This window comes from Bradyrhizobium campsiandrae (assembly GCF_014529705.1).
Classification (GTDB): Bacteria; Pseudomonadota; Alphaproteobacteria; order Rhizobiales; family Xanthobacteraceae; genus Bradyrhizobium; species Bradyrhizobium campsiandrae.
The window spans coordinates 1-106835 of sequence record NZ_JAANIH010000029.1 but is presented as its reverse complement, the minus strand read 5'-3'; the positions used below and the strand labels follow the sequence as shown (position 1 = coordinate 106835).

Sequence of the window (106835 nt, the reverse complement as noted above, 5' to 3'; positions counted from 1 at the left end):
GGATTGCTTCGCTGCGCTCGCAATGACGCGTCGAGAGCGTTTCATCAAGGGCAGACGACTCGCGGAGAGTCCCCCTCACCCGGAATTCAAACTGCGTTTGAATTCCGACCTCTCCCCGCAAGCGGGGAGAGGTGAAAGAGGCAGCGTCGGCACATGGCTGCATTCCGCTACGCGGGACATCGCGCGATTGCGTTCGTGCCATTCGGCACGTAGCCTTGCACCTTCAACAAACAGAAAATTCAGCCGGAGAGAACACCATGGCGCGCCTGAAGTTCGGAGCCTTTCTTGCCCCGCATCACCCGATCGGAGAGCATCCCATGCTCCAGTTCCGGCGCGATCTCGACCTGGTCGAGCAGCTCGATGCGCTCGGCTATGACGAGTTCTGGTGCGGCGAGCATCACTCCTCCGGCTGGGAGATGATCGCCTCGCCCGAAATGTTTCTGGCCGCGGCCGGCGAGCGCACCAAGCGGATCCGGCTCGGCACCGGCGTGGTGTCGCTGCCCTATCATCATCCCTTCAACGTCGCCCAGCGCATGGTGCAGCTCGATCACATGACCGGTGGCCGCGCCATCTTCGGCTCCGGTCCGGGCGCGCTCGCCTCCGATGCGCATACGCTCGGCATCGATCCGATGACGCAGCGCGACCGCCAGGACGAAGCCATCGGCGTGATCCGCCGCCTGTTCAACGGCGAGCGCGTCACGGCGAAGAGCGACTGGTTCACCATGAACGACGCCGCGCTGCAGATCCTGCCCCTGCAGGAGGAGATGCCGTTCGTGGTGGCCTCGCAGATCTCGCCCTCGGGCATGACGCTTGCCGGCAAATACGGCATCGGCATCATCTCGCTGGGGTCGATGACGACGCAGGGCCTGATGTCGCTGCAGCAGCAATGGCAGTTCGCCGAAGACGCCGCGAAGAAGCACGGCACCAAGGTCAATCGCGCCGACTGGCGCGTGCTCCTGACCTTCCACATCGCCGAGACCCGCGAGCAGGCGCGGCGCGAAGCCGGCGCCGGACTGATGCGCTGGCACAACGAATATACTGTCGGCACGCTGCAGCGGCCGGGCCTCACCGCATTCTCCTCGCCGGATGAAGCCGTGGACAAGACCGCCTTCGTCGAGGGCGCCGCCTCCACCATCGGCACGCCCGACGATCTCGTCAAGACCATCAAGAACGTGATGCAGGTCTCCGGCGGCGTCGGCGCCATCATCGGCTTCGTGCACGACTGGGCCAATCCGGAAGCCACCCGCCGAAGCTGGGACATGGTCGCGCGCTACGTCGTGCCTGAAATCAACGGCTATATCGACGGGCTGCGCAGGTCGCAAAAGTTCGTGATCGAGAACCGCGCGATCTTCGAACGTGCAGGTCAGGCCGTGATGGCCAAGATCATGGAGAACGAGAAGGCCGCCGAGGCGCTGAAGGTGACCGGCCCGGGCCGCGTCGCCATTCCCGCGGTCAATGCGCCCGATCTGCAGAAGGAAGCGGCGAAACGGTAGGCGGCCTGTGTCGTAGCCACAGGGAGGAGTTTAGCGGAGACTGGGAGTGGGAGCTTCGCTCACAACTCCTCTCTGTGGTTATGGATCCCCGCCTCCGCGGGGATGACGATCTGCCCCATGATAGTCTGCCCGCCAAACGACCGTCGCGTCATCCTGCCAGTACTGTGCTATATCGTCATCGGGGTCAGCCATCCGGAGCGATCGTCATGTCGATGCAGAATGTGGCCACGCCTGAGCTCGAATATACCGCGCCGAAGCGCAACGAGCTGACGCACATTCCGGGCGACGAAGGCTGGCCGATCATCGGCATGACCTTCAAGGTGCTCGCCGATCCGAAGGGACATATCGAGCGCAACGGCGCCCGGTATGGGCTTGTCTATCGTACCCATATCTTTGGCGAGACTAATGTCGTGCTGCTCGGTCCCGAAGCCAACGAGCTGGTGCTGTTCGACCAGCAGAAGCTGTTCTCCTCGACCCATGGCTGGAACAAGGTGCTCGGCCTGCTGTTCCCGCGTGGCCTGATGCTGCTCGATTTCGACGAGCACCGGCTGCACCGCAAGGCGCTGTCGGTCGCGTTCAAGTCCGGGCCGATGAAATCCTATCTCAGCGATCTCGACCGCGGCATTTCGGCGCGGGTGGCGGAGTGGAAGACCAGTGCCGGCGAAATGCAGCTCTATCCCGCGATGAAGCAGCTCACGCTCGATCTTGCCGCGACCTCCTTTCTCGGCGCGCAGATCGGGCCGGAGGTCGACGAAATCAACCGCGCCTTCGTCGACATGGTCGCGGCCGCCGTCGCCCCGATCCGCCGCCCCCTGCCGGGCACGCAGATGGCGCGAGGGGTGAAGGGGCGCAAACGCATCATCGCCTATTTCCGCGAGCAGATCCCGCTCCGCCGCGGCAATCACGGCGGTGACGATCTGTTTTCGCACCTCTGCCGCGCCACCCACGAGGATGGCGCGCTGTTGTCCGACCAGGACATCATCGACCATATGAGCTTTCTGATGATGGCCGCGCACGACACGCTGACCTCGTCGCTGACGTCCTTCATCGGCGAGCTCGCGGCCAATCCCGAGTGGCAGACCCGGCTGCGCGACGAGGTGCTCGCACTCGGACTTGCGCGCGGCGCGCCGAGCAGCTTCGACGACCTCGAAAAGATGCCAATGACGGAGATGGCGTTCAAGGAAGCACTGCGGATCAGGCCGCCGGTGCCCTCGATGCCGCGCCGCGCGATGCGCGACTTCTCCTTCAAGGGCTATACGATTCCCGCCGGCACCGCGGTCGGGGTCAATCCGCTCTTCACGCATCACATGAAGGACATCTGGCCGGAGCCTGATCGCTTCGATCCCCTCCGCTTCACCGAAGAAGCCCAGCGCGGCCGCCACCGCTTCGCCTTCGTGCCGTTCGGCGGCGGCGCGCATATGTGCCTCGGCCTGCACTTCGCCTACATGCAGGCGAAGTGCTTTGCGCGGCACTTCCTGCAGAACATCGAGGTGTCGCTGGAGCCCGGCTACAAGCCGGACTGGCAGATGTGGCCGATCCCGAAGCCGCGGGATGGGTTGAGGGTGCGAATGAGGGCGGTGTAGTACCGTAGGGTGGGCAAAGCGAAGCGTGCCCACGCATTCTTCGCGATGGAGAGAGTTGGTGGGCACGGCGCGCGAAGAGCGCGCCTTTGCCCACCCTACGGCATCGTTGCTCGTCGCTATATCACGCCTTCCAGTTGTCGCCGGCCAGCGAACACAATTTTGGCATCTTCGGCAAAGAAGACTTCTGCATGGGGAAGCTGATCGAGGAATTCCGCAAGGGCTGGCAGGGCGTGGCGCCGCCATCGCTCGGCCTGAGCATCGCGTTCGCGGTAGCCTGCCTGCTGGTCGCGACCTTGGCGCGCTGGGGTCTCGCGCATGTCCGCCCCGACGTCTACTTCACGCCGTACTTTCCAGCCGTATTCTTTGCAGCCGCCTTCGGCGGCCTTCGGCTCGGGGTCGTGACGGCGCTGGTCGGCGGCGTCCTCGGTGTCGTCGTGAACTTTGGCGACGCCTATGCCGATCGTGCGCGCTTCGCGCTGCTGACGCTCTATTGGGGCGTCTCGGCGCTGACGATCTGGGGCGTCGAGCACTACCGCACGATGCTGGCGGAGCAGCGCCGGATCTCCAGACGCCTGATCGAGGAGGAGGACTATCGCAAGGTTCTGGTCGACGAGTTGCAGCACCGGCTGAAGAACAAGCTGTCGACCGTCCACGCCGTGCTGCATCAGGTGCTGCACGATCAGCCGCAGGTCTGGGCTCGGATCGACCCACGGCTGCGGTCGCTGGCCGCGACCGACGACCTGATCTCGCGGATCGACAAGGCCGGCTGCGACATCCGCGACCTCCTGATCTCGGAGCTCGGCCCCTACGGCCATGTCCGTTTCACCCTCAACGGCGACCGCCTGTTCCTGCCGCCGAAGCTCGCGGTGACGCTGTCGCTGATGTTTCACGAGCTCGCCACCAATGCCGGCAAATACGGCGCGTTCTCCTCCCCGCGCGGCTTGCTGCAGGTGTCATGGACCGTCAGCGACGATCGGCTGACCGTGACGTGGGACGAAACCGAGGGACCGACCGTCGGAGACATCTCGGCGCCCGGTTTCGGCACCAAGCTGTTGAAATCGGCGCTGTCCGCCTTCGACGGCAAGACCGAGATTTCGTATTTGAAGACCGGGCTGCATTGCATCATGCAATGTCGCATTCCCAAGAGCGAATGACAGTGGTTCACCTCTCCCCAGCGGGGAGAGGTCGAATTGCGCAGCAATTCGGGTGAGGGGCCGCGGCACCCAGTGAGACCAGAGCCCCTCACCCGGATCGCATCTTACGATGCGATCCGACCTCTCCCTTCGGGAGGTGGACCACGCCCGGAGCTCACATTCGATCCTATCAATGCCGACGACGCCTCTCGTCGTGCCATAAACGAAAGCGAACCGCGCGCGATGCTCGCGCTTTCACTGGCGCCGTTGACCTTCCGTTAATGACGATGGGCGGCGCGCCTCATTTCGTCGCAAGTTTCTCACAAAACACCCCCGTATTTCTTCGGACCCCTTAACCAAACCTAAGAGGGAACCGAGCATGATCGCGCCCATTGCAAAGGCGCGCTGAAACAACAAGATTCATGAATTCTATGAACGACAATGCATCTCACGGCGCGAATGAAGCCGAACTCGGATTTCTCAAGGAAATCGTTAGAATGCTGCCTGCCGGCCTCACCGTGCAGGACGCGCAGGGCGAGCTTCTGCTGGTCAATGACGTCGCGGCGTCCCAGCTCGGCATCGACGGCAGCCGCCCCTCGCCCGATCTCGCACCGCGCCGCGAAGCCTGCCAGCAAGCATTGAAGTCCGGCCAGTCCGTCGTCTCCGAGGAGGCGTTCAACGACGGAGCCGCACGCCAGGTGCTGCTGACCACTCATCGACCGGTCCGCCTCGCCGGACGCGAGCTGCTGATCTCGGCGTCCTCCGACATCACCGAGCAGAAGAATTTCGAGGACCAGCTGTTCCGCTCGGCCTATTTCGACGAGCTGACCGGACTGCCCTCGCGCCGCGTGATCGAGCATCGCGCCAATGGCCTGCTCGCGCGCGACCGCGCGGGCGAACGATTTGCGCTTGCCTTTCTCGACGTCGACAATTTCAAGCACATCAACGACTATTACGGCCACGCCGTCGGCGACGCGCTGCTGGTCGAGCTGTCGAAGCGGCTCGGGCGGGACTTGCGCGATTCCGACATGCTGTCGCGCATCTCGGGCGACGAATTCCTGCTGCTGCTGTCGCCGATCCAGAGCCAGGAGGAAGTCGCCGAGTTCATGCAGTCGACGCTGGAGCGGCTGACCGCGCCGTTCTTCATCGACAATTCGGAAGTGTTCGCCTCCACCTCGGTCGGTATCAGTCTCTATCCCGATCATGGCCGCAATTTCGAGACGCTGCGCCAGAATGCCGATATCGCGATGTATCGCATCAAGAACAACGGCAAGGGATCGGTAGCCTTCTTTGATTCCGGCATGGAGCGCGAGGCCCTGGCGCGGATGAAGATCGAGCAGTCGCTGCGGCTCGCCATCCTCGAAAAGCGCTTCTGCTGCGCGTTCCAGTCCAAAGTCGACATCCGCACCCAGGCCGTGAAGGGCATCGAGGCCCTGGTGCGCCTGCGCGACGACGAGGGCGTGATCCAGGCGCCGGGCTCGTTCATCAATCTCGCCAGCGAGCTCGGCCTGATCGACGAGCTGACCCATCTCGTGCTGGCCGAGATCGTCAAGTCGATCGACCTGATCAACGACACATTCGGCGCGGAAGCGACCATCAGCATCAACGTCGCCGCCAAACAGGCCGACAACCCCGAATTCATGCGCAGCTTTGCGCAGGCGCTGGAGGACACCGGCTTTCCGCAACGCTTCATGATCGAGGTGACCGAAGACGCCTTCGTCGCCAAGAATCACTTCCAGAGCGAGATCCTGCCGATGTTCCGCAAGCTCGGCGTCGGCATCTCCATCGACGATTTCGGCACCGGCTATTCGTCGCTGTCGGCGCTCGCCGACATCACCGCCGACGAGATCAAGATCGACCGCTCCTTCATCACCGACATCCATAAGCGGCCGCGCAGCCAGGGTATTCTGCGCGCGATCGAATCCCTGAGCGAAGCGCTCGGCATGACTGTCATCGCCGAAGGCCTCGAATCCTACGAGGAACTCGCCTATCTCCAGGCCGCGACCAAGATCCGCTACGCGCAGGGCTATTACTTCGCCCGGCCCATTTTCCTCGAAGAGCTGAAGCTCGCCACCCCCGCCTCGAGCGAGTCCCGCGCCAGCGTGTCGGCGCGTCCGGCGCAGCAGAACCGCCAGGGCTATTCGCGGGCGAGCGGGTATCGAAGGTAGCGGCCCGCGACCACCGCTGTCATCCCGGGGCGCGCAAGGCGCGAGCCCGGGATCCATAACCACGGGCGGCAGTTGCTGTGCGAGATGCCCACTCCGAGTCTTCGCCAAACTCCTCCCTGGGGGTATGGGTCCCGGATCGGCGCGCGCTTGAGGCGCGCTTGTCCGGGACGACGACCGAGTGTGCGGCGCGGGCTTCTGCGTTGACCCCGCCATACCGATTCTCCTTTGAAATCACAGCCCTTTTGGTAAATACACAGGCTGACCTCCCCGAGGCGCGCCATGCCCCACATCTCCCCCGACGTCAGCGATCCCGCCTATGTCCGCGCGCGGGCGATGGTGACGCTGTTCGAGCGGCTGGAGCGTCTGTGCGAGGGCGCCATTGCGATCGACCGCGCCGGGCGGGTGATCTACGTCAACGAGAAATATCTCGCGTCGCTCGGCCTCAAGCACGTATCGGAGGCGATGGGACGTCCGATCGAGGAGGTCATCCCCAACAGCCTGATGCGCAAGGTGGTGGAGACCGGCGAGCCGATCCTGCTCGACATCATGGAGCTCGGCGGCGAGCAGCTGGTCGTGACGCGCATGCCGATCGAGGACGAGAGGCACAACGTGATCGGCGCGATCGGCTTCGTGCTCTACGATCATCTCGAAAGCCTCAAGCCGCTGCTGGCGCGCGTCGCGCAGCTCGAGAGCGACCTGCGGCTGGCGCGGCGGCAATTGTCGAATGCCCGCGCGGCGCGCTTCACGTTCGCCGATTTCGTCGGCACCACGCCTGGGATCGCCCAGGCCAAGGAGCTCGCCGGCCGCGCCGCCCGGCAGAATGTCACGGTCCTGCTCACCGGCGAGACCGGAACGGGCAAGGAGATGCTGGCGCAGGCCATTCACAACGCCTCCTCCCGCGCCGAGAAGCCGTTCGTCAGCGTCAACGTCGCCGCGATCCCCGACACGCTGATCGAATCGGAATTTTTCGGCACCGCGCCCGGTGCCTATACCGGCGCGGATCGCAAGGGACGCGAGGGAAAGTTCCGGATTGCCGACGGCGGCACGCTGTTTCTCGACGAGATCGGCGAGATGCCGCTGCAATTGCAGGCCAAACTGCTGCGCGTGTTGCAGGAGCGCGAGATCGAACCGCTCGGATCGGACAAGATCTCCAAGGTGGATGTGCGCGTCGTCGCCGCCACCAATGTCGATCTGCGCAAGCGCGTCAGCGACGGCGCGTTCCGGCCCGACCTCTACTACCGTCTCAACGTGCTCTCGATCGATTTGCCGCCGCTGCGCGACTGCCTCGACGATCTTCCCGAGATCAGCGCCCGGCTGCTTGAGGACATCAGCGCCTCCGGCGATTATATCAGCGCCAAGATCACGCCGAGCGCGCTGTCGGCGCTCGCGCGCTACGACTGGCCGGGCAATGTCCGCGAGCTTCGCAACGTGCTGGAGCGTGCGTTGATCCTGAGCGATTCCGGCCGGCTGACCGGCGACGATTTTGCCCGCATCCTCCCCGTCGGCACGGATTCGAGGCCGGCTGCGACGGCACGGGCCGCCGGCATCGTGGTGCCCTATGCCGAGGCCGAGGCGGAATTCGAGAAGCACACGCTCGAACAGGCGCTCGCCGCCAGCAATGGCCAGATCTCGGAAGCCGCCAAGATGCTGCGCATCTCACGCGCGACCTTCTACAAGAAACTCGCCAAATTCGGTCTCGCCTCGGGAGCGACGTCCGTCTGAGTTTCGAGACTGATCTTGTCTGGAGTCTCGGATTCCTGACACGGCTCGGAACGCTTCCTTTCCTGCGTTGAGTGGAAATTGCCGGCTTTTCAGCCAGTTTGCGCAATCGAAGCGCAACTGGCGCGGACCTTGCTCTTCGCTTTTGCACAATGACGCATGCTGCACATGCGCATTCGCAACCAGGGAGGACGCAAGATGAGTGAAGCGATCTCAGTCCATCGGCTTCCGACGAGACAGCCCTCGCACGTCACGGTCGCCACCGCGAGCCTGATCGGCACGGCCATCGAGTGGTACGATTTCTTCCTTTACGGCACGGCCGCCGCGCTGATCTTCAACAAGCTGTTCTTTCCGACCTTCGATCCGATGATGGGTACGCTGCTGGCGTTCGCGACCTACGCGCTCGGCTTCATCGCGCGCCCGCTCGGCGGGGTCGTGTTCGGCCATTACGGCGACAAGATCGGCCGCAAGACCATGCTGTATCTGACGCTGCTGATCATGGGGGCGGCGACCGCGGCGATCGGCTTCCTGCCGACCTACGAGACCGCCGGCATCGGCGCTGCGATCCTGCTCGTCACCTGCCGCCTGGTGCAGGGCTTTGGCTTGGGAGGCGAATGGGGCGGCGCCGTGCTGATGGCGGTCGAGCATGCGCCGGAGGACAGACGCGGCTTTTACGGCAGCTGGCCGCAGCTCGGGGCGCCGCTCGGCCTCGTGCTCGGCACGCTGGTGTTCTCGGTGGTCTCGGCGATGCTGACGGACGCGCAGCTCTATGCCTGGGGCTGGCGCATCCCGTTCCTGTTCTCGATCGCGCTGGTGCTGGTCGGCCTGTGGATCCGCTTCACCATCGCGGAATCGCCGGAGTTCCAGAAGGTCAAGGACGCCAAGCAGGACGTCAAGATGCCGATCCTCGAGGCGATCAGGATGTACCCGAAGAACATCCTGCTCGCGATGGGCGCGCGCTTTGCGGAGAACGGTTTTTTCTACATCTACGCCACCTTCGTGCTGGCTTATGCCACGCAATCGCTCGGCATGAACAAGCAGGACATGCTGAACGGCGTGCTGATCGCAGCCGCGATCGAGACCTTCACCATTCCGGCCTTCGGCGCGCTCTCCGACAAGGTCGGGCGACGGCCGATCTACATCTTCGGCGCGGTGTTCTCGGCGCTGATGTCGTTCCCGCTGTTCATGCTGCTGGCGACCAGGAACCCGCAACTCGCCTGGATCGCGATCGTGCTTGGCCTCGCGGTCGGGCATGCGGCGATGTACGGCCCGCAGGCGAGCTTCCTGTCGGAGCTGTTCGGCACCAAGGTGCGCTATAGCGGCGTCTCGCTCGGCTACAACCTCGCCTCGATCTTCGCCGGCGCGCTGTCGCCGCTGATCGCGACGGGCCTGATGACGGCCTATGCGCCCGCGACCTGGCCGATCTCGCTCTACATGATCGCCCTCGCGATCATCACCGTGGTCTCGGTCTATTTCGCCACCGAAACGCGCAAGGTCGGCTAGCGCCAAGCGCGCTGAATGACGGAGCGGCCATCGAACGGCCGCTCCTGACAAGCTCAACAGGGGAGAACACGCCGTGAGCCAGCATCCCGCCTTGGCTTACCTGCCCAATTCCGAGAAGGGCAAGATCGTCACCGCGACCGAAGCCGTGATGCTGATCCGCGACGGCGACACGGTCGCCACCGGCGGCTTCGTCGGCATCGGCTTTGCCGAGGAGATCGCGCTGGCGCTGGAAGAGCTCTATCTGGCGAGCGAGGGCGATGCGCCCTACACGCAAGGCAAGCCGCGCAATCTGACGCTGGTCTATGCCGCCGGCCAGGGCGACGGCAAGCATCGCGGCCTCAACCATTTCGCGCATGAGGGCCTGGTCCGCCGCGTGATCGGCGGGCACTGGGGGCTTGCGCCAAAGCTTCAGCAGCTCGCCATCGCAAACCAGATCGAGGCCTATAATCTGCCGCAGGGCGTGATCACGCATCTGTTCCGCGACATCGCCGCACGCCGGCCGGGCCACGTCAGCCGTGTCGGCATGGGCACCTTCGTCGACCCCCGGCACGGCGGCGGCAAGCTGAATGCACGCACCACCGAGGATTTGGTGGAGCTGATCACGCTGCGCGGCGAAGAATGCCTGCTCTATCGGACCTTCCCGATCAATGTCGGGATCATCCGCGCCACGACAGGCGATCCCGACGGCAATCTCACCATGGAGAAGGAGGCGCTGACGCTGGAAGCGCTGGCGATCGCCATGGCCGCGCATAATTCCGGCGGCATCGTCATCGCCCAGGTCGAGCGGGTCGCCGAGAGCGGCAGCCTCAATCCGCGCCAGGTCAAGATCCCCGGCGTGCTGGTCGATTGCGTCGTCGTCGCCAAACCCGAGCATCACTGGCAGACCTTCGGCACGCCGTATAATCCTGCCTATTCGAGCGAGATCAGGGTGCGCGCGACGTCGTTGCCGGTGATGCCCTTGAGCGAACGCAAGATCATCGCGCGCCGCGCCGCCTTCGAGCTGAAGGCCAACAGCGTCGTCAATCTCGGCATCGGCATGCCCGAAGGCATCGCCTCCGTCGCCAATGAGGAGCGCATCATCGACCTCATCACGCTCACGGCCGAGCCCGGCGTGATCGGCGGCATTCCCGCAAGCGGCATCGACTTTGGCGCCGCCATCAACACCCAGGCCGTGATCGATCAGCCCTATCAGTTCGACTTCTATGACGGCGGCGGCCTCGACGCCGCCTTCCTCGGGCTCGCCCAGGTCGATCGCATCGGCAATCTCAATGTCAGCAAGTTCGGGCCGAAGCTTGCCGGCGCCGGCGGCTTCATCAATATCAGCCAGAATGCCAAGGAGGTGGTGTTCGTCGGCACCTTTGCGGCCGGCAAGCAGCGGATCGCGGTCAATGACGGACAGCTCGCCATCGTCGAGGAGGCGAAGTCGCGGAAATTCGTCGAGAAGGTAGAGCATGTCACCTTCAGCGGCACCTTCGCCGCCGCGCGCGGACAGCGCGTGCTGTACGTGACCGAACGCTGCGTGTTCGCGTTACGGCCCGATGGACTCGAGCTCAACGAGGTCGCGCCCGGCATCGACATCGAGCGCGACATCCTGCGCCTGATGGATTTCAAGCCGCTGATCCCGCGCGATCCTGCCCCCATGGATGCGCGCATCTTCCGCGAAGGCCCCATGGATCTGCGCGAACGGCTGCTGACCATCCCGCTCGATCAGCGCTTCACCCTCGATGAGGAGCAGAACCTGTTCTTCGTCAATCTGGAGCGCTATCCGCTGCGCAGCAAAGCCGAGATCGACGCGATCGCGCGCATCGTCGAGGCCAGGCTCACCCCACGTGGCCGCAAGGTCTACGCCATCGTCAATTATGACAATTTCTCGATTCTGCCGGAGCTGCTGGACGACTATTCGGCCATGGTGCGCAGCCTGGTCGACCGCTTCTATGTCGGCGTGTCGCGCTACACCACATCGGGCTTCCTGCGGATCAAGCTCGGCGAGGCGCTGGAGCGCCGCGGCGTCGCCCCGCATATTTTCGAGAGCGCGGACGAGGCGCAGTCGGACTGGCGGCAGGTCGAGGGCGCGCCTCCCCGGTCCGGCCCCGCGCCCACTGCGCGGCAGGCTTAAAAATGATGCATGCTCATAGGCCGATCGAGTCAACCGGAAGGTTGGATTGCAATGTTCGCTTTGTTGTGCAAATCGCTGTTGCCGAGAAACGTTAATCAGGAGGGACCACCGTGCGCCGATCGCTCATCATAACAACAACCATGCTCGCGCTTGCCGCGGGCGCCGCCGCCCGGGCGGACGACCTCAAGGTCGCGCTGATCTACGGCAAGACCGGTCCGCTGGAAGCCTATGCCAAGCAGACCGAGACCGGCCTGCAGATGGGTTTTGAATATGCCACCAAGGGCACCATGACGCTCGATGGTCGCAAGATCGTCATCATCACCAAGGACGACCAGGGCAAGCCGGATCTTGCCAAGGCCGCGCTCGCGGAAGCCTATCAGGATGACAAGGCCGACATCGCCATCGGCACGACCTCGTCGGCCGCGGCGCTCGCCATTCTCCCCGTCGCGGAGGAGAACAAGAAGATCCTGATCGTCGAGCCCGCGGTCGCGGACCAGATTACCGGCGAGAAGTGGAATCGCTACATCTTCCGCACCGCGCGCAATTCGTCGCAGGACGCGATCTCGAACGCCGTCGCGATCGGCAAGCAGGGCGTCACGGTCGCGACGCTGGCGCAGGACTATGCCTTCGGCCGCGACGGCGTCGCCGCCTTCAAGGAAGCGCTGGCCAAGACCGGCGCGACGCTCGCCGCGGAAGAATACGCGCCGACCTCCACCACCGACTTCACCGCAGTCGGCCAGCGCCTGTTCGACGCGCTGAAGGACAAACCGGGCCGCAAGGTGATCTGGGTGATCTGGGCCGGCGCCGGCAATCCGCTGGCCAAGCTCCAGGACATGGACCCGAAGCGCTACGGCATCGAGCTCTCCACGGGCGGCAACATCCTGCCGGCGCTCGCCGCCTATAAGGGCCTGCCCGGCATGGAAGGCGCGACCTATTACTACTACGACATCCCGAAGAATCCGGTGAACGACTGGCTGGTCGCCGAGCACCAGAAGCGCTTCAACGCGCCGCCGGACTTCTTCACCGCGGGTGGCTTTGCCGCCGCGATGTCGGTCGTGACCGCCGTCACCAAGGCGGAGTCGACCGACACCGAGAAGCTGATCAATGCGATGGAAGGCATGGAGTTCGACACGCCGAAGGGCAAGATGGTCTTCCGCAAGGAGGATCATCAGGCGCTCCAGAGCATGTATCACTTCAAGGTCAAGGTCGATCCGAACGTCGCCTGGGCCGTGCTCGAGCCGGTGCGCGAGCTGAAGATCGAGGACATGGACGTTCCGATCCGCAACAAGCGGTGATCTTTCTTGCTTCACCTCTCCCGCTTGCGGGAGAGGCCGGGAGAGGGCTCCCACCTCTTGGGGGTCCTCGCCCAGAGGAGACACCCTCTCCCCAACCCTCCCCCGCAAGTAGGGGAGGGAGCGCAGCACGATCCGCGGTTAGATCCTCGTCTCTTATTCACCAGACTGTCCATGACGCTTTCCCTCGAGACCCGCGACCTCACCATCCGCTTCGGCGGCCATGTCGCGGTCAACAATGTCAGCTGTACGTTCCGCCCGGGCGAGCTCACCGCCATCGTCGGGCCGAATGGCGCCGGCAAGACTACTTATTTCAATCTGATCTCGGGCCAGCTACGCGCCTCCAGCGGCAGCATCCTGTTCGACGGCACCGACATCACCCAGCATTCCGCGCCGCTGCGGACCCGTGCGGGTCTCGGACGCGCGTTTCAGCTCACCAATCTCTTTCCAAACCTGACGGTGGAAGAGAACGTCCGCCTCGCCGTGCAGGCGGCCAACGGCACCCATTACGACATGCTGCGGCCCTGGATGGTCCGCCGCGACCTGATCGCGCGCGCCGACAGCATCCTCGACCAGGTCGCGCTCGGCAACCGCCGTGGCGTCGCCGCAACTGCGCTGTCGCACGGCGACCAGCGCAAGCTCGAGGTCGCGCTGATGATGGCGCTGGAGCCCAAGGTGTTCATGTTCGACGAGCCGACCGCCGGCATGAGCATCGACGAGGTGCCTGTGGTGCTGAACCTGATCGCACAGCTCAAGCAGGACAAGAGCAAGATCATTCTCCTCGTCGAGCACAAGATGGACGTGGTGCGATCGCTCGCCGACCGCATCATCGTGCTGCATAACGGCCAGCTCGTCGCCGACGGCGGACCTGCCGAAGTGATCGCCTCGCCGATCGTGCAGGAAGCCTATCTCGGCGTCGCGCCCAAGAACGCCGCACAGAACGCTGCAGGGAGCGCCGCATGACCGACCTGCTCAAACTCTCCGGCGTCCACACCCATATCGGGCGCTACCACATTCTCCAGGGCATCGATCTCGCCGTGCCGCAGGGGCAGGTCACCATGCTGCTCGGCCGCAACGGCGCCGGCAAGACCACGACGCTGCGCACCATCATGGGCCTGTGGCAGGCTTCCGCAGGCGAGATCACGCTCGGTGGGATGCGCATCGAGAGCCGCGCCACGCCCGACATCGCCCGGCTCGGCGTCGGCTATGTGCCCGAGAGCATGGCGGTGTTCTCCGACCTCACGGTGAAGGAAAATCTCGTCCTCGCCGCCCGCGACGCAGCCATGGACGACAAGCAGCTCGACTGGATCTTCGGCTTCTTTCCCGCGCTGCGCCGGTTCTGGCTGTCGCGCGCGGGAAGCCTCTCCGGCGGGCAGAAGCAGATGCTGTCGATCGCGCGCGCCATCATCGAGCCGCGCAAGCTGCTGCTGATCGACGAGCCGACCAAGGGGCTGGCGCCCGCGATCGTGATGGCGCTGATCGAGTGCCTGAAGGAGATCAAGCGCAAGGGCGCGACCATTCTCCTGGTCGAGCAGAATTTCTTTGCCGCCCGCGAGCTCGGTGACAGCGTGCTGGTGATGGACAACGGCACCATTGTCCATCGCGGCGAGATGGCGGCCCTGGCCGCCGACGTGCCGCTGCAGGAGCGGCTGCTGGGCCTGAGCCTGGAGGCACATCAGTGACTGAACTAGCCGCATCAGATCCGCTGCCGAAGCCGAAGCGCGACATCGCACCGATCCTGCTGCCGATCGCGCTCGCGCTTGTCATGATCCCGCTGGTCGGCTCGCCCTCGACCTGGCTGACGCTGACGGCCGCAAGCCTCGCCATGGGCATGATGATCTTCATCATGGCCTCCGGGCTCACGCTGGTCTTCGGCCTGATGGACGTGCTGAATTTCGGCCATGGCGCCTTCATCGCAGTCGGCGCCTATATCGCCACGCTGGTGTTCGCGCCGTTCGCAGCCTCGGTGCAGGCGGATTCGCTTCTGGTGAACCTTGCGGTGCTGGCGCCGGCGGCGCTGCTGTCGATGGCGGTCTCCGGCGCGCTTGGCCTCGTCGTCGAGCGCGTGCTGATCCTGCCCGTATACGGCCAGCATCTGAAGCAGATCCTGATGACGACGGGCGGCCTCATCGTTGCCGAACAGACGCTCTATGCGCTGTGGGGGCCGCAGATCATCCCGATGCCGCTGCCGGCCTCGCTGCGCGGCTCCTTCATCCTTGGCGACGTCGCGATCGCCAAATATCGCGTGCTGGCCATGCTGATCGGGCTTGCCGTCTTCATCGCGATCCAGCTCGTGCTCAACCGCACCAAGCTTGGCCTGTTGATCCGCGCCGGCGTCGAGAACCGCGAGATGGTCGAGGCGCTCGGCTATCGCATCCGCCGCCTGTTCCTCGGCGTGTTCATGACGGGATCGGCGCTTGCCGGCCTCGGCGGGGTGATGTGGGCGCTCTATCGCGAGCAGGTCCACGCGTCCATGAGCGACGAGCTCACGGTCCTGATTTTCGTCGTCGTCATCATCGGCGGCCTGGGATCGATCGGCGGCTGCTTCATCGGCGCAATCCTGGTGGCGATGGTCGCCAATTACGGCGGCTTCCTGGTGCCGAAACTCGCCCTCGTGTCCAACATCCTGCTGATGGTCGCCATTCTGATGTGGCGGCCGCGCGGCCTTTATGCGGTGACCAGCCGATGATGATCCTGTCGGGCGACCCGCCGCGGAGCCGCGTGCTCACGCTCATTCTCGTGGTCATCATTCTGGCGCTGGCGGCGACGCCGTTCCTGTTCCCCGGTGCCAAGGCGCTGAATGTCGCGGCCAAGATCTGCGTCTTTGCCGCGCTGGTCGCCTCCTACGATCTGCTGCTCGGCTATACCGGGTCGGTGTCGTTCGCGCACACCATGTTCTACGGCATCGGCAGCTACGCGATCGCGATCACCTTGTATGGCATGGGACCGAACTGGGCGGCGGTGGCCACCGGCATCGTCGTCGGCCTGCCGCTTGCCGCGCTGCTCGCACTCGCCATCGGCCTGTTCTCGCTGCGCGTCGCCGCGATCTTCTTCGCCATGATCACGCTCGCGGTCGCCTCCGCCTTCCAGGTGTTGGCCTCGCAGCTCTCCTGGCTGACCGGCGGCGAGGACGGACGCAGCTTCCAGCTGCCGGAGTTGCTGCGCCCCGGCACGGTGCTGATCTCCAAGAACCTGTTCGGCTTCGAGATCAACGGCCGCATCCTGACCTTCTATCTGGTGTTCGCCGTCTCGGCCCTGATGATCCTCGCGCTGCTGCGCGTGGTGAATTCGCCGTTCGGGCGCGTACTGCAGGCGATCCGCGAGAACCGCTTTCGCGCCGAAGCGCTCGGCTTCCGCACCGTCTTCCATTTGACCTACGCCAACTGCCTCGCCGCGCTGGTCGCCGCCGGCGCCGGCATCCTGAACGCGTTGTGGCTGCGCTATGCCGGCCCGGACACCTCGCTCAGCTTCTCGATCATGCTGGACATCCTGCTCATGGTCGTGATCGGCGGCATGGGCACGATCTACGGCGCGATCATCGGCGCCACGATCTTCATCCTGGCCCAGAACTATCTGCAGTCGCTGATGGGCGTCGCCTCCAAGGCGGCCAGCGAAGCCGGCCTGCCGCTGCTGCCGGGGCTGCTTCATCCCGACCGCTGGCTGCTCTGGCTCGGTCTGCTGTTCATTGCCAGCGTGTATTTCTTCCCGAGCGGCGTGGTCGGACGGCTGCGCCATGGCGGCGGCAAGAACGCTGCCTCCTCGCATTAAGCTTCGATTAACGATGCAGCGCAGCGCGTCGTTGAGACGACGCGCAACCGGGACGGGACGCTGGCTCGGCTCCCGCTTTGCTCGACATCCGTATAAGTGCGCAACCGGCTTAATCCATGAGTAACCGGCTTTCCTAAGCATTGCGCCATCTGTCCGTAGTATTTCTGCTCGTCCAGGGGAGTGGGATGCGCCAGATTTTTTCCGGGATGGCAGCTGCGATGGTCCTGGCCGCGAAAGGCGGCTGGGACGCTGCCATGCGGCGCGGCCCGGTGCTGTGGCTGACCCTCTCGGGCGCGTTGCTGGTCGCCGGCATCTTCGCCGTGACCGCCATGGCGGTCGGCGAGTTTCGCGAACGCACGCTGATCAATCGCGAGCGCGAGCTGGAAAACACCGTGCAGCTGATCGCGCGGCACTTCGATCAACAGTTCGAAGATTCCGACGTCGTCGCGGCCGACCTGATCGGGCAAATGCACCTGCCTGAGATCACCTCGCCGCAGATGTTCCGCGAGCGCATGTCGGGGCCGGAGGCCAACCGGATGCTGAGGGGCAAGACCAGCGCCGTGTCCTATCTCGGCGATATCGCGATTTATGACGTCGACGGCGACCTGATCAACTGGTCGCGAGCGCAGCCGCTACCCAAGATCAACATCGTCTCGCGCGCCTATTTCCAGACGTTCAAGACCAATCCGATGTCGGAGCCGGTCCTGTTGGAATCCGTGCGCAGCTTCCTGATCGGCAAGTGGACCACGATCGTCGCGCGCCGGCTGACCCTGCCCGACGGCACCTTCGTCGGCGCGATGGTCCGGCGGATCGATCCCGACAGCTACCAGCAGTATTTCGCGTCCGTGGCCCTTGCCGAGGGCACCGCGATCTCGCTGTTCGACCGCGAAGGCAAGATGCTCGCCCGCTATCCGAACAAAGAGGAGCTGATCGGCAAGAGCTTCAAGGATGCGCCGCTGATGCAGAAGGTGCTGACCAAGGGGGGCCAGCAGACGCTTCGCATCAAGAGTGTGATCGACGGCGATGAACGCCTCGGCTCGGCGGCGTCGCTGACGCATTTCCCTCTTATCATCATCGTCACGAATACGACGACGGCAGCGCTCGCAGACTGGCGCCAGCAGACCGGCTTCATGGTCACGACCGCGGCGCTTTCGGCGGTCGTCATCGCGCTGATGCTCTATCTGATCATTCGTCAGATCAACCGGCAGAACCGCGACGCTCAAGAGCGCCTGGAGGCGGAGCGGCTGCGGCTCGACACCGCGCTGAACAACATGTCGCAAGGTCTGATCCTGTACGACGCCGCGGGATATATCGTCACCTGCAACCGTCGCTATGCCGACATGTTCGGCCTCTCCCACGACGTCATCAAGCCCGGCTGCCACATCCGCGAAGCGATGTATCATCGCAAAGAGCGCAACGCGTTCAGCGGCGACGTTGAAGCATTTTGCGCCGAGGTCATGAGGATCGTCGCCGAAGGCACGGTTTCGACCAGAACTCACCAGCTGCCCAATGGCCGCGCGTTCCAGGTCATCAACACCCCTCTTGCCCAGGGCGGATGGGTCGCCACGATCGAGGAGATCACCGAGCGGCGCAATCTGGAGCAGGAGCGCGACCGCAATTACACGTTCCTGCGCGAGATCATCGACCACATCCCGTCGCAGATCACGGTGAAGGACGCCCGGACGCGGCAATATCTGCTGCTCAACGGAGTCGCGGAACAGCTGTTCGGCCAATCTCGACAAGACATCGTGGGCAAGACCGCTTTCGACATCTTCCCCGAGGCGTCCGCTGCCCGCATAACCGAAGATGACGACAACGCGCTGAAATCGACCACGGGCTTGTTCAAGGACGAGCATCCCTGGCATATGCCGGGCATGGGACTACGCTACATCACTTCGAATCGGATCAGCATCTACGACACCTCCGGCGAGCCGCGCTATCTCGTCCACGTCATCGACGACGTTACCGAGCGACGTCGGGCCGACGAGAAGATCGCGCATATGGCGCATTACGACGCGCTGACCGACCTGCCGAACCGCGTGCTGTTCCGCGAGCAGATCGAGCACGAGCTGGAGAAGGTCGCCGGCGGCGCCCAGTTCGCGCTGCTCTATATCGACGTCGACGAATTCAAGGGCATCAACGATTCGCTCGGCCACCATGTCGGCGACGAGTTGCTGAAGGCGATCGCGGGCCGCATTCGCGCCTGTCTCAGGCCCGGCGATCTGATCGCGCGGCTCGGCGGCGACGAGTTCGCCGTGATTCAGAGCGGGATCGAATCATCCACGGATGTGCTGGCCTTCGTGACGCAGATCCATGAAGCGATCCGCCGCCCCTATCACTGCCTCGGCCACCAGCTCTCCACCGACGCCAGCATCGGCATCGCGATGGCGCCGCAGGATGGCACCGATCTCGACCAGCTCGTCAAGAATGCCGACCTCGCCATGTATGGCGCCAAGTCACAGGGGCGCCGTACCTATCGCTTCTTCGTGCCGGAGATGGATGCGAGCGCCAAGGCCCGCCTCTCGCTGGAGCAGGATCTGCGCCAGGCGCTGGTCACCGGCGGCTTCGAGATCCACTACCAGCCGCTGGTCAATCTGCAGACCGGCGCGGTCTCCGGCTGCGAGGCGCTGCTGCGCTGGCGCCATCCCGAACGCGGCATGGTCTCGCCGGCCGAATTCATTCCGATCGCCGAGGACACCGGCCTGATCAACGAACTCGGCGAATGGGTGCTGCGCACGGCCTGCAACGAGGCCGCGACCTGGCCCGCCCACGTCCGCCTGGCGGTGAACGTCTCGCCGGTGCAGCTCAAATGCGACACGCTGGCGCTTCGGATCGCGGGGGCGCTGGCCGCGTCCGGGCTCGAGCCGCGACGGCTCGAGCTCGAGATCACCGAGGCGGTGCTGATCCGCGACGACGAGGCGGCGCTCTCGATCCTGCACCAGCTCCGGTCGATCGGGGTGCGCATCGCGCTCGACGATTTCGGCACAGGCTATTCCTCGCTGAGCTATCTGAAGCGCTTCCCGTTCGACAAGATCAAGATCGACCGCTGCTTCGTCGCCGACATCGCCGATGCCAGCGGCGCGCCCGTGATCGTGCAGGCGGTGGTGAACATTGCCGCCGCCAGCAACATGACGACGGTTGCCGAAGGCGTCGAGACCGAGGCGCAGCGCGAGATGCTGCGCGCCCTCGGCTGCACCGAGATGCAGGGCTACCTGTTCAGCAAGCCGAGACCGGCGGCCGAGGTGCACAGCATGTTCGGCCCGGGCGATGCTTTGCCCGTGGCGGCGGTGGCCTGAGATGGCAAAGCCCGTCAAGACTCCTTCCGGGAAGATGGCTGCCGCGAAGACGGCTGCCGGGAAGACGCCTGCCAAGACCGTCGACGTCGCCGATTCCTACGCGGTGCGGCTGATGCAGCATCTGGTGGTGCCGACCTTCGTCATCGATCCGAAGCGGCGCGTCGTGATCTGGAACAGGGCCTGCGAGCGGCTGACCGGCGTTGCCGCCACCGAGGTGATCGGCACCAACAGGCACTGGCAGGCCTTCTACCAGACCAAGCGGCCTTGCCTCGCCGATCTGGTCGCGCTCGACCGGCCCGAGCGGCTGCCGGAGTTCTATTCGGAATATGCCGCGCGCGGCCATAACGGGCTCGGGTTCAGCGCCGAGAATTGGTGCGTGATGCCGAAGCTTGGCAGCCAGCTCTATCTCGCGATCGACGCCGGTCCGATCCATGACGAGGCCGGCAATCTGATCGCGGTCGTCGAGACGCTGCGCGACCTCACCGACCAGAAGCGCGCCGAGATGGCGCTGAAGGAGCTCGCCACCAAGGACGGGCTGACCGGCCTGTCGAACCGCCGCTCGTTCGACCAGATGCTGATGAGCGAATGGTCGCGCGCCCAGCGGACGCGAAAGCCGCTGGCGTTGCTGTTCGTCGACGTCGATCATTTCAAGCTATTCAACGACCAGCACGGGCACCAGACCGGCGACGAGTGCCTGCGCGCGGTCGCCGGTGTGGTCAGCCGCCATGCGGTACGCCCGCTCGACCTTGCCAGCCGCTATGGCGGCGAGGAGTTCGCGCTGATCCTGCCCGAGATGGGCTGCGACGATGCCTGCGCCATTGCCGAGGCGATCCGCCGTGCCGTCATGGCCTTGGCGATCGCCCACGGCGCCGATGGCGCCGGCAGCCATGTCACCCTCAGCGTCGGCGTCGCCAGCCACGTCCCCGGCGAGGCCGACGGCGCCCCCGACCGGCTGTTGGGCGCGGCGGACCAGGCGCTCTATGCCGCCAAGCGGCTCGGCCGCAACCGTGTCGTCTGCTCCGAACGGGTGCTGGCCGAATTCGCCGGCCTCGGTTGGGATCGCGCACCGGCTCATGGGCTGGTTCCTGGCCTCGCCCCGCGCAAATCGGCCTGAAGCGCCGATATTGTCGCGGCAAGACCGGTTGCCCGCCCCTCGCCATTAGGCTAAATGAGGCCTCACTGCACCCGTAGCTCAGCTGGATAGAGCGTTGCCCTCCGAAGGCAAATGCAAGCTCTTTCTGATGGTCGAGGGTGTCGTAAAAAACGAGTGAAACCAAGCGATTGGCGAAACTCGAAGGAAGCACGAAAATCGCATTCGAGGTCGCGGAAGCACCACGGAAGCAAACCGAAAGGAGGTTGTGGAGTACGAATGGCGATGATCGGCGAGGCTTTAGCCCGCGTCGTTTGAGCCATGTCGATTCTAGAATTCGCGATTGACCGTGGTCGATCTCGGACACTATCTGAATATCGATGCGCCCGTAGCTCAGCTGGATAGAGCGCCACCCTCCGAAGGTGGAGGCCACACGTTCGAATCGTGTCGGGCGCGCCATTTGCGTACAAAACCACGAACATTTCCGTTCTCGGTCTGTTTGCCGGCGATGGCGGCTTGCAGGACGTCCTTGCTGCCGATGATCCGGATGGCACGGTCGTCAACCTCGACCGCATCGAGGATCGAACGGATGTAAGCCTTGCGCGTATTGGTATCGCCGGCGTCCAACTTGTCGGACATCAGTCGCGCAAATGCATCGATCTTCTGGGCGTCGACAGCTGCGGCCGTGCCGCAAAGGGCCCGGGCCTGGTCGAGGGCTGCCTTCGCGCGCTCGCGTTGGCCTTTCAGGGCGGCGGTACGCTCCCTCAGGATATCATCCAACTCAACGATGCCATCCTCAATAGACCGATAAAGGCGCTTCAGGCGATCTTCCGAGTCGCTCAGTTCTTTTTGCAAGGCAACCAGCCGCTGGCTCGCGGATTCAGTCTTCGCGGCCTGGCGTTCGATCAGCGACTTTAGGAGGTCGGCGAGCCGGTCAGGAGCCAGCACGCACGCCTTTAGGTTGGTCAAAACGATGTCATCCAAGGTCGCGGCCGGGATATGACGACCCTTGCAGACAGTTTTGCCCTTCTGCTGGCAACCCGCACAGGAATAATACGAATACGACCGGCCCTGCCGGTTAGTCGTTCCCGTACGGGTCATTCCCGCTCCGCAGGACGCGCAGACCGCGATGCCCGTGAGCAGCGAAGGGCCGTTGACTACACGGGGCGGCGTGGTCTTAGGATTGTTACGCGCCAGTTTTGCTTGCACGCGCTCGAAGTCGTTCTTCTCGATCAGAACCGGGATAGTGATGTGGACGACGCTGGACGGATCATGGTGGCGCCCATCACGCGAGCTGCGCACGCCGTAGGGCCACTGGCCAGTGGCATAGCAAGCGTTGGTCAGGATCTTGTGCACCGGCCCGACGCCGAAAGTGGCGCCCCGTCGCGTGCGGTAGCCGTGGCTGTTGAGCCACTTCGTCGCCTCCTTCACGCCGAGCGGGCCGGTTGTGCCGTCCCCGTCCAGATAGAGCTTGTAGAGCAACCGGACAGTCTCGGCTTCGACGGGATCGATATCGAGCTTCTTCTTGACCTTCTGTCCGCGTCGCTCCGCTTCAACGATCTTGTAGCCGAGTGGCGGCGTGGCACCATTCCAAAAGCCCTGCCGCGCCGACTCGCGCATCGCCCGCGTCGTGTTTTTGGAGATTTCACGGGAGGTGTGCTCGTCAAAGGCTCCGATGATTTGTCTTACAAGGATTTGGCTGGGATCATCGCCAGTCGGTTGGGTCACCGAGATGACCTCGACGCCATGCTTGCGCAACTTGCGGATGGTCAGCTCCATCTCGGCGACGTTGCGAAAGAAGCGATTGAATGCGTAGAACACGATCGCATCGTAGGGATGGTCCGGCGCGCAGGCCCTGTCAATCATCGCCTGCAGCACGGGCCTGCGGTCGTCCGTCGCTGTCTTCGCCTCGACGAATTCCTCGACGATCGCGCAACCATTCTGATCGCAGAAGCCCGCCGTGATCTTGCGCTGGCTCGGGATCGAAGCTTCGTTGGAAAATTGTCGCCCGGTGCTGACCCTGTAATAGGTCGCAACGCGCCTTGGCGCATCGTCTTGCTTCTGAACCGAGTTGCGAAATACGTGCTTGTTCATGGTCAGACCTGCGATTGCACAGTGCTAAGTCTTGGCTGTCTCGGATCGAATCTGCGCAGCAGATAAGGTACCCTGTCAATCAAAATCTGCGCACAAGATCAGCGTTCCTTCGGGGTGTTGCCGAGCAAGTCCTGGAGTTCTGCACCCAGTAAAATTTCAATTGCGCGCAGTTCTCTCTCAAGGATCGGCACGGACTGCGGTATCTCAATCGTCACCTGGAAATCGGCCGGTTGTGGCTGGCGCGGGCCACGCTTCCGCGGCGCACTGGACTTACCAGGCGCGACATTGCCGAACACCAAGATAGCTCGTTTGCGAAGGCTTGCGCGCCTAGAGCTCATGGCTGAGCTCCCGTCGCCGTTCGCGTGAACGTTCGGCCGTCCGACCGAGGGGCCTTATCCCCTCGATCACATCGAGCGTGGAGATCTTGGGTGCTGCGCGGGAAAGCCGCTCGGCCAGCCAGCCCCGGCGCTGTGCTTCCGCGAAGACCAGGCCGTCACGCTGCTGATCGAACGGCAGTTCGGAGGCGAGCCGCCGATCAATGCTCTTGGCGTCAAGGACGAGCGTCGTCCGCTCGCGTGCTCGGCTCGCCGCCACGTAAATGTCATGACGATTGTAGCTGTGGTCCAGATAGGCGATGGCGTGGTCGACCGTTAGGCCCTGGCTTCCGTAGACCGTCGAGGCGTAGGCCCAGCCAAGACGCGGCCGCCCCTGCGCGTCAGCAAGCCGCATGGGATCGAAAGTGGTCTGTCGCCCGTTGATATCGGCTTCGATGAGGATGCGGCTCGCATCGCTCGAGGACTGAGCGGTTTCGCTGACGTTGACAATGGTGGCTGCAGAGCCGTTGACCACGCCCAGTTCGTCATCACGGCCGAGGAATCTGATCCTGTCCCCCGCGGCCAGTGAGATCTGGGCGGTGTGGCCGGAGGGCGTGGCCGCGGTGAAGCTAACCTCGGTCCCCCTGATAATCCCGGCCTCCTTGAGGCGCTCGCGTGCCGCTCGCGAGATAGCGGCAACTGTCGCGTTGGACTTGGCGAGGATCAGGACTGAGGCGCCTCGATCGTGCGCATGGATCTGCTCGGCGGCATCAAGCGCCGCCGTAACGGCCGCTTTGGCTCCGTCCGCCTCGATCAACAAACCTCGGTCTGCGAAGGCCTCGAGCGCGGGGGCTGCCCGCCCGCCGCCGAAGGAAGTGATGGCCTCTCGGGCCCAGGGCTCCCGCTGGCGGACAATGTTGCTCACTCGCGCTGCTTCAACGGCCCGCGCCACGAGGTCGAGACCAGGGCCGGCGCCAATCGCCTGGAGCTGCCGGCGATCCCCCACCAGTATGATCTTGGCGCCGGCATTGGTTACGGCGTCGAGCAGCGCGCCCATGTCCCGCGAGGACAATAGGCCCGCCTCGTCGACGATCAGAACGGTCCGGCTGTCGAGAATCTTTTCGCCGGCTCTCAGTCGCGCGATCCAGGAGGCCGTCGCCCGCGCCTCGATTCCAAGATCGTCCCGGAGCATGTTTGCGATCCGCCAGGCGGATGCGGTGGCGATCACCCGGCACCCGGCTGCAGCGTATCCACCCACGACCGGCGCCAAGAGCGTGGACTTGCCGACCCCGGGGGCCCCCTCGACGATCGCGACCGCGGAGCTAGTGGTCGCCGCCAGCGCCGCGTCGGTCTGTTCTGCCGTGAGGCCGGAGGCGTTGCAACGATCCCGCAGCGCCCCCGGATCGACGGCAAGCCAGGACTGGTTCGCGAGACGTCGCGCCTGCTCGACGACATTCCGCTCGATCGCGAGCATTTCGGGGGTGGAGTAACAGGGCAGCCCGAGGGGATCGCGGCCGATCTCGACAACGGCCCCCTGGCTCAGCAGGCAATTGAGCTCGACATTCGCACGCTCCGCTGGCAAGCTGGTGCCGACGAGGGCGGCGGCCACCGCGCGCAAGAGCTCGCGCCGCTCGATAACGCTCTCATGCTCGGTGAGATTGGCCGGCAGGGCTGCCATCCTCTCCGAAAGCAGCCGTTCGGCCGCCTGCTGATCAAGCACCGTGGAGTGATCCCGCAAGCTGTCGGCGAATGATTCCGTGTCCAAGCCGAGCGACTGCGCCGCATCGCGCCAGACGTCTTCCCGCCGGAGGCTTTCGCCCTCAAGCTTGCTGCTTCGCGTCGCCTTGGCGATTGCGCCGGCGAGTGCGGCTGCCTCGCCGCTGATGACACCGTGCTCCGCAAGTTCGTCCTCGATCTCCTGTCGTCGCGCGCTGAAATATCTGATGGTCGCATCGTCGACGCCTGCAATCTCGAACACGCCATTCTTGCCGACGCGGTCGATCGCAAAACCGATCTTCTCGAGCTCATGCGCGAGAGCGGCGTGATACGTCGCACCCGCGGCCATCTTGAAATCGCGGATGATTTTTGAATGCAGCCCACCGATCGTGTGATCGCTTTGACGTGTAGCAATGTTCAAACAGACGCAATGCGTATGCAGATTTGGGTCGGCGAATACCTTCCCATCGCTATGCTGAGCCGGCCGGCTTTCGCCATGCCGAAACGTCGCAGAAGTCAGGGCCACCTTTTCGAGAAAGGCACCGTTGCGGCCGCGACGCGCCCACGTCGCCTCGCGCTCCAACATCGACAGTGTGGCGCGAACGGCCTTCTGCTGAGCCGCTTCGATCAGACGTTTTGTATCGTACGGTGCAAGACCCCAGACCACCCCGACTGAACGCGGGGCACTCAGGGTGATGTCGAAGGCGGGCGTGCGCTCCTTGTGCCGACGAATCTGTTCGAGCAGTGGGGCACCATCTTCATCGCGCGCGTGATACAGGCGATCGAAGGTGGCGCGGTCGACGGGTGAGCCGTCGACGATGGCAAACTCTCCTGCAGGCGCGTACCAGATGCCAGCCGGTTCGCTGCTGCCGGCGTAATACTCCGTCTCGCGCTGACGCGTGTAGTACGTGCTCGCCGCTGCCGGATTCCAGGTCGCAACCACGAAGAAAGCCCCCAATGGAGGCCTTCTTCAATATGCATATCTCGACCAATTGCGATTGAATCAATGCGGTCAGATTGTTATAGATATCTCAATGGCTTGGCGTTGGCGCTGAATGCTTGAAAGCTCAGCTCTATGGCGCCACCTGCGTTACCTTGATCCACCACTTACGACCGTTCCTCAAAGAGGCCGTGCCGATCACCCGCCGCCGATCGGGGACCAATCACAATAGTCAAATCCGGTGGATGAGAATTCCAGGGCAAATCCTTCAGCGGTGGACCCTGTGCTGACACCTGCACGACGAGCTTTCTCCGCATGGAGAGATCCGTGCCACCGCAAGACAAGTTCCACCGAAGGCCATCAGGTCAGCGAGAATCGTCGATTGTAGTACTCAAATTTGAGTGTGTCTGGCGGTCTCATTGCGAAGCGCGACGAATGAGCTCTTTTCCGATGGAATACCGTTTGTGCAGCCTCGCATAGGGAGGCGATCTTTTCCTGGACGCATTTGACGCCTTGCAACTCATAGCCTAACCCCAGTGCCACACCAAGAATTTCGATCCGTGACCACAAGCTCGAAGACCTTGAACCTCGGATGCCGCGTTCTAAATCAAGGCGCACAAGCCACTGCGAAGAAGCACAAATGTCGGACCTTGAAAGGCAAGGCGTATCGTCTCGCCGAGACCATCATCGCCCCGAGCGAGCTTTAATGGCCGCCATAGGCAACTCATTGACCGGCTGCGAAACCGCGACTGGATATCAGTCTCAAAACTCTCAGATCATTCAAGCATACGGCGCACGCTAGGCCAAAATGGATGGATCGAGCGGCGTATGCGATTGCGGGGGTCGAGTATCGAATAGCGCAGAGCGGCCTTGCCGAGCTGCAGTTGCAACGATAACAAGAGTGTAGCGCAAGGCGTAGATGCCCCATGTCAAAAGCTATGGAATTGATCGTCGCAGGTTATGTCAAGGGTAAGAACCGGCGCGCTCTATCGGATCTTCTTGCCCACCGCCGGAAGGTGCTGGCCGAGCTTCAGGCCGTGACGGGCATCAATCCAGCGAACGCCGCACAGGCCGTGCAGGAGGAATTGTCGATTGTGGAGGCGGGGCTCCAAGAGCTCAAGCTGCCGCCCGGTTCTCTGCCTGAAAACGAGTTCTAACTCTCACCGCATCACGGCTATCTGCAATTTCGCCACAGCGTCATTTCCCTGCAAGGGTCCGGCGAAGCTGTTGACGGCAACGTCTCGGTTGCGAATTTGTTCTATTGAGAAAGTCGCCACATGACTCTTGCCCAGTTTTGGATGACAAAAGGGGAGGGCAGCGTCTGCTCATCTCGCTCGCCTTGCAACTCGTTATTGCGCTAAGGGCGGGAAACTACTGGGCTGAAAGTCGTTGGATGTCGCCGGCCCGGGTGCTGTGAGAATCATTTGGGCCAGTGTGCCGTCGTGCCGTGCCCGGTGAGATCAGTAGTTGCCTCATTCGGAACGAGCAGGTTGCTAATATTGCTTCGGTACGAGCGTTGTCGCCCTCTTGCTTCAGAAGGGGGCATCGCTTTTTCGCTCAGGGCCATTCAGCGACTTTCATCGACCTTTGCCGTCCGCGCGATCCCATCAGCTGTGAGCCGGTAAAGCGTATCAGGGCCCTGCTCGATGAGCGATGTCTCGGCGAAGGCCGCAAACATGGCTTTCGGAATGCGTAGCGCGGCGCGATAGCTTCCATTTGCTGCCAACATCCGCACGTGCTTTCGTTCCGCCGTGACGATCCAGACATCGTTCGGTGTCCTCTCATCCACCAGAAGTCGGAAGTCGTTTTCGGCGATTAGTTGGAGAGCCTCGCCGGCGGATTTCATAGGTGCCCCGTTCTTCGGGAGTTGGTTTTCGCAACCATGGCCTTAACATCTTCAGGTTGAACGAACGTTACCAGCGTTTTTAGAACTTGATTGTCTTTTCGAAGCCTGCCCGCGCCTTCAGCCGGCGGCCGAGAATGGGAGCGTAAAAAATTTTGCGGATTTCTGGGGCATCTTGCGGACAAATCTTTTGAGGAGAGCAGGAGACGACCTCGCCAAAGAAGGGGCAATGGATCCTTCGCCGACGAGGTCGTGACGCCAACTTGGAAAGGCGCCTCTGACATTCTACCGGAACTTGCGATCGTTTGTGCTGGAAGATGCGTGTGGTCGGACCGAAGAAAGTAAAATAATTCGAGGCTTTGGTAGAACGTAGAGCCTCGCGGAAGAGACGGGTTGCTCGCTGTGACAGAAAAGCCGCAGTTCGCATTTCTTTCGGTAAGGTACACCTTTGATGCGGTCTTTGCTCTCAACAATGGCTAGTTGTCTGACCGGAAAAGGATGGGCGCCGCGCGTCCAAATTCAAAAATGGCTTACCGGGTTTATTCGAAGGCGAGCGTCGGTGCGGTTGGCATTATCGTCGAGACCGCGAAAGACGCGCTGGTTAAAGCAGCCGAGTTTGCCGAAGATGGTGTCGATGTGGTGGTCAAGGATTTTGCCGGGCGCGTAATCGACCTGGACGCCCTCGCCGAACGCGCCGCCAACGAGTAGTTGCTTAGCAACGGACAGGGCCATCCCGTAGTCGTGCAGTCCGGTCGGTCGTTTCCGCTTGATGCTTGTCGCGACAGCCTCGAGACATTCCGTAATGGAGGTTTCTGCCCCGAATTGTATCGGCATTCGGCTGTGCGAACCAAGCTCGGCTCAATTACGCCCCGGCGCAACTTACTTTAACCAATCCCTTCAGCCCGCTTGAAACCAACGCGCCCCAAGGGGATAAGGGATGCTCTGATGTGAACCACTGGATGCACCACTGATGGCGGGTTGGATGGTAACGGTCGCCGTCGTGAGAGAAAACGACGAACTCGGTCATGAGATGTATGCGGTTGCAATTGACGATCCGGCCCAAGCCGCGCAGTTTGCATTGAAGGTCGCCAACAGCGATGCCGCGGTGGTAGACGGCGAGATAGACGAGGCTTCGATAAAGAGCATTGGGCTGAAGCCAGGAGATCTCATGAAAGTGTTGGATGAGACATCGGACCCGCTCACCAGCAATATGCGACGTCACTAACTCTGCTCAGCGGTTTGAAGCGGACTCAACCGAGCGCCAGTTCGGCGGGGGAGTGTGTGCCTTTGCACCCCGTTGAGGCGCAGTTGATACTCACAGTATCGGTCACAACCAACCGGGAGTGAAGGATTTCCTCCAACCCACGGGCATCAGGAGGCGGCGCTTTCCTGTCGGTCGCCGGTCGTGGACTTGTAGCTCGCTGATCCTTGAGGTGCGCCGCCTTAGGAAAACTCGGCGACCCGAATACTCGTTTCCCGAAGCTGCAGAGCGGTCTGCGCGCGTCTGAGCCTGAGGGCTTGCTTGGAAGCTCCAAGTCCGAAGTAGAAGCCAAAGCCGGGCCCGCTCCAAAGCGTTTTCGGTTGAACTGTGACCATGCCGCCACAGCTGTTTGGCGTCCTCATGCGTTGTGATGCGGGCAAACGATCGAAGCCCATGGTTTTTTAGGGGATCACTCACATGAAGACGTTCTTGTCATCCGCCGCACTCGGCATGCTCCTCCTAGGGACGGCGTCAGCCTCTGCTGCCGATCTTGCGGCGCGTCCTTATACAAAGGCGCCCCCGATGGTCGCCCAGATCTACGACTGGAGCGGCTTCTACATTGGCGTCAACGGGGGCTGGGGCCAGAGCCACGACAACCGCTCGTTCGATCCGACGGCAACCCCGTTCGGCAGTTATGATGCCAATGGCGGCACGGTAGGTGGCCAGATCGGCTATCGCTGGCAGAGCAGCCAGTGGGTGTTCGGTCTGGAAGCTCAGGGTAACTGGGCTGACATCTCGGGCAGCACGGCGAACCTGATCCTGCCGGGTGGGGCCGTCCGCTCAAAATTGGATGCGTTCGGTCTGTTCACCGGTCAGGTCGGCATGGCCTGGAACAACGCCCTGTTCTATGTCAAAGGCGGTGCGGCGATTACCGATCGCAACTACCAGTTTCTGGCGCCCGGTGGCGCGCTGGCGTCTCAGACCGGCTATGGCACCCGGCTCGGCGGAACCGTCGGTGTCGGCTTCGAGTACGGCTTTGCCCCAAATTGGTCGTTCGGTATCGAGTACGACCACATCTTCGAGAACAAACACACTGCGACTTTCACGACGCCGGCTGGCGCCAGCTTTACCGGCTTTAGCACTGGCGGCGACACCGACCTGGTTCTCGGTCGTCTGAATTATAAGTTCGGCGGTCCGGTTCTCGCGCGTTATTAATCGCTGCTTCTGAACGCGACGTTGAAAGCCCCCGGGCTGCGGCTCGGGGTGTTTTTCATTGCTCGATACTGACGTCATTCCGGAGCTTGCGGGCGTCAGTTGTAGATCTCCGCCGGTTGCTCGGGGCTTCTTCTCGTCGGCCAACGCTTACAAGGTCGCGGCAGGCGGCCATGGTCCGGTAGTCCGGAGCCAGCCGGCGGATCAGCCTTATAGCTTTAAGGTCTCGAGCAGGCGCGCTCAAAATGCCGCGACGATCGGACCTGATTGAGATAAGCCCACATGTAGAGCCTGAGCATCACCAGGCTCGAATCCGGGCTGCCACTTCGTCGAAAGCGATCGCTCGGTTGAAGCCAACGTCGGCCATGTCCAGGCTGGCGACGAATGCGTCGACCATACGGACGCGACGTAATCGTCCACGCGCGCCGGCAACCGGCTGATTTGATCGTCGGCTATCGCCTTCGATAAAGCCCACAAGGCTCCTTCACTCGCCTCAATGCGGTGATTGTAGGCATTCGGCCACGCGCAGAAGAGGTGGAGCGGAGCCCGTGCGACCCAAATTGCAGTTCGAAGTGAAGCTGCGGTCGGAATTTAAGTTGTCCGCGTGGACCCGTTTTCTAGCTGAGACAGGGCGGTGGTGGGGCTGCTGTGGGGTCGCCTCCTGAAGATTCCGGTTCTTCAGGCCTAACTACGATGGCCGCGGGGCCGGTTGGCCCCGTTCCCATCAAGAACTTGGCGCACCTTTCGGGCGAGCGCATCGAGCGAGAAGGGCTTGGGGAGAAACGCGACACCGGGATCAAGGGTACCGTTGTGGATCACAGCGTTGCGCGTGTACCCGGTCGTGAAGAGGATCTTGAGATCCGGTCGCCTTTCGAGGGCTTCGTCGGCGAGCCGGCGGCCATTCATGTCGGGCATGACAATGTCGGTGAACAGCAGGCTCACCGATGGCTGCAAGTCCAACAGCTGAAGCGCCTGCGCAGCGTTCTCTGCCTGGATAACGGTGTAGCCGAGCTCCCGTAGGGCATCTACGCTCATATGTCTGACGCCGGCCTCATCCTCCACGACCAGGATGATCTCGTTAACCATGCCAGCAGGGCGAGGTTCAGTTGAGCCCCGTACCGGACTGGACGAGGCCTGCCCCATGAACCGTGGTAAATAGATCTTGACGGTCGTGCCTTGGCCAGGCTCGGAGTAAATCTTTACGTGCCCGCCGGATTGTTTCACGAAGCCATAGACTTGGCTCAAGCCCAGGCCCGTTCCGCGGCCAGCGCCCTTCGTTGTGTAGAACGGGTCAAACGCGCGCTCGATGACCTCTGGCGGCATGCCTGTCCCCGTGTCGGTGACAGCGATGAGCACGTATTGGCCTGCGGTAACCTCCGCGTGCTGACCGGCATAAGCTTCGTCAAGGTGCGTGTTAGAAGTTTCAATCGTCAGGCGGCCGCCGTCGGGCATGGCGTCGCGGGCATTGACGCACAAGTTCAGGAGGGCGTTCTCAAGCTGGCTGGCGTCGGCATAGGTCCGCCAAAGCCCACCCGCTAAGACGGCTTCGACACGTAAATCCTCGCCGATCGTTCGCCGAAGCATTTCGGACATTCCGCCGACCAGTTTGTTGGCATCTACAGATTCGGGCTCGAGAGGTTGCTGACGGGAGAACGCCAGCAGCCGCGCAGTCAAGATTGCCGCGCGGCGTGCGCCCTCCTGCGCATTCTCGATGCAGGCCGTGGCTTTTTCAGGTTCGGTAGCCAGCCGCCGAAGGGCAATGTCCAAGCTACCAATGACGATCGCCAGCATATTGTTGAAGTCATGCGCAACGCCACCGGTCAGCTTCCCAATAGCGTCCATCTTCTGGGACTGACGGAGCGTGTCTTCTGCCCTTCTCCGCTGTTCGATCTGATCCTGCAGTTCAGCAGTTCGTGCCTCAACCAGCCTCTCAAGCCGTTCTTCGATCTGCTTGCGATCGGAGATGTCGATGATGGCCGACAAGATAAATAAACCCTCGTCCGTTTCGATTGGATTCAAACCAATTTCAATCGGAAATTCACTCCCGTCCTTCCTGAGGCCGTAGAGATCGCGGCCCGCTCCCATCGGGCGCGATACTGGTTGTTGAAGGAAAGCGGAGCGATGGTGGGGATGCCCCGAACGGAAACGTTCAGGCACGAGCATCTCGACCGCCTCACCGAGCAATTCCTGCCGCGACCAGCCGAATAGAGCTTCGGTTTGCGCATTCACCAGATGAATGCGCCCATCGGTACCGACCAGCACCTTGGCGTTCGGTGAGTGCTCGACCACTTGGCGAAACCGCTGCTCGCTTTTTTGAAGGGCGGCTTCATACCGGGTGCGCTCGACAGCGCGAAAGGCCAATGCCCCGACTGCAGCCGCGAGCACCAGCAAAAGCGCTCCCGTTGCGATCAGACCTGCAAGCTCAAGCGCGGTCACAGAAGCGGCCCTCCTTTATAGGTGCTCACGCGCGGCCTGTCGCGCTATCGATCCAAACTTGATCTTACTCACGGCACGACGCGACGCGTCTGGTTGCGCTCGAGGTTGCCGGACAACCATTTTACGCCCCGGGGGCGTTACATAGCACAGGTAGATAAGGAATTGCGCTAGCGACACGCAGCGCATGAGACGACCTTAATTTCGGCCCGACGGCGGGCGGGCATTTCGACCTGGTTACAAGCCTCCGATCGGCGCGGCCAGGGAGGCAATTGCCTCCGGGAATACCGTAGGATTTTGGACTGACGATCGCGCGACCTATTTATCGGCTGGTGACGAGAGCGTAGATTCAAAGGAGCAGCGAAGCCCTGTCCGGCTGAAGGTCTGGCGAGACGGCATTATTGCTGGAGGCGTTATCGACTTGAATTTAATTGCCGAACGTGCCGCCGAAGGAGTAATCTTCGAGAGTCAGACGGGCTGTGGTGCAGCCGGGATGTGTCGCCGCGCATGCCTGCGGCGCTTGAGGCGATGCGCGTCTCGTCGCGATTTGGACCAAAGCATACCATAACGAAGATTATGCGCCTCGCCACTAGTAATGCGACACTTGCGCTAAGTGCGCCTCTGCCTTCGCCAGACTCGCATCGGCCATTCCACTTCGAGCACGTCGCCGAGCCCAAGAACGAGAGCTTTGACCTTCCGATGGGCAACGCCAAGTCGGTACGCAAGGTATTCCGCTCGGACGATTGGCACCTCTCGCACGCGTTTCGCCATCGCGCTTTGCTCAGTTCGACCTGCGGGCCCACGCTCGACGGTCACCGTCACGTCCGCCTCGAGGATGGAGCGCTTGCCAATCGTCTCTTCGGCAAGCTCCGTCGTTTCGGGGCCTTGGGTCTGTGCGCAGACGATCTTGGTCCTGAAGCGCTGGAAGATGCTCGGAGCCGCATCCTCATAGATTCGCTTGAACTGTGCGATATCCTGAATAGCGGCGATTGTAGATGCTCCCTTGTTCCTTGCGACATCCAAGAGATCGGGCCATCGCCGCAGCCGGCCTAGCGCAGGGGCCTCGTCAAGCACGAAGTTCCGGATGCGCGTTTGGCTTACCGACAATCTGTTGTCGCCGACCGCCGCCGTGATGAAATCGACGGCCATCCCGATCCAGGCCGCGCTGGTTTCCGGATGACGGCCGGACCGCTGAACGATGACGACCTTGGGCTGATTCGGGTTCGATCCGCTAACCCATTCGCCGAACGAGAATTGCCGCTCTCGCGGAATGCCTACCCATGCTCTCGCCAGTGGTCGGAGCACTCGCAGCACGCTGCCGCGGAACGTTAGCAACAGCGAGACGGTGGTCTTGCTGAGCTCGCCCGACCCATCGAATTCGATAAGACCCGCTGCTGGGCGATAGAACTGCTCGAATTCCGTCTTCATTCGCGCGGGCTCGCGGAGGCAGGCCATATAGAGCTGCGGCAGTCCCCAAGTGTCGCCGCACTTGGCCTTGCACACGATCATGCAACCCGCAAAGAGCGTCGCGGCGCCTTTGCCCCAGAACGCCTCGCTGGTCTGGCCGATGATCTGCTCGGCCGCGCTCTCACAATCGCCGTCGTCACGAAGATCCCGCCCCATCGCCCAGGCAAACGTTCCCGGACGATCCGGATTGATGAAGGCGAACTGATCGTCCTCCATCGGAAACCCATCCAAAATCTCACCGGTCGTGTCGTGAACGAACAGGCCGTAATCGGCGGAGGGATTTCGCAGCAATCGACCGATCATTTCTTCCAGCAGGTAGAGAATGATGCGCGTCTTGCCGGAAGCGATAGCGCCAAGGATCAAAAGGTTTTGAACTTCCATGACGCGCGGGATGAACACGCCCGGCAGCCATTGTATCGTACGGTCACCTCCTTTGGGCCCTTTACCCAACAGCTCATTGGCGCTCGCGATCGCGGCTGGCCCTTTCAGGAGTTTGAGCCCTTCGTAGTGCTCGCGACCATCCACAATGGGCGTGGCGCGACGGCGCACCCGAAACGCGATAATTCCCGACATGAGCGCAGCGAGGGTTATACCGATTAGCCGCGGCAGTGTTTCGCGGAGCAGATCGTCAGCAGAAAGGGCGGCGAGCGGGCCGTGCCTGTTGATGTTTGAGACCATCTCGGTAACGCTAACTGCGACCGCCGTATCCTGCCGCCACGCCGTCGGCGGAATGAGCGCGAAGGACAGCGCGAGCCCGATCAGGCACGATAGCAAGGCCATGCCAACGAGGGCGAATGCCGCTGGCGTCGCCGGACGATATTCGTAGTTTGCGAGACGATCCATGCTGACTACTCCACCAGACGGCCACGATGGCGCCAAACCGCGATTGGCGCACGCGCAGGAATGAATTGCGGGGGAAGATGCTTGTTGTCGTCGTAAAGCTGTTGCCGCGGCATGCGCAGTTGCGCGGCAACAGCGTTCCAGTCCATGTCATGGGTCGGGAAATACAGGCAGCCATCGGTGTACGGGCTCAGCCGGGTGCAGCGCGGCCAGTTCCCCCGCTCGCCCGGCCGCACGATTTCGATGTGGGTCAGGGTCCACCTCCAGACCTGCGGACTCGCAATTGCCATCATGACAATGGCGGTGGTCAACACCGACGTGACCGCCGTCATCTGCGCAGAGGACGGCAACAGCCGCCACCGCTCACGCCATCCGAGCGTCTCGCGCTCAGGCTTGGCCGGCGGCGAAGGCGCCGGCAACCTGATCTCCGGCGCGATCGTGCCGACAACCTCGCGATACTGGGCGGCGGTCAAACGTGCCAGTGTCTTAGCCGGCAGGCGCACGAATTGCGCCGGCGTCATCTGCTTGAGGCGATTCATGAGCTGCCGCGATTCGCTCGTGGCGTCTCTCTTTACCTTCGTCACATCCTTGCGGAAGAGGGCGCGGCGATCAGCCATCGCGCGCTCCCGAGAGGAACGGCAGGATGCGGACGATCTCGTCCTGCATGATGCCCGACCATTCGGCGATATCTTTGACCAGGATTTTCGCTTCGTCGCGCGGGCGGCCGGTGCGGCGGATCGCTTCCGCATAGTTGTCGACATGCCAGGATACGACCGTCGAGGGCAGCGCCTGCAGGCGCTCGAAGATGGCCATGCTGCGAGGGCGCACCCTGGGCATCTTGATCACGGGATAGCGCTTCGTGGCGCCCAAGAAGGCCTTGCGCGTGTCCCCGTCGACGTAGCGGATCGCCTCGATCGGATCGCCCGCGTAGTAGTTCAGGACCACGACCGTGGTGGCATTCGGCAGATTGCGCTCGATGCGCTTGAGCTCGCGGAGCATCTGCGAGGCGGAGTCTTCACCGGCTTTGCATACCACGAGCGCCAACACCTGCAGGCCCAGGCTCGTGATATCCTCATCGAGGTCGAGGTCGGTGATGCCGGCATGGAACAACGGCGCGAGCGCGCCTCCGACTTCGAGCAGCACGGACCGCTTGGACTGCGGCATATCGGTGACCGCGCGATACCAGGGCGCGATGAGATCGCTGGGAACGAGATCCTCTCCGCGGCTCTCCCGATGCTCCGGGACGAGCAAGCTCGCGACGGTAACACCGGACTTCATGGCAAGCTTTCGCTTGGAATCCATCTGGAAGAGATCGAGCGGCTGCTCCGCCAATGCGAAAGCAGTGACGAGCTGCAGCGCGGTCGTGGTTTTGCCCGCTGCGCCTTCATCGGAGCTCAGGATCACGCTGACAGGACCGCTCTCGGCGAAGGAGATGTTCTTTTTCTCAATATTCTGGTCGTTCATTCTTGCCACTTTTCGGTTGGGGCTGCGCGACGGCTTGGTTGCGCGCTTGCTGTTTCAGGATGCGCGATACGTCTTGGAGAAAGGCGCCGCGCTGAATGGCGCGGCGGCTTCGATGCTACGCTCCCGACTTGGCGCCGGCCCGCAAGGTGGCCAGGATCAGCTCGCGGTCGCGCCCCTCCCGAGTACGCTCGCGCGCCCGCCAGTATTCGGCCTGCGGCAAGGGCAGCGCGATGGTGTGGTAGGCTTCGATCGGGATGACGTGTGCGCCGTCGATCAGATACGTCTCGTTTTCGATCGCCTGCACGAGCTGCACATACGTCGGCCGGATCATGTCGACGGCATCACGCGGCAGCAGCGGCTGGCACAGCGCGCGGAAGAACGTGTGCTTCATCCAATTCTCGCTATCGTTGCTCTTGGGGATGTCCAGGTGCTCGGCGAGGGGCTCGAGATCATCGCGCGAGATCGACAGCTCGGCGGCGCCAAACGTGGCAATCTCTGCCGCCGCGCCCCCCGCGAGGAGGCGGCTCTTCAGGGCGGGCTTGGCAGCGATCCGGGCGCGATAGCTCTCATCGATGTAGCCGGCATGCCGCCCATTGTGCGGATCGATGATGATGTAGTCGGTCGGGATGCCTGCGGTCGCGGCCACAACGACGTGACCGGTCTCGTGCACCAGGAGGCGGCTCATGACGGGGACCTCCTCCGTGGCGCTCGCGCCGCGCGGGAGGGGGTAGGCATTGAGATTCGGCAGCATGCTTGGTCCTTCTCCTCGGTTGACGGGCGCTTTGATCCGCCCGACCGCGATCGTGCGGGCAGCGCACGCCGTCCGTCCAAAGAATGAATCGAGACAGAAATGAAACGTCCTATCAGTGCCTTACTGGATGTCCGGGGGCAGGACGACGACGGCAAGCGAGCCCTTTGGTCCCGCGACGATGGCGTAGCGCCGTCCGTCGTGCTCCTTGACGGTAACCTCCCGCGTTGCTCGCGCGGCACGAATCGTCCCGTTCACCGATCCCGCGATCTCCAACGCAAACTTGAATTTCGCGGGCGCGATGGTCTTGCTCAGGACCTCGCGGAGATCGATCTGCATGCCGGACAGAACGGTTCCCTCGGGCCGCGCTGTCAGCAGTTGATTTGCAGCCCCCCACAGGTCGCGGTCGAGCTCAGCATCGACGCCCCTTGCAATACGTCCGACGAAGCGTGCCAGTTCGAACGTCCTTCCGCAGACCGCGCCGTTCTGTATCCAGAGCGCAGCCGGGTTGATGTCGGCGAAGATCGCGACCTGACAGGCCTCGATCACCGACAGGTGCGTGTTGGCATCATTGTATGCTGCTTCCAACGTTGCGGCGGTGGCGTCCTCTTTCGTGCCGGAGGCCTTGCGTTGTGCTGTGACCACCAACTGCGCACGCTGATAGGCGCGAAACAGGATTCTCACCGTTTCCGTTTCCGCGCGAATGGCGTCGCCCAGCCAGTCGTTCGTATGCCGCTCGCCCCCACTTCTCGATGCGGCATACTTGTGATTTGCCCACTTCTCAAGCTCTTGCTCCGATCTGAACGCAGTCAGGCTCGCAAGGTGCTCGCGACCCGTGACCAAGCGGCTGGGGATGTCGCCGAGCCCGATCGGCATGGCGGCGAGTTCCTTTACCGCGCGACCGGCGCCGCCGAGAAGCGCTCTGAGACCATGGAAGGTCAACAGCATCTGCACTGAAAGCGCGACCTTGAGCTGTTGCACGCTGCCTTCGTGCTTGTACTGTCCCGACGTGCTCTTAGTCGCTGGAATCTCGCTGAGGACGGCCATCACGAGATTGCTATCGCCCGTCTTCAGCACCGTCGGGCGGATGTTGATGGTCGCGAGCGGCGCCGGAATGTCGCCGTATTCCCGCTTCTCCTTCTCCCGCTGGCGCTCGGCTGCCGTTTCGCGCAGCCTGCGGCTGTGTTCGCGCCTTGCGTCTTCATCTTTCGGCTGCGCTTGTTTGCCCGCCTTCGCTCTCCCGTCTTGCTCCTTTACTGCGCACGCTGCCGACTGGGTTGCGCGATCCGAGGTGATCGCGGAGTTCCCGAAGCCGCCGATCCGAACAAAGAGCTTGTCGACCTCGCGTGAAGCAGTGAGTGCGACAACCGGCCTGTCCTTGAACATCCCCAGCACGCCGTCCGTGACCAGGCCATCTTCCTCTCGCAGCTTGGCAGGGCAGATCGTCAGAACCTTGTCGCGCACCATGCCCACCACGGCCCCGACCAGCGCCCAATCGCCGATGCGAAAGCGGATAGGAACGGTCGCCGTGATAACGTCGAAGGGAAGCTCAAGCTTAGCCGAGCACTCCAGGACGCTGGGACGCTCGCCGCCCGCGGACAACATCAACCTCGCGGTCATGTCCCCGATGAGCTCTCGCTGAATCCGTGCCCCGCCGGGCTTTTCGCCGGCGGCCTCGATCGCGCAAATGAAGTTCCAGGCGGCATTCATGTTCGATCTTCCTTCCGTGATATGGTGATGTTCTTCGCCTACCTAAGGCACGAGCCGCTCTTGGCAGTCGCCGCAGACGAGATTGGCCACGGGCTTGGCCCAGGCGTTCTGCTGACAGCACGGGCACCGATAGCGGGTCTTGCTCTGGCGCTTCTTCAGCGCGACCTTGCGCTGGGTCTTGGTCGTGCGCTCGACGTAGGCGAGCGCGAAGCCCTTGGCGATCAGCGCGTCGGCAATACGATCGAAGCGCCCGCCCGGCTGGATGAAGTGCGTCATCCGCTGGCCGGTCTTATTGCCGCCGGGACGCCCCGTGTGCGAGGGAATAAGGCCGATCTCGGCCATCTTCGCCGCCCACTCCGAGTTGTGGTACCCGCTGCGCGAGGGCTTGCCGTAGTGATGTTGCCACTGGTGCACGAGCTCGTGAGCAAGCGTCGACAGCACCCTCTTCGCGCCGCGGGCGGCGAAGCACGCGGGGTTGAGCGCGATCTCGTCGGTGACGACGGCGCCGTCGGATGACTTGAAGCGGCGGCCGGCGAAATAGCCCAGAGCGCTGCGCTTGCGTTGCAGTGTCACCAGGCACGGCGGCAGCTTGCCGCCGAACAGCTGGTTGTTGAACCGAACGCAGGCCTGACGCAGCGGACGGTATGACTGCGGGATCGGATCGATCCTGGGGCCAGCCTTTACCTTGCGGTGCTTTTGTATCGTACGATCAAGCAACGCGTGCTTGCGACGCCGATTGACCCTGCCGGTGGTCGCCATCAGGCTGCTCCGTCCTCGATGGACCAGCACCGAGAAGACTGCGGCATCGCCGCTTTCGCCCCATTGTGGTGATTTCCCACTGAGGGGCGGATGCCGGGACGCGTCATGGTGATCGTCTGTTCGACGTCAGTATCAAACATCGCTCTCGCTCCCCTTGATGAGGTTCGAGGTCGCGGCCGCATCGTCCGCGAACTCGTTGTCACTACACAACATCGACTTGCGCCGTCCTGTGGGGTTCACTTCATCGAGCACCGCGCCTGCAACGTCGGCGAACCCGGCTTCTGCCATCACGCGCTCCTGGTGCTGGAAGCGGGCTTCGACTGTCTCGTCGTCGGCATCATCGTCGAAGGGGCTCAGCGGCCCATCCCAAATCGTGTTCTGCCATTGGGAGAAATGGACAAAGCCGTGTAGGCGGGCCATCAAGTCGAGGCACTTGGTGTACTTCAGGTCGTGGCCGTACCTCGCCAACGAATTCCTCAGACGCCTGGCGTCCCTCTTGATCCTCTTCTCGTATGTGAAGAAATGCATGCCACTCACGCTAACTGGCACTTCGATTAAGCTCGGCTCGAGCGCCCCTGTCGTGCGAATACGTTAGGGTCTCCCTTGACCAAGACCCAGGCGGGTAACCCCCATGGGTTTCGGTGCTGATCACTTCTATGATGGCAGGTGGACATCATTCGCGTTGACGGTCGGCTCTCGATTGACCATCGCCGACGTACGCGAGGCGGACGGTTCAACAGTTTCCAAGGAGAGCGCGGGGCTCGGCAGGCGGTTCTTCGCGATGTCACCGACATGGTCCCGACTCGAGCCGCCGAGGGTCGGATCAAACAAGCGGTAGCGCGATACTAGAGTCATCGCCGCGCGCGCTGTGTTTAATTCCGCCTTGCTTCCTTCAGAGAGCTTGTTCGAGCGTCCATTCCGATGTTGCGATACCCGGCACCGCCGATCGAGCGCTGCGATGGACGGATTGAGCACTGATGAAAGTGAGAGTTAAGCTTCTATGCGCTAAACGTCGTTGTCTGCGACCCGCCCTGCTGAGGACCTCGCTGGAGCGCACGCGCGACCCGCGACGGCGAAACGGAGAAGCTCTTTGTTAAGCACAGTCGGTAAAACCGCTCCTCGCGAGCACGTCACGTGAGCCATGATCTTGTTGATCTGGTTCGCGCTGCTTTGCCGGCCCTCTCAGGAGGACTGCCCTGGGACGTTCGTCTTGTTGATCATCTCGGTGATGCCGGCGCTGAGCCCGAACTGGGGACAGTTCGCATTCACAAGAACTGGCGCACGTCGATTCACGAGCCTCGTCTAGCCCATGTCACCCGACACTATCCTCTTGCGATCGAGCCGTTCGACGTCGTCGATCCCCGCGAGGTCCTGGAACGCCACCGCATGCAATGGCGCCAACACCGAGTCATGATGTGCAGAGCCGTCACACTTGAGCGAGAGTGGCGTGGCGGACGCTTCACCGGAAATCTCATCGCAGGTCCCGCCTTCATCGCGAGGGTTGAGGAAAACCAACCGGTTGCCCATTGGCATCCCGCGCAGGCGGTGGCGGCTGCCCTGACCGCGGCGCGCTCGAAGCAGCAGGCCGAGTCCCGCCATTTGGCCAAGCTGCGAAGAAACGCCCGTGCGTTCCTCGATGAGCTTGTTGCAGCCCCGCGATTCCTTGGCCTTGATCTGCCAGTCGCGCCATACAGGTCCCTCGTTCCCGGCCTTTGGCGCCTCAGAAGGACCGAGAGCATCCCATTTCTCACGCTCAAGGACACTATCTGTGATCAGATCGGGCGCATGGACCGAGACGGTATACTGAAGCTCCTTCTGCAGCTTGGCCTCGATCTTGCTGAGCAGCGCAGCTTGCTCGAAAAATTACTTGATGAGTTCTTCGCTCAGCTGAACGATCCTACCGCATGATCAATCCAACAACCTCATCGAGTGAAGGGGCGCGGCGTCGAGCGGACCACGACAATGAGAGGCGACGAAGATCAGCTTGCGGAGCCTACCTTCGGTCCCGTGACGCTGCATCTTGAAGTGACCGCGAACCCTGATGCGGCGCCCGAGCTGCCAGCCCTCTTGGTTGTTGGCCCGGACGCGGCGCCCGAAATTGTCGGCGGGGGCACGCAGGCGCTCAACACGGAAAAGGCTGAGTCCGCGCTGCCGCCTTCGCGCCGCCCGATTGGGCAGGCGCCCCTCTCTGTTGATCGTGGCCATCGGCAGGATCTCGCGCCGATCCGGCTGAGCAACGGCCGCATAGGCAAGCGTCAGCCAAACCAGATCCTCGATCTCCGTCACGAGGCTGTCGAATTGCAGGCCAGATTCGTGATGACGATGACGGACCAGCTCGTGGAATAGGTCGTCACCGCGACCGGACTGGCTGCCGACGACCCAGCTGGCGCGGGCGCACGCCAAGCCGCCGATGGCGCCGGCTACGGCGAAGATCCGAAGTCGATCCGATGCATCAGGCACATAAGGATCGAGTGAGCGGGGCCTCATGTAACGATCCGGCCGCGGTACGCGGTAAACGAAAACGGCCCGAAGCTGATGGGTTTGACCGAGGCGAAACGCTCCTTCGGCGACGTCGATATAGATCGCGAACTTTTCCCGGGCGAAATCGCGCGCCCGGCGAACGACTTCTTCGGATGCGCCCGCACCGGCAAACAAAGGAGCAAGATCCCGTCCTACGGCGCAGGCGAAGGGCGTCACCCGAAGATCGTCCGGCCGGGCGAAGAACGGAGCCAGAGCAGCGAGAAATTGACTGTCGTCGTCTGCCTTACGCCCCCGCCTAGCCGCTCGGACCGTCTCCGCCGCGGCATCCTCAGTCAGCATGCGCATCAACTGATAGTCAGTCAGCCGATGAAACCCCGCCGCGCGCGCCTCGTCGTCCGCCAGCGTCCGGACCACATGGCCCGTCTCTTCCGTAATCTCGTCCAGCCACGCACGCATCTTCTGACTCTCCTTCGTCGCACTTGCGGAGATCGTTGCGGATCTCTCGCTCGCGACATCCGATAGCGAGGTCGGATCGGAAGATTCAGAAGGGTTACCCGGGGTAGTTTTGGCTGAGATCAGCCGATGGCCTTGAATGGACGGTTCTGTCGGCCGATCTGAGAATGATCCCTGGAGCCGTCTCGTACGCCCTCAGCAGTGAGCATTCTCGCCATTTGTGTAACGAATTATTTCAAGCCGATGTCCTATGACACAATACCACCTTTCGTGCGCAATGAAGAATGGTCCTTGGAATCGGAGGTAAGAGATGGGGCTCAAGATGCCTGCCTACGCCTACTATTCGGCGAAAGGTCACAATAGCGTCCGCGATGAGGAAGACCGTGGGTGGAATCCCAGGAGTCAGCAGAAGCTGGACAAATTCTTCAATTTCGTCGCGCATCCTCTCGTTCGAGAGATCGGTCTCAAGCAGGTGATCTACAATAACCAGCAAGATTTGCGCGAAATCGATTGGCGCGCCCGGACCATTTTCGAAGTCGAAATCGAGTATCGGCCTCACCTGGCAGAGCTGATAGATGCGATAGATGAGCACGGCACCGTGGTCGTCCCCGACATGAGTCACCTGACCGACGGCAATTCCTGTTGTCTTCGAGTGATTGAGCGATTCTGCGAGTGCGCCGTCGCGCCCGTGACCGTGGCGGACGTTGAAAACAGAATCGACCGGCTTGAGCCTCATCTCAGGCGACCTCTGCCGGAGCTGCGACGGACGCCGCGTTTCCTGGCGGACGTCAAGTTATTCTTCAAGGAGATCGGCAACGGCGCTGTCGACAATCGAGACCGGCTCAAGAATTGGCTGGCGCACAAGCCCAAGGAATTGGCCTGATCCTTTGTTTGAGGAGACACGGCGTCAAAAGCTCGATCGTGTGCGTGGAGTTTTGAGCAAACCCTCTGGGGTAACCTTCCTATGTTGTCCTGACATGTTGGACTAGTGCTTCCCCCAAGCAGTCGTACGACTGAACGTTCAGTGGGAAGCACATGTCCAGCAACAAGTCGCAGCGCGCCAAGCGGAACCGCTCTTCGAAATCCAATGACCAACACAAGGCGGGCGCATCGACGTCCGCTGCACCGCGGGGCGCTGAGGAGCTCCGTTCGTTGCTCATCGATCAGTCCAATCTGCCGGCCGCGGCTGGCAGATTGGCCGAGCGCCTCGCGAGCTCGTCAAAGCTCTTCCAGCGTGGCGCCGGACTCGTCAAGCTGATCGAGACCGCTGATGGGTTCTCGACTCTCGATCTCAACGTCCACGACGTCGTCAATCATGCGCACCAGGTGTGCCGCCCGGTTGTGAAGAAGATCGTCCGTGGTGAAGTCGTCGTCGAAGCCGTGACCCTCCCCGATCGGGTCGCTCGGTTGTATCTCAACCGGCACGACGCCTGGGGCGTTCCCCACCTCGACGGGATCTGCCGCGCTCCGATTCTTGCGAACGATGGCTCGATCCGCGTCGCGCGTGGCTACGACAAGGATACGCGTTTCTGGTGCACGGGCATCGAGCTGCCGAGCATTCCCGAGCGCCCGTCACGCAAGCAGGCCGAGGCGGCCTAGCGTACCCTTCGCAAGCCCTTTGCCAGCTTTCCCTTTGCGGACGCACAGACGATCGCCAGCCCCAGCGGCCAGTCCATCGTCGATCCCTCACACCCTCCGGGCATCGACGAAGCCACCTACGTCCTCGCGGTTTTGACCGCGGTGTGTCGTCCGAGCTTGCCGCTCGCGCCCGGTTTCATCATACGTTCGCCGCAGTATTCGGGCGCTGGCACCGGCAAAGGTCTGCTCGTTCGTGCGGCGTCACAAATCGCCTTCAACTTCTCTCCGAAGGCCTTCACCAGCTCCGGCGAACGCGCCGAGCTCGAGAAGCGATTGACGGCCGCCCTCGTCGCGGCCGACCCGATCATCTTCCTCGACAACGTCAACGCGGAGGTCGTGCGTTCGAATTTGCTGGCGCAGATCGCCACTGAGAACCCGTGTGCGATCCGTCGGTTCCGCGAGAATACGAAGGTGGTTTCGATCACGAGCTCCGCCTTTCTGGCGATGACCGGGAATGCCACGACGGTGTCAGAGGACCTGGCGCGGCGCTTCCTGATTGTCGAACTCGATGCCGGCTGCGAGGACCCCGAGCAGCGCCGGTTCGATGAGGATTTTCGTTTGACCATCAAGGAGAAGCGAAATGAGCTCCTCGCTGCGGCGCTCACCATCTGGCGGTGGGGACGCCGCAATCAGAGCAAGCCTGGCCTGGCGCTCGGCAGCTTTGAGCAGTGGGCCACTTGGTGTCGTGATCCGCTCCTTGCCCTCGGCTGCCCCGACCCGGTTCGCCGCATCTCCGAGATCAAGCGCGATGATCCGCTCCGCGCGCAGGTGGTTGAGTTCTTTACCACCTGGCACGAGCTGTATGGGGAGCGCCCTATGAAGGTGAAGGAGCTCGACATTCGCTTATGCCGGTTGGCTGACCCGCAGGAGCGCGGCAGCCGGCAGAGTCTCGCGAGCTTTGTGGCACGACTCGAGGGGACGCGTGCTGGCGGCTTCGTGATGCTCCGCATCAAGTCCCCCTCCAAGTGGAGCCCGTCGAGCTACGCGCTGAAGAGGACCGAATAGGAGGCCAGCAAAGGACCTCCGACATCACGGACCTCGGCGCGCAAACGCTGCGAATGAATCAGCAAACGCCACGACAACGCGGTCATAGGGGGCATAGGGACCATGGGTGCCATCGGGGGGATTGCAGCGATGGGCACTCAGCAGTTTGTACGCGGCTTGGTAACTGCATCAATTCTACGCTCCCTCAGCATACGATCGATGCTTGTAGCTGCAGTCACCGAAACATCAAGTCATAGGGGGCATAGGGATCATAGGAGGTACCGTGCGGCGAGTACATCAGCCGCAGGTCGGGCCCTGCTATCGCAGCTTCTTATCCCGCGTTGGGCAGGTCCTTTGGATGCGTCCGACCGATCGTAGAGTCAGAGTTTGGCAGGAATTTCCGTGACGGGTTGAGGCAGGCGAGAGAGTCTCGCGGCGCCCGTCATGGAGATGTCCCATGACCCAACTGAATGTTCTGGACGCCGATCGCGGTGTACGCGCCGGTTACAAAGTGGATACGAGCCGCGGCGAGCGCATAGGCCGCGTGTCCTCGGAGTGGTTTTCCCGGTCGGCCGACGAGCGCTACCTTTCGCTGTCGGAGTTGCAAGCCGCGGTGCTCGGCCGGGCCGAACGCAGCCGGACCCGGACCATCGAGAGCGCGGCGATCCGGGTGGAGGCGAGCCGCGACGATGGCGAGCGGCTGACGTTGATGCTGCCGGGCGAGACACCAGTCGCGCCGACCCATTGGAGTTTCGGTCACCTCGCAACGATGGTCGGCGCGGCATCCGCCTATTTGCGCCAACTTCCGGCACCGCTCGCGGCGATCAATCTACAATATGGACTGACTTCGAATCGCCGGAACAGATCAAGACGCTTGAGGTCGAGGATGGGCGCGTCGAGCTGCGCGCGGTCACAAGCCCGGACTACGGCTGTTATCTGAACAGTCAAGCTGTCTCACCAGCCGTTCACTGATTCCTTTCCATCGACGTTGAGCCTGATGCCGCCCGCACGCGGTGGCGATCCCTTGCGCTCGCGTCGCTCCCAAGGAGCCATCACGATGTCTTCCCAGAAGCAGCCCGGAGCGCGAGCCGATGTTTACACGCGCATCACCGCCGAGATCATCGCGGCAATCGAACAAGGTGCAGGCGAGTGGCGTGCGCCGTGGTTCCACAACGGGACGAGCGTTGCCCGTCCGACCAATGTTGCTTCCGGCAAGCGCTACCGGGGCATAAACACGTTGGCGCTTTGGCACGCAGCCATGGCTGGCGGTTACGCTGATGGCCTATGGGGCACTTATCGGCAATGGCAGGCTGCCGGCGCGCAGGTCCGCAAAGGCGAACGCTCAACCACCGTCGTGCTGTGGAAGCAGATCGCTTCCCGGGAGTCGGCTGACGGCGATGACGGTGGTGATGATGGTCGCCAGCGGATGTTTGCCCGGGCATTCTCGGTATTCAATGTCGCGCAGGTGGATGGATACGAACGGCAGCCCATTGACGTCCTGCCGGAGAGCGAGCGTCTGGCGCATGCCGAGGCTTTCATCACCAATCTCGGGATCAGGACCGTGTTCGGTGGTTCGGAAGCCTACTATCTGCCTTCATCGGACGCGGTGTTCATGCCGGATTTTGCTTCCTTCCGTGATGCTGCGTCATTCTATGGAGTTTGGCTGCATGAGAACGGACATGCCTCAGGGGCAAAGCACCGGCTTGACCGCGATCTCTCGGGCCGGTTCGGTTCGGCTGCCTATGCCGCCGAGGAATGCTGCGTGGAGATTCTCAGCGGTCTCGTCCTTGCCGATCTGGGTATAGCTCACCATCCGCGGCCCGATCATGCAGCATATATTGCCTCGTGGGTCCAAGTGCTGAAGGACGATCCTCGTGCTATCTTCACTGCCGCCAGCAAGGCGCAGCAGGCCGCCGACTGGATGCACGCCAGGCAGCCCGTATCCACCGAAGCGCATCAGGCGTCATCCGCCATCCCCGACGAGACGGATGTAGGCCCGCACCTGCTCCAGATCTCGCTGGCGCGTTGTGCCAGTGGCACCTGATCCGAACCAACCGCGCCGGGCACAAATCCGCTTGTCCCCACCAACATCGGTTCGCCTGTGCGAGCCGGGTGATCGCATGTATTCCCCGTCTCGATTTTCATTCCCGGGGCGCGCCGGAGAGTGAGAGGGGCGTGCGGATTTCACTGACGGGTTGGAGGTCGAGAGAGAGTCTCCCGGCCGCCCGTCGTGGAGAATCCGACATGGCAAGCGCCGTTCAGAAGATCAAGCTCAGTCCGTCCCGCGATATTCCCTTCAATAAGCTGGTGTTGAGCCAGTCCAACGTCCGCCGCGTCAAGGCGGGCGTCTCGATCGAGCAATTGGCGGAAAGCATCGCGCAACGCACCTTGCTGCAAAGCCTCAGTGTCCGCGCCGTTATCGACGGCGATGGCCGGGAGACCGGCATGTTCGAGGTCCCCGCCGGCGGCCGGCGGTATCGCGCCCTCGAACTCCTGGTGAAACAGAAGCGGATGGCGAAGACGCAAGCCGTGCCTTGCGTGGTGAGAGACGAGGGCCTCGCCGAGGACGACTCTCTCGCAGAAAATGATGAGCGAATCGGACTTCACCCCCTCGATCAGTTCCGCGCGTTTCAGACCCTCCGCGAGAGCGGTATGAGCGAAGAAGACATCGCAGCGCGGCACTTCGTTTCGCCGGCGATCGTCAAGCAGCGCTTGCGCCTGGCATCCGTCTCACCAAAGCTGCACGACATCTATGCCGAGGACGGCATGACGTTGGAGCAGCTCATGGCGTTCTCCGTCACCGGCGACCATGCACGCCAGGAGCAGGTCTGGGACATCGTCAGCAAGTCAGGCTACGACGAACCGTATCAGATCCGCCGCATGCTGACGGAGAACACGGTTCGGGCCTCCGACCGCCGCGCCCAGTTCGTCGGGCTCGACGCCTACGAGCAGGCTGGTGGCGTCATCATGCGTGACCTGTTCGAGCAGGACGACGGGGGCTGGCTAAAGGATGTGCCGCTGCTCGACCGTCTCGTCACCGAAAAGCTCAAGGCGGAAGCCGAGACCATCGCCGCCGAGGGCTGGAAGTGGATTGGCGTGGCGGTCGACTTCCCCTACGGCCACACCAATGACCTGCGTGAACTCGAAGGTCGACCCGTCGATCTCACGGATGACGAGCAGGCCACCCTCGACGCCCTCAACGCCGAGTATGCCAAGATCGAGACCGACTACCAGGACGCCGGCGAACTGCCCGATGAAATCGACCAGCGCCTCGGCGAGATCGAAGCGGCTCGCTCCGCCTTCGAATCCCGCTCGCTCAGCTACGATCTCGCCGAGGTCGCCCGCGCCGGCGCCTTCGTCGGCATCGACGCCGAAGGGAGGCTCTCGGTCGATCGCGGCTATGTCCGGCCGGAAGACGAGGCGTCCGAAGTCTCGGCCATCGAATCCGACGGGGAGGGCCATGAGGATCGTACCCAACCGGCTGGCGCGAGTAAGCGCGCGGTCATCAGTATCGGCGGCGCCCCGGCCGAACCCGTGGAGGATGAGGATGACGACATTGCAAAACCGCTGCCGGACCGGCTTATCACCGAGCTGACGGCCCATCGCACGCTGGCGTTGCGCGATGCCTTGGCAAACCATCCTGCCATGGCGTTCCAGGCGGTGCTCCACACTTTCGTACTGGCCAGCTTCTACCGCTTCGCATCGTCGAGTGGCTGCCTGGAGATTGCGATCCGAACGCCGACGTTCCCCGCTCAGGCTCCGGGCTTGAAGGAGAGCGCATCGGCCATCGCCATCGACGCGCGTTCTGCGGCGTGGAAGGCGCGCCTGCCGAAGGATGAGGCCGATCTGTGGGACGCGCTCACCGCACTCGACGGAACCACGCAGGCGGCACTGTTCGCGCATTGCGCCGCGTCTGCTGTCAACGCGCTATATGAACCGGCGAACCGGTACAACGAGGGCCGAGTCTTCGCCCACGGTGTCCGGCGCAGGCTCGATCAGGCCGATGTCCTGGCACGCGCGATCGGGCTTGACATGGTGACGGCAGGTTGGAAGCCGACCGCCGAGAACTATCTCGGGCGCGTGACCAAACCCCGGATTCTCCAAGCGGTGCGGGAGGCCAAGGGTGAGGCATCCGTGCAACTCATCGATCACCTCAAGAAGGGGGACATGGCGCGGGAAGCCGAGCGTCTGCTCGACGGCACCGGCTGGTTGCCCGAGCCGCTGCGGCTGGCCGATCCGGACAGCGAGCACGCCCCGGTTGGGGAAGCCGAGGCGTTGCCGGAATTCCTCGCTGAGGATGACGAGGGGCGGGGCTATCCCGAAGACGACCGGCTCCTGGTCGTTGCCGCCGAATAGCTCTCATGCGGGAGCGGCTCACCGCCGCATCTGAAGACTTCCATTTCTCCTCTGAGCCCGGCCAGCGCGCCGGGCTCTTTCATCTCCGGAGAACGATCATGACCATCCGCAATCAACCTCAACGCCTGGGAGGGCCGTGCAATGAGCATTCCCGACTACATCAGCGCCAATTTCCAGTCATTGCTGCGTGCGGCGGCTGACGGCAACCTCGCGCTGATAGAATGTACCGACGCGGTGACCGCTGAGCCCCGTTACGTGATTTGCGGCGTCGGCCGCGACGGCACCGACCTTGTTCTCACGCCCTTTGGCCATCTCGCGGATGGCAATCCCTACACCGCCTATCTGCCGCCATCCGAACCGCGGGCCCGATCATCCCCAACCTGACCCTGCCGCGCAGGGACCTGTCTGGCCGCGGCAACGTCAATGGGCAAGCCGTCCCCACATCCCCAAGGGCGATGCGTGACATCCATCCCTGAACCGTGCCCTCACGGCCAGTCCATCGCAACAGACGGGTCAGGAGGGACAGTGATGTGCAGGTTCTCAACAAGCATCAGACCGGCGTGCAGTCGGATGCCCTCAACATCGGCCGCGGCAGCAAATGGGGCAACCCGTTCCGGATCGGCCACGATGGCGTCCGCGTTGCGGTCGTCAAGAAGAACGAGCGTTGGCTCCGCGATCAGCATCCCCTGCTGCATACGCTCGACGAGTTCCGCGGCTGCGATCTCGTCTGCTTCTGCGCGCCGCTCGCCTGCCATGGCGATTGTCTGCCGTGACTCGCCAATGCCTGCCGCGACGAACGCGTCGCTTGGTGGCGCGGTCTCATCATCCGCAACCCATCAGCATGTGTGTAGCTCGGCGGTGCCTCGATTGGCGCGGCGGGGCCCCGCGTTCTTAGAGGACGAGCGCGGCCGGGACGGGTTTGAGCCGGCGAGGTCGAGAGAGCGCCCGCGGGCTCCACCCGTTTTCGCTCTCCCGAGGCCTGCCTCCATGACAAACTTCTCTGCTTCCGCCGCCGTCTCCGCGATCGCCCCATCTTCTGTTGTCGCTTTGGATATCGCGGACCGTTCCGCCGCGACCGGCCGAGCCGCCCATCTTCTTCTTCCTCATCTCGAACGGGGCCGCCGCATCGACGCTGCCCTCTTGCGCGCCGCCATGGAGACCGCCTTCGGCGGTACTGACGCGTCGGGCGCCTGGGACTGGAAGACCGGCTATGACGCCGTGGAGGCCGCGACCGTGCTGTTCCTGCGCAAGTTCGGCCCGGCGATCCGCGCACGCGCCGCATCGCCTGCCGCCATGCTGCCGCTGCTGGCCAGGATCGCCAGTCTTCTTCCCACCCACACCCGCCGCTCGGAAGAGAGCGAGACGTTTCAGCAGTTCTCGACGCCCATTCCTCTCGCCTTTGTAGCGAGCGTGGCCGCAGCGATCCGCCCCGATGACGTTGTTCTGGAGCCGTCCGCCGGCACCGGGCTGCTCGCCATCCTGGCCGAGCTCGCTGGCGGATCGCTGGTGCTCAACGAACTGGCCGAGGCCCGCGCGGAACTTCTGTCGCGCCTTTTCCCCGCTATCGCCGTCACCTCGTTCGACGCCGCGAACATTGACGATCATCTCGACACCGCTATCGTTCCGAGCGTGGTGCTGATGAATCCGCCATTCTCGGCCATCGCCAACGTCGACCGCCGAATGGCCGGCGCGGCGCTCTGCCATATGTCCTCGGCCCTGGCACGTCTCGCCGAAGGCGGCCGTCTGGTCGCGATCACGGCCGCGAGCTGCGCGCCCGACAATCCCGCATGGAGGGATGCCTTCATCGCCTTGCAGGAACGTGGGCGCGTGGTGTTCTCCGCCGCCATTGACGGCGCGGTCTTTGCCAAGCACGGCACCACCGTCGAGACATGCCTGACGGTGATCGACAAGGCGCCCGCGCGAGACATCAAGTCGTTCCCGCCATCTCCGGGCACCGCGCCGGATGTCGCGACACTGCTCAGCTGGGTGATACAACAGGTGCCGCCGCGGTTGCCGATCGGATCGGCCGTCGCCATTCCAGCGGCCGCGCGGCCGGCCATTCCCAGAACAGTCCGCGCTTACGCCATGCGTCCGGCCGCCGTCCCGGTGTCGGCGATGGCGCCCGAGGCGATCGAGCTCGCCTATGAATCCGTGACCTGGAAGCCGGTCGAACATGGCGGCATCACCGAAGCGCTCTACGAGCCCTATGGATTGCAATCGATCCGTATTCCCGGCGCCCAGGCGCATCCGACCAGGCTGGTGCAGTCGGCAGCCATGGCCTCGGTCGCGCCGCCCACTCCGTCCTACCGGCCACATCTCCCCGCGATTGTGGTGCCGGACGGCCTGCTGTCCGACGCCCAGCTTGAATCCGTCATTTACGCCGGCGAAGCCCACGGCGGCATTCTCGCGGGGGCGTGGACGGTCGACGAGACCTTCGATGTCGTCTCGGCCGCGCCGGATGATGCCGAGAGCGCCGTCCGGTTTCGGCGGGGCTGGTTTCTGGGCGACGGCACTGGCGCCGGCAAGGGCCGCCAGGTCGCGGGCATCCTGCTCGACAATTGGCTCAAGGGCCGGCGCCGCGCGCTCTGGGTCTCGAAATCCGACAAGCTGATCGAGGACGCGCAGCGCGACTGGTCGGCGCTCGGCCAGGAGCGCCTGCTGGTGACCCCGCTGTCGCGGTTCCGGCAAGGCACGCCCATTCGTCTGGAGCAGGGCATCCTGTTCACGACCTACGCCACGCTGCGCTCCGACGCGCGCGACGAGAAGGTTTCGCGTGTCAGGCAGATCGTCGAGTGGTTGGGCCGTGATTTCGACGGCGTCATCGTCTTCGACGAGTCTCACGCAATGCAGAATGCTGGCGGCAGCAAGGGCGACCGTGGCGACGTGGCCGCTTCGCAGCAGGGCCGAGCCGGGCTTCGCCTGCAACATGCCCTGCCGAACGCGCGCGTCGTCTATGTCTCGGCGACCGGCGCCACCACGGTTCACAACCTCGCCTATGCGCAGCGGCTCGGCCTCTGGGGCGGCGAGGACTCTCCCTTCGCCACCCGGGCCGAGTTCGTCGAGGCCATCGAAGCCGGCGGCGTCGCCGCGCTGGAGGTGCTGGCGCGCGACCTCAAGGCGCTCGGTCTCTATGCCGCGCGCTCGCTCTCCTACGAAGGCGTCGAATACGAGTTGGTCGAACACACCCTCAGTGAAGAGCAGATCCGGATCTACGACGCCTACGCCGGCGCGTTCGGCATCATCCACAACAATCTCGACGCGGCGATGCAGGCGGCGAACATCACCGGTTCGACCGGCACGTTGAACGCGCAGGCAAAGTCTGCCGCGCGGTCCGCCTTTGAAAGTGCCAAGCAGCGCTTCTTCAACCACCTCATCACGGCGATGAAGACGCCGTCGCTGATATCAGCCGTCGAGCGCGATCTCGCGGCGGGCCATGCCGCCGTGATCCAGATCGTGTCGACCGGCGAAGCGCTGATGGAGCGGCGACTCGCCGACATTCCGACGGAGGACTGGGGCGACGTCCAGGTCGACATCACCCCGCGCGAATACGTCCTGGACTATCTCGCGCACTCGTTCCCGACCCAGCTCTATGAACCCTTTACCGACAACGAGGGCAACCTGTCGTCGCGTCCGGTCCATCGTGACGGCCAGCCGGTGCAGTGCCGAGACGCGGTCGCACGCCGCGACCGGCTGATCGAGAGGCTCGCCTCTCTGCCACCCGTGCACGGCGCGCTCGATCAGATCATCCAGCGCTTCGGCACCGAGGAGGTCGCCGAAGTCACCGGCCGGTCCCGGCGGATCGTTCGCACGCGCGGAGCGGATGGTATCGATCGGCTCGTGGTCGAGAACCGTGCCGGTTCTGCCAATCTCGCCGAAACCCAGGCATTCATGGATGACGACAAGCGCATCCTCGTCTTCTCGGAAGCCGGCGGTACCGGGCGCAGCTACCATGCGGAGCTCTCGGCGAAGAACCGCCGGCTCCGCGTTCACTACCTGCTTGAGGCCGGATGGAAGGCCGATGCCGCCATTCAGGGCCTTGGCCGCACCAATCGCACCAACCAGGCGCAGCCGCCGCTGTTCCGCCCGATCGCGACCAATGTGAAAGCCGAGAAGCGTTTCCTCTCGACCATCGCCCGTCGTCTCGACACCCTCGGCGCGATCACAAGGGGCCAGCGCCAGACCGGCGGCGAGGGACTGTTCAGGTCCGAGGACAATCTGGAGAGCCACTATGCCCGCGACGCGCTGCGGCAGCTCTATGTCCTCCTCGTCATGGGCAAGGTGGAGGATTGTTCGCTCCAGACGTTCGAGGATGCCACCGGGCTGAAGCTCACAGACGCCAACGGCATCAGAGACGAGTTGCCGCCGATCACGACGTTCCTCAACCGATTGCTGGCGCTGACCATCAACCTTCAGAATATCCTGTTCACAGCGTTCGAGCAGTTGCTCACCGCACGGATCGAGGGCGCGATCGCAAGCGGGACCTACGATGTCGGGCTTGAGACGCTGACGGCGGAATCTTTCGTCGTGACGGGACGGCAGACCATCTACACCCATCCCGGCACTTCGGCCGGAACCTGCCTCTTGACCATCGCCCAACGCGACCGAAACCGCCCCGTCGCCCTGGACGAGGCCTTGGGCCGTCTCTCCGACCCGCGTGCCGTGCTGCTGGTGAACAGTCAGTCTGGTCGCGCCGCCGTCCAGGTGCCGGCGCGTAGCCTGATGACGGACGACGGCGAGGTCGAACGCCGCGTCCGGCTCATCCGCCCCATGGAGCATCCGACGGTCGCACTGACGACGATGCCGCAGACCCACTGGCAGCAGACCGACCGCGCGACGTTCTCGCGGGTCTGGGCGGCGGAGGTCGCCGAGGTGCCAGAGTTTACCGACAGCGAGATCCACATCGTGTCGGGATTGTTGTTGCCGATCTGGAAGCGGCTGCCCAACGAATCGACGCGCGTCTATCGGCTCCAGACCGACACAGGTGAGCGGATCATCGGACGCAAGGTCTCACCCGCATGGGTCGTAGGCGCGCTGTCAACCGGGATGACGACGCTGACGCCGGAGCAGGCCTTTATGGCATTGCTGGACGGCAAGACCGTCCTCGATCTCACCGACGGGTTACAGCTTCGTCGCGTCCGCGTCATGGGCGCCAACCGCATCGAGCTTACCGGCTTTACCGATGCGATGCGAGACCGGTTGCGAGTCTACGGCCTGTTCCACGAAATCATCTCCTGGAAGCTGCGGATGTTCGTGCCGACGGATGCGTCCGGGCTGGCAATCCTCGGCAAGGTGCTGGAGCGCTATCCGCTCTCGCGCATCTCCGATCGGGCGGCGGCATGACATGTCGCGCGATGCTTCCGAACTGGCGCGCCGCCTCGCGCGCGAAGCTGAGGCGGTGTGCCGCCATTACCTGTCCAACGGGCGGCGCCAGGGCCGCTACTGGACGGTGGGCGACGTTCGCAATACGCCCGGCCGGTCGATGTTCGTCCGGCTCAGCGGACCGGAATCCGGTCGCGGCGCCGCCGGGCATTGGACCGACGCCGCCTCGGCCGAATATGGCGATCTTCTCGACGTCATCCGCGAAAGCTGCGGTCTCGTTGACTTTCGCGATGTCGCCGAGGAGGCGCGACGCTTTTTGCGTCTGCCCCGCGCCGAACCGTACCAAACCCCAAAACCCGTTCGCACACCCGTCCCCGCCGGGTCGCCGGACGCGGCGCGGCGGCTGTTTGCGATGTCGCAACCGATCCGACGGACGCTGGTCGAGAGCTATCTGTGCCACCGCGGCATCAAGGCTGTCCACGACGCAGGCGCGCTGCGGTTCCATCCACGTTGCTACTATCGCCCGGATGACAGTTCGCCGACCGAGACCTGGCCGGCGATGATCGCCGCCGTCACCGATCTCGAGGGCCGGATCACCGGCGTTCATCGCACCTACCTCAATCCGCAGGGCTTCGACCGCTCCGCCAGCGGCAAGGCGCCGATCGACACGCCCAGGCGCGCGATGGGTCATCTGCTCGGTCACGCCGTTCGCTTCGGCATCGCCAGGGATGTCATGGCGGCCGGCGAGGGTATTGAGACGATCTTGTCGCTCCGCTACGTCTTGCCTGATATGCCGATGGTGGCAGCGCTTTCAGCCGCTCACTTGGCAGCCGTGCTCTTCCCTGCGGGTCTGCGCCGGCTTTATATCGTGCGCGACGACGATCCCGCTGGCGACAACGCCGTGGAAAGCTTGAGCGCACGGGCCGGCACCCAGGGCATCGAGGCGATCCCGCTGTCACCGCGCTATGGGGATTTCAACGAGGATCTTCAGAACCTTGGCACGGATACCCTTCGGGTAGCCCTGCGGGTGCACTTCACTCCAGAGGACCTGGCACGCTTCATGGCGCTCTGAGGCGACGCCGATAAGGGGAAGCGAGCGCGCGGCTCGCATGTTCGGTCGGACGAGATCGCCAACGTTTCCTGCGATGCCGGAGAGGCCGCATCCCCGGCCTTCTGAGAGGGCGACCCTGCGGCAAGCGGTCCGGCCACGCAATGGCGGGAGCCGGCTATTTTCCGTCGCGCCCTAACGGGCGCTTTACATCGCGAAGCAAAATAGCCGGCTCCCGCCATCCTCCGCTCCGCTTCGGCCGCTGCGCGGTGCAGGTCCGGTCCGCCCGCCGCCTTTCGTCGCCACGAAGGCCGCGATGGGCGCGGCCGATCCGACAAAGGAAATCGCCATGACGACCGATCGTGACGACCAGGTTTTCGATCCCGTGCTCACGACATCCCCAACCGATCACGTCCTCACTGAACTCCAGCTTCACGGCTATCGCCCGTTCCAGGACGAACCGGACCCCAGACTACTGCCCGAAGCGCGCACCGTCGCCAACGCCGTCGCCGACATCTTCGACGCCCTGATCGCGACACTCAGCGACACCCGCCTCGAACCCGATCTGGAGAACCTGCTGTGGGGCAGCGTCAATCTCTTCCACCGCGCCACCGAACGGATCGAACGCGAGCTCGACGGCAACGAACTGGCGCAAAAGCGCAGCCAGAAGGATCAGGACGGCTCAGAAATCCGCTCGGTCGAACTGGAACGGCTCATCGCCGAGGGCATGACCCTGATCGAGCGGCGCAACGCCATCGAGCTCTTCCGCGAGCTGGCCATCGAGCAATTCGAAACCCACACCGGCTCACTCTGGCGGCCCCGATCCGGATCGCTGGTCGACCATCGCGCGGTCACCGCAGCGATCATCGACTCCAGGGATTTTCTGGCCGCAAAGCGTCGTGCCGATACCGAGGTGCTCGTCCCGGTCGGACCCAAGATCGCACTCACCGGAGGCCTCGACTTCGATGACTACCACCTCATCTGGGATCGTCTCGACAAGGTGCATGGCAAGCACCCCGACATGGTCCTGCTGCACGGCGGCTCGCCGAAAGGCGCCGAGTTGATCGCCGCCAAATGGGCGACGAACCGCAAGGTGCCGCAAGTCGCTTTCAGGCCGGACTGGACGAAGCACGCCAAGGCGGCACCCTTCAAGCGCAACGATCTCATGCTGACGTTGATGCCGATCGGCGTCATGGTCTTCCCGGGTACCGGCATCCAGGATAATCTGGCCGACAAGGCGCGCAAGCTCGGAATTCCCGTCTGGCAGTTCGGCAATGGCGGCGCGTAAGCGCCGCCACGGCCGACAAGAAATTCTCGGTCCTGACCCGACAAGAATGCCCGCATCAAATGGTGCTCGTTCAAGATCTCATGTCCCTGACTCGGAACCGCGCAGCGCCACTGTTGCTTCCCAAGGACAATGTCCGAACGATGGCACTGCGGCTCGGTCATGCCGATCAGCACCAAGGAGTTGACGTGCGATCGCGTCGAGAGGCCGACGGCGGCAGGAGCGGTCAATCCGCTGGAGCCGCGCCGCGATCTGTTCACCGCCCTGACGCGTTGATCGCCTCTTGATTGGAGATTGCATTGCCGTCGCCAGCCGAGAGCTCGGCATCACCCGTTCCGACGGTCTGCTCGGGTCCACTGTCGCGCGGCGTTCGACCAAGGCCAACCTTCACAAAGAGATCCGGAGCCTTCGTCCGATCGTGATCGGGGGTGAGCCTTGCTGCGAGAGCCAGACGATTGCTGCGGCCGGCCAGCCATCATCGGCTGTGCTTGGTGCGACCTTGAGCCAGTGCTCTCCCGTGAGTTGCAGATGCCCTCGTCCATGCGGGCCTTTTTTGCTGGCGGATCACGCGCCACAATACGCTCGCTGCGCTCGCCGACCTTTGCCCTGCAATGGCTTGATCGCGATCTTCTTCCCCTGCCGCCAAGCGGCGGCATTCCTCGCGAGACAACAAGATCGCTCGACGCCATCCTCCGCTGTGCTGCGGGCCTGACGGCTGCAGGTCGGTCGTTGCGGCTCTCACTGACCGCCATCAAGGCCGCGATGGTCGCGGGCTTGAAACAAGCAACAGGAGATCACCATGGCTCAGATTGGCACCTTCACCCGCGCTGAAGACGGCTCGTACACCGGCACCATCAAGACGCTCTCGCTCAACATCAAGGCGCGCTTCACCCCAGCCGAATCCTCCGAGAATGAGAAGGCTCCCGACCTGCGCGTGCTGGCAGGCAATGTCGAGATTGGAGCCGCGTGGCAGCGCACCTCGAAAGAGAAGACCGTCTACCACTCGGTGAAGCTCGACGACCCCTCCTTCCCGGCGCCGATCTATGCGAACCTCGTCGCAGTCGATGACGGCTACGCGCTGGTCTGGTCGCGCTGAACCGAGCATCACGGCGCCTCGCCCCTCGCGAGGCGCCGCAGCTCTTCTACCTCGCGCGGCACGCCGCGAAGATGCGCCTTGGCGAACTCTTTCGACCGCATCCGCCATGTCGCCGGCCGGGCAAAGTGCATGGTCCATCGCACCTTGCGCCGGACACGGCGGCGTGGCGCGCGATGACCGCACCTTGTGCTGAGGAGCCGCAGGATATTGCCGGCGAGCCCAGCATGGGGTCCTTGGCGCAGGACGTGGCGCGGCCCGAAGGCCAGGGGCGTCCGCCCAGTGAAACGGAGCGGCTTCAAGCGAAGGTCGCCGCTGCACGGCGCCAGCCCGCAATGATGCGGCGCTGAGACTACGGGTCAGGCGTTCTCACCCGCCCTGGCGATCCGCTCTGCGAGCACCGAGAGCTGCCGTCTGAGCCTCCGATCGGTAATCTGCTGAAATGCCTCGAACATCCTGACGGCGTCCTTGTCCACATCGGCGGTCAAGATTGCCGGCAATTGAGCGCCTTGCGATTTCAGTTGCCTCTCGCCGAGCAGGAAGCCGGCCGAGACGCCAAAAATGTTGGCGAACTTGAGAAGCCTTGTCGGGTTGACCTGGTTCTTGCCCTGTTCGTACTTCTGAATCTGCTGGAACGTGATCCCGAGCTTGCCGGCCAGTGTCTCCTGGGTGAGTCCCTGATGGAGACGCAGGCTCCGGATACGGGCACCGATAGCTGCGTCGATGGATTCGTCTTTCCGTTTCGCCAATTCAGAACCCCAATATAGGGAAAGGAACAAGTCCCAGTCATCGAACCAGACTTAACTATGATGTCAACGCGCTGTTTCCGAAACCGGGCGCGCAGCCGTCCATCAGAGCTCTGACGCTCGCATTCGTGCCCTCTCGATCAATTCTTCGGCTTGCGTGATGCATACCGAAACATCCGTGGCATTTGGATCGGGGTTCATCGCGGCGCGGCGCAGATGAGCGGCGGCCAGCTCGATAAACAAGAGGATATAGCGAAGGTCCCGTCAAACACGCCTCGGTATTTCGTCGCCCCGGCCTGGAGTGCGAAGTAGAGCCTCGGCGACGGCCGGCGCGTTCTCGGGCCTGGGATTGGGTTGCGACGAGATCGGCTTCCGGAATTTCGCGACGTTCGACATGAGCGTTCTGCCGTATCGACCGGTTTCGCAGGCTTGCGTTGCGGTCGAGATTAGAGAGTTGCGGGTTAGCGTCGGGTTAAACCCAGCGTTGTTGACACTAGGAGGCATCTGCCGGGATGTGAAGTGTGAAGAGACGCCCCGATCGGATCGTGCATGTGCCACAGCGACGCCTCCGAGGTTTCAACAGGGCGGCGCATCGGGCCGATTGCTGGTCTCCCGGGCCCTCCTGGCGAATTCGGCCTCCACCAGCAATTCGTGGACGAGAACGCGGGCGAGCCGGTCAGGCATCATTCGCCCACGCTCGGCGATGCGTTCTTTCTCCCCCACGACCACGACGAGCTTGTCGCCGACGATCCGATATCCGCATTGATGCCGCTCGCCACGGTAGATGTAGTCGAACGGCACGACGTTGCCGTCGTCTGTTGCCATCATCACTCTCCCCCAAAGCCATAGTCACGGAATCGAACTGCCTATCCGATTGCGGCGATACGAGCTTCGCCCGACGCAATCTTGCCCGACAGAATTGCATGTTTGGCGCAGTATAAAGCTCATCCTCGATCACGAAACCTCGGTCGCAAGCCACGGCATGAAGTCTGTGCGGCAACGTTCCGCGCATGAAGGTTGGTACCAGCTTGTCTGGCGTTGATTGACGTAACGGGGCGCGACCCAACAACATCGTCTTGCTCGCAAGAGTATACGCCGCCAACGCTATACGCTTAGACGTGTATTATACGTTAAAGCGTGTAGCGCGACTTCCTCGCAAATGCATCATCCTGATGGATGAGGCGGCGAAACCCTGCACATACGAGACGGCTGCTTGCCCGCAATCTCCGTCGGCTGCGAAATGAGAAATCATGGTCGCAGCACGATCTCGCCGATGAGGCGGACGTTCGCCAGGCACTCGTCAGTGCGTTGGAGGTCGCCAAAGCCAATCCCACCCTGGAATCGCTGGACCGGATTGCCGCCGCCCTCGATGTGGACGTGGCGGATCTGCTTGCGTCCCACATCGGGTCGAAGCGATCGACAACCTAGCACCGCCATTCTTCCGGCGCCCGCGCCTCGCGATGCGAGGCTGCCGGCAACGAATCTCTGCAGATGAACTACGGGAGTCCCGCGCGCTCCCAGATCGTTCTTGTGAGCAGAGCCATCAGAGCAGTTTGCCGAGATCGGCGAGCACCTTGCCGGGCTTGCCAGGGAACCGGCTTCCTTCAAGGTAAGCAGCCGCTCAAACCCGGGCTGAAGAGATATCCGGCGCGCCCCGCAAGATCGAACTTTCTGGTGCGGCTCTCGACGAGACGGGCAGCCGCTAGGACGTTCAGGTCTATTGTGCGTGCCAGCATCGCAGGTACGCCATAGAGGGCCCGCCGACCGTCTTACATCAATCCGGGGGATTGAAAATCCGATCTACGAGCCGTCTTATGCGCACTCGTTGGGAGTGAATCGCGCGCGAACCATGACGAATGAAGACCATCGCATCTCGCCCAGACGCCGAGTGCTGAAATCGGGGACTATTGAATTTTCCGGCAGCGCACTCCCGTGCACGGTTCGCAATCTCTCTGAAACAGGCGCGGCCATCGAGATCAATAGTCCGCTGTGGTTTCCTGAACGGTTCACGCTGGTCATCGACAGCGAGCAATTGCGCAAACCGTGTCAGATCGCGTGGCGCAAGGAGAGACGGGTCGGGGTCATCTTTGTGGTAACATAGGACCACAATTTTCGATCCCTTCGTCAAGGCTGCTGCAGCGCTATTGTATTCGTCGCGCTCGCCTTTCGCTGTCTTGAGCTCACACGAGACTAGCGCGCGGCTCCGCTGAACTGGTGGACGACTATCACGACGCGCCGCTAACCGGTGCTGGAGTGTCGGTTCTGGACGGCGGCATTCAGCGCCTCGATCGTCTGCTGTAGCCGCACAACGATCGCGCGCTCGTTTTCGATCGTCTGCCGAGTGGCGTCTGCCGAATGTACGCCGACGGCCATCCTCAGCGTTTCGCCGGCCTCAAGCCGCCGGATGCGGTCGTTCGTCAAATCGATCAGATCTTGAAGTCGCTTCTTCCAATGCGAGGGCATGCTTGCAATCTCTGCGGGTATCATCCCATAACTTGCTTGCGGGACCCCTAACAAATCGTTTTGCCTTGCCCGCAACTCACACCCCCGAAAAATCCCAACTTGACCTCTCTGAAATCGGACGGCACACCCGCCAAGCGTTCTGAATGTAATGAATTCCCATGCCCAAAGACGCAAGACACCGCCAGGCGTGGAACCGGCATGGTCAACAAGGGCATGAGGACGCTGAAGGACACAAGAACCTGATGAAGTCTTTTCTCGCCGTTGTTGCGCTCTTCGCTCTGACGGCCCCGGCCAGCGCATTCTACACCGAGTGCACAGTCTCGAAAGACATCGAACTCGCGAACCGGCCTGACGGCCAAACCGAGCCGCGCTACATGCCGGTCAACAAGGGCGACAAGGTCGCGGTCCGCGATGAGTACCAGGATTGGTGGTTCGTCATGCATAGTAGCGACGGCAGCACCGATTATGGTTGGCTCCCGAAGAAAGTCTTGACCAGGTGCAAACAGATGGAGGGAACGCCTTAGGCCAGGCCAACCGATCAACCAGCAGAACCCCGGCGGCACTTGAGGTGCATACGGAGCCCGGGCGCTCGCATTGCACAGGTTGACCCATGGTTCTATGACTAGAGGCAAATGGGATCAGATGCACATAGCCACAGCACGACCTACATCCGTGAAAACCTCGACCTCAACCTGGTGAATGGCCGATATGCCTCGGGCCTGGTTCGCGAGCTCACCGAGATGTACGACGGCCGTACCGACAACGTGTTTGCGATCTTTGATGAAATAGCCGGCCTCGAGGGCCATCCCATCGCACGTCCTAGCCTGACCAAGCCGCCGTCGCGGTTTGCAAAGTCGCCGCTACAGGGGCTGTGGCACAAGCACTACCATCAATCCGCTTTTATTCCGACGAATGTCGTAAATCACTGGCGCGCAAACGGCTTTGCCGATCACCTCAAAGAGACGGCGGCCAAGATACCAATTGCCGATGACAAGATGATGGGCTTCCTGCTGCACGAGTTCGTCATCTCGGGATACCGCGATCGTAGCCAAGCCCGACGATTGACGGGCGAATGGATTATCTACGCCCGGCAAGACGACAGAAATACCTACCTTACGTTGGGTATCCACGGTGATGATCACGCCATCTATGAAAGGGTGCAGGCCTGCGCGAACGAGTTTCCGGATCTCGAATTGATGCGGCGCCTTTAGCAGAACTCCGCGGTCCAGACCTCATTACACACGGACACCGTCCATGAGCTACGATGCTTTGAATGCCGCGATCGATCGGTTCTTCCGATGTTACTTCAACCAGCTTCAGGCGCCGGATCCCGACACGTTGCTCAATTTCCTGAACGCGCTTCACGGGTTGAATGACAAGCTGAAGCACGAATCCGGTCGGGATCTTTTTGGGTCCTCGGATTTCATTGCGCTCAAGGCGCTGCGCAATCTCTTTCATCATCACCTTGAGCTGGTGCACGAGGCCAGGATCATTCCGGTCGAGGAGCTGCCGGCAATGACCACGGATCTGATCGTCGTTTGTCTCGTCCCGCGCTCACTCGTCGAGCGCGCGGAACGCGAGACTGACCGGCGGCATCGCGATCAGGTCCGCTCCGCGTTTACTACGTTCAAGTGGTATGGAGACGTCGCGAACATTCAGCCCTGCATGTTCAATGTCGCGGTGGACTTGTTCGAAGCAGTTGCGGATCTCGACGTTGCCCCAGTCTCGGAGGCATACAAGGCCTTCGAGGGAGCATATCAACTTGACAAAGAACGGGGCCTGCCACATCGCGTCACGGGCGACATCTGGTGCGCGGCCGGATCTGTCGGCGAAATTCTTCAAACTGTTCTTGGCCAGCGCTCCGGTCGCCCCGCTCAGCGGAATGCAAGCAAGATCGACAAGTGACTATCTGTTGTCACGGATCCGCCGAGGACCACAGGGGACTGCACGATCGTCAGGGGCGCGATCATGCCTGACACTCACTTTCGCCTTGCGCGTCGAATACTCGTCTATTCCGCCTGGGTTCTCGCGTCAGCTTTGATCTAATAGATAGATCTCTGCCCCGCCAAACGAGCGGACCTTCTCGGTCTATTCCGACTTCCGCCGCACGCTTCGGGCCCGGTTCATAAACGCGAGAACGTCTTCGTTCGCTCGACGACCAGCGCCCTCAGCCGGCTTCGCCGAGCCCGTCATTCTGCCTCGGTCTCCGGCGTTTTTGGTGGTATGGGAGGAGACCGCGGACCGCTTCTGCTCGGCAGCCTTCGCGGGGCCTGGCCTTACCTCTTTTCCGGATTTGGCTCGAGGCGGGATGGATGTGGCTGACCCGGCGGGGCGGCCCATCTCTCCCTCGGTTTCGGCGCGCTTGCGCCAAACCGTCGATGACAGCGTACCGACGCTCAAGGGCTTGCCGTCTCTGCCGGTCACGCCGGCGGCGGTCAGAGCCCGGATCATGTCCGGCCAGCTCATGCCCCGCCGTGCGGCGGCCTCGAACCAGGCATAGTGTTCGGCAACAAGCTTCGACAGCTTTTTGCGGCCCCCACCTGGGAGATGGAAGTCGTCGGCCATTGCATTTAGCCTGGCCTCTAGCTCTTTGTTGCTGGTCATCTCAAAGCCTCATCGAACCAGCAAGAAATAGGAAGCCGCCCTAGGCTCTGCAATCCTCTGCAAAACAATGCAGATCGAAGCAGAGAGATGCAGAAGTTTGCAGAACTCACACCTGTGCATCTGTGGACGACACCCACATGGCAAGAACTTTTTTGACGTCCCGGCATTTGGTCGTTGCGGTCATCTGTCCGGCCTTTGCTTGCGGTCTATTCTCACCGCATTGCCTTGATGGTTGTCCGCTGATCGGGCCCCAATCATCGTTGACGAACTCAAGGTCCGTGCACAGGTTCGGGGTGTCCTGATCCTCGGTATGTCGACCGGATGCCATCACGTCGTCATTGCCCTTGCCAAACTTGCTGTTCGTTAGTTTGTACGATAGCGCGGCGGTCGCCGCTTCACTTCATTGCCAAGCCATCTTTCTCTACGCGATTCCGAACGGTCGTCCTCGGAAGGTACCGCCGCGCTGCATGATGGCCCAGACGATACGGGCGAGTTTGTTGGCGACAGCGATGGTGACCACGCGCGCCGGCCGCCGGGCCAGTAGCGCGTTGACCCATCCAGCCAGTTCGGGCTTGTTGCGGACGTAGCGGACGACTGCGGTTGCGCCGAGCACGAGCAACCGCCGCAGATATGGCTCTCCCTTCTTGGAGATCCCACCCAATGCCATCTTTCCTCCACTGCCATTCTGTCGCGGCACCAGCCCGATCCAGGCCGCGAAGTGGCGCCCGGACTTGAAGGCACTGGCGTTCGCGACGGTTGCCACCAGCGCAGTCGCTGTGATGATCCCAACTCCCGGGATGGTAGCAAGTCGCAAGCTCAATTCATTGGCACGATGACGAGCAAGGATCGTCCGCTCGATGGCCTTGATTTTCGACTGCAGGTCCTCGATCTGCATCAAGATCAGCTCGGCGCAGGCTCGAGCCGGCTCCGGAAGTTCGCCGTCCTGGGCGAGGGCCTCGAGCTCGGGAACACGCCATAACCCCCTTGGGAACGATCAGGCCAAACTCGGCAAGCTGACCGCGCAGCGAATTGACCAGCATGTCGCACGAACAGATCCCGGGTACGGTGTAGCATCAGGATCGATTGCTGCTCGGCGCTCTTGCCGGCACAAACCGCATCGTCGGCCTCGTGACGGCTTCGCAGATGGCCTCGGCATCGACCTCGTCGTTCTTGCCGCGCTCAACATAGGGTTTCACATAAGCGGCCGGCATCAGCTTGACCTGATGACCCAGTGCGGCCAGCTCTCGGCCCCAATAGTGGGCCGTGCCGCAGGCTTCTATGCCAACCACACACGACGGAAGCTTGGCAAAGAATGCGATCAATTCTGAACGGCGGAGCTTCTTACGAAGACCGGCTTTGCCTGCGGCATCGACGCCATGCGCTTGAAAAACATGTTTGGCGAGAGCGAGGCCGATAATGGTAGGATGCATTGTGGATGGATCCCCTCTTAGTTGCTATCAGCAACATTCTGGCACACTGATGCCGTGGAGTGGGTGTCATCCACACATTCATCGGTGGATGGCGGCCGCATGGAAGAACTTTTTTGACGCAGCAGCCCCGTTCGACCGGGGTGCGTCATCGGTCCCGCGTCATCGAAGCGGATCCGATGTCCGCGGGCTTTAACATAGTCCGCGGATCAGATACCAGCCACTATGTCGCGCTTGATGCGCATGCACAGATACGGGCTCTTCCAATCCTCGGTCTCGACCGATCGCCATTACCTCGCAATCGCTCTCACCAATTCGATAGCCTGCTTCGGCAATTGACTTATCTTCTGTCAAGCGATGGCGGATGCCGCCTGGCGGAATGCTTCGCCACGGTTCATCACCGCCCAAGCGATTCTGGCCATCTTGTTGGCCACAGCGATCGTGACGACGCGTGCCGGACGCCTTTGGCGGCGCGCAATGATCCATCGGGCAAACTCGGGTTTGTTGCGGCAATATCGTTAGCCATGCGCATCCCGCTAGATCACACTGTCGTCCCGTCGCGCGAACGCGACCAGTCGGCGCGGTTCTTTGCGTCCATATTCGGACGCGATACGATGGCCCCGGCCCGTACTTCGCCCCGGTCCGCGTCAATGAAAGCCTTGTCGTGGATTTTCGATACCGTAGTTTCGTTCGAGACACATCACGACGCCTTCCACGTGAGCGACCGTGGAAGTCGACGAAATCTTGCAGAAGATAAGAGAAGCGGGCATCACGTATGGCCGCAGCTACCGCAGCCCTGAAGATCGCAGCTTGACTCGCAGAATGGAGGCCGAGGCATGTATTTCAAGGGTCCCAACGGTCATTCCCTCGAGCGCTTGACCAAACTATCCTCTTGAAAAACGCTCGGGCTCTGCTGCCTCGCGTCTCGGCAAGACCGAACGGATTCGATGGAGCGGCACAGGTTTGATGCGGAACACGGGATCGTGTCGCAGACGGTGAAGCTGGCTAACGCTGATACTTCCAGGCGTAGGCGCCCGCTTCGCTGTCGAGATCAGCTAACCTGTACATGGTTACTTGAGCTGCCGAAAAAAGGGAAACGGACAAGCAAGTCTGCGCGCAGACTTGCGACGGCCGCTGGATTCGTCCGGGCCGCCACAGGCAAATTTGTGGCCAGAGTCGCCGGCTGTCTCGAAAGCGCCAGAATGCGATCGGGGCAAGGGCCTGATCCAGTTCGTGCGTTACGAGGGGTGCCAGCTTCCCATATCCGCGCGGGCCCTCAGGAGCGCGGCGAGTACCGTCACAAGATGGGGATCGAGGGATGCGAACGGCTCACCCAGGTCGGCGTTTTAGTTTGGTGCGCCCGACCCGTTCAACAAACCTTCACCGCTTGAGCCACTTACATCTTCATATGCGGGTTTGCACACATTGCCTATTCCATCAGAAACCTGTCGGATCGGACAACTCGAATTTGAGGTCGATCGCTTGCTTCAGAAACTCGATGTCGCCATTTTTTACATAAGTCTTGTAAGCAGCGACGGCGAACACATCCGGATCAAACGCATAAACCACGTCATTGATTTCCAAGGTGCTGCCGAAAGCCTGAACGGCTGGAAATTTGGTCAGCACTTTCGCCCTCAGTTCAGGTTTCATGAGACTGATTTGAATCGCATACGCGAGCGCCTCGTGCCAAGCATGAGGAAGCCTCTCATAGTTGCCACCCATGATGTACGCGAGCGCCGCGTGGGCCACTTCGTGCTCTAGAATGGAAAGGCCAATCTCTTCGTCCCAGGACAGATGCCATGGCTTGCGTTCCGATGTCCAAGGGGCGTTGGCGCGCAACATTAGTATCTCGTTATTGTTTGCCCGATAGTAGCCGCTGACCGACTGATGTGCGGTGGATGAATCGTTCAGCTCGACTTGAGTGACAAAGCGCACGGTCAACTCGAATTGGATTTGGAACCCGCCGCGCGCGAAGTAATCGCCGACCTTGCTGAGAGCGGCACATGCTCGGTCCTGCTCTTCCGGGCCGCCAACAACCGTCACACGCTCACGGCCACAATCAGCATGCGCGGCTGATATCGCACCTAGGAGCCCCAGCGCCGAGCACCGCCAACGCGAGCGCGCAATCTCGTATCCGTCTCGGACTGGAGCGATTTTCGAACGTGGCCAAACAGCTGGACTTTAATTTGTGGAGCGCGTGCGCGACGGCTGGGTCCGCTTGAGAGCTCATGTGCCTTCTCCTCTGATGAGGACGAGCACCCGCAAAAGACCATCATCCCCGGCAGATGCCGGTCTGCGGCGGCATTCTATGGCTGCGAGCGCAATCTTTCGGGACTATCTGGCGCCCCAGCTAGGCTCGTTCACGATCAAACAGCTATTTGCGCGTTGGACAATAACCCTCTATTTCTGGCTGGGCAATAATAAAATAATAGAGGTGTGGTGTTCGCGCCGCGCCGGAGCCGCTCGTTCACCCTAACTATCAACCGTGACCTGGACGACACATGCATCTCGATTTCCTCAAGGCAGTACTCCTCGGCATGGTGGAGGGATTAACCGAATTCATCCCGGTTTCTTCGACGGGTCATCTATTGTTGCTGGAGCACTTCTTCGGCTTCAGCGACTCCGCGTTCGGAAAAACGTTTGTGGTATTGATTCAGCTCGGCGCCGTGCTTGCGATCCTCTCGGTTTATTCCGTGCGCCTATGGCATATTGCGCTCGCGCTGCCACTTGATCCTGCTGCCCGACGCTTCGTGCTCGGCGTGTTGGTGGCCTTTCTGCCCGCGGCGGTCGTTGGGTCGATCGCTCACGGCTTCATCAAGGAGGTGCTGTTCAATGTCCGGATCGTGTGCAGCATGCTGATCATCGGCGGCCTGATTCTGCTTTGGGTGGACCGGATGAACCTCAAGCCGCGCTATCATGATGCCACGCAGTTCTCGCTGTCGATGTACCTTGCCATCGGCGTGTTCCAGTGCTTCGCCATGATCCCCGGTGTATCCCGCTCCGGCGCGACGATTGTGTCGGCGATGCTGTTCGGCGCCGACAAGCGCTCCGCGGCGGAATTCTCATTCTACCTTGCCATTCCGACCATGGACGGCGCGTTCAGCTATGACCTGTATAAGAACTGGTCTCAGCTGAACGGTAGCAACACCCTGATTGTCGGAGCGGGTTTTGCCGTATCGTTTGTATGTGGCTGGTTTGTCGTCCGGACGCTGCTCGACTACGTCTCCAGGCAGGGTTTTCCGCTGTTCGCATGGTGGCGAATTATTGTCGGCGTTCTTGGGCTCCTGGGACTTACACTTTTTAGTAACCTCCACGATTGGGCTTGAAGCGTTCGAATGGCTGCCCGGTGACCCCTTGAAATTGTCTGCAGGGCAGGTTATTCAAACACCTGTTGAAGTGTTTCACGGATGCGTGAGGATGCCAGCCCAGCTTGAGGAAGAACGTGCGGTTGAGTTGGCGGAAATTTTCCGCCTTCTCGGCGACGCCAATCGTCTTCGCATCGCGGTTGTTTGCCTGGACAGTCCGCTCTGCGTGGGCGACATCGCCCAGCATGTCGGACTTTCGGCATCCCTCGTAAGCCATCACCTGCGACTACTTCGCGCCGCTCGTTTCGTGCGCTCGCAGAAGCGAGGCAAGCAGGTCTTTTACGGCGTAGCGGACGACCACGTCCGTTGCGTGATCAACGACATGGTGGCCCACGTCGACGAGCGTCGATCGGGCATGGAGGACGACGATGGCGGATACTGACTTGGCCCGAGGACTAATCGACCCTGCGGCAGGGTCCGCGACTGGCCGCCGCCGGTTTAAGATCGAAGGGCTCGACTGCCAGAACGAGGTTCGTCAGCTGAAGGCAGCCGTCGGACCCATCGCCGGCGGGGAGGAAATGCTCGCCTTCGACACAAAGGCCGGCCTGATGGAAGTCAGGCTTACTCAGAATAGCCCGACGGATGAGGCAATCAACGCGGCCGTGGCTCGCACGGGAATGCGTGTGATTCACGTCGGCTTGCAAACTGAGCTTCTCTTCGAAATCGACGGTTTGGATTGCCAAAACGAGGTGCGGCAGCTCAAAGCTGCTGTTGGCCCTCTCGTTGGCGGCGATGACAAGCTCGGCTTCGATACCAAGCAGGGCACGATGCGGGTCAGCCCACAGGACCTCGCCACGATCGATGAAATAGAGAAGGCCGTCTCAACCACCGGCATGCGGGCGAGGCTTCGCGGCGGGACGTCCACCAGCGAAGTCGCCAAGGAAGCTCCCCTCACATTCCGAGTGCGAGGTCTCGATTGCCAGAACGAGGTCAGACAGCTCAAGGCGGCCGTAGGTCCGCTGGTCGGCGGAGACGACAAGCTAACCTTCGATACGAAGGCCGGCACGATGTGGGTCGCGGCCCAGTCGCAGTCAGCAGCGCTCGCAATCCAGAATGCTGTGGCCACGACTGGAATGTCGGCCGAGGTAGTTGCAGAAGAACGCACTGCTAACGATGAGGCAACCGTTCCCTTCTCCGGGGAGGCGGTCTGCACCACATGCTCAGGCGATTCTATCGGCGATCAGGCCCTCACCGCGACCGTTCCCATTTTGCCGGGGCAAGCGGTGTTCAAGGTCCATGGAATGGACTGCGGCGACGAGGTCGCAGCCCTCAAGCGTGAGGTAGGTCCGGTCGTCGGAGGGGAGGACAAGCTCGCATTCGACTTGGTGAACGGGCGTATGTCCGTTTTGGGTCGCGCAGACGCGCTGCCGATCAAACTCATTGAAAAAGCCGTCCTTCGAACGGGCATGACGGCTGAGCTATGGCAGGAAGGCGCGACTTCAGACGCCACAGCCGCCGAAGTGCGCCGACGTCGCACGCAAACCCTTTTGACTACTGCGAGCGGCCTGCTTGCCGCAGTTGGTCTTGGGCTGCATGCCGTTCTCGGGGGTGGCCTCGCCGCTGCCGTCGGTGCGGTCGAGACGACCGGCGGCACACCTTTGCCGGCGATCGCCGCCTATGTTCTTTCGATCGTTTTTGCCGTTCGCTACGTAGCTCCGAAAGCTCTGCTATCTGCTCGACGCCTCCGGCCCGACATGAACCTGCTGATGGTTGTGGCAGTGGCCGGCGCTATCGGCATCGGCGAGTGGTTTGAGGCAGCGACCGTTTCGTTCTTCTTCGCATTGGCTCTGGCGCTCGAGGCATGGAGTCTGTGGGGCGCGCGGCGCGCGGTGGCGGCGCTCATGGAGCTTGCTCCTACGGTTGCCCGCGTTCGCTACCTCGACGGCAACGAGGCGGAAGTGCCCGCGGGGCAGGTTGCCGTTGGAGCCCACATCGTGGTGCGTCCCGGCGACAAAATCCCTCTCGACGGCCGCGTCCTTGCCGGCGAGAGCGAGGTCAACCAGGCCCCGATCACCGGGGAAAGCGTCCCAGTGCCGGTCGAGCCCGGAAAGGAGGTCTTTGCCGGCACGATCAACGGCGAGGGTGCGCTTGAAATCCAAACTACCAAGGCCGCGCAAGACACAACGCTCGCCCGCATCATTCGTATGGTCGGATCGGCTCAGAGTCGGCGCGCACCGAGTGAACAATGGGTCGAACAATTCGCGCGGGTCTATACGCCGGCGGTGATGATTCTTGCGCTGGTGGTCTTCCTGGTCCCGCCTCTCGCTTTCGGCGGGGCATGGGAGCCCTGGTTCTATCGTGCGCTTGTGTTGCTCGTCATCGCCTGCCCGTGTGCGCTTGTCATTTCGACCCCGGTGACCATCGTGGCGGCGCTCGCGGGCGCCGCCAAACAGGGGGTGCTTGTGAAGGGCGGCGTTCATCTTGAGACCCCGGCCAAGCTGAAGGCGATCGCCATGGACAAAACCGGTACCTTGACCGAGGGCCGGCCCCGGGTGGTCGAGCTTGTGCCGCTAGGAACTCGCACTGAGGCCGAGTTGCTGGAGTTCGCAGCCGCACTGGAGGCGCGAAGTGAACACCCACTTGCTCGAGCCATCCTCGAAAAAGCGCGAGAGCGCGGAATAACCGTTGCTCCGGCGACTGCCGTTCAAGCTGTGCGCGGCAAAGGGGTGACCGGCCGGATTGGCGCCCGTGAGGCCTGGCTCGGATCGCGAAAATACCTGGAGGAGCGTGCAACGACCGCGGCAACGGCCGAAGTCCTGCTTTCGGCCGATAGAATCGCGGGCGCTGGACGCACCGTCGTTGCGGTAGGCGACGAAAATTCTGTTTGGGGCTTGATAGCGGTCTCGGATGCCATCCGCCCCGAAGCCAAGCGCATCGTCGCGGAACTTCATGCAGCAGGCATCGAGCGCGTGGTCATGCTCACCGGCGACAATCGCGCGACCGCAGAAGTCATCGCTCGTGAGACGGGTGTGGACGAGGTCCAGGCTGAGCTTCTTCCCGAAGATAAGGTCGCAGCCATCGAGCGGTTGGTTGGCCGTTTCCACAAGCCGGGCGGGGCCGTCGCGATGATCGGCGACGGGGTCAACGACGCGCCGGCAATGGCACGAGCGAATCTTGGTATCGCGATGGGGGCGATTGGCTCCGATGCGGCGATCGAGACCGCAGACGTCGCTTTGATGTCGGACGATCTCTCGAAACTGCCTTGGTTGATCCGGCACTCGAAGGCGACGCTTGCCATCATTCGGCAAAACATCGGATTTTCACTTTCCGTGAAGCTGTTGTTCACGGCCTTGACGATTGCTGGATTCGCATCGCTCTGGGGGGCTATCGCCGCCGATGTCGGTGCATCCCTTCTCGTGGTCCTGAACGGATTGCGACTGCTCACGCGCGATCAGCCGTAGCCCGCTTGACCGGTCGCTCACCGGCAGCTGAGGAGCGCTTATCGTTGTCCTGCGCCGGGACGCTTAGCGAGGAACATTCATTTGGCCTTGGTTTCCAATATAGGCTTTGCCACCGCGTTCGCTGCCGGGGCCGTGTCGTTCCTCTCGCCCTGCGTCCTTCCGCTCGTCCCAGGCTATGTGTCTTATGTCGCTGGTCAGTCGGCTACCGATTCCACCGCTGATCAGGCGCGATTGCGAACCCTCGGACTAAGCCTGTGCTTCGTGCTCGGCTTCTCGACGGTATTTGTGCTGCTTGGCCTGGGCGCAAACGCGTTGAGCATGCTCTTGAACGCCTATCGATGGGAGGTCAACCTTGCCAGCGGTCTGCTGGTCATTGTCTTCGGATTGTTTACCGCGGGTCTTCTTCCTTTGTCGTGGCTTCAGCGTGAGTTGCGATGGCATGGAGATCCGCCCGGGAGCGGACCCGTTGCAGCCTATCTTCTCGGAATGGCTTTTGCACTTGGCTGGACGCCCCGTGCTCGGTGCGGCACTGGCCGTCTCGACGTCCTCCGCCAGTCTGAGCGGGGTTGCCCTTCTCGCCTCGTATTCGCTTGGGCTCGGAGTGCCCTTTATTCTAGCGGCCCTTTTCATGGGCGGGTTTGTGGGAAGGCTGCGCGCCTTCCGCCGAGCCGGTCGCGCTTTGCAACTCGTAGCGGGCGGCATCATGGTTGTGATGGGCGTAGCCATGATCACTGGGCATCTCACAATGTTTGCGATTTTTATGCTTGGGATGTTTCCGGCACTCGGGAACCTCGGATGAGAACCGAACCGATTGCTGCGAGGCATGCACCAGTGCACGGACTGAGACTTTTTGGACTGGGTCTGGCCTTGGCGTGGTTGCTCCTAGATCAAGCAACGAAATGGTGGATCCTCGAATATGTCATGAAGCCGCCTGAGGCGCTTCGCATCGCGCCGTTCTTTAATTTGGTGCTCGGCTGGAACAGGGGTGTTAGCTTTGGGATATTGGGTGGTCATGAATTGCCACCCTGGACGCTCGCAATGTTCTCGGGGACCATTGCGGCGGCGCTCATTGTTTGGCTGTTGCGGACGCGCGACCGCCTTGTCGTAACCGGCTTGGCTCTCGTCATCGGAGGGGCGCTCGGCAACACGCTCGACCGAATTCATCACGGAGCCGTGACCGATTTTCTCGATTTCCATTTGGCAGATTGGCATTGGCCAGCATTCAACATGGCAGATGTGGGCGTGGTCTGTGGCGCCGCCTTTCTGATGCTGGACAGCTTCGTTCGCCAAGACCGTGACGCCGCTTAAGCATACATACGAAAGAAACCGTGCCCACTCATCCTTTCGCGCGTTCATGACGCCACCCTCCGAACTCGACATCGCAGTCGGCTTTGTCGCCTCGTTCGTTGTGGCTTACGGCGTGGTCAAGATATTCATCGCGTGTGTAGGCAGCAACGGTCTGAAGCCGTTCGGCCGGTGCCGCTGGCTTGACCATCGTCGCTGTCCTCGCGCTTGGCAGGCGAGCTTTACGGCCGAACCAGAGGTAGTACTGCGCCCTCACGCTTTTGCGGCGCCCCACAAAGATGTATGGATAGCTCTTCGCAAATAGGAATGTTACATAGATGCGCCTTCCCGCGAGCCTGGCAACCTTCGTTCTATTCGTGGTCTTTTGCTTTTCCGCGCCGGCTTCTGTCCGAGCCGATACCGGCCCCGCCCAGACGGCATGGCGCCTTCTCGATTATATCTCAGTTGATTATGGTGGTGCTGTCGCGGATGGCCGCGTGGTCAGCGCGCCCGAATACGCCGAGATGATGGAATTCGGCGAGCGGATACGCACATATCTAGTTGCGCTGCCGTCGACCCGTGCCCAACCTGCGCTTATTGAACAGGCTGAAGCCCTCCAGGCCGCCATCGGGCGTAAAGCGCCGGAGTCTGAGGTCGCGGGTTTGGCAAAGGCTCTCGCAAGCGATTTGCTCGCCGCGTATCCGATGCCGCTGGCGCCATCCAAGGTGCCGGACCTCGCCCATGGCGCCGCACTTTATCAACAACAGTGCGCGGCTTGCCATGGCGCAACAGGGGCGGGCGATGGACAAGACGCCAAGGGCCTAACGCCTCCTCCGACCGCGTTCACCAATGAGAGCCGCGCTCGCCAACGCAGCGTCTTTGGTCTCTATCAGGTCATCGACCAAGGGCTGGATGGCACAGCCATGCCCAGTTTCGCACATCTGCCTTCAGACGAGCGCTGGGCTCTCGCTTTCGTTGTCGGCCGCTTTGCCTATTCCGATGCCGATGCGCGAGGCGGCGAGCAGCTTTGGCACAGCGATCCGGCAGTTCGGCAGCAGATACCAGACCTGCAGGCGCTAACGCAACGGACCCCGGCGGCTCTGGCGCAAGCGATCGGCGACGAGAAGGCGCGCGCCCTAGCCGCGTTCTTGCGCCAGCATCCTGCGGCGACAATGTCCGCTGCGAGCGGAACTATGTCTCTCGCGCGCGCCCGACTAACTGAAAGTGTCTCCACCTATGTGGCCGGCAATCGACCCAAGGCGATCGACCTTGCGCTTTCGGCATATCTCGATGGCTTCGAACCCGTCGAGCCCATATTGAAGGCACGCGATGACGCGCTTAGAGTGCGCATCGAAGCCGCCATGGGCGACTTGCGCGCTGCGATGAGCAAGAACGAACCCGCCGAAACCGTGCGCGAGAGGGCCGAACGCCTGAGCGCCCTGTTCGACACTGCCGAACGTGCCCTGTCACCACAAGAGGCCAGCATCGGCTCCAGCTTTGCGGGCGCGTTCACGATCCTGTTGCGCGAAGGCCTCGAGGCACTGCTGATCGTCGTCGCGATGATCGCCTTCCTGCGCAAGGCAGAGCGTGCCGACGTCCTGCCCTACGTCCACGGAGGGTGGATTGCGGCGTTGGCGGCTGGCGGCATGACGTGGGCAGCGGCCACCTATCTGATCTCAATCAGCGGCGCGAGCAGAGAGCTAACGGAAGGGTTTGGCTCTCTCATCGCCGCCGTCGTTCTGGTGTCCGTGGGGCTGTGGATGCACGGCAAGGCCCAGGCCGATGCCTGGCAAAGATATGTGCACGAAAAGCTGTCTCATGCCTTGTCACGGAAATCGGCGTGGTTCCTCTTTCTGCTGGCCTTTGTCGTGGTCTATCGCGAGGTCTTCGAGACCGTTCTCTTTTACGCGGCGATGTGGAGTCAAGGCAGTGGCTTCGCCATTCTCGCGGGTGCGGCAGCAGGAGCCGCTACGCTCGCAGTGATCGCCCGGGCATTGCTGAGTTATAGCCGCAGGTTGCCGATTGCGCGCTTCTTCTCGCTGAGTTCGATCCTCATCGCGATCCTGGCCGTCATTCTTGCCGGCAAGGGCATCGCGGCGCTCCAGGAAGCGGGGCTGTTGGATATTTTGCCATTACAGGGGATTCCCCGCGTGGAGATGCTCGGCATCTACCCGACCTGGCAAGGCGCGCTCGCACAAACGTTCACATTGATCTTCATGCTCGCTGGCTTCTGGTACACAGGACGGCCGGCTGCGGTGCGCAGTTGACGGACAGATTTGACGAAACGGCAAGCGCGTGCCGCGAAGGATGCCAACTTGTTCCGAATCGAAGGCCATGCCTATTCCCTCTCGTTGATGGGAGACAGCTGATATTGATTCATTTTTAACATGTTGAATGCGACAACGGCCAGCTTTGCGCGCCTGAGGACTGCGTGCTCGATTGCAGCCAAGGAGGCAGCATTTGCAAGCGCCAGTTGAAGTGGAACGGCAAAAGCTTGCAGACCTCGACAAGCAGTGGATCTATTCGGGCACGTTAGCGAGTTTGCTTATTTCATTGATGTCTTGCGAGTCTTTCAGCAGCTTACTCGCAACTTCATATGACCGGTTGAGTTCGGCCAGGCGACTCATCTCGATCGTCGGCTGAACGTTTGATTGTTCCAGCATGGCTTGCAGTACCGTCGCCGAGCCAGCACTGACCTTCGGCTGCTGATCGGACCGGAGTAAATTTTCTCCTGCTGCCTCTAGCCTCGCGCCGGGGGCAAAGCTCACAAGCTTTAGCCTACCGAGTTCTACTTGCTGCATTAAAACACGGCCAGAGGGGTCGATCGTGATCTCACCCGATCGAAGCGGAGCGATTATAACGCCCTTATCACCAAGAACGGGCAGACCTTCCAATGTCACCAGCCGGCCCTTGGCGTCCAAACTAAAGGAACCGTCCCGGGTGTATCGTTCCCCCTGGTTCGTTTGTATTGCAAAATACGCATTTCCGTTGATTGCCAAGTCTAACGGATTGCCGGTAGATCGGAAAGCGCCGGACGCAGCGGATGTAAACGGCAGCGCAGCATCGACCAGCGACAATGGGCGCTCTGGCTTTTCACCTATTTCCTGTTTCTTTTCCGGCTTCAAGTGCTCTTGAAAGGAGAGCTGCTGAGCACGATAACCCGTCGTTTGGCTGTTCGCCACGTTGTTCGCGGCAACATCCAGCCGACGCTGGAGCGCCATCAATCGCGAGAGACTGATGAGCGTGGATTCTCCGACCAACCGAACCTCTTCTTCGCCGAATCGATGCGATTCCAATCGAAATTAGGCGTTGCGCCAAGACCAAAACTGACGCGCTCAGCGCAAGCGTCCTGAACACAGGAATTTGGCCAATGCACGAACGTGATGTACGCCGGGTGCAAAAGTCTTAAGCAACGCATACGTGCCGTCCCGGCCAAGCTTCCAAGCTTCGATTTCGGATTCGTTCTTGAAGGACCGCATGAGGAGGTGAGCGCCCGTGTCCGTGCCTCGATCGGCGATCAGCGCCAGCGTTTTCGCGGGCATAGGGGCAAGATCACGGGCTGACCTGTAAGTTTCCTGCGTGCAGGAACCCAGCACGGTCAGAAGGCATATCACCCAAAGGAGCCATCTCAAAAAAGTCCGTCCAGTACATCACCCATCCGCCACCAAACTGAAGCCCCGAGCGCTTGCTTTGAAATGGGCCGCCCCCGAACTCTTGTATGGGGCCCGCTTAGCTCGTTGCATTATCGCAACGGGCGCATAAGCGTTAACTTGACATTGCCCCGGTTCTGGGTGATTCAAACATTCATTGGAATGTCGCTATGGCAAGATCAAGTCTAGACGAAGATCAGGCGACCGAGCTGGCAGATATCTTTCGCGTGCTCGGGGAACCGAACCGCTTACGAATTGCTGTCATCTGTCTCGGGGAGCCGCTGTGCGTGACGGACATTGCCGAATGCGCCGGGCTCTCCGCGGCATTGGTAAGTCATCATCTGCGGCTTCTGAAAGCTGCCCGTTTTGTGCAGGCCAAACGGCGAGGCAAGCAGGTTTTCTATGGCACGCTTGACGATCGTGTGCGGTGCGTGATCCGGGACATGGTCGGCCACGTCGGCGGCGATACCGCAGCCTTAAAGAAGGAGAAACAGGGTAACAAACGTCAAACTCTCCGGAAAAAGAAATGACATGTGTAAGTTGCGGTTGAAGTCGATGTTCTCCACGGTGCGGCGATCCCAAATGCGAGTGCGACCAACGTATTTCCAGCGGGCGGATACAGGGGAGGAACTATCCTCGCCCAAGCAGAGTTCCGCGCCAGCGAACGGCAACCAGAGGCGAAGCGGTCACACACTTTAGCGGTTTGACATGTCCGTCATTCACCGATCGTCATTCATCCGTTCCCTGTTTAGGCGCCTCTACATGTTCGTATACAAATGGGGCTACCGAGTAACGATCCGCATGGGTGGTTGGTGGGAGCCTCTCCTAGAAGAGGCCGCGCCGGGTCCGGGCGAGCGAATCCTGGAGGTAAGCGCCGAGGGCTGCAGCGCTTGTGAGACACTTGCACGTTCGTATCCTGCAGTACACTTTTTCGCCGTGCGGCCTACGAGACCGAACGAGAACGAACTTAAAAGCTTGAGCAATCTCGAGTTATTGCGCGGGGACCAGTATTGCATCGACTGCCGCGCTGCATCATTCGACAAAGTAATCTGCTCCCTTGCCCTGCATCCTTTGCGGCAGGACAAGAAACTCGCTCTGCTCAAAGAAATGAGACGAGTATTACGGCATGGTGGCGCGCTGTATCTTGCTGATTTCGATAAGCCGTTGCGGCCGACAGAGATCCATGCGCTCCGCGGTACCGGCTACCTGTTCGGTCCTGACACTGCAAAGTCCCATACCGACGGCGCCTGGCTTGACTTGATCAAAAAGGCAGGCTTCGTCGGTGTACGTCGCGTAACGACCTATTCCGAGAGGGTCGGCCGCGTTGCCATAGTTCGCGCCCGGCGCACCTGAGCAGACCTGTTCAGCTACTGAGATCCCGGTCTACAGCCCGGCAAGCGGCCCAGGCGCCGGACACGGGCTTGAGATCGTCCCATTTCGGAGATCGTCCCCACCTAGGAGTTTCGATGCCGAACGGCTTCGGAGTTAGTCGTGACGACCAACCAAACTATGAGTGTCGGATAGGAGATTTCGCGAATGACGCCGCCTTGCACCGCAGGCCGATGATACTGGCAACGGCATCGTTTTCACTCGATACCGCGATCTGTCGCCGCTGCTTTGCGGTTTGCCAACCCAAGATGCGTTTCTACGAATGCACAAATCGATGTTCTCGAACCAGGTCGGAGTGGGTGGTATTCTATCCCGGAGTTTGATATTGTATGTTCCGATGAGGCAAATAACCAGCTACTGTGGAAACGTCCGTGCACCTGCTCTTCGCCGGTTGCTTGCGGTGTTTTTTGCTGTCGCGTACCTATGGGTTGGGTTCGCGGGGGAGATTTCATGCGCAGGGGAATCGCTTTTCACTGGCTCGTTGCTTGCCGTAAACGCTGCGTCGGATGACGTCGACGAAGGCTCCAACAAGACGCCGACGGTTGTTGACCACTGCTACTCTTGCGCGCCCATCACCATTCCCGTCGCGATCCAAGTCTCCGTACCGGCTAGTATACCGATCGGTTTGTCGTTCTCGATCTCCACCATAAGCATCTGGGAAACGCGTCTACTCGATCCCCCGCCCCCCAAATCCCCGACCTGAGCTATCAGCGCGCGCGGATAACTTCGCGCAATCGTCTCATTTTCAGGTCACGCTTATGTCCCGTCTACCGTTCGCCGCGCGCGTCTTTTGCGCGTTGCTTGCTTATTCAGCTCCATCGCTCGCCGCAGACGGAGCGTCTCGCACGATTTCCTTGCCTCAGGCGCTCCAGCGAGCTCTGGCCGCTAACCCGCGCCTGACGGCTGCGGAACGCGATATCGGCATAGCCGGCGGGCTCCGCATTCAAGCCGGTGCGCTTCCCAATCCGGAGGCCTCGTTCGAGCTCGACAACGCGTTTGGGTCGGGGCCATACAAGGGCGTCCGTTCGGCCGAAACCAATCTGCAGCTTAGCCAACTCGTCGAACTGGGCGGCAAGCGGGAAGCGCGCGTTGCGGCCGGCGAGGCCGGCATCGGCACTGCCGTCTGGCAGCGGCGGGCGACGCGGTTGGAAGTCCTCTCAGAGACCGCGATCGCCTTCATTACCATTATAAGCGCACAGCGGCGCATCGAGATATTCGACGAGCAGATCGCAAGTTTCGATCCCCTGATTCCGCTGTTGCAAAAACGCGTCCAGGAGGGTGCGTCCTCGCCGGCCGAGACCCTGCGCGCGCAAGTGGCAGCCGACCTTTTCCGCGTCGAACGGGAACGCAGCAAGACACTGTTGGCGACGGCGCGCCGCGATCTTGCAATCTTGATGGGTGACGCCAGTCCGAGGTTCGGCGAAGCCGTGGGTCGCTTGGCCACCACCGGTCAGCCCCCGCCGTTCAAGGCGGTACTCCAGGCGATTGACGCCAATCCGCAATTGGCGCGCTGGACCGCCGTCACGGCGCAACGCAACGCCGAACTACTTATCGCGCGGCTGAAGGCCATTCCCGACCCCCGGATTTCGGCTGGTTGGCGGCACTTCCAGGACACCAACGACAACGCGGTGCGGCTCGGTGTTTCGATTCCGCTCCCGGTCTTCGACCAGAACACCGGCAACATCATCGCAGCACAGGAGACGCTGGCGAAGACGGATGCGGAGCGGGCCATCAACAAGCTCGTTCTGCTCAGCATCGCCGGTCGGGCCTACGACGCCCTGACCGGTGCTTTGGCCGAGCTCAAGCTGCTGCGGTCGTCGGTCATTCCCAACGCCCGCAGCGCGGCGGAGACCATCCTCAGCGGCTACTCGCAGGGCCGTTTCACCCTTCTCGAACTGCTCGACGTCCGGGGGGCACTGTTGCAGGCGCTACTTCGCGAGCAGGAAGCGCTGCAGAATTTCCATATCGCCGTGGCGACGATCGAAGGTCTAATCGGCAATCCGTTTTCGCTCACCCGCGAGAGTTCAAGATAATGAAGGCATTCGTTCGCTATTCAGTGTTCATTCTGGTCGCTCTGGCACTTGCCTACGGCGGCTACCGGATGCTCACCCCGGCGGCCACGAAACCGACTCCGGCCGAAAAGGCCGAAAAAGAGGAGCACGCCGACAGCGTTACGTTGAGCGACGCCAAGATCGAGACCGCAGGAATCGAGCTCGCAAAAGCTTCGGCGGGTGTGCTGCGAGACAGTCTATTGCTGAACGGTATTGTGCAGCCGAATCAGGAATCGCTGGTTCAGGTCACTCCACGCTTTCCCGGCATCGTGCGCGACGTGCGAAAGCGGATCGGCGATCGTGTTCAAAAAGGCGATGTCCTCGCGCTTATCGAAAGCAACCAAAGCCTGACGCAATACGAATTGAAAGCGTCGCTCGCGGGAACGGTGATCGATCGTCAGACTACCTTGGGAGAATATGTCTCCGAGCAGAAACCGGCATTCGTCATCGCCGATTTGTCGACGGTGTGGGTCGACTTCTCCGTTTATAGACGCGACCTGAAGCGGGTCAGCATCGGCGATCAGGTTTTCATCGATCCCGCTGATGGGGGCGCCCCGGTCGAGGCCAAGGTTTCGTATCTGTCGCCGGTCGGCAGCAGCGACACGCAGAGTGCAATTGCGCGCGCCGTGGTTGCGAATTCGGAGCAGCGGCTGCGTCCCGGGCTGTTCATCACGGGCAGGCTGACCTTGTCTGCAAAGACAGTAAACGTAGCAGTGAAATCGTCGGCGCTGCAGATCTGGGAAAACCGCACCGTCGTCTTCGTCCGCAACGGCGAGAAATTCGATGCTCGGGACGTCGAGATCGGCGCGCGAGATCCGGAACTCGTCGAGATCACCTTTGGCGTGCTGGAAGGCGACGTCTATGCGGCGCAGAACAGTTTCATCATCAAAGCGGAACTGGGGAAAGGATCGGGAGACAATGACTGATAACGCTACAATGACGTTGGTCACCGCTCTCATCAGGCCGCACATGGAAGGCCACGTGGTGCGTGCGTTACACGATTTGCCGGATTTCCCGGGCTTCACATTTGATGAAGTGCGGGGACAAGGAAGAGGCCGTGGACAAGGAGGCGCTTACGTCTCGACCGATACGGATTTGACCTATCACCAGTTTCTCGAGCTGCGGCTAGTCTGTCGGTCCGAATTGGCCGATGAGATTTGCGACCGCATCGCTTCCGCCGCCTGGACCGGCCGTAAGGGAGACGGCGTCGTGTTTACGACGCCCGTCCGTGCATTTGGCCGCATCAGGGAAATCGGCCGACGTACGGAGAAGCGCGATGCTTGACGCAATTCTTTCCTTTGCCATCCGCCAACGATGGCTGGTGATGATCGGCGTCCTGGTCATGGCCGCCTTCGGCGCCTGGAATTTCACGCGGCTGCCGATCGACGCCGTTCCCGATATCACCAACGTCCAAATCCAGATCAACAGCCGGGCGCCGGGCTATTCGCCGTTGGAGGTCGAGCAGCGGATCACGTTCCCGGTCGAGACCGCCATGGGGGGGCTGCCTCACCTCGACAGCACGCGTTCCCAGTCTCGCTACGGCCTCAGCCAAGTCACCGTCATTTTCAAGGACGGCACCGACATCTATTTCGCCAGACAATTGGTCAACGAACGAATTCAGCAAGTCAAGGATCAACTGCCGGTAGGGATCGAAACCGCGATGGGTCCGGTTTCGACGGGTCTCGGCGAGATCTATCTGTTCACTGTCGAAGCGACGCCGGGGGCCCGCAAGGCAGGCGGCGGCGAGTATACGCCGAGCGATCTGCGGACGATCCAGGACTGGATCATCAAGCCTCAGTTGCGGAACGTGCCGGGCGTCATCGAGGTAAACACCATTGGCGGTTTTGAGAAGCAATTCCATGTGCTGCCGGACCCTGCCCAGTTAATGGCGTACAAGCTCAGTTTCCGCGACGTCATGACGGCGCTGGCGTCGAACAACGCCAACGTCGGTGCCGGTTACATCGAGCGGAACGGCGAGCAATATCTCGTCCGCACGCCCGGGCAAGTCACCACGATCGATGAAATCAAGGAGATCGTGATCGGTTCTCGCAACGGCGTCCCGGTCAGGGTGTCCGACATCGCCGACGTCAAGGAAGGCAAGGATCTGCGCACCGGCGCAGCCACGGTGAACGGCAAGGAGGTCGTGCTTGGAACTGCCATGCTGCTGATCGGCGAAAACAGTCGGACAGTCGCCCAGCGAGTCGCAGCCAAACTCAAGCAGATAAGCCGTTCGTTGCCGGATGGCGTGGTTGCCCGGGCCGTCTACGACCGGACGCGGCTCGTTGAAGCGACGGTTGCGACCGTTGAAAGGAACTTGGTCGAAGGCGCCTTGTTGGTTATCGTCATCCTTTTCCTGATCTTGGGTAACTTTAAAGCCGCCATCGCCACCGCATTCGTCATTCCGCTGGCGATGCTGTTTACCATCACCGGCATGGTGGAAAACAAGGTCAGCGCCAATTTGATGAGTCTCGGCGCTATCGATTTCGGCATTATCATCGACGGCGCCGTGATCATCGTCGAGAACTGCCTGCGGCTGTTGGTACATGAACAGCAGAGGCTGGGCCGGGTCCTCGACCGACAGGAGCGATTTGAGACCATTCTGGCGGCATCTCGGGAAGTGATCGGCCCGAGCCTGTTTGGGACGCTGATCATCGGCGTGGTGTACCTTCCGATCCTCACCCTCACCGGCGTCGAAGGCAAGATGTTCACGCCGATGGCCTTGACGGTGCTAATGGCGCTGACGGGCGCCAGCATCTTGTCGCTTACGTTCGTGCCGGCCGCCGTGGCCCTGTTGGTGACAGGCAAGGTATCGGAGCATGAAAACTGGTTCATGCGCGGCGCGCGTCATATTTACACCCCGCTGCTCGCAGCCTCAATCCGCAATAGATGGGGAGTCGCGGTGATCGCCGCCTTGCTGATGGTTGTCTGCGGCATTGCGGCCTCCCGCATGGGCGGCGAATTCATCCCCAGTCTCGACGAAGGTGACGTTTCCCTGCAAGCGATCCGGATTCCGGGCACCAGCCTGACGCAGTCACTCGAGATGCAAGCGATGGTCGAAAAACGGCTAATGAAGATTCCCGAGGTCAAGGAAACCTTTGCGCGTACCGGCACGGCGGAAGTGGCCACCGATCTAATGCCGCCGTCGACGTCGGACGGATATGTGATGTTGAAGCCGCGGAAGGAATGGCCTGATCCGGAAAAGCCGAAGGCCGCGGTTGTTCACGACATACAAGAGGCTGTAGAGGAAGTCCCGGGCAACGTCTACGAAATCTCGCAGCCGATCCAGCAACGCATGAACGAGCTGATATCCGGAGTCCGTAGCGACGTCGGCGTCAAAATTTTCGGCGATGATCTCGATGTGCTCGTCCAGTCCGCGGCTCGGGTGCAGGCCGTTTTGCAGAACGTGCAGGGAGCGGCAGACGTCAAGACCGAGCAGGCTTCGGGGTTGCCGGTTCTCACCGTCAAGCTCAATCGTCAGGCCTTGTCGCGCTACGGGATAAGTGTCGGCGACGTCCAAAACCTCGTCGAGATCGCGGTCGGAGGAAAGACCTCCGGACAGGTGTTCGAAGGCGACCGCCGTTTCAGCATCGTCGTCAGGCTTCCGGAGCATTTGCGCTCCGATATATCTGCGCTCAAGGCGCTTCCGGTACCTTTGCCGCCATTGGAGAGCCACGCAAAGGCAATTCCTGCCGTGCTGGGAAACTCTCCGCTGTCTCAGATCCGATATGTCCCCTTGTCGGAACTCGCCCAGATTGATCTGGCGCCCGGCCCCAATCAGATCAGTCGTGAAGACGGAAAACGCCGCATCGTCGTGACGGCGAACATAAGAGGGCGCGACCTTGGGTCCTTCGTCACCGACGCTCAGAACCAAGTCGAGCAAAAAGTGAAGCTGCCAGCGGGCTACTGGATCGGCTGGGGCGGCCAGTTCGAGCAACTGGTGTCCGCGACGCAGCGGCTGACCATCGTGGTGCCGATCGCCCTGCTGTTGATCTTCCTGCTCTTGTTCATGAGTCTGGGCTCCATGCCGGATGCACTGTTGGTATTCAGCGGTGTTCCGCTTGCCTTGACCGGCGGAATTGTCGCGCTACTGCTTCGAGGAATCCCGTTGTCAATCAGCGCGGGCATCGGCTTCATCGCGCTCTCGGGCGTAGCGGTTCTCAACGGCCTCGTCATCATCACCTTCATAGAACGACTCCGCAGGGAAGGGCATGCCCTCGTCGACGCCGTACGGGACGGAGCGCTCACGCGGTTGCGCCCGGTCCTGATGACCGCGCTTGTCGCTTCTCTTGGCTTCATTCCGATGGCGATCGCCACCGGCGCGGGTGCGGAAGTACAGCGACCGCTGGCAACCGTCGTCATTGGGGGAATCATTTCATCGACCATCCTCACGTTGCTGGTGTTGCCGGCTCTCTATGTCCTGTTCAGGCGGGAGGACCCGGAGAATGGTGAAACGAAATCGCCGAACCAAAATGGAGTGAAATCATGAAACTCGCTTTGCTATTGATTGCTGCGTTGTCATTCGCCGTCCCGGCTTTCGCCGAAGACTACGAAAAAGGGCCCAACGGAGGTCTGATGCTCGACGTCGCCGGCGTCGATGCCGAGCTTTTGACCGCCGGGAATACGGTCACGATCAATGTCTTCGTTCCAAACACGCCCAAGCCGGTTTCCACGAAAGGCTTCACTGCAGCGGCGCTCATCGCCAGCGGTGGCAGCCGCGAGACGCTTCCGCTTGTCCCCCAAGGCGAGAATTCGCTGAAGGGAGACGCGAAAAACCCCATAGCGGCGGGCGCCACGATCACATTGACCATCAAAACCGCCGAGGGAAAATCGGGACAGGCGAAATTCAAAAAGTAGGAACTTCGACCATGGCGCGAATTCTTTGACCGATCTGATGCCGATTGAACTAACAGCACCGCGCGGCTACGTCGGCGACGCGTCCCTCCCCTTCGCCCGCGCTCCGGGCCGGAGCATTGGCCGTTTACTCGGTCTAGTGACCCTGTCGTCGATTGCCTTGCTTGCAGCCGACGCAGGACGGGAACTGCGCGCGGAAGCGCCAAAGGCCAGAATCGTCGGCTTGGGCGCAGCGACGTGCCGGCAGTTTAACGATGATGTCAAAACCAATCCTTTGATTCGGCGGGACTATCTGGCGTGGGCTCAAGGGTTCATGAGCGGCATCTTGTTGAGCAGGCCAGCCGGAGTAGACGAGGGTCTCGATCTCAATCCCCCGAGCTTCGGCCTCATCGTTCAACTGCACTTTATGGAAGATCAGTGCGCGAAGAGCCCGTCACTTGATTTTTCGGACGCCGTAGCAGCCCTGTACAAGCGGCTTCGTCAGGAGGGCAAGATGTGAAATTGAAACAATGCGTCAAGCCGCGCCGGCTGCGGCCAAGGAAACGATCATGAGCGACGACTCACAAACCTTAAAGATGCACATCCGCACCGAATCTTCGGATGGGCGCGCCCCGGTCGCGACGCTCCGGTAGATGACATGAACACAGTGATTGCCATGAACGGCTCGGGTCGAGACTTGAGGTTGGACCTTTTCCGCGGGTTGGCGAATTGGGCTATCTTTCTCGACCACATTCCCAATAACGTGGTCGCCTGGATCACGATGAAGAACTACGGGTTCAGCGACGCGGCCGACCTGTTCGTCTTCATCTCCGGCTACACGGTCGCACTCGTCTATTCGCGGACGATGGCCGTCGATGGCTTTGTCGTGGCCGCGGTCGGCATGCTGGCTCGGGCCTGGAAGCTATACGTTGCGCATATCCTGCTGTTCGTCGTCTACGTCGCCGCGATCGGCTACGTGGCCCAGAATTACGGTCACGCCTATCTGCTCGACGAATTCAACATCCGGCGCCTGATCGCCGATCCGATCGAATTCCTGAAGCACGGGCTGCTGCTGGAGTTCAAGCCGCTCAATCTGGACGTCCTGCCTCTCTACACCGCGCTGATGGCCACATTCCCGCCGTTCCTCTGGCTATTGACGCGGACGCCCGGCATGGCGCTCGCGGCCTCGTTCGCAATCTATGCTGCGGCCCTGACCTTTGATTGGAACCTCGCGAGCTATCCCGATGGCGCCTGGTATTTTAATCCCTTCGCCTGGCAGTTTCTCTTCGTGATCGGCGCCTGGATTTCGCTCGATGGAGCAGGCCTAGTGAGGCGGTTGACCGCATCCCGCCCGGCTCTGTGGTCGGCCGTGCTTTTTCTGTTGTTCAGTTTCGCCGTCACGCTCGCTGCGCGTTTCGGTTTCTCATCGGCGATGCCGGCACCGATCGCCGATCTGTTTCTCCCGAACGACAAGACGAACCTAGCACCGTATCGGATCCTGCATTTCCTCGCGCTTGCGCTGGTCGTCGCGAGATTGGTACCGCGCAGCGCGATGGCGTTGAAGCTTCCCGTCCTGCGTCCCGCGATAATCTGCGGCGAGCGCTCCCTCGAAGTATTTTGCGTCGGAATATTCCTGTCGTTCGTCGGGTGCTTCCTCATCGAATTGGTTTCCGACTCGATCGCCTTTCAGTTGCTCGTCAGCCTATCTGGCATCGCCTTGATGACAGCCGTCGCCTACTACCGAACGTGGACCAAAAACCTCCGACCGGCATCGACGCCCGACAGATTGAGGGCCGTATGATGTCAGAGCCTCATGGAGCGAAACTGATGGCGCCTGCAGCTTCGATTACCACGCGCTTGCGGGTTGAGGGGATGGATTGCGCCTCGTGCGCAACTAAAATCCGAAACGCCCTGCAGCGCATGCCTGGCATCAGCGAGGTGAACGTCTCCGTAACCGGCGGAACGGTGACGGTCAGACGCGATCCCAACGGTGTGGATGATGACACTATCCGGGACCAGATCTCAGATCTGGGCTACGGGGTAGCTCGCTCGGAGACCTATCGGAATGATGTTCAGGGAAAAGGCGAGGAATCGTCTCCGGCGCAGCATGACGCCCATTCGCATCTGGAAGAAGCCTCCGGCCAGCATTGGTGGCAAACCCGCAAGGGCCAGTTGACGATCGCGTCCGGAGGAGCTCTCGCGGTCGCTTTCGCCGTAGGAAAAGCCGTTCCGGCCACCGAGCATTTGGCATTTTTAATGGCGATGATGGTCGGCCTGATCCCGATCGCCAAGCGCGCGATTTCCGCTGCGATGGCAGGCACGCCGTTTTCGATCGAGATGCTTATGTCGATCGCAGCGGTTGGAGCGGTGTTCATCGGGGCGACGGAGGAAGCGGCGACGGTGGTCTTTCTGTTCCTGATCGGCGAACTGCTTGAGGGCGTCGCCGCGAGCCGGGCGCGCGCCAGCATCCAGGACTTGACCAAGCTGGTACCGAAGACCGCCCGATTGGAGGAAGATGGCCATGTCCGCGAGGTGCAAGCCGATGCGCTTTCAGTCGGGGCCACGATCCAGGTGCGTCCCGGCGACCGGATCCCGGCGGACGGCGTCATAATGTCCGGAGAGAGTTCGATCGACGAGGCGCCGGTCACCGGCGAAAGCACGCCCGTCCGGAAGGGCCGCGACGAGAACCTGTTTGCCGGTACCGTCAATGGAGACGGACTGCTCAGCGTGCGCGTGACCGCCGCAGCGGCAGATAACACGATCGCCCGCGTGGTGAAGCTTGTCGAGGAAGCGCAGGAGTCGAAGGCGCCGACCGAACGTTTCATCGACCACTTCTCCCGCTATTACATGCCCGGCGTGGTAGCGGTAGCGGCCCCGGTAGCCATCGTACCGCCGTTGCTGTTCGGGGGAGCTTGGAACGCCTGGATCTACGTAACCGCGCATTCAGGATGGGCTTCGATCAATATCACGAACCGCCGGAAGAGCTTTCGCAGGAAACCCGTACCTTTGCGCGAATGATCACGTCGCTGATCAAGGAGGCGGAGGCAATCGGCTGGTACGAACAGCGGATGTCGCTCGAAAAAGACAGGGAAGCCAGGGCCATCATGGCGAACGCACAAAAGGAAGCGTTCAAGCATTTTGGCATCAACCTCGAATTTCTTCTTCGCCGCAACGAGGATTGGCGAACCGAGCTTCGAGGCATTCTATTCACGAAAGGCGACATTGTGAAGCAAGGCGAAGCTGCCGAGAAGAAGGTCGACTGATTCACTGCTGAGGTGACTGCCATGGGCGATAAGAGGTCGATCCCGCGGAAAAAAGTATTCAAGAACGGAAAGATCACATTCGGCGGATCCGTTATCGACTGCACCGTCCGAAATCAAACAGTGTACGGGGCTTTGCTGGAAGTGGAGAGCCCGCTTGGAATTCCCCGGCACTTTGTACTGGATATCGCGGTCGATCACCTTCGGCGCAAATGCGAAGTTGCATGGATGAAGGAAAAGCGGCTGGGGGTCGTTTTTCGAGGAGGCTGACCGCTGAGATTGGTGAATTGGGAAGAGAGCGTCCAATGATGAAACTAGCCCTCGCGTTCGCGTTTTGTCTTTCCGCAGCGGACGCTCAAGGCAGAGCCTCCGGCGTCGCTCAAGGCGGCTGGTCGAAACTTTCGGCTGCGCAAATGCATCGTCTTCTTGGAGCTGTTCGTCTGGCGCTTCATCAAGCACAAGCGGGGTGCGGGGCAGATGCGAGCAGGGTCAGGACCGGCTTTGCAACATATTTGCCGATCTCTGCTGGGCGATAGGTCATCACGATTCACTTCGAACAAGTTAAATGCGGCAACGGTCAGCTTTGCGCGCCTGAAGGATGCCTTCACCGCGTGTTCTTCTCGAGCGCTGACGGCAAGGTTAAACGCGCTTTCTGGCGGGGAAAAGTCCGCGAAATCGATAGGGCGTTCTTCGCTGGCAGTCTGCTTATCGAAATCGATTGCAGCCAAAGAGACAGCGTCTGCAAGCTTCAGTTGAATTGGAACGGCAAAAGCTTGCAGACCTCGACAAGCAGTGGATCTATTCGGGCACGTTAGCGAGTTTGCTTATTTCATTGATGTCTTGCGAGTCTTTCAGCAGCTTACTCGCAACTTCATATGACCGGTTGAGTTCGGCCAGGCGACTCATCTCGATCGTCGGCTGAACGTTTGATTGTTCCAGCATGGCTTGCAGTACCGTCGCCGAGCCAGCACTGACCTTCGGCTGCTGATCGGACCGGAGTAAATTTTCTCCTGCTGCCTCTAGCCTCGCGCCGGGGGCAAAGCTCACAAGCTTTAGCCTACCGAGTTCTACTTGCTGCATTAAAACACGGCCAGAGGGGTCGATCGTGATCTCACCCGATCGAAGCGGAGCGATTATAACGCCCTTATCACCAAGAACGGGCAGACCTTCCAATGTCACCAGCCGGCCCTTGGCGTCCAAACTAAAGGAACCGTCCCGGGTGTATCGTTCCCCCTGGTTCGTTTGTATTGCAAAATACGCATTTCCGTTGATTGCCAAGTCTAACGGATTGCCGGTAGATCGGAAAGCGCCGGACGCAGCGGATGTAAACGGCAGCGCAGCATCGACCAGCGACAATGGGCGCTCTGGCTTTTCACCTATTTCCTGTTTCTTTTCCGGCTTCAAGTGCTCTTGAAAGGAGAGCTGCTGAGCACGATAACCCGTCGTTTGGCTGTTCGCCACGTTGTTCGCGGCAACATCCAGCCGACGCTGGAGCGCCATCAATCGCGAGAGACTGATGAGCGTGGATTCTCCGACCAACCGAACCTCTTCTTCGCCGAATCGATGCGATTCCAATCGAAATTAGGCGTTGCGCCAAGACCAAAACTGACGCGCTCAGCGCAAGCGTCCTGAACACAGGAATTTGGCCAATCAACGAAGGGGAGTTGAGCCGGGTCCACTAGGAACAATGGCAGGAGATATTCGATGGCTGAACCTAAACACACGAAGCCGTCTGCTGAGCCGTTCAGCTACGAGGCGTAGAGGTTCGTTCGTGGACCAGGTTTATGGCTAAGCAGGGTACACCTCGCGTGAGGGACGACGGCCGGACGCGTTTGAAGAGGACGTTGCTCAGGCGCCCGGCCTTCCGGCATCTTGTGAGGGATGCGCGGAATTGAAATATCAGTGAGGACGGCGGTGCGCCGGCTTCACAATGACGCGCTGATTGTGTCCTCGATCCCAATAGCGCTGCATAGCTCGATTGCCATAACCACCGGCATGGCCGCCCATTTCCGCGCGTGGACCGTGGTGACCTGAGCTGACCACCGGGTCTGCGGCCGCAACGCGCGGTGTTGCGATCAATATACCGAAGAAAAATTGACCCACAGCAAAAGCGCGATGAATGCAAGACTTAACGGCGACACGATCTGCAACCGCCCTATCCTACCTTGAAAATTGCCGAATTCGCCGACCCATTCGAGCCGAAAGCCGACGGGTAGCAGAACCTGCTCTGCGATCTTTTTCCGAGCTTACTGAATTGCGCTGCCGAGATCCCGATCACGCACGCTAAACTTAATCACTTGATCGGCAGATACCATCGTTGCTGCTCGCGGTAAATGTAGCACGGCCCCGAAACCAATCTGACCTTGGCTATCTCGCTGAGCGGAATGTGGGCAATGCCACTCTGACCTTGCGCAACAATAGTGATGTTGCTGATCACCTCAGGATCCTGCCAAAACCGCGGCGCCAGCCGGCCCATGGTCGGAAAGTGGCGATCGCTGCCGGGTTCGTAAACGTCGCCGGCGGACTCGCCGCCGATGGCTGTTTTGATTGTTAAGTTGATGTCGCCGGGTTAAATCCGTAGCGGCGCGGTCGATTTCGATCTGAATCGTAGGCTGGCCAAGCCAGGTAAATACGGCAAGATCGGCGACGCCGGAAATAAGCCTCGCCTACGGGACGTCGCGGCGAAGCCCATTTTCTTCTGCTGTTGATTGAAACGTGATGCTGGCTTTCTGGAATGAAGAGCCCAACTCGTGACGAAGCGTCCATTAGAATTCATGTTCGTTCGCTTCCGGCTTGGCGTCCTTCGGCCTCGAGCGCCGCGCGTTGAGCCGCCCGATTACGGGTAGGAATTGCAATTCCAGGATCAGAACGACTAACAGGGTCACCAGTCCGGCAATGAGAAGTTCGCCGATCCCAGCGAGCATACCGACCGCCGACGCTGCCCAAATGGCAGCAGCCGTGGTTAATCCTCGCACGTTGCCGCCGTCCTTCTTGAGTATCATCCCGCCGCCGAGAAAGCCGACGCCTGTGGCGACACCGGCGATTATGTTCTCCGCAGTCGCTGGAAAGTTTTCGACACCAACGGCTGTAAATGCGGCTGCTCCCATGCTGACCAGCATGAACGTGAAGTTGCCGGCCTCGGAACCGCGAAACTCGCGTTCCCATCCGATCGAAAAAGCTAGCACGACGGCAACTCCGATTCGGACCAACAATGTGAGGTCAATTCGGGTACTTCCGCCGGCGTCTCCGGTAGCAGCTAAAGCAGCCTTTGTTGGCCCAAAGGCAACAGCGATGATCGCTACATGTAACAACGTGCGACGCAAGCCGTTTTTGGTGACCATTCGGCTCAAGGGGTTAAACATGGGTGTCCTTCTGAAACCCAACCCTCGCTGCGTGCCGGTTCCGGTACCGAGACGCGCGGGGCTTATCGCGCTCAACTGTCAAATGGCTACGGTGGGACTTCCGGCGTCCTTGCTGAGCGTGTCCCAGCGTCCGGCGGCCCTGCCTCGTTCTTCGACGGTTCGCCGGGATTGTCTTTGAGCGGCGTGAGGACCGTTAGGACAAGAAAGTTCGTGAGCGCGAGAATGAGGCCGAGATCGTAGTAGCCAAACCCAACGGCCGCGCCCACCACACCGACATTCCAAATACTCGCGGCCGTGGCCGTGCCGTGCACGGCGCGCTCGGCCTTGAGGATGGCGCCGCCGCCGATGAATCCGATGCCAGTGATCAAGCCTTCCAGGACACGGGCCTGCGCCGTCGAGCGTTCACCAAGGATCTCGATGGCGAGGATGACGAAGCCGCAGCTGGCAATGGCCACGATCGGAAAGGTGCGCAAGCCGGCGCTGCGCGCCTGCCGCTCGCGGTTCCATCCGACCGGCAGTGCGAACAGGAACGCCAGAGCAAGGCGTACGAGGTGATTTGGAACATCCCCCCAGACACCCCAGTAGGAACTAATCATCACCACCATCCGCTCCTTAGAGGCTGCTTCGAAATGAAAGTAGTGGGCTCAACGGGTTGCGCGGGAGAGCAAGCGCAAAGACGAGAAGGCAAGCCGTGGCGCTGGCGGCGGTGGCCTCGAAGTCCTTGGCGCGGGACGACTTCGCGGCAGCGAGGCGAAGGTGCGTTTCGACCACCCGTTTGAGTCCAGGGACTCGAGGGCGGCGCGCGGTTGGGGGCGGTAGACCCGGTCGGCGAAGATGTGACGCAGCTTGGAAAAGCGTTGGCGCGAGGCGCGCAACAGCGGCCACGGCGCCGTGCGGATGCTGGATGTTGGCCCCTGGACCTGGCCGACCAGCAGAAAACCTTGGGTGGTGACGATGTAGGTTTGCGGCCTTTGATGCGTTTGCCGGCGTCTACCCTGCGCGGGCCGCCATTCTCGGTGGTCAGGGCACTCTGGCGGTTCGATGATAGCCGAGGGCTCAACTTGACGCCCCATCGCTTATCGAACCTGCCGGACCTTGAACCAACGCCAAGTTGCCATTCTCGCCCGGCGGTAGAAATAGCCTTGCACCGTGGAGCCTGGCGGAAGTCCCTTGGGCAAAACGTGCTGCTGACAGCCGGTGGCCAAGATGTAACGGATCGCATTGAGGATCGTACGAAAGTCGATAGGCGCTCGAACGGCCGCGGCTTGGGCAGTAGGCCTTCCCCCGTCCACCGCCTCCGTGTTGTCACTTGGATAACGAAGTCCGTCATGCCGATAATTCCTCCGAGTGGCTCGAGCGTCTGCGATGACATCGATCGGCAACTTTCCATAACGACCACAATAGGCGTACTCGATATCGTGTCAGGGGACCTGCTCCCATTACCGTGCAACAAGGCGCACTGGCGCCGGATGCGACTGTTTGCCGCACGTCTTACTCTGCTGCTTGACCCAAGCTGGTGTACGAGGTGCAGCCGAAGCCTGTTGAACCGGCAGCCTGCGCCGACGCCGGTCGCAATGGCGCCCCAGCGCCTCGCCATCTGGCGAAGGTGAGCAAACAGTTTCGATCACCGCATCCCTGACGATGGCACCAGCGATCCTTAGTCTGCCTCGCCCCATCGGGGAGCATCGTTCCGCCGCCGATGGCAACTGCGCCGCACTTCGTCACGAGTTCCTCTACCTTGCGGAAGCTTATCGTTTGGCAGCAGTTCGGCATGCTCCCCGTCGAGCCGGCCTCGCAAACGATCGCTTCTGCGGTAAGCTGAAGCTCAAGAGCGTGAAGAAGCCGTCATGCAGCGAGATTCGGTTCGGCCGGCAAGGAGGGCATTCGCCCTCCCACTCGGCCGCGCTGCGCAGATTTGCTCGCAGCAGCAACGTCAGCGCGGCTGGAAGCTCTATCCTTTCATGCCCCGAAGTTGGAGTGCATTGGCAAGGGCAAGGCAGCGCGCCTGTACGAGTTCGCGTGGAGACCTCCATCTCCCTAAACCGCCTTGCCCCGGGCCTAGTTCGTGCTGCACGCCTGGGCATTACCGGATAACCCCTATGACGGCCTCACCACCGGCGTAGCCCTGCCGCTGTTCCGCAGCTTGGCAATCAGGTCGCCGGCAACCTCGCGCCGAACCTTCGGCGAACACGCCAGCCTTTGGAGTGCCGGTGTTGGCGCCATACCCACTGCGTAGACATTCGGAAACTTGGTTTCCAACGTGCGCGGATTAACCAAATCCAGCCGTCTTCGGCCATTCCGCATTCTACCACCACATTGGGAACGCGATGCTTAGGAACGCCCAGGAATAGGTCGAATGCCATCTCTACCCCGTTGTCAAGCGTCGCGACCTTGTGGGCCGCGTTGACGGAGACGACACGCCGATCTGGAATGAATTTGATGAGCCGCTCCTCGAATGCCGCCACCAGGGCTTGCGATTGCAGAAGTCGCACGCCAGGCTTCATAAAATTGCGGTGCGGCATCCGCACCGCGTCAACGGTGGATCGGCCGAACATGATGACAAGCTTGGAGTACCCGAACACAAATGCGTCGCTCTTGTCTATCAGAGTGACATCGACGCCGTGGCCGAACGTCTCGGATAACAGCGTGCTGAGTTTGAGGCCGCCAAATCCAGCCCCCAGGACGACTATGCATGGCTTGTTGATATGTTCGTTTGCATACGTTCGAAGCACGGCCGGCGCTGCGTTGCGATCGCATTTATTCGCCAGCACGGTGATGGTTGCGACCACCGCGAGGATTAACCCGGCTGAAATCTGCCGCTCTGCGGTTTCGACCACTGAGTATAGCATGAAATCCGCCGCGAGGATTGCGACACCGGAGACCGCCGCGTCGAGGGTTCAGCCGACGGACCGGAAATTGATGCCGGCGCGGATTTTAACCGCAATCGATATCCGAGATTTCGGACGTTGGCTTCTACCCAGTGGTTGCTCGAACGGTTCCCCTCATTGCCAATTCTTCCACACTCCGACCGTCGGGCGAGAAGAGGCTGGGGTGGCTACCATGCCCTCGCCGTCGCAGCCAAGCATAGCATCAGAACACGGGGCAGCGACCGATGTTCCTCCGGTACAGCCATTGGCATTAACCGACATTCAGCATGCTGTGACGCCTGCTATTCGCCACAGCGATTGCCGACCCGAGATCGGCCGAGACAAGTGCGCAAGACAGGCAAAAAGCGGACAACGCAGCGCCACCGCGACTTCTCGACGCAATGAAAAGCTGCCAGGCGGCTTCCTTGGTTCGTGTGACGCTGGCTCGCACGTCGAACCTTGCCGAGTAATCAACAGGAAAAACCTCCATGTCAGACACACCGATGGCTGCGCCTCAACGAGAGCCTCGGCCATGTGGCGCCCGCACTGTAAGATCGATCCTGGTCATGGAGGATCGCCTGGGTGTCGAGATCGACTGCCGCAGCTGCCTTCGGGTCAGGCTCTGTCGGGGTGAACTCGACAAGATCATCGAGCGGAGCGCCGCATGAGGCGGGTTCGCCCGCGCCGCAAGGGGCAGCTCAAGCCGGGACATCCTACCTTCCGGCTCAACCCGCGCCGCTCCGGCAAGGCAGCTTCCCCAACCAAGGCGGCTATTATGACCAGGGTGGGTACGGACGTCGATTTGCGATTATAAAAATATCGCCGCCGTGGGTTGCTTTGGAAGGCTATTCGATGACTGATAGGAGCAGATGCCCGCGATTGATGGGCGCGTCGGCGAGCGATGCCCCCCGATTCCAAGTTGACCTTCAACATCGTGGCGCTACAGGGTGCTTAGTTCCGTCGTCGCACTTTAGCGATGGACCGCCGTGGCTTGGGCTACCTTTGCCAAGGCGTTTCGGGAGTGTGGCTTGCCGCGTCGATCCGGTGCGCCACGGCTTTGATCTTCGTCCCGTCTTTTTGGCGCAGCGATTGGCGCGGTGGATTCCGGAACGGCAGCGTTGTGGGCGACCGTCGCGGTCTTTCCCTTCGGAATCACGCCCTTCTGAATCACGCGCGCGCATCGATTCCTTCCGAGATTCGGTGATGGACTTTTTTGCCCCGGTCACACAGTCCATGGCGGCGCACGCTTACCTCGCCTATGGCGCCGTGTGCGTACTCGCTTTTTTGGAGGCCGTTCCAGTCCTCGGTTCGGTTGTGCCGGGTTCGGCTCTCATTGTTGCAGTGGCGGCCCTGATCCCAACCGGAACCGTGAAGATGTGGCCGCTAATGGTCGCCGCCATCATTGGTGCAATCCTGGGCGACGGGCTGCCTTACTGGCTTGGACACCGTTACCGGCAGACGATCCTTGGGCGCTGGCCGCTCGATCGCTATGCGGGCCTGGTCGACAAGAGCCGCGCATTCATCCATCGGCACGGCGGCAAGAGCATTTTCCTTGCCCGCTTCACTCCAGGCGTGCGCGGCTTCGTTCCAATGGTCGCGGGAATAGTGGCGATGCCACCAGGCCGCTTCTACCTCGTCAATGTTCTCTCGGCCTTTGCCTGGGCGCCCGTTCACATCCTGCCGGGCATGCTCCTTGGAGCATCCCTGGCGCTCGCGGGCGCGGCGGCGGGACGATTGGCGCTTCTGCTCGTCCTCATTGTTGCCCTCGGCTGGTTGTTGATTTTTGGCCTGCGTTTTGCACTCCGTCGCGCTTCTGTCTTCATGGCGACAGGCGAGGCTCGCTTACGTGAATGGAGCGCTTCGCAGGACACGTGGCTCTCCCGGCAGATCGGGACGCTTTTCGTTCCAGAGCGAAGCGAGGCTCGGGCGCTGCTGCTCTGGGCAGGTGTGGTCCTCTCCTCCGCTTGGCTTTTCTTCAGCGTCCTGGAGGATGTCGTTCAAGGCGCTCCTTTATTGCAGTTTGATGGCGTCATCCATCGCGTCTTGCAGGACCTGCGCACGCCCGCCGGCGATACGTTCATGATCGCCATCACCGAATTGGGTGACCCCGTCGTCACCACCACAGTGACAATCGCGGTGTTCCTTTGGCTCGCGTGGCAACGCGCCTGGCGGACCGCCTTCTATTGGGCGGCTGCCGTCGGCTTCGCCGCAACCCTCAACACAATCACGAAGCTCGCCATTCACCGCGCTCGACCCGGCGACCTCGCTTATGTTGGAGCGACAGCGTTTTCATTTCCGAGTGGTCATGCCACCGTCAACGCTGTCCTGTATGGTTTTCTAGCCTTTCTCATCACGCGTCAAATGCGCCCTGCGCGGCGGCTGCCAATTTTCGTTGCGGCCCTGTGTTTTGCAACGCTGATCGTCTTCTCCCGCATCTATCTTGGTGCTCATTGGGCCTCCGATGTGCTCGGCAGTCTGACTTTCGCGACTGCCTGGGTCGTCGTGCTCGGATTTGCCTACGTCCGACACTACAAGAAAATGTTCGATCGACGAAATCTCGCTCTGGTCGCTGGCGCGGCACTGGTACTCGTTGGCGGATTTAATATCTCACAAAAACACGCAGCGGACCTGCAGCGCTATGCGGTCCGCTACGAAACCCCGACAATCGCAGCGGCTGATTGGTGGACAACTGCGTGGCAGACATTGCCGGCCTACCGCATCGATCTGACCGGAGAGATCGAAGAACCGCTGACCTTGCAATGGGCAGGAGCGCTCGAAAGCCTCAAGACGAAGTTGTTCGCCTCCGGATGGCGGGAACCCGAGCCGTGGACAGCCGCGAGCACACTCGCCTGGCTGGTGACCGCCGACCCCCAGAAGCTCCCGGTGATTCCTTCGCTCCAAGCTGGTCGGAGGCCAAATTTCACTCTGATTCGAGAAAGTGATGTGAACCCAAATGCGCGGCTGGTGCTTCGAGTTTGGCCAGCAGACCGCGCTCTCCAGAATGGCACATCCCGTTCGTTATGGATGGGTTCGGTTGTTGAGGAGCAAACGTTCCGCCCGTTATCCTTCGTCACGATCGTTTGGGCGAATTCAGAGGTTGATCGTCCGCTCGAACTTCTGGCACAGTCGGTAAGAGGCGGACGCTTCGCGCAGCGTGAATTGAGCACGGAAACATGGAGCGGACGCGTTTTCCTTGCGCAAGAGGATTTCGCAAGTCCGTCCGCAACTCAGAGTCAGTAGGCGGAGCCATGACCAGTCATTCAGCCAACCATCAACCCTTTGACCGTCGTGTGGAAAAGGCCGCACTGGCGCAGGAGATCAAGGAAAGCCGTCGCGCAGTTCTCGTTGTGAATACGCGGTCGCGGCGCGGTGCGCGGGCCTATTCGGAGGCGAAGCGGCGACTCACTGAAGCAGGAATCATCCTGGACGCTTCCTTTCCCGTCCGGCACGCCGAGAGACTACCGGAGATCGTGCGAGAGGAGATCGCCAAAGGACGCAAGTTCATTATCGTGGGCGGAGGTGATGGCACTATCAGTTCGGTAATCGACCATTTTGCCTACGTCAGCGTAGTCTTCGGACTGCTGCCGCTCGGCACGGCCAACAGCTTTGCCCGCACGCTCGGGATTCCGCTTGATCTGCCTGGAGCCATTGACGTCCTTGTCGGCGGGAGGGTCTTCGATGTCGATCTCGGCAAAATCAATGACCACTACTTTGCCAATGGGTCTTCCATCGGAATGCCGGCCATTGTCGGCCGGGCGACACCGCACACCTTGAAAAAATGGCTTGGCCGAGGCGCCTACCTCCTGGTCGGGGCAAGCAAGTTCATGCGCTTTGCGCCTTTCCGATGCATCATCGCCATCAATGGCCAGGAGACCTCGTTCGACGCACTCGACGTTCGGATTGCGAACGGAGGATATCAAGGCGGTGTTCTGGTTGCGCCCGACGCCAACCCTGACGATGGCAAGATCGTGGTCCACATCCTCACGGGGGCGTCCAAGTGGGCGCTGGGCAAGCAGTGGGCGCGTACCGCCCTCCGCGCGCCTTTTAGGGCTGCCGATATGAAGATCCTTAAAGCCACAGAACTGATGATCGACGCCGTCCCAAAACAGGACGTCGCCGTCGATGGCGAGGTTATCACAAAGACGCCAATCCGAGTGTCGGTCGGACGTGAAGCCCTCATTTTGATGGTGCCTCAAGCGTTCGTTGAGCGCTTTGAGGCCGGTTCAGAACGCACAAGCCCGGAAACCATGACATGAGATGGATCCTGATCTATCTCGTAGAACGGTTGGCGCGTGATCCCGCCCTGCGAGTTCTCCTCCGCGCTGCGCTCAACGCCCTTGGACAACGCGGCGGACTTGGTGGATCGGGAAACCTCGCCATCGATAAAGCTGGTTCGGAGCCGTCCTGGCAGGCGTCGTAAGAGGCTCTTCCGCTCTCACGTGGCCACGGCAGGCGCGCTCGAACCCTCATCTGGATACTCGGCAGCGGGCTGCTCTTGCTGTGGGTGTTGCTGGTCGGCGTCGCTTACGCACTTTGGATTGCGTTCGGAGACTGGGCCATCACCCAGGCGAGCGACATCAGTCGCAGCGCAGGGCCATCGGAACTGGCCGGCCCGATTGCGTCATTTGCAGGTCGTGTCCGTAACTTGGTTGGGCCTACTCTGGCCGTAATTGGTATTACGGTTTCGGCTGTGATCTTGATCGTGACCGCCCTTACAGTCCGACTGCTGGGTGGTCCAACACGACCCTGAGGAGTGAGCCTCGGATGAGGAGACGAAACCTAAAGGCTGGATGAAAGACCGAGTGCAGTGGCCAGCATTCAAAGATCTGAGACGGCCCTCCGCGCCCATTTTGCCGTCACGAGATCGTCATAATGGACGAGCCGAGGCATCGATGTCGTGCATGCTGCTCTGGCGCGGGGATTTCGTCTTTCGCGACGAGCTTGCTGCTATTACCTAAGCACCGAGAAACGCCGCCCTGAAAGCCTGGCGAAAATTCTTGTGCCTGATCTTGATCCCCCTCTGGCGCGTGCCCACCACTCCCGGTTCAATTGATAGGCGACCAATCTTTCAGCCGATCGTCATGACGTGGGAAGCACAGCGCTTGCGGCGGTACATTGCTGTTCAACGTTTAGCCGCCCTCGCGAGACGGTCCTTGAGCGCATGGCTGAGCATCAGCCATACCGGCTCGGCTTGCTCCGGATCGAGAAGCTCGCCGTCGTCGAGCGGCCTGCTCTCCGACGGCGGCATTTCAATTGGCACGAGGGTGGGGCCCGACGGGCGCACGCGGCGCGGATCTTCGTCCTTGTGGTCGCGTGTATCCCAGCGGTCGTCGGTCATGTCGATGCCGCCGCAAAAGGCGAGAGCGTCGTCGATGACGACTATCTTTTGGTGATGCGCGGCCCCGGGCGGATGGGCGCCGTCAAGCCGAAACTGGAAACACTTGCTCGCCATCCAGTTCAGCAAGAAAAGCGGCGTAGTCCCGCGCACTAGCGTGCCGATCAGGCCAAGGTTCCATTGAAGCACCCGGACGCACACTCCCGGACGACGCTCAACGAGGGCGGACAGGAAGGGGCCAAGACGGTCAGGCAATCCTGGAAGCGGACGGTCTGGATCGAGTTTAATGCGGGTGTCGAACTCCCAGCCAATAAACAGGACCGAATGTTGCGCGTGCAGAAGCGCCGCCCGAATCAGCTTGAAGTAGGACGCCGCATCGACAATGGGAGGCCAGCCGGTCGGCCCTCGCTACCCGCCAGCAGGTTAGGCCGGCTTGCAGCAGGGGAGCGCCGCTCGGGATTGCGGGAGCGGCATGTCGGACGTGATGTTCCGAAGTACAATCTGTTCTTGTCACATGCGCTCCTTGATTTGCGATGTTTGGTGCGGCTGGTAAAATCCCGATGGAAGGGAACGCATGCACGGCCGGCGAGTTTCCTCGGCTCGTGGCCAAAAAAGCTGGCAGTGCGGGACGCATTTAAGAGGATTATTCTGATTGGATTGGATCACGCAAGCGGTTGAGCGCACCGGGTATTCGGCATCTTCGTCCTGTTGGCCGAGAACCTCTTTCCGCCAATCCCCTCCGAGGTGATCATGCCGCTCGCGGGCTACGTCTCCGCGCGCGGTCAGCTGACTTTCGTCGGTGTACTTCTCGCGGGCGCAGCAGGATCGCTGGCCGGGGCGCTGTTCTGGTGTGCGGTTCGACGATGGTTCGGTAGTCATCGCCTCAAGCGCTTTGCCGCCCGCCACGGCCGCTGGTTGACCTTAAGCCCAGCTGAGATCGATCGCGCAAGTGCCTGGTTTGCTCGTCATGGCCGGACCGCCGTTCTCGTCGGTCGGTTGGTGCCCGGAGTTCGCACACTCATCTCGGTTCCAGCCGGGGTCACGGAGATGCCTTTCATGCCTTTCCTCGCCACCACGGCCGTGGGCACCTTGCTCTGGACCGGGCTGCTGGCCGCCGCAGGTTACGTGTTAGCCGAAGGTTACCGGACGGTGGGCAACTGGATCGATCGAGCCGGTCAGCAACGGCATCGTGATTTTGGCGCTTGCGATATACGCATACCGGGTCGTGACGTTTGACAAGCAAGCCGGCCGACCTTGATAGGTAAAGAAGTTGCGGCTTTCGCCGATCCGGCGGACCTAGGCGAAGGAGAACTCAGGTGAGACGTTTTGTGATTCTGGTCGCCATCGCGTTGTTAGCGACCTTGCCGGCGGTTCTCTTCCGACTGATCGGCTTGCGGCCGAGCCCGATTCTGGACGCGGCGGTATTCGGGCTCGCGATCCTTGCCGCGGGCTTCCTCCTGTCATGGGGCGCGGAAGCTGCCGAACAGTACATTTCACAGGGACTAATTCTCGCCGCCGTTGCTCTCGTGACGGTGCTGCCCGAATATGCCGTCGACCTCTACTACGCCTATCAGGCCGGGCGTGCCGGACCGGAGTCCCAGTACGTCCACTATGCGGCCGCCAACATGACGGGTGCCAATCGCCTTCTGGTCGGGCTCGCCTGGCCTCTTATCGTACTCCTGCACTGGCTCAAGGACCGCCATCGCTCGATTGATCTTGCACCCGCAAATGCCGTCGAAGTCGGCTTTCTTTTGCTCGCAAGCCTCTATGCCTTCGTGATCTTGTTCAAAGGCAGCATCAGCCTCCTCGATTTTGCTGCCCTAGTTGCAATCTTCGGCGCCTATGTCTGGCGGGTGCGCAAGCTGCCGAAGACCGACAATCCGGACGAAAAGGAAGAGCCGGGGCCCGCCGCCGCGCTAAATAAGCTTTCCTCTAGAGCGCAGTGGACCGCAATGGGCGGGCTCGTTCTGGTCGCTTGCGCGGTTATCCTCGCGGCCGCCGAGCCCTTCGCTGAAGCCATGGTCGGCACTGGCCGTGCCTTCGGCATCAACGAGTTCCTGCTGATCCAGTGGCTGGCGCCGCTAGCAAGCGAGGCTCCAGCGGTCTCGGTCGCCGTGCTGTTTGTGCTCGCCAACCGCGCCGGCAACGGGCTCACGGCTATGATCAGCGACAAGATCAACCAGTGGACGCTCCTCGTCGGTATGCTGCCGCTTGCCCTAAGTTTCGGGGCCGGCGCCGTCTCCGCGCTCCCTCTCGATGCACGGCAGAGCGAAGAGTTTTTCCTGACCGCCGCCCAGTCCATGTTCGGCCTCGCGCTGCTCCTGCGCCTGCGACTAGGGGTTGGGTCGGCGCTGGCTCTTGTGGGTATGTTCGCCGTTCAGGTCGCGCTGGCATTCATCTTCAGGAACGACGAGGCGCGCACGATTGCGACCCTGACCTGGCTCGCCTGGGCCTATCTTGTTCTCGCCGGCGTGCTCTTCCTGGTCAACGCGCGACAGCTCGCCACCATTCTCCGCACGGCCTTCGTTTCACCTTCGGGGGCCATCGGAGCGGCATCTTTGTCCGACAGTACGCCAGCCGTCGATCGCTTACCGCGCTGACGCCGCAGCGCGGCGCATCATCTCTTGTCGAAAGTGGCGATCAAAACTCTCGCGAAGCCTCTAAGGCCGTTTGGTTAGCCGTGGTGACAAGCGATGGGCCGAAGGTTGATTCTTTTGTTTGAAAAGACCGCGTGGCCGACAGTATTCATCTAAGAGCGCAAAACGCGTAGTCTAACGTAAAGAAACAAATCTATGCTCAGACGTTACCATTTTTCGGGAGTAATTTGCAAAAAAAGCTGGCGATTTTCATCTCCAAAAGGCACCGGTAAATGTCTTCGTCCGATGCGCAAACGAAATCAAGTGATGCAGCCCGCCGAGAGCGGAAGAGGACGAAAACCTTGCTGCTCATTCTAGCCATTGGATTCCTTGTTTTTGGCGCCGCCGCGGGCGCGCTGTATTATGGACTGCGGCCGACAACTCTCCGGATTGCCGTTGGGCCGCCGGGAAGCAACGACCATAAAGTGATTGAGGCGATGAGCGAGGCCTTCGCCAGCGAAAGTAGGACCGTGAGGTTGACCACAATCACGACCCGTGGCACAGCGGAAGCTCTCGCTCTACTTGGTGCTGGCAAGGCCGAACTTGCGGTCGGTCGTGGCGACTTGGAGATGCCGCCCGACGCGCAGACAGTCGTCGTTTTACGCAAGAACTTCGTTGTGCTGTGGTCGCCTTCCAGACTTAAGGGCAAAAGCTCAAAAAGAAAGCCGACGCCAAAAATCAAGGAGATAGCCGATCTCGAAGGGCACAGGATAGGAGTGATCGGCGGGACGCCCGCGAACGCCGCGTTGCTGCGGGTCATCTTGAGCGCTTCCGGCGTGCAGGCCGACAAGGTCACGGTTACCCAGTTTGGCACGAACCAATTAGAGGAGCTGGCGCGTGACCCGGCCCTCGATGCCTTCATGGCGGTCGGTCCGCTCGACAGCAAAATAACCTCTGACGCGGTCGCTTCGACCGCCCGCGCGCGTGGCGAGCCAAAGTTCCTTGCGATCGATGCATCACAAGCCATCGCCATAAGGCACCCGCGTTACGAATCCGAAGAAATTCCACCCAGCATCTTCAATGCGAACCCGGCCTGGCCGGATGACAAGGTCGAAACTGTAAGCGTCAATCATTTAATTCTCGCACGGAAAGCTTTGTCTGAAACGATAGTGGCGGCATTTTACCGCCAGCAACTCGCCCTCCGGCAGGCGATTGCGAGGCAAGTACCCGGCGCTGCGCAAATGACCAAGCCGGACACCGAGAAAGAAGCCGAGCTGCCGATACATCGCGGAGCGGCAGCCGTCATCGACGGGACTGAACGCACCTTCCTCGACCGATACGGCGACTACTTCTGGTTCGCACTCCTGCTGCTTTCCGGCATTGGTTCGGCCGGTGCTTGGCTACGCCAATATCTAAATCGCGACGAAAAGGACGAAAATACCAGCCATCGCCATCGGATCTTGGCCATGGTTTCAAGGGTTCACACCGCGGAATCCGACCACGCGCTTTTGGCGATGCAGCAGGAGGTAGATGCGATCATTGCGGAAGCGCTCGAACACTACGACGAAGGCACCATCGAGGAACAAGAACTGAGCCCCTTTGGCCTGGTGCTCGAACTGTTCAATCATGCTATTGTCGAGAGGCGCGCGGAGTTGCAGGCGGCTCCTTTAAACCTGCTCACAGCTCGGCGCTAGGCTGCAGCCTCTCAACCTCCACGTCCACCTGCTTTAGAACCGATAGAGCGGAAGTAGCAATTTGTGCAGGCTTGTGGGCCAAGCGGCCAATTCTCCGCTGCGATGCCGCGCTATCTCTGGTAAAGAGCAGGTTGAACTGCAAACTTCCTCATAGAGAAATTATGTAGCTATTTCAATAACATACGAGTTCGTAGTTTTATTCTGAATGGCGCGCCAACTTAATATTAGGTTGATATCTTGCATATTTGCGGAGCGCCGTTGCAGAGCAATTCGCCGTATTGACCTCCAGATATTTCAGAGGTCATTCAAGTTGGCAGCGCCGCAGAGCGCGATGTTCAATTCTTGCAGGACGATTTCTTCCGGATAGCGGCTCCTCGTTGCCCTCCCGTGACCGAGTCCGGATCCATCCCGTCCCGTCGATTGCCGCTGCTAGTACATCAAACACCGCTGATGTCTTCATGCTACCAGACTGAGGCTTAGTCCGGGAGTCTTGGATCTGTCCCTGTCGGATGGCACGCACGGCGCTCGCTTGGTAATCTCTATAGCACTCGACGGGTGTACTCTCGTTCGGGAAGCGACCAGATCGGATGTCTCAAACGTCGATTGTCAGGGAAAATTCAGACAGGATTGTTAGAGAACAAACTGGGAATAATATAATGCACGTACTTGAGGCTACTCTTTGCTCATTTGCATTACGCCGCTGTATACGAGAACACGAACTGCATCGATCCTAGCGCGAACCACCCGCTGGAAGCGTTGTGCTCTTACGTTATTGAGCACAACGATATTTATTGCGTACTTTGCAATTAACTCGTCGCCCACATCAGCTTTGAGCGACGAGGATTGGGACTCGTGCGTGCATGCGGCCGAAATCGTACCCGATCGCTCGATCCGGGGATGCACAGCGGTTATCCAGGCAGGCGAGCGGATGATCACCCAGTTGGCGGCGGCTTATAACAATCGCGGTGTCGCGCTGCGGTCGAGTGGAGATATCGACCGTGCCATGGAGGATTACGATCGAGCACTTCGTTTGTCCCCCGACTACTATGTCGCGCTCAACAACCGAGGCGTTGCTTTAATGAGCAAGGGAGAGCTTGATCGCGCGATTTCTGATTTCGATCGCGCCGTACAACTGAGGACTGACTACCTCGGTGCCTATTATAATCGCGGGAAGGCACTCGGGCGTAAAGGACTCTTTGATCGTGCCATCGCGGATTATGATCTGGTCATCAAGGCTGATCCGAAGAATCCGACCTTCTTGTTCGAACGCGGAACGATGAAAGCGAACGCTGGAGATCAGAGCGGCGCGGATGCTGATTTCGAGCGCGCCGAATCGCTCAGGTCGAATGGTGCGCGGACGACGCGGCCACGATGAAACTCGCCCAACCTAGACGCCGTTGAACTTGTCAGGCTGATGGGAGCCGCAACTCCGCGTGAAGGCCTCCATTTCTGCCATTGGATAGTTCGACAGAGCCGCCGTGCAGTGTGGCGAGATCGCGGACGATTGCGAGTCCGAGCCCGCTTCCCGGTTTGGCCTCGTCGAGCCGCTCGCCTGGGGCGAACGCGCGGTTTAGTGCATCAGCCGGGATGCCTGGCCCGTCATCAACGATCGTAATAAGGAGCTGCCCCGTCGGGGTATCGCGCGTAGCCTTGATCGAGACAACACCACGAGCCCACTTGCAGGCATTATCGACCAGGTTGGCGACCATCTCGTCAAGGTCGTTGGGATCGACGGCGGCAAGCAATTCCGTCTCGGCTGTATGGACGATCGTCAGCTCACGATGAGCATAGAGCCGCCGCATCGCCGCGGCTATTGGTACGCATACGACGAAGACCGCCTGATTGACGGATGCGCGCGGGCACGGCGGGGTCTATGATGGCGTTGGGTGAAGGTCAGGCGGCTTGCTGATCGGTTGGCTTATCGGCTTGGCGCAGGAGCTTCCATTCCCAGGGCAGCAGTTCGTGCAGCCGC

At 61.5% G+C, this 106835-nt stretch carries 83 protein-coding genes, 1 tRNA gene and 8 pseudogenes; 63 read left to right on the top strand and 29 right to left on the bottom strand.

Translation table 11 applies throughout. From position 1 onward, the window contains the following. Positions 1 to 257 precede the first annotated feature (257 nt). The 16 genes from G8O24_RS22050 to G8O24_RS44415 all read left to right on the top strand — a co-directional run bounded on the left by G8O24_RS22050 (position 258) and on the right by G8O24_RS44415 (position 22079). Positions 258 to 1493 carry an LLM class flavin-dependent oxidoreductase gene (locus G8O24_RS22050; protein WP_188102970.1) on the top strand — a complete coding sequence of 412 codons (1236 nt, stop codon included), beginning with the start codon at positions 258 to 260 and terminating at the stop codon, positions 1491 to 1493. Between the two features lie 206 nt (positions 1494 to 1699). Continuing rightward, positions 1700 to 3076, top strand: coding sequence for a cytochrome P450 (locus G8O24_RS22045; RefSeq protein ID WP_188102969.1), 1377 nt, complete (start codon positions 1700 to 1702; stop codon positions 3074 to 3076). 188 nt (positions 3077 to 3264) lie between these two features. Beyond that, positions 3265 to 4230, top strand: a complete 966-nt coding sequence (locus G8O24_RS22040; RefSeq protein ID WP_188102968.1) for a sensor histidine kinase — start codon at positions 3265 to 3267, stop codon at positions 4228 to 4230. A gap of 410 nt (positions 4231 to 4640) precedes the next feature. Beyond that, positions 4641 to 6377 carry a putative bifunctional diguanylate cyclase/phosphodiesterase gene (locus tag G8O24_RS22035; RefSeq protein WP_188102966.1) on the top strand — a complete coding sequence of 579 codons (1737 nt, stop codon included), beginning with the start codon at positions 4641 to 4643 and terminating at the stop codon, positions 6375 to 6377. Between the two features lie 279 nt (positions 6378 to 6656). After that, positions 6657 to 8099 carry a sigma-54 interaction domain-containing protein gene (locus G8O24_RS22030; protein ID WP_188102964.1) on the top strand — a complete coding sequence of 481 codons (1443 nt, stop codon included), beginning with the start codon at positions 6657 to 6659 and terminating at the stop codon, positions 8097 to 8099. A gap of 195 nt (positions 8100 to 8294) precedes the next feature. Continuing rightward, positions 8295 to 9599 (top strand): MFS transporter, encoded by a 1305-nt coding sequence (locus G8O24_RS22025; protein WP_244645947.1) that lies wholly within the window; start codon positions 8295 to 8297, stop codon positions 9597 to 9599. 73 nt (positions 9600 to 9672) lie between these two features. Beyond that, complete coding sequence (locus G8O24_RS22020; RefSeq protein WP_188102960.1) at positions 9673 to 11715, top strand: acyl CoA:acetate/3-ketoacid CoA transferase; 2043 nt, start codon at positions 9673 to 9675, stop codon at positions 11713 to 11715. Positions 11716 to 11825: 110 nt separating this feature from the next. Then, positions 11826 to 13010 carry a substrate-binding domain-containing protein gene (locus G8O24_RS22015; protein WP_188102958.1) on the top strand — a complete coding sequence of 395 codons (1185 nt, stop codon included), beginning with the start codon at positions 11826 to 11828 and terminating at the stop codon, positions 13008 to 13010. A 171-nt stretch (positions 13011 to 13181) separates the two neighbouring features. Continuing rightward, on the top strand, positions 13182 to 13970 hold the full coding sequence (locus G8O24_RS22010) for an ABC transporter ATP-binding protein (RefSeq protein WP_188102956.1): 789 nt from the start codon (positions 13182 to 13184) through the stop codon (positions 13968 to 13970). Then, on the top strand, positions 13967 to 14689 hold the full coding sequence (locus tag G8O24_RS22005) for an ABC transporter ATP-binding protein (RefSeq protein ID WP_188102954.1): 723 nt from the start codon (positions 13967 to 13969) through the stop codon (positions 14687 to 14689). The genes G8O24_RS22010 and G8O24_RS22005 overlap by 4 nt, the downstream gene beginning before the upstream one ends. Next, entirely contained in the window at positions 14686 to 15696 is a 1011-nt protein-coding gene (locus G8O24_RS22000) for a branched-chain amino acid ABC transporter permease (RefSeq protein WP_188102952.1), read from the top strand. Before G8O24_RS22005 ends, G8O24_RS22000 begins: the two co-directional genes overlap by 4 nt. After that, positions 15693 to 16775 (top strand): branched-chain amino acid ABC transporter permease, encoded by a 1083-nt coding sequence (locus G8O24_RS21995; RefSeq protein WP_188102950.1) that lies wholly within the window; start codon positions 15693 to 15695, stop codon positions 16773 to 16775. Before G8O24_RS22000 ends, G8O24_RS21995 begins: the two co-directional genes overlap by 4 nt. 185 nt (positions 16776 to 16960) lie before the next feature. Beyond that, on the top strand, positions 16961 to 20071 hold the full coding sequence (locus G8O24_RS21990) for a bifunctional diguanylate cyclase/phosphodiesterase (protein ID WP_188102948.1): 3111 nt from the start codon (positions 16961 to 16963) through the stop codon (positions 20069 to 20071). A 1-nt stretch (position 20072) separates the two neighbouring features. Beyond that, a complete protein-coding gene (locus G8O24_RS21985; protein ID WP_188102947.1) occupies positions 20073 to 21185 on the top strand; it encodes a sensor domain-containing diguanylate cyclase in 1113 nt (370 codons plus the stop codon). 358 nt (positions 21186 to 21543) lie between these two features. Then, positions 21544 to 21620: transfer RNA gene (locus G8O24_RS21980), tRNA-Arg, on the top strand. After that, positions 21606 to 22079 (top strand): hypothetical protein, encoded by a 474-nt coding sequence (locus G8O24_RS44415; protein WP_244645946.1) that lies wholly within the window; start codon positions 21606 to 21608, stop codon positions 22077 to 22079. The genes G8O24_RS21980 and G8O24_RS44415 overlap by 15 nt, the downstream gene beginning before the upstream one ends. 51 nt (positions 22080 to 22130) lie before the next feature. Here G8O24_RS44415 and G8O24_RS44410 read toward each other — a convergent pair. The 3 genes and pseudogenes from G8O24_RS44410 to mobF all read right to left on the bottom strand — a co-directional run. After that, positions 22131 to 23255: pseudogene (locus tag G8O24_RS44410) on the bottom strand (recombinase family protein); the annotation flags it as partial. A 98-nt stretch (positions 23256 to 23353) separates the two neighbouring features. Beyond that, entirely contained in the window at positions 23354 to 23554 is a 201-nt protein-coding gene (locus G8O24_RS21970; protein ID WP_188102945.1) for a hypothetical protein, read from the bottom strand. 28 nt (positions 23555 to 23582) lie between these two features. After that, positions 23583 to 26243: a MobF family relaxase gene (gene mobF, locus G8O24_RS21965; RefSeq protein WP_188102943.1), complete on the bottom strand. Its 2661-nt coding sequence runs from the start codon at positions 26241 to 26243 to the stop codon at positions 23583 to 23585. A gap of 908 nt (positions 26244 to 27151) precedes the next feature. Here mobF and G8O24_RS21960 point away from each other — a divergent pair. Continuing rightward, a complete protein-coding gene (locus G8O24_RS21960; protein WP_188102940.1) occupies positions 27152 to 27382 on the top strand; it encodes a hypothetical protein in 231 nt (76 codons plus the stop codon). Between the two features lie 410 nt (positions 27383 to 27792). Here the strand turns inward: G8O24_RS21960 and G8O24_RS21955 are convergent, their stop codons facing one another. Continuing rightward, positions 27793 to 28071, bottom strand: a complete 279-nt coding sequence (locus G8O24_RS21955; protein ID WP_188102938.1) for a hypothetical protein — start codon at positions 28069 to 28071, stop codon at positions 27793 to 27795. 495 nt (positions 28072 to 28566) lie between these two features. Between G8O24_RS21955 and G8O24_RS21950 the strand changes: the two genes are divergently transcribed. The 3 genes from G8O24_RS21950 (at position 28567) to G8O24_RS21940 (ending at position 30484) form a co-directional block, all read left to right on the top strand. Then, positions 28567 to 28776 (top strand): hypothetical protein, encoded by a 210-nt coding sequence (locus G8O24_RS21950; protein ID WP_244645945.1) that lies wholly within the window; start codon positions 28567 to 28569, stop codon positions 28774 to 28776. A gap of 262 nt (positions 28777 to 29038) precedes the next feature. After that, positions 29039 to 29293 carry a hypothetical protein gene (locus G8O24_RS21945; RefSeq protein WP_188102937.1) on the top strand — a complete coding sequence of 85 codons (255 nt, stop codon included), beginning with the start codon at positions 29039 to 29041 and terminating at the stop codon, positions 29291 to 29293. A 453-nt stretch (positions 29294 to 29746) separates the two neighbouring features. Further along, on the top strand, positions 29747 to 30484 hold the full coding sequence (locus G8O24_RS21940; RefSeq protein ID WP_188102935.1) for an outer membrane protein: 738 nt from the start codon (positions 29747 to 29749) through the stop codon (positions 30482 to 30484). 681 nt (positions 30485 to 31165) lie between these two features. On the opposite strand, the gene G8O24_RS21935 is transcribed toward G8O24_RS21940, so the two are convergent. From G8O24_RS21935 to G8O24_RS21900, 8 genes are all read right to left on the bottom strand, one after another. Continuing rightward, positions 31166 to 32917, bottom strand: a complete 1752-nt coding sequence (locus tag G8O24_RS21935; RefSeq protein WP_307768972.1) for a PAS domain-containing hybrid sensor histidine kinase/response regulator — start codon at positions 32915 to 32917, stop codon at positions 31166 to 31168. Between the two features lie 606 nt (positions 32918 to 33523). Beyond that, positions 33524 to 35224 (bottom strand): type IV secretion system DNA-binding domain-containing protein, encoded by a 1701-nt coding sequence (locus G8O24_RS21930; protein ID WP_188102933.1) that lies wholly within the window; start codon positions 35222 to 35224, stop codon positions 33524 to 33526. Between the two features lie 5 nt (positions 35225 to 35229). After that, positions 35230 to 35838, bottom strand: a complete 609-nt coding sequence (locus G8O24_RS21925) for a hypothetical protein (RefSeq protein WP_188102932.1) — start codon at positions 35836 to 35838, stop codon at positions 35230 to 35232. Continuing rightward, positions 35831 to 36685 (bottom strand): hypothetical protein, encoded by an 855-nt coding sequence (locus tag G8O24_RS21920; protein WP_188102930.1) that lies wholly within the window; start codon positions 36683 to 36685, stop codon positions 35831 to 35833. The genes G8O24_RS21925 and G8O24_RS21920 overlap by 8 nt, the downstream gene beginning before the upstream one ends. Before the next feature lie 115 nt (positions 36686 to 36800). Further along, a complete protein-coding gene (locus G8O24_RS21915) occupies positions 36801 to 37436 on the bottom strand; it encodes a hypothetical protein (protein ID WP_188102928.1) in 636 nt (211 codons plus the stop codon). A 120-nt stretch (positions 37437 to 37556) separates the two neighbouring features. After that, positions 37557 to 39143, bottom strand: coding sequence for a hypothetical protein (locus G8O24_RS21910; RefSeq protein ID WP_188102926.1), 1587 nt, complete (start codon positions 39141 to 39143; stop codon positions 37557 to 37559). Between the two features lie 42 nt (positions 39144 to 39185). After that, the gene (locus tag G8O24_RS21905; protein WP_188102924.1) at positions 39186 to 39902 is read right to left on the bottom strand and encodes a SprT-like domain-containing protein; all 717 of its coding nucleotides are present in this window, start codon (positions 39900 to 39902) and stop codon (positions 39186 to 39188) included. A gap of 132 nt (positions 39903 to 40034) precedes the next feature. Continuing rightward, the gene (locus G8O24_RS21900; RefSeq protein WP_283813210.1) at positions 40035 to 40430 is read right to left on the bottom strand and encodes a glyoxalase superfamily protein; all 396 of its coding nucleotides are present in this window, start codon (positions 40428 to 40430) and stop codon (positions 40035 to 40037) included. Between the two features lie 606 nt (positions 40431 to 41036). Here G8O24_RS21900 and G8O24_RS21895 point away from each other — a divergent pair. Further along, on the top strand, positions 41037 to 41810 hold the full coding sequence (locus tag G8O24_RS21895; protein WP_188102920.1) for a hypothetical protein: 774 nt from the start codon (positions 41037 to 41039) through the stop codon (positions 41808 to 41810). On the opposite strand, the gene G8O24_RS21890 is transcribed toward G8O24_RS21895, so the two are convergent. After that, the gene (locus G8O24_RS21890) at positions 41811 to 42839 is read right to left on the bottom strand and encodes a hypothetical protein (protein ID WP_188102918.1); all 1029 of its coding nucleotides are present in this window, start codon (positions 42837 to 42839) and stop codon (positions 41811 to 41813) included. A gap of 307 nt (positions 42840 to 43146) precedes the next feature. Here G8O24_RS21890 and G8O24_RS21885 point away from each other — a divergent pair, with 307 nt between their 5' ends. The 12 genes and pseudogenes from G8O24_RS21885 (at position 43147) to G8O24_RS21830 (ending at position 58562) form a co-directional block, all read left to right on the top strand. After that, on the top strand, positions 43147 to 43719 hold the full coding sequence (locus G8O24_RS21885; protein ID WP_188102916.1) for a hypothetical protein: 573 nt from the start codon (positions 43147 to 43149) through the stop codon (positions 43717 to 43719). Positions 43720 to 44030: 311 nt separating this feature from the next. Continuing rightward, a complete protein-coding gene (locus G8O24_RS21880) occupies positions 44031 to 44435 on the top strand; it encodes a hypothetical protein (protein WP_188102914.1) in 405 nt (134 codons plus the stop codon). A 156-nt stretch (positions 44436 to 44591) separates the two neighbouring features. After that, on the top strand, positions 44592 to 45479 hold the full coding sequence (locus G8O24_RS21875) for a hypothetical protein (RefSeq protein WP_188102912.1): 888 nt from the start codon (positions 44592 to 44594) through the stop codon (positions 45477 to 45479). Between the two features lie 436 nt (positions 45480 to 45915). Continuing rightward, positions 45916 to 46388 (top strand): annotated as a pseudogene (locus G8O24_RS21870) (DUF932 domain-containing protein); the annotation flags it as partial. A gap of 127 nt (positions 46389 to 46515) precedes the next feature. Further along, positions 46516 to 47502 (top strand): ArdC family protein, encoded by a 987-nt coding sequence (locus G8O24_RS21865; RefSeq protein ID WP_188102910.1) that lies wholly within the window; start codon positions 46516 to 46518, stop codon positions 47500 to 47502. Between the two features lie 200 nt (positions 47503 to 47702). Then, positions 47703 to 49814, top strand: a complete 2112-nt coding sequence (locus tag G8O24_RS21860; protein WP_188102978.1) for a ParB/RepB/Spo0J family partition protein — start codon at positions 47703 to 47705, stop codon at positions 49812 to 49814. A 141-nt stretch (positions 49815 to 49955) separates the two neighbouring features. Beyond that, positions 49956 to 50198: a DUF6117 family protein gene (locus G8O24_RS21855; protein ID WP_188102908.1), complete on the top strand. Its 243-nt coding sequence runs from the start codon at positions 49956 to 49958 to the stop codon at positions 50196 to 50198. A 146-nt stretch (positions 50199 to 50344) separates the two neighbouring features. Next, a complete protein-coding gene (locus G8O24_RS21850) occupies positions 50345 to 50587 on the top strand; it encodes a DUF4326 domain-containing protein (RefSeq protein WP_188102907.1) in 243 nt (80 codons plus the stop codon). A gap of 214 nt (positions 50588 to 50801) precedes the next feature. Then, entirely contained in the window at positions 50802 to 55154 is a 4353-nt protein-coding gene (locus G8O24_RS21845) for a strawberry notch-like NTP hydrolase domain-containing protein (RefSeq protein WP_188102905.1), read from the top strand. A 1-nt stretch (position 55155) separates the two neighbouring features. Continuing rightward, positions 55156 to 56205, top strand: coding sequence for a DUF7146 domain-containing protein (locus G8O24_RS21840; protein ID WP_188102903.1), 1050 nt, complete (start codon positions 55156 to 55158; stop codon positions 56203 to 56205). A gap of 325 nt (positions 56206 to 56530) precedes the next feature. Then, entirely contained in the window at positions 56531 to 57469 is a 939-nt protein-coding gene (locus G8O24_RS21835; RefSeq protein WP_188102901.1) for a DUF2493 domain-containing protein, read from the top strand. A gap of 796 nt (positions 57470 to 58265) precedes the next feature. Further along, on the top strand, positions 58266 to 58562 hold the full coding sequence (locus tag G8O24_RS21830; protein WP_188102899.1) for a DUF736 domain-containing protein: 297 nt from the start codon (positions 58266 to 58268) through the stop codon (positions 58560 to 58562). A gap of 356 nt (positions 58563 to 58918) precedes the next feature. Here G8O24_RS21830 and G8O24_RS21825 read toward each other — a convergent pair whose 3' ends face one another. Beyond that, on the bottom strand, positions 58919 to 59308 hold the full coding sequence (locus G8O24_RS21825; RefSeq protein WP_188102897.1) for a helix-turn-helix domain-containing protein: 390 nt from the start codon (positions 59306 to 59308) through the stop codon (positions 58919 to 58921). A gap of 573 nt (positions 59309 to 59881) precedes the next feature. After that, complete coding sequence (locus G8O24_RS21820) at positions 59882 to 60130, bottom strand: hypothetical protein (protein WP_188102895.1); 249 nt, start codon at positions 60128 to 60130, stop codon at positions 59882 to 59884. Positions 60131 to 60481: 351 nt separating this feature from the next. Here G8O24_RS21820 and G8O24_RS21815 point away from each other — a divergent pair, with 351 nt between their 5' ends. After that, positions 60482 to 60733, top strand: a complete 252-nt coding sequence (locus G8O24_RS21815) for a helix-turn-helix transcriptional regulator (RefSeq protein ID WP_188102893.1) — start codon at positions 60482 to 60484, stop codon at positions 60731 to 60733. A gap of 421 nt (positions 60734 to 61154) precedes the next feature. Beyond that, the gene (locus G8O24_RS21810; RefSeq protein ID WP_188102891.1) at positions 61155 to 61406 is read left to right on the top strand and encodes a PilZ domain-containing protein; all 252 of its coding nucleotides are present in this window, start codon (positions 61155 to 61157) and stop codon (positions 61404 to 61406) included. Between the two features lie 137 nt (positions 61407 to 61543). On the opposite strand, the gene G8O24_RS21805 is transcribed toward G8O24_RS21810, so the two are convergent. Next, a complete protein-coding gene (locus G8O24_RS21805) occupies positions 61544 to 61768 on the bottom strand; it encodes a hypothetical protein (protein ID WP_188102890.1) in 225 nt (74 codons plus the stop codon). A gap of 158 nt (positions 61769 to 61926) precedes the next feature. On the opposite strand from G8O24_RS21805, the gene G8O24_RS21800 reads away from it, so the two are divergent. From G8O24_RS21800 to G8O24_RS21790, 3 genes are all read left to right on the top strand, one after another. Continuing rightward, on the top strand, positions 61927 to 62292 hold the full coding sequence (locus G8O24_RS21800) for a hypothetical protein (RefSeq protein ID WP_188102888.1): 366 nt from the start codon (positions 61927 to 61929) through the stop codon (positions 62290 to 62292). A gap of 108 nt (positions 62293 to 62400) precedes the next feature. Further along, a complete protein-coding gene (locus G8O24_RS21795; protein ID WP_188102886.1) occupies positions 62401 to 62979 on the top strand; it encodes a hypothetical protein in 579 nt (192 codons plus the stop codon). Between the two features lie 43 nt (positions 62980 to 63022). Further along, complete coding sequence (locus G8O24_RS21790) at positions 63023 to 63673, top strand: hypothetical protein (RefSeq protein ID WP_188102884.1); 651 nt, start codon at positions 63023 to 63025, stop codon at positions 63671 to 63673. A gap of 183 nt (positions 63674 to 63856) precedes the next feature. On the opposite strand, the gene G8O24_RS21785 is transcribed toward G8O24_RS21790, so the two are convergent. The 4 genes and pseudogenes from G8O24_RS21785 to G8O24_RS21775 all read right to left on the bottom strand — a co-directional run bounded on the left by G8O24_RS21785 (position 63857) and on the right by G8O24_RS21775 (position 67842). Beyond that, a complete protein-coding gene (locus G8O24_RS21785; protein WP_188102882.1) occupies positions 63857 to 64372 on the bottom strand; it encodes a hypothetical protein in 516 nt (171 codons plus the stop codon). A gap of 421 nt (positions 64373 to 64793) precedes the next feature. After that, positions 64794 to 65802 (bottom strand): annotated as a pseudogene (locus G8O24_RS21780) (IS110 family RNA-guided transposase). A gap of 347 nt (positions 65803 to 66149) precedes the next feature. Then, positions 66150 to 66266 (bottom strand): annotated as a pseudogene (locus G8O24_RS44405) (IS110 family transposase); the annotation flags it as partial. 970 nt (positions 66267 to 67236) lie between these two features. Continuing rightward, complete coding sequence (locus G8O24_RS21775) at positions 67237 to 67842, bottom strand: DUF6639 family protein (protein WP_188102880.1); 606 nt, start codon at positions 67840 to 67842, stop codon at positions 67237 to 67239. A gap of 458 nt (positions 67843 to 68300) precedes the next feature. Between G8O24_RS21775 and G8O24_RS21770 the strand changes: the two genes are divergently transcribed. From G8O24_RS21770 to G8O24_RS21745, 6 genes and pseudogenes are all read left to right on the top strand, one after another. Beyond that, on the top strand, positions 68301 to 69125 hold the full coding sequence (locus tag G8O24_RS21770) for an undecaprenyl-diphosphate phosphatase (protein ID WP_188102878.1): 825 nt from the start codon (positions 68301 to 68303) through the stop codon (positions 69123 to 69125). 91 nt (positions 69126 to 69216) lie between these two features. Further along, entirely contained in the window at positions 69217 to 69546 is a 330-nt protein-coding gene (locus G8O24_RS21765; protein ID WP_188102876.1) for an ArsR/SmtB family transcription factor, read from the top strand. Continuing rightward, positions 69533 to 72565, top strand: a complete 3033-nt coding sequence (locus tag G8O24_RS21760) for a heavy metal translocating P-type ATPase (protein WP_244645944.1) — start codon at positions 69533 to 69535, stop codon at positions 72563 to 72565. The genes G8O24_RS21765 and G8O24_RS21760 overlap by 14 nt, the downstream gene beginning before the upstream one ends. Before the next feature lie 81 nt (positions 72566 to 72646). Then, positions 72647 to 73364, top strand: a pseudogene (locus tag G8O24_RS21755) (cytochrome c biogenesis CcdA family protein). Next, positions 73361 to 73873 (top strand): signal peptidase II, encoded by a 513-nt coding sequence (lspA, locus tag G8O24_RS21750; protein WP_188102874.1) that lies wholly within the window; start codon positions 73361 to 73363, stop codon positions 73871 to 73873. Before G8O24_RS21755 ends, lspA begins: the two are co-directional and overlap by 4 nt. A gap of 314 nt (positions 73874 to 74187) precedes the next feature. Next, complete coding sequence (locus tag G8O24_RS21745; RefSeq protein ID WP_188102872.1) at positions 74188 to 76116, top strand: cytochrome c/FTR1 family iron permease; 1929 nt, start codon at positions 74188 to 74190, stop codon at positions 76114 to 76116. 252 nt (positions 76117 to 76368) lie between these two features. Here the strand turns inward: G8O24_RS21745 and flgF (G8O24_RS21740) are convergent, their stop codons facing one another. Further along, positions 76369 to 77109, bottom strand: coding sequence for a flagellar basal-body rod protein FlgF (gene flgF, locus G8O24_RS21740; protein WP_188102851.1), 741 nt, complete (start codon positions 77107 to 77109; stop codon positions 76369 to 76371). 560 nt (positions 77110 to 77669) lie between these two features. Between flgF (G8O24_RS21740) and G8O24_RS21735 the strand changes: the two genes are divergently transcribed. From G8O24_RS21735 to G8O24_RS21680, 12 genes and pseudogenes are all read left to right on the top strand, one after another. Then, positions 77670 to 78029, top strand: a complete 360-nt coding sequence (locus tag G8O24_RS21735) for an ArsR/SmtB family transcription factor (protein ID WP_188102870.1) — start codon at positions 77670 to 77672, stop codon at positions 78027 to 78029. Between the two features lie 178 nt (positions 78030 to 78207). Next, a complete protein-coding gene (locus tag G8O24_RS45650) occupies positions 78208 to 78852 on the top strand; it encodes a class I SAM-dependent methyltransferase (RefSeq protein ID WP_188102868.1) in 645 nt (214 codons plus the stop codon). A gap of 794 nt (positions 78853 to 79646) precedes the next feature. Further along, positions 79647 to 80921, top strand: a complete 1275-nt coding sequence (gene ihpA, locus G8O24_RS21725) for a divalent metal ion exporter subunit IhpA (protein WP_188102866.1) — start codon at positions 79647 to 79649, stop codon at positions 80919 to 80921. Next, entirely contained in the window at positions 80921 to 81865 is a 945-nt protein-coding gene (ihpB, locus tag G8O24_RS21720) for a divalent metal ion exporter adaptor subunit IhpB (protein ID WP_188102864.1), read from the top strand. The genes ihpA and ihpB overlap by 1 nt, the downstream gene beginning before the upstream one ends. Further along, complete coding sequence (locus G8O24_RS21715; RefSeq protein ID WP_188102862.1) at positions 81858 to 82223, top strand: P-II family nitrogen regulator; 366 nt, start codon at positions 81858 to 81860, stop codon at positions 82221 to 82223. The genes ihpB and G8O24_RS21715 overlap by 8 nt, the downstream gene beginning before the upstream one ends. Then, entirely contained in the window at positions 82216 to 85425 is a 3210-nt protein-coding gene (locus G8O24_RS21710) for an efflux RND transporter permease subunit (RefSeq protein ID WP_188102860.1), read from the top strand. Before G8O24_RS21715 ends, G8O24_RS21710 begins: the two co-directional genes overlap by 8 nt. Continuing rightward, entirely contained in the window at positions 85422 to 85793 is a 372-nt protein-coding gene (locus tag G8O24_RS21705) for a hypothetical protein (protein ID WP_188102858.1), read from the top strand. The genes G8O24_RS21710 and G8O24_RS21705 overlap by 4 nt, the downstream gene beginning before the upstream one ends. 25 nt (positions 85794 to 85818) lie before the next feature. Continuing rightward, on the top strand, positions 85819 to 86289 hold the full coding sequence (locus tag G8O24_RS21700) for a hypothetical protein (RefSeq protein ID WP_244645942.1): 471 nt from the start codon (positions 85819 to 85821) through the stop codon (positions 86287 to 86289). Between the two features lie 138 nt (positions 86290 to 86427). Then, on the top strand, positions 86428 to 87570 hold the full coding sequence (locus G8O24_RS21695; protein WP_188102857.1) for an OpgC family protein: 1143 nt from the start codon (positions 86428 to 86430) through the stop codon (positions 87568 to 87570). Positions 87571 to 87596: 26 nt separating this feature from the next. Next, positions 87597 to 88700: pseudogene (locus G8O24_RS21690) on the top strand (heavy metal translocating P-type ATPase); the annotation flags it as partial. A 17-nt stretch (positions 88701 to 88717) separates the two neighbouring features. Beyond that, positions 88718 to 89032 carry a ferritin family protein gene (locus tag G8O24_RS21685; RefSeq protein ID WP_188102855.1) on the top strand — a complete coding sequence of 105 codons (315 nt, stop codon included), beginning with the start codon at positions 88718 to 88720 and terminating at the stop codon, positions 89030 to 89032. A 21-nt stretch (positions 89033 to 89053) separates the two neighbouring features. Beyond that, positions 89054 to 89299 carry a PilZ domain-containing protein gene (locus tag G8O24_RS21680; RefSeq protein WP_188102853.1) on the top strand — a complete coding sequence of 82 codons (246 nt, stop codon included), beginning with the start codon at positions 89054 to 89056 and terminating at the stop codon, positions 89297 to 89299. A 528-nt stretch (positions 89300 to 89827) separates the two neighbouring features. Here the strand turns inward: G8O24_RS21680 and flgF (G8O24_RS21675) are convergent. From flgF (G8O24_RS21675) to G8O24_RS45645, 5 genes and pseudogenes are all read right to left on the bottom strand, one after another. Beyond that, complete coding sequence (flgF, locus tag G8O24_RS21675; protein WP_188102851.1) at positions 89828 to 90568, bottom strand: flagellar basal-body rod protein FlgF; 741 nt, start codon at positions 90566 to 90568, stop codon at positions 89828 to 89830. A gap of 542 nt (positions 90569 to 91110) precedes the next feature. Continuing rightward, positions 91111 to 91686, bottom strand: a pseudogene (locus G8O24_RS44395) (efflux RND transporter permease subunit); the annotation flags it as partial. 108 nt (positions 91687 to 91794) lie between these two features. Next, positions 91795 to 92391 carry an MgtC/SapB family protein gene (locus G8O24_RS21665; RefSeq protein ID WP_188102848.1) on the bottom strand — a complete coding sequence of 199 codons (597 nt, stop codon included), beginning with the start codon at positions 92389 to 92391 and terminating at the stop codon, positions 91795 to 91797. 86 nt (positions 92392 to 92477) lie between these two features. Continuing rightward, entirely contained in the window at positions 92478 to 92996 is a 519-nt protein-coding gene (locus G8O24_RS21660; protein ID WP_306666315.1) for an MgtC/SapB family protein, read from the bottom strand. 471 nt (positions 92997 to 93467) lie between these two features. After that, the gene (locus G8O24_RS45645) at positions 93468 to 93683 is read right to left on the bottom strand and encodes a transposase (RefSeq protein WP_368736611.1); all 216 of its coding nucleotides are present in this window, start codon (positions 93681 to 93683) and stop codon (positions 93468 to 93470) included. A 585-nt stretch (positions 93684 to 94268) separates the two neighbouring features. Between G8O24_RS45645 and G8O24_RS46375 the strand changes: the two are divergent. Further along, positions 94269 to 94504 (top strand): annotated as a pseudogene (locus tag G8O24_RS46375) (IS5/IS1182 family transposase); the annotation flags it as partial. 37 nt (positions 94505 to 94541) lie between these two features. Here the strand turns inward: G8O24_RS46375 and G8O24_RS21650 are convergent. Next, a complete protein-coding gene (locus tag G8O24_RS21650; RefSeq protein ID WP_244645940.1) occupies positions 94542 to 95240 on the bottom strand; it encodes an NAD(P)/FAD-dependent oxidoreductase in 699 nt (232 codons plus the stop codon). 1221 nt (positions 95241 to 96461) lie between these two features. Between G8O24_RS21650 and G8O24_RS21645 the strand changes: the two genes are divergently transcribed. Together G8O24_RS21645 and G8O24_RS21640 are read left to right on the top strand one after the other, a co-directional pair. Further along, positions 96462 to 98498 (top strand): bifunctional DedA family/phosphatase PAP2 family protein, encoded by a 2037-nt coding sequence (locus tag G8O24_RS21645; RefSeq protein ID WP_188102845.1) that lies wholly within the window; start codon positions 96462 to 96464, stop codon positions 98496 to 98498. Between the two features lie 8 nt (positions 98499 to 98506). Next, entirely contained in the window at positions 98507 to 99514 is a 1008-nt protein-coding gene (locus G8O24_RS21640) for a diacylglycerol/lipid kinase family protein (RefSeq protein WP_188102843.1), read from the top strand. An 866-nt stretch (positions 99515 to 100380) separates the two neighbouring features. Here G8O24_RS21640 and G8O24_RS44390 read toward each other — a convergent pair. Beyond that, positions 100381 to 100782, bottom strand: a complete 402-nt coding sequence (locus G8O24_RS44390) for a phospholipase D-like domain-containing protein (protein WP_244654219.1) — start codon at positions 100780 to 100782, stop codon at positions 100381 to 100383. 519 nt (positions 100783 to 101301) lie between these two features. On the opposite strand from G8O24_RS44390, the gene G8O24_RS21630 reads away from it, so the two are divergent. The 4 genes from G8O24_RS21630 to G8O24_RS21615 all read left to right on the top strand — a co-directional run bounded on the left by G8O24_RS21630 (position 101302) and on the right by G8O24_RS21615 (position 106238). Then, positions 101302 to 101829 (top strand): DedA family protein, encoded by a 528-nt coding sequence (locus G8O24_RS21630; RefSeq protein WP_244645939.1) that lies wholly within the window; start codon positions 101302 to 101304, stop codon positions 101827 to 101829. Between the two features lie 92 nt (positions 101830 to 101921). Further along, a complete protein-coding gene (locus G8O24_RS21625) occupies positions 101922 to 103193 on the top strand; it encodes a calcium:cation antiporter family protein (RefSeq protein ID WP_311972553.1) in 1272 nt (423 codons plus the stop codon). A 269-nt stretch (positions 103194 to 103462) separates the two neighbouring features. Next, complete coding sequence (locus tag G8O24_RS21620) at positions 103463 to 104863, top strand: TAXI family TRAP transporter solute-binding subunit (protein ID WP_188102840.1); 1401 nt, start codon at positions 103463 to 103465, stop codon at positions 104861 to 104863. A 928-nt stretch (positions 104864 to 105791) separates the two neighbouring features. After that, positions 105792 to 106238, top strand: a complete 447-nt coding sequence (locus G8O24_RS21615) for a tetratricopeptide repeat protein (protein WP_209612057.1) — start codon at positions 105792 to 105794, stop codon at positions 106236 to 106238. Positions 106239 to 106269: 31 nt separating this feature from the next. Here the strand turns inward: G8O24_RS21615 and G8O24_RS21610 are convergent, their stop codons facing one another. Continuing rightward, positions 106270 to 106665, bottom strand: a complete 396-nt coding sequence (locus G8O24_RS21610) for an ATP-binding protein (RefSeq protein ID WP_188102839.1) — start codon at positions 106663 to 106665, stop codon at positions 106270 to 106272. Positions 106666 to 106835: the final 170 nt, after the last annotated feature.

Bases quoted from the DNA above. Each gene is read 5' to 3' on its own strand.
- G8O24_RS22045 (WP_188102969.1), top strand. From the start codon at position 1,700: ATGTCGATGCAGAATGTGGCCACGCCTGAGCTCGAATATACCGCGCCG.
- G8O24_RS21945 (WP_188102937.1), top strand. From the start codon at position 29,039: ATGGCGGGTTGGATGGTAACGGTCGCCGTCGTGAGAGAAAACGACGAA.
- G8O24_RS21715 (WP_188102862.1), top strand. From the start codon at position 81,858: ATGACTGATAACGCTACAATGACGTTGGTCACCGCTCTCATCAGGCCG.
- G8O24_RS21810 (WP_188102891.1), top strand. From the start codon at position 61,155: ATGACGAATGAAGACCATCGCATCTCGCCCAGACGCCGAGTGCTGAAA.
- G8O24_RS21940 (WP_188102935.1), top strand. From the start codon at position 29,747: ATGAAGACGTTCTTGTCATCCGCCGCACTCGGCATGCTCCTCCTAGGG.
- G8O24_RS21835 (WP_188102901.1), top strand. From the start codon at position 56,531: ATGACGACCGATCGTGACGACCAGGTTTTCGATCCCGTGCTCACGACA.
- G8O24_RS21760 (WP_244645944.1), top strand. From the start codon at position 69,533: ATGGCGGATACTGACTTGGCCCGAGGACTAATCGACCCTGCGGCAGGG.
- G8O24_RS21840 (WP_188102903.1), top strand. From the start codon at position 55,156: ATGTCGCGCGATGCTTCCGAACTGGCGCGCCGCCTCGCGCGCGAAGCT.
- G8O24_RS21930 (WP_188102933.1), bottom strand. From the start codon at position 35,224: ATGGATCGTCTCGCAAACTACGAATATCGTCCGGCGACGCCAGCGGCA.
- G8O24_RS21795 (WP_188102886.1), top strand. From the start codon at position 62,401: ATGGGATCAGATGCACATAGCCACAGCACGACCTACATCCGTGAAAAC.
- G8O24_RS21735 (WP_188102870.1), top strand. From the start codon at position 77,670: ATGGCAAGATCAAGTCTAGACGAAGATCAGGCGACCGAGCTGGCAGAT.
- G8O24_RS21770 (WP_188102878.1), top strand. From the start codon at position 68,301: ATGCATCTCGATTTCCTCAAGGCAGTACTCCTCGGCATGGTGGAGGGA.
- G8O24_RS22025 (WP_244645947.1), top strand. From the start codon at position 8,295: ATGAGTGAAGCGATCTCAGTCCATCGGCTTCCGACGAGACAGCCCTCG.
- G8O24_RS21915 (WP_188102928.1), bottom strand. From the start codon at position 37,436: ATGCTGCCGAATCTCAATGCCTACCCCCTCCCGCGCGGCGCGAGCGCC.
- G8O24_RS21645 (WP_188102845.1), top strand. From the start codon at position 96,462: ATGGACTTTTTTGCCCCGGTCACACAGTCCATGGCGGCGCACGCTTAC.
- lspA (WP_188102874.1), top strand. From the start codon at position 73,361: ATGAGAACCGAACCGATTGCTGCGAGGCATGCACCAGTGCACGGACTG.
- G8O24_RS21685 (WP_188102855.1), top strand. From the start codon at position 88,718: ATGGGCTTCGATCAATATCACGAACCGCCGGAAGAGCTTTCGCAGGAA.
- G8O24_RS21925 (WP_188102932.1), bottom strand. From the start codon at position 35,838: ATGGCTGATCGCCGCGCCCTCTTCCGCAAGGATGTGACGAAGGTAAAG.
- G8O24_RS21615 (WP_209612057.1), top strand. From the start codon at position 105,792: ATGATCACCCAGTTGGCGGCGGCTTATAACAATCGCGGTGTCGCGCTG.
- G8O24_RS22040 (WP_188102968.1), top strand. From the start codon at position 3,265: ATGGGGAAGCTGATCGAGGAATTCCGCAAGGGCTGGCAGGGCGTGGCG.
- G8O24_RS21905 (WP_188102924.1), bottom strand. From the start codon at position 39,902: ATGGCGACCACCGGCAGGGTCAATCGGCGTCGCAAGCACGCGTTGCTT.
- G8O24_RS21800 (WP_188102888.1), top strand. From the start codon at position 61,927: ATGCCCAAAGACGCAAGACACCGCCAGGCGTGGAACCGGCATGGTCAA.
- G8O24_RS22030 (WP_188102964.1), top strand. From the start codon at position 6,657: ATGCCCCACATCTCCCCCGACGTCAGCGATCCCGCCTATGTCCGCGCG.
- G8O24_RS21820 (WP_188102895.1), bottom strand. From the start codon at position 60,130: ATGGCAACAGACGACGGCAACGTCGTGCCGTTCGACTACATCTACCGT.
- G8O24_RS22005 (WP_188102954.1), top strand. From the start codon at position 13,967: ATGACCGACCTGCTCAAACTCTCCGGCGTCCACACCCATATCGGGCGC.
- G8O24_RS21665 (WP_188102848.1), bottom strand. From the start codon at position 92,391: ATGTTTAACCCCTTGAGCCGAATGGTCACCAAAAACGGCTTGCGTCGC.
- G8O24_RS21890 (WP_188102918.1), bottom strand. From the start codon at position 42,839: ATGCGTGCGTGGCTGGACGAGATTACGGAAGAGACGGGCCATGTGGTC.
- G8O24_RS21660 (WP_306666315.1), bottom strand. From the start codon at position 92,996: ATGGTGGTGATGATTAGTTCCTACTGGGGTGTCTGGGGGGATGTTCCA.
- G8O24_RS21620 (WP_188102840.1), top strand. From the start codon at position 103,463: ATGTCTTCGTCCGATGCGCAAACGAAATCAAGTGATGCAGCCCGCCGA.
- G8O24_RS22050 (WP_188102970.1), top strand. From the start codon at position 258: ATGGCGCGCCTGAAGTTCGGAGCCTTTCTTGCCCCGCATCACCCGATC.
- G8O24_RS21885 (WP_188102916.1), top strand. From the start codon at position 43,147: ATGGGGCTCAAGATGCCTGCCTACGCCTACTATTCGGCGAAAGGTCAC.
- G8O24_RS21765 (WP_188102876.1), top strand. From the start codon at position 69,217: ATGCCAGCCCAGCTTGAGGAAGAACGTGCGGTTGAGTTGGCGGAAATT.
- G8O24_RS21785 (WP_188102882.1), bottom strand. From the start codon at position 64,372: ATGACCAGCAACAAAGAGCTAGAGGCCAGGCTAAATGCAATGGCCGAC.
- G8O24_RS21865 (WP_188102910.1), top strand. From the start codon at position 46,516: ATGTCTTCCCAGAAGCAGCCCGGAGCGCGAGCCGATGTTTACACGCGC.
- G8O24_RS21680 (WP_188102853.1), top strand. From the start codon at position 89,054: ATGGGCGATAAGAGGTCGATCCCGCGGAAAAAAGTATTCAAGAACGGA.
- G8O24_RS21960 (WP_188102940.1), top strand. From the start codon at position 27,152: ATGTCAAAAGCTATGGAATTGATCGTCGCAGGTTATGTCAAGGGTAAG.
- G8O24_RS22010 (WP_188102956.1), top strand. From the start codon at position 13,182: ATGACGCTTTCCCTCGAGACCCGCGACCTCACCATCCGCTTCGGCGGC.
- G8O24_RS21745 (WP_188102872.1), top strand. From the start codon at position 74,188: ATGCGCCTTCCCGCGAGCCTGGCAACCTTCGTTCTATTCGTGGTCTTT.
- ihpB (WP_188102864.1), top strand. From the start codon at position 80,921: ATGAAGGCATTCGTTCGCTATTCAGTGTTCATTCTGGTCGCTCTGGCA.
- G8O24_RS21990 (WP_188102948.1), top strand. From the start codon at position 16,961: ATGCGCCAGATTTTTTCCGGGATGGCAGCTGCGATGGTCCTGGCCGCG.
- G8O24_RS21920 (WP_188102930.1), bottom strand. From the start codon at position 36,685: ATGAACGACCAGAATATTGAGAAAAAGAACATCTCCTTCGCCGAGAGC.
- G8O24_RS21705 (WP_188102858.1), top strand. From the start codon at position 85,422: ATGAAACTCGCTTTGCTATTGATTGCTGCGTTGTCATTCGCCGTCCCG.
- G8O24_RS21815 (WP_188102893.1), top strand. From the start codon at position 60,482: ATGAGGCGGCGAAACCCTGCACATACGAGACGGCTGCTTGCCCGCAAT.
- G8O24_RS22035 (WP_188102966.1), top strand. From the start codon at position 4,641: ATGAACGACAATGCATCTCACGGCGCGAATGAAGCCGAACTCGGATTT.
- G8O24_RS21695 (WP_188102857.1), top strand. From the start codon at position 86,428: ATGAACACAGTGATTGCCATGAACGGCTCGGGTCGAGACTTGAGGTTG.
- G8O24_RS21910 (WP_188102926.1), bottom strand. From the start codon at position 39,143: ATGAATGCCGCCTGGAACTTCATTTGCGCGATCGAGGCCGCCGGCGAA.
- G8O24_RS45650 (WP_188102868.1), top strand. From the start codon at position 78,208: ATGTCCGTCATTCACCGATCGTCATTCATCCGTTCCCTGTTTAGGCGC.
- G8O24_RS21710 (WP_188102860.1), top strand. From the start codon at position 82,216: ATGCTTGACGCAATTCTTTCCTTTGCCATCCGCCAACGATGGCTGGTG.
- G8O24_RS21950 (WP_244645945.1), top strand. From the start codon at position 28,567: ATGGGCGCCGCGCGTCCAAATTCAAAAATGGCTTACCGGGTTTATTCG.
- G8O24_RS21845 (WP_188102905.1), top strand. From the start codon at position 50,802: ATGACAAACTTCTCTGCTTCCGCCGCCGTCTCCGCGATCGCCCCATCT.
- G8O24_RS21640 (WP_188102843.1), top strand. From the start codon at position 98,507: ATGACCAGTCATTCAGCCAACCATCAACCCTTTGACCGTCGTGTGGAA.
- G8O24_RS21855 (WP_188102908.1), top strand. From the start codon at position 49,956: ATGAGCATTCCCGACTACATCAGCGCCAATTTCCAGTCATTGCTGCGT.
- G8O24_RS21790 (WP_188102884.1), top strand. From the start codon at position 63,023: ATGAGCTACGATGCTTTGAATGCCGCGATCGATCGGTTCTTCCGATGT.
- G8O24_RS21955 (WP_188102938.1), bottom strand. From the start codon at position 28,071: ATGAAATCCGCCGGCGAGGCTCTCCAACTAATCGCCGAAAACGACTTC.
- G8O24_RS21985 (WP_188102947.1), top strand. From the start codon at position 20,073: ATGGCAAAGCCCGTCAAGACTCCTTCCGGGAAGATGGCTGCCGCGAAG.
- G8O24_RS21830 (WP_188102899.1), top strand. From the start codon at position 58,266: ATGGCTCAGATTGGCACCTTCACCCGCGCTGAAGACGGCTCGTACACC.
- G8O24_RS21610 (WP_188102839.1), bottom strand. From the start codon at position 106,665: ATGCGGCGGCTCTATGCTCATCGTGAGCTGACGATCGTCCATACAGCC.
- G8O24_RS21805 (WP_188102890.1), bottom strand. From the start codon at position 61,768: ATGCCCTCGCATTGGAAGAAGCGACTTCAAGATCTGATCGATTTGACG.
- G8O24_RS21900 (WP_283813210.1), bottom strand. From the start codon at position 40,430: ATGCATTTCTTCACATACGAGAAGAGGATCAAGAGGGACGCCAGGCGT.
- G8O24_RS21860 (WP_188102978.1), top strand. From the start codon at position 47,703: ATGGCAAGCGCCGTTCAGAAGATCAAGCTCAGTCCGTCCCGCGATATT.
- ihpA (WP_188102866.1), top strand. From the start codon at position 79,647: ATGTCCCGTCTACCGTTCGCCGCGCGCGTCTTTTGCGCGTTGCTTGCT.
- G8O24_RS21650 (WP_244645940.1), bottom strand. From the start codon at position 95,240: ATGCTATACTCAGTGGTCGAAACCGCAGAGCGGCAGATTTCAGCCGGG.
- G8O24_RS21995 (WP_188102950.1), top strand. From the start codon at position 15,693: ATGATGATCCTGTCGGGCGACCCGCCGCGGAGCCGCGTGCTCACGCTC.